This window comes from Devosia sp. Root436, assembly GCF_001426345.1.
Classification (GTDB): Bacteria; Pseudomonadota; Alphaproteobacteria; order Rhizobiales; family Devosiaceae; genus Devosia.
This window is the reverse complement of record NZ_LMEM01000013.1, coordinates 57672-171730: the sequence shown is the minus strand read 5'-3', so window position 1 is coordinate 171730 and position 114059 is coordinate 57672. Positions and strand designations below refer to the sequence as shown.

The following is a 114059-nucleotide window of genomic DNA, read 5'->3' as shown; positions in this document are numbered from 1 at the left end:
CATCACGGTTGAGCGTTGCCAGTGCCTCGGCCAAAGCAGAGTCCACGCCCTGCAGCAGGACCAGGGCCGCGGTGGCTTCCTGTTCGAGCTGGCCGACGCGGCCGGCAGCATCGCCGTTCGCGGCAGCGCCGAACGACTGCGCGAGACCGGCCGCCTGGTGCAGGCCGGCCATCGACGCTTCGGCGGCGGTGACGGTCTCGCCGGTCAGCTCACGTAGTTGGCGGGCGATGACATTGAGGGCGGCGCCGCGTGGGCCCAGTTGGGCACATTTGACTGCTGCATTGAGGCTGACGAGGCGCATATTGGCCTCGATTTCCTGTACGGCCTCGACATGACTGAGCAGCACACCGACCGTGCCGAGCACCGCATTGGCGACCAGCTCAAGCTTGCTGCGCTCGGTTTCGCAATCGCGGAGAACCAGCGCGGCGTGGCGCACGGCCTTGCTCAGGGCGGCCAGCGAGGAGGCGCCGGCCTCGTCGCCCTGACCATAGATGGCGCGGCTCTGGTCCATGATGGAGCGGGCGTCGGCGGCAAGATCGCGCAGGGCGTCGCCCGCTTCGGCCACGTCGCCCTCGAAGGCATCGGTGGCGCCGGAAAGCTGGGCAATCTGCAGGCTGCCGAGCAGATTGCCGGCGGCTTGCCTGTCGTTTTCCTGCAAATTGCCGCTATCCAGCATGTCGGCAAGTGCCGCCAGGCCGCTTTCGACATGCTCGATGCGCTGTCGCGTGGCGTCGCCCACCTGCAGCGCCATGACGGCACTGGCGATGCGGGTGACGATCTGGCGTGAGACCCGGCCGGTCTCGGCGGTGCCATCGACCGATACGGCGCGCTGGCGGGCCAGCTCGGCCAGGGCCCGGTCCATGTCGGCGGCGAGGGCGCTCAGCGTATCGGCATGGGCGTTCTCGAACTGGCCACGCTGGCGCGCCGCATGCCCCACTTCATCGGTCAGTTGGCGATAGGCGGCAGTAAACTGCTGGATGGTGGAACTGGCGCTTTCCGAGAGCTTGGCAATATCGGTGGTGAATACATCGAAATCGTCGCTGTCGCCGACGACGCCAGCCGCGACGACGCGCGCATTGATGGCGACAATGCCCATCATCTTGACGGTGCGGCGCAGCTCGGAAATGGGGTGTTCGGCGGCATCCACCACCTCGGCCAGGCGCGTCAGGTCCGCCTGTTCGGTGGCGAACAGAGCGGAGATGGTCTCGGCCTGCCGGCCGATATCGGCCAGCCGCGTCGATGCCTCGGCAAGTTCAGGGCTCTGCAGCTGTGCCGGCAGCGCCTCGAAGACCTTGGTGATGCGGTTGAGCATGGCCGCGCCTTCGGTCAAGCGGGCGCCGACCGTGACGAAGGTGCTTTCGATCTCCTGGCGCGGCTTGGCCAGCCCTTCCCCGATGGCACGGAGCGGGGCGGTATCGGTGGAGGTCGATGGAAGCCGGTGGGCCAGTGCGGTCATGGTGTTGCACCTGTGCGTGGCGCTCGGCCATAGGTTTCGATTTCAGTGGCGACGCGATGCAGCGGCACGACCTTGGCGGCAGCACCGCGCTGGATGGCCTCCTTGGGCATGCCGAAGACCACGCAGCTCTCCTCGTCCTGGGCGACGGTGTAGCTGCCGGCCTGGCGCATTTCGAGCAGGCCGCGGGCGCCATCATCGCCCATGCCGGTCAGGATGACCCCCATGGCGTTGCGACCGGCAACCTGGGAGGCCGAGCGGAACATCACGTCGACCGACGGACGATGGCGCGACACATGGGGGCCATCCACGATATTGACGGTGTAGCGGCTGCCGGCGCGGTGCAGCACCATATGCTGGTTGCCGGGAGCGATGAGTGCGCGGCCGGCCTGCACCACGTCCCCATCAGCCGCTTCCTTGACCTCGATGGCGCAGAGACCGTTGAGACGGCGGGCAAAGGCGCCGGTGAACTTTTCGGGCATGTGCTGGACGATGATGATGGCGGGGCTGGCGGCGGGCAGTTTTTCGAGCACTTCGCGCAGGGCTTCGGTGCCGCCGGTGGAGGCGCCGATGCAGACGACCGGGTCGGTCTGCGGCTGCTTGGCGCGCACCGAGGCGGCACGGGCTTCCGAATGCGGGGGGATGATCGCGTCGGCGGTCAGCTTGGCCTCGACGGTCAAGATGGGGGCGGGCTTGTGGACGCCGCGGAACTTGGCATGAGCGGCCGCCTTGGCGGCATCGCAGATGCGCATGCGCGATTCCTGCAGGAACTGGGTGGTATCGACGCGCGGCTTGGCCACCACATCGATCGCGCCGGCTTCAAGCGCCTGCATCAGTGTTTCCGAACCGGCCTCGGCCAGGCTCGAACAGATGACCACCGGAATGGGCCGCTGGCTCATGATCTTGCGCAGGAAGGTCAGCCCGTCCATGCGCGGCAGCTCGATATCGAGGAACATGACATCGGGCACTTCCTGGCGGATGCGTTCCACCGCGACATAGGGGTCGGCCGCCGTCGCCATGACTTCGAGATCAGGGTCGCTGTCGATGATCTCGCTGAGCGTCATGCGCACCGAAGCGCTGTCATCGACGATGAGCACTCGGATCTTGCGGCGGGTCGCAGCCATAGTCGTACCTTCAGGTCTTCTGGAATACCGCGGGTGCGACCTGACGCATGGTCACCGCCGTACCGATCATGGATTCGGAATGACCAAGAATCAGATAACCGCCCGGCCGCAAATGGTCGACCAGGCGCAAGATCACCTTCTCCTGGTCCGCCTTGTCGAAATAAATCAGCACATTGCGCAGAAAGATGACGTCCACGTCGTGGTCGAAGGGATAGCTGATATCCATCAGGTTCAGCCGCGCCAGGCGGACCAGCCGCCGCAGCTCCGGCACGATCCGCACTTCGGGGCGCTGGCCGGGCTTGCGCGCATGCATCAGATAGCGCTGCTGCTTGCCCGGTGGCACCGGCGCGATCAGCTCGGTCGGGTAGACAGCGCGCATGCCCTGCTCGAGCACGGAGGTCGAGATATCGGTGCCCAGAATGGCGAACTTGAAGTCCTGGCGCTCGGCCATCAGGTCGGCCAGCACCATGGCCAGGGTATAGGCTTCGGCGCCCGTCGAACTGGCAGCGCTCCATATCTTGAGCAAGGGCTTGCGCTCGCCGCGGCGCAGCGCGATCAGATCGGGCACCAGCCGCTCCTCGAGCAGGTCGAAATGCTCGGGCTCGCGAAAGAAGTCCGTCTTGTTGGTGGTAACCGCATTGATCAGGAAGGGGCGCTCGACGGCAAGTCCATCGCGATGGAACAGGTAGTCGCCGTAGTCGTCGAGACTGCCGAGGCCCAAAGCGCGGACGCGCTTGCGCAGGCGGCCCTCCACCATCAGGCGCTTGGTCGGCGGCAGCTTGATACCGACTTCGGCGCCGATCAGGTCGGAGATACGCTTGAAATCGCGCAGCGACAGATGGTCGTCGTCAGTAGTTTCCGGCCGGATGGCGGCCTGGCGGGCGGATGGGGGCAACGGTCAGTCTCCGGGCGACGAGGATATGCGGTCGGCGATGACCGCATGCTGCTTGAGGTCAGGCCGCGCGAGCGGCCTCCGCGACCGATCCGAGCAGGCGTTCGAGATCGAGCACGGTGACGAAATTCCCGTTGCGGCGGCCGATGCCGGCGATGCAGCGCCCGGACCAGGAACCGCTGACCGCCGGAGGCGGATCGAGCTCGTCGTCATCGAGGATGGTCACTTCGAACACGCGGTCGGCCCGCAGGCCGAGCCGCAATTCGCCATCGGGCCCGGCAATTGCCAGCACGATGATGCGGGTGTTCGCATTGTCCGGGGCTGGCGGCAGACCGAGCGTCAGCCGCAGGTCGACCACCGGAATGCCCTGCCCGCGCACATCGATCATGCCCAGCAGGGTTTCGGGTGCCTGGGGCAGGCGGGCAATAGGCCGCATGTCCAGAATTTCCTGCACCTTCTCGACGGGCGCGGCGAAGAGTTCGTCGGCGACGCCAAGCGTAACGTATTGAGCCCGTTCAGCCATTTCCGCCTCCTTACGCCGCGCCACGGCGGGTGAATTCGCCGTCGAGCTCGTCGCGGCCATCATCCAGGTCGAGGTCGAAACCGCCACCCTTGCCACCACGCAGGGCGGGCTTGCCGTCACCCATCTGCGGGGCATTGGCCATGATGGCGTCGCGCAGGCCGGCGCGGCTCGGCTTGGCCTTGGTCGGGGTCGGCGCCTGGCCGGCCTGATTGGCATGGATGCGGAAGTAGCTGATGGCAGTCTGAAGCTGTTCGGCCTGGCTGGCCAACTCTTCGGAGGTGGCCGACATTTCCTCGGCGGCCGAGGTGTTCTGCTGGGTCACCTTGTCGAGTTGCTGGATGGCGGTATTGATCTGGGCCGCACCGGCATTCTGCTCACGGCTGCCGGCAGAGATTTCTTCCACCAGTTCAGCGGTGCGCTGGATGTCGGGCACCAGCTTGCCGAGCATTTCGCCGGCCGACTGGGCGGCCTTGACCGTGGTGCCGGAGAGCGTCGAAATCTCGGCCGCGGCAGCCTGGCTGCGTTCGGCGAGCTTGCGCACTTCGGAGGCCACCACCGCAAAGCCCCGGCCATGTTCGCCCGCACGGGCGGCTTCCACCGCGGCGTTGAGGGCGAGCAGGTCGGTCTGGCGGGCGATTTCCTGCACCACCATGATCTTTTCGGCGATGGTCTGCATGGCGGCCACGGCATTGTCCACGGCCTCGCCGGAGGCGATGGCGTTTGCTGCCGACTGACGGGCGATCTTCTCGGTCTGGCTGGCATTATCGGCCGACTGCTTGATGGTCGAAGCCATTTCTTCCATCGAAGCGGAGGCCTCTTCGGTCGAGGACGCCTGTTCGGTGGCACCCTGGCTCAATTGCTCGGCGGTGGCCGACATTTCCTGGCTGCCGGCCGCGACATTGTTGGCCGAGGTGATGGCTTCGGAGATGACATCGCGCAGCTTGGCGACCATGCGTTCCAGCGCCAGTCCAAGGGCATCCTTGTCGGACAACGGCTTGACGTCGATGGTCAGGTCGCCATCGGCGATCTGGTCGGCGGCGGCAGCCGTGGCGCGCAGGTTGTCGGTCATGATGTTGACGGTGGTCACAAGATCCTTGATCTCGTCGTTGGACGTCACCTCGACCCGCTGGTCGAGATCACCGATGGCGACGGCATCGACCACCTGGCGGACACGATGCAGGCCGCGGCTGATGCCCAGAACGATCCACACGGCAGCGCCGATCGCCAGCAATGTCGAACCGATCAGCAGTCCGATCAATAGGGTGCTGCTCGACGCATAGAGCTGCTCGGCGTCCACGGTTGCCTGCGACAGCTCTTCATTGTCGAGGGCCGTCAGTTCATCAAGCGCGACAACCGCCTCGCTGCGTGCCTCGGCGGCCCGGCCATTGGCGAGTGCAAAGGCCTCCTCCTCACGACCGGCCTGGGCCAGCCGCCGGATTTCATTGTGCTGGGTAAGGTAGTCGTCGTAGCTGGAGACGAAGCGGTCGATCAGCGCCTTGCCGGCTTCGTCGGAGGTGTCCCGAAGCGAAGCGGCATCGGCATGGACCAGCGCGATCTCTTCGTCGAGACTTTCGATCAGGGCGATCCGTCCTGCCGGATCGCGCGTCAGAATGAGGTTTTTCTCGTCGCGCGCGACTTCGAGTGTTGCGACTTCGAGGTCGGCGGCGAGCTGGATGCGCTTGACGTTTTCGTTCATGGCAATGCCGAACGAATTGTTGAGCGAACCGAGATTCTGCAGGGCGACGACCATGCTGATCGCCGAGAGAACGATAACGACTGCGAATGTAGCAGCCAGTTTTACTTTAATTGTCAAACGCATAGCACGTGCCCTTCTTGGCTGGAGGGCACGCTTCTGCGGTCCTCTTTCGATATACCGACGCATGAAATCCGGCTTGTTTCGCATCGGGGCCGGACGCCAATCCGGTCCCGATACGCGGCATGATGACGACGGGATCAGGCGCTGCGACGAGTGAAGTCGGCGTCGAGATCGTCGTGACCGTCGTCCAGGTCGAGGTCGAAGCCACCTGAATTGGCGGGCTTGGCCTTGGCCTTGCCGCCCGTCTTGCGCGGCGCCATATGCGGTGCCTTGGCCAGAATGGCCTGCTTGAGGTCAGGCTTGGCCTCGCTCCGGTTGGCCTCCATCGGCACCGCGCTGGCGTCGATGCGGAAGTAGCTGATGGCGGCCTGGAGCTGTTCGGCCTGGCTGGCCAGCTCTTCGGAGGTGGCCGACATTTCCTCGGCGGCCGAGGTGTTCTGCTGGGTCACCTTGTCGAGTTGCTGGATGGCGGTGTTGATCTGGGCGGCGCCGGCATTCTGCTCACGGCTGCCGGCGGAGATTTCTTCCACCAGCTCGGCGGTGCGCTGGATATCGGGCACCAGCTTGCCGAGCATTTCGCCGGCCGACTGGGCCGCCTTGACCGTGGTGCCGGAGAGCGTCGAGATTTCCGCCGCGGCGGCCTGGCTGCGTTCGGCGAGCTTGCGCACTTCGGAGGCCACCACCGCAAAGCCCCGGCCATGTTCACCGGCACGAGCGGCTTCCACCGCCGCGTTGAGAGCGAGCAGGTCCGTCTGGCGCGCAATTTCCTGCACCACCATGATCTTCTCGGCGATGGTCTGCATCGCCGACACGGCGTTGTTCACCGCTTCGCCCGAGGCAATCGCATCGGCAGCGGGGCATTATCGGCCGACTGCTTGATGGTCGAAGCCATTTCTTCCATCGAAGCGGAGGCCTCTTCGGTCGAGGACGCCTGTTCGGTGGCACCCTGGCTCAGTTGCTCGGCGGTGGCCGACATTTCCTGGCTGCCGGCCGCGACATTGCGGGTGGCGGCCGTCACTTCGCTCACCACTTCGCGCAGCTTGCGGGTCATGGAGTTGAGCGCTTCGATCAGGTCGGTCACTTCGTCATTGCCGCGGGCCTGGACGGTGGCGCTGAGATTGCCGCCGGCCACGTCGTTGGCAAGGCGCACGGCGCCAGCCAGAGCACGGCTGATCGACATCACGATCCAGGTTGCGGCAATGGCGGCGATCAGGGCCGAACCGGCGAGCAGGCCGATCAGCATCATGCGGTTGGACTGGTAGAGCTCGTCGGCCTCGACCACTTCCTTCTGCAACTCGTCGATGTTGCGTTCGACCATGGCCTCAAGGCGGCCCGCAGCCGTTTCTCGCAACTGGGCGCCTTCATTCTCGACAAGCTGCTCGGCGATATAGTCGGACCGCTGGATGGCGATCGTCACGGCCTTGTCCATGGCCATGATCATGTTCTGATAGTCCGACTGGACGGTGGCGAACAATCCGCGTTCGGTGGGCGCCACCAGGCGGCCGAGTTCGGCGAAGCCAGGCTCGAGTTCGGTCAGCACGCTGCGATAGTCCTGCAGCCACTCATCCTGCTTGGCCGGTTGATCGGAGGCCAGCAGAACGTTGCGCTGCTGGCGGAAGATGTCGCTGGCAGCCAGGAACATCGATGTTGCCGAGTCGTAGGCGGGAAAGGCCCCGATATCGCCGGCGTTCAGCCGGGCGGCGATAGTGGTCTTGAGCTGGCCCATGGATGCTTCAAGTGCGGTGATGGCGGCGCTGCCCTCGGTGGAGGTGATGCGGAAGGCCTCGGCATCCGAATTCTTCACCGCCTCGTCCTGGATTTGCGTTGCCACGACCCAGTACTGATCCAGCGCGTCGATGAAGGACTGCATGTCCGCGTTGGACTCTTCGCTCGAGAACTGACCCACCAGGCCCACGGCGTCGCTGCGCAGTTCTTCATAAAGGCCAGTGAGTTCGTCACGCGTCTGGGCCATGTCTTCGGCGCTGGAGCTGACGATCATGCTCCGGATTTTACTGCCGATATTGGTGAGGTCTTCCTGCATTTCGCGCATGGACAGCGACTGCGCCGCCGCACCGTTGACGATGTCGTCCATGGACGTGTTCAGCTGGCCCAGGCTCTGCAGGGCGAGAAACATGCTTGCTGCCGACAGGGCGACGACGACGACAAAGGTCGCCGCCAGCTTGGTTTTGATTGTCAGTCTCACGATGCAGACCTTTCTTCTGATGCTGCTGTTGACGCTGTTCTGGCGCCCTGTGTTTCGAAAATGCGCCCCAGATCGGGGATGATGATGAAGCCGCCATTGCGCTTGCCGATGCCGCGAATGAATTCGGGGCGCCAGCGCATGCCGACCTTGGGGGCCTCCTCGATGGATGCCGCTTCGATATCGGTCACGTCGTGGACCTTGTCGGCGAGGATGCCGGCAACGGTGGGTTCGCCGTCGATATCGACTTCCATCACCACGATGCGGGTGTCCTCGTCCGGCTCGGGCCGGTCCATGCCGAACATCACGCGCAGATCGGCAAGCGGCACGACGCGGCCGCGCACATTGATGAGGCCGCTGACGAAGGGCGACGCATTGGGAACCTCGGTGATGGGCACGAGATCGAGGATTTCGCGCACGCTGCCCGCCTCGACGGCGAAGAGTTCATCCTGCAGGCGCAGGGTCAGCGCCTTCATGGAGCTGGTTTCGGTGGCGTTCATGCTGCCCTCCCCTGGTCGACATAGCCCTGGCCGAACTGGACCAGGTGGGCGGTATCGAGGATGAGCGCGACCGTACCGTCGCCCAATATGGTCGCTCCGGAGAACGACTTGATGGACGAATGCAGCTTGCTCAGTTGCTTGATGACCGTCTGGTTGTTGCCGATGATCTGATCGACCACGAGGCCGACACGGCCTTCGCCGGAGGAGACGATCACCACCTTCTGGTGCGGATCGGCCGGCGCCCTGGTGCCGAACACTTCGCGCAGGCGCAGGAAGGGTACGAGGCTGCCGCGGATATCGAGGAAGTTGCGGCCGCGCGCATTGGCTTCGATGCCCTCGGGCAGCTCGACGCATTCCTCGACTGCCGCGAGCGGAATGGTGTAACGGCCATTGCCGACCCGCACGAGCATGCCATCGATGATGGCCAGCGTCAGCGGCAGGCGAAGCGTCATGGTCGAGCCGCTGCCTGGCGTGGTGGCGACATCGATGCTGCCGCGCAGCCCGTCGATGGTGCGCTTGACCACGTCCATGCCGACGCCGCGACCCGACAGGGAGGTGACTTCCTTGGCGGTGGAGAAGCCGGGGGCGAAGATCATGTGCCAGAGGTCGGCATCGGCGATCTTGGCATCGGCGGTGAGCAGGCCGGCCTCCTCGGCCTTGGCGCGGATGCGTTCGGCATTGAGCCCGGCCCCGTCGTCGGTCACCGAGATCGCGACTTCGGCGCCGGCATAGACCGCGGAGAGACGAACCGTGCCCTTGGGCGGCTTGCCGGCGGCGAGGCGCTTCTCGGCGCTTTCGAGGCCATGGTCGACCGAGTTGCGGATCAGGTGGACCAGGGGGTCAGCCAGGCGCTCGATCATGGTTTTGTCGAGCTCGGTATCTTCGCCCGTGGTGATGAAGTCGATTTCCTTGTCGAGATCGCGGCTGAGGTCGTGCACCAGCCGGCGGAAGCGGCTGAACAGAGTGCCGATGGGCACCATGCGGATACCCATCGTGGTGTCGCGCAGGCCCGAGCTGAGGCGCTCGAGTTCCTCGGCGATGGTCTTGAGATTGCCGTCGCTGCTCATGGCCGCGATCTGGGTCAGGCGTGCCTGGGCGATGACCAGTTCTCCGACGCGATCCATCAGTTCATCGAGCCGTTCGGCATCGACGCGCATCGAGGACGAGGCAGCGGCACTAGCCGAGGGTTCCTTTTCCACGACAGGCTTGGCAGCCTTCGAAGCCTTGGACGTCTTTGCCGGTGCAGACGCCGTGACCGCCGCGGGCTCTGCCACCACAGCGCGCGGCTCGGGCGGCGCGATGATGGGCGCCGGTTGCGTCGCCTCGGCTCCGGTCAGCGGCTCTACCGACAATTCCATGCCATCCTTGAGGAACAGGAAGACATCGTCGATGGCGGCACGCGGATCGTCGGCGGTGAGATCGACCTGCCAGCCCATATAGGGCACTTCGGGATCGATGCTATCGAGCGGCGGAATGGTATCGGTCAGCGCCGTGATGGTGCAGGGACCGATAGCCTTGATCTCGTCCAGCAGCAGCAGCGGATTGGTGCCATAGACCAAAGCGTCGGGCGGCAGGCGGAAGCGGATGCGCCAGCGATTGCCCGGGCCTGCCGCGACCGGCGCTACAGCCGGAACAGGGGGTTCTGCTTCGGCAGCCGGGGATTCGCCTCCGTCTTCGGCAGCAGCGATGACGATGCGCAGGGCGTCGAGAATGGTTTCGCCACCCGCCTGGGGCGCGTCGGGCTGTTCGATCAGCTTGTGGATATGATCCTTGGCGTCGAGCGCCACGGCGATCAACTCGGACGTGGCCTGCGTCTGGCCCTTGCGAACCTTGTCGAAGGCCGTCTCGAATTCGTGCACGAAGGCGGCAACGGCCGTGAAGCCGAACATGGCGCCCGACCCCTTGATGGTGTGCAGCGCCCGGAAGGTAGAATTGATCAGGTCGTCATTGGCCGGGTTCTGTTCGAGGTCGAGCAGGCCCAGTTCGAGCTGTTCGAGCAGCTCGCGGGCTTCCTGGCGAAATGTCTCGGTGGGATCGGGGAAGCTCATGCGCCGGTGACCTTCTTGATGACCGCGAGCAACTGGTCCTGCTTGAACGGCTTGACGATCCAGCCGGTGGCGCCGGCTTCCTTGGCCTGGCGCTTGAGTTCCTCATCGGACTCGGTGGTCAGCAGGATGATCGGCACGCCCTTGCTGGAGGGATGCTGGCGATATTTTCTGATGAATTCGATGCCGTTCATGACCGGCATGTTGAGGTCGGTAATGACGGCATGGACCGTCTGACCAGTGGCCTTGGTGTAGCCATCGGCGCCATTGATGGCCTCGATGACATCGAGGCCTGCGGCGGACAGCGTCATCACGACCATCTGGCGGATGGATGCTGAATCGTCGATGGTCAGGATCGTCTTGCTCATGCTGCCTTGCCCTCGCGGATTGGTGGTGTCCAGAAATCACCATCCGGAAGCAACGGCTGACCTTGAGCATCGAGGCATCCGACCTGAATCAGCAGATCGCGCAGCACACCGCTGGGCGGGGTGGCGAGCGACAGCGATTTTCCGGCGGCCAGGGCCTGCTTGCGGGCGGCCAGCAACAACTGGATAGTGGTAATGTCGGCGCCTGATATCGCCTCGGTGGCGACGGCGACCTGGTCGTGGCCGGCCAGTGCCTTGCGCAGCGCTTGGGCAATATCCTGCGCCGCGCGCAGACCGGCATCGCCGGAAATTTTGACGACGTGAACGCTATCTCTGGTCATGACAATGACCGAGCTGTGAAGCACATGACGTAAAACATAACTTTGACTACCGTAGGATGGGCACAGTCTTTGCCGTCAGAACCAGCTTTTCTTAGCGGTTTCTTAAGACGCGACCTGGCGCTTCGTTGACTTCGACTACGCGCATCGTATTCCCATCCGATGCATTACAGAGAGTGAACCAAGTTGATTAAGGCAGTCTTACTAGAACTTACTTTCTCCGATCAATTTTTTCTTTGATATTCGGAGTAAATATTACTGATGTACGCGAGAGTCATTGCAGCCGATTCAAGGGCTGCTGTGAATCTTGACTCTGCCTCGCCGAATCTTCGATTCATCGGAGCGAGTCAGACGCGAGTCATGGTGCAAGTAATACTTCCAGTATCGCGGCACATTGCTCTGTGAGCTGTCCGGGAGCGCGGCTCGCTGTTCTTGTATGGGAGTTCCGCGTCGCCCGAAAAATTTCAAGCCGCAAGTTTGTCGGAATCTCAGTAGCAGGCTCATCCGTCGTCGCCGCCCGGCCCGTCCGGGTGGAGCCATGTCCAGTATGTGCGGAAGCCATGGATTGCCCGGACCAGCCGGGCAATGGCGAGAGGCCTGAGTGTGACGCGCTGGCTAGAAGCCGCTGGCCTCGGCCTGGGCGGCGCCCATGACGGCTTCGATCTCGGACCACTTGGCGCAGAATGCGGCAACGCAGGCCGGATCGAAATGAGTGCCACTACAGGCCACGATCTCGGCATAGGCCTTGTCGATGGGCCAGGCGGGTTTGTAGGGACGCTCCGAGCACAGGGCGTCGAACACGTCGGCAAGGGCGACGACACGCGCTTCGATCGGAATATCGGTCCCCGACAGCTTGTCGGGGTAGCCGGCGCCGTCCCAGCGTTCGTGATGGCTCTGGGCGATGAGCTCGGCGGTGCGGATCAGTTCGGACGAGCCGTTTTCGAGGATGCGGGCGCCGATGGTCACATGCTCGCGCATGATCTTGAACTCGTCGGGGTTCAGCTTGCCCGGCTTGCCCAGAATGGCGTCGGCAATACCGATCTTGCCGATATCGTGCAGGGGCGCCGCCAGGTAGATCATGCGGCAGCGCTGGGCACTGAGGCCGATGCCGCCGGCAATGAGTTGGCTGATGCGGGCGACGCGCGAGACATGCTCTCCGGTGTCGCCATCGCGATATTCGATGGCGCGGGCCAACCGCCAGATGATTTCTTCCTCGCGCGCCAAAAGGTGGGCGGTGGCCAGTTCCACTTCGCGCGACAGCCAGTTGGCGCGATCGGCCAGCTCGACCTGCGCCGCGCGCAAGGTCAGCAGATTGGCGACACGGGCCTGCAATTCGGTGGGGTCGAACGGCTTGTTGACGAAGTCGGTGGCGCCGGCACGGATGGCCTCGATGCGGGTATTCCGGTCCATGTCGGAGGTGACCATGATGATGGGCACCAGGCGATAGGCAGCACGTGCGCGCAAGGCGCTGGTGAATTGCACGCCGTCCATTTCGGGCATGATGTGATCGACGAGGACGAGATCGTATTGGGTGGCCTCGGTCCGCTCCAGTGCCTCGAAGGGATGCAGGCACGCATCGATGTCGGCATCGGTCGCCGCCTTGACGATCGTGGTGATCATCGCAAGGCTCGAGCGGCTGTCATCAACGATCAATACGCGCATATCCGCCCCCGGATTTGGCGCAAGCATAGGGCAACAGCTGTTATGCGACTGTTAATCGCCATCCCTTGACGCGGGACACCGATTCCCGCATCTATCGGGGCGCCGCGGGTGTAGCTCAATGGTAGAGCAGAAGCTTCCCAAGCTTACGACGAGGGTTCGATTCCCTTCACCCGCTCCAAATTCCCCTACAGCAATAACAGAACCCGGGCCTCATCGAGGTCGATGACGGCTGCCACGGCGGCCGTGGCTTCGGCCCCGTCCGCGTTGCCAATGGCGGTGACCAGCCGGGTCAGCGCCCCGTGTGTTGCCGCGAGGTAGTCGTCGGCTCCCCCCTGCTGACAGTGCTTGAGCGCCAGAGCCAGGGTCAGTTCGACAATGCCGGTCACCGAGCGCAGCAAGGCATTGCCTGAGGTTTCGGCAATGGTGCGGTGGATTTCCAGCGCAGCAATGCCGTGATTCTCGAGATCACCCGCAACCGATTCCATCTGGTGCAGCCAGTATTTCATGACGCGGATATTCTCAGCGGTGCGCCGCTGGGTGGCGAGGGTCGCGGCGCGGGTTTCCAGCGCCCGGCGCACGTCGAACAGGCTCTGATAGAATTGCCGGTCGGGCCTGGCGTAGAAGTGCCAGGACAGCACCTGCGGATCGAAGAAGCTCCAGCGGCTGGGCGGAGAGACGCGCGTGCCCACCTTGGGGCGCGCTTCGACCAGGCCCTTGGCTTCGAGGGTCTTGAGCGCCTCGCGCAGCACCGTGCGCGACACGCCATACGTTTCCATCATCACCGCGTCGCTGGCGAGGATGGAGCCGACTGGAAATTTGCCCGTGACGATGCCGTGGCCGATTTCGTTGATGACGAAGGTATGGAAATTTCGTGCAGCGGGTCGCCCGGACAGCGAGCGAATAAGGCTGCCTGCTTCGATCATGCTACACTTTCTCGGGCGACTCTTCTCCGGGAGCGGAGGCCGCAAATATGATGCGCTGCAACACAATGAACAAGAACAGCAGCACGCCGATCACGATCTTGGTCCACCAGCTCGACAGGGTGCCATCGAAAATGATGTAGGTCTGGACCAGGCCCAGCAGCATGACGCCGACGAATGTGCCCAGCACGAAGCCATAGCCGCCGGTCAGCAGCGTGCCACCAATGACCACCGCGCTGATCGCATCGAGCTCGACGCCAACGGCCGCCAGCGGATAGCCGGCCGAGGTGTAGAGCGAAAAGACGATTCCCGCCAGGGCCGCCAGGACGCTGGACAGCATGTAGATCTGGATGGTGGTGCGGGCCACCGGCACACCCATCAGCGAAGCCGAAACCGCGTTGCCGCCCAGGGCATAGACATAGGAACCGAACCGGGTGCGGTGGGCGAGGAGCGCGCCAAGCAGGAAGATCGCGACCATCAGGAGGCCGATGAAGCTCAGCCGGCCGCCTCCCGGCAGGCGGATGATGAGATCGGAAATGGTGCTGTAGAAGTCGTGATTGATCGGCACCGAATCCTGGGTGATGACCGAGGCACCGCCGCGGGCCAGGAACATGCCGGCCAGGGTAACGATAAAGCTGGGCACCTGCAGATAGTGGATGGTGACGCCCATGGCGGCGCCGAACAGGGCGGCGACCCCCAGCGCGATGGCGAAGGCCACGAGGGGATGAAAGCCCAGCCAGGAGATCAGCACGGCGATGAGGACGCCGGTGAAGCCGATGACGGCGCCCACCGAAAGGTCGATGCCCCCGGAGATGATGACGAAGGTCATGCCCACCGCGGTAATGCCGAGGAAAGCGTTGTCGGTGAGGAAATTGCCCAGCACCCTGGTCGACAGCATGCCGGGGAACTGCAGCACGCTCACAGCGTAAGCAATGAGGAAGATGACGGCGGTGGCGGCCAGTGGGCGGAGACTGCGTTTCATTTGGAGCCCGCCTGCCTGGTATCGCGTTTGAAGAAACCCAGCGCATTGCCGATCAGCGGCGATTGCAGCATCAGGATGAGGATGATCATCCCGGCCTTGACGATGAGATTGAATTCGGGCCGGAAGCCGGAGACCAGGATGCCGGTATTCATGGCCTGGATAATGAGCGCACCGACCACCGCCAGCGGAATGGAGAACTTGCCGCCCAGCAGCGAGGTGCCGCCGATGACGACGGCGAGGATGGCGTCGAGTTCGAGCCAGAGGCCGGAATTGTTGGCGTCGGCGCCACGGATATCGGCCGCCACGATGATGCCGGCAATGGCGGCACAGAAACCGGAAAGGGCATAGACCAAAACCAGCAGCATGCGGCTATGGATGCCGGCCAGCGAGGCGGCGGCGCGGTTGACGCCGATGGCCTGGATGAAGAGACCGATGGCCGTGCGCCGCACCAGCAGGGTCACCGCAATCATCAGCACCAGCGCGATCACCGCGGCCATGGGAAAGCCGAGGAAGGAGCCGGTGCCGATGAAGATCAGGCTGGGTTCGTTGAAAGTGACGATGGAGCCTTCGGTGATGAGCTGGGCGATGCCGCGGCCCGCCACCATCAATACCAGTGTCGCCACGATAGGCTGGATATCGAGCACGGCGACGAGGAAGCCGTTCCACAGCCCACAGACGAGGCCCACGGACAGCGCGGCAATCACGGCGACCGGCGTGGGATAGCCTGCCACGACCATGGTCGCCGCAACCGCGCCGCAAACCGCCATGATGGCGCCGACCGACAGGTCGACGCCCTTGGTGGCAATCACCGCCGTCATGCCGATGGCCAGGATCGCCACTGGCGCGCCGCGATTGAGCACGTCGATGACGCTGCCGAACAGGCGCCCATCCTGCCAGGTGATGCGGAAGAAATTGGGAAACAGCAGCCAGTTGATCAGCAGCACGGCGACCAGCGCCAGCAATTGCGGATTGGCCAGACGTTCGAGTTGGAACCGCTTCATGCAACGGCCTCGTCGGTATGATTGGCGATGGCCTGCACGATGACTCCCGGGTTGATATTCTTGCCGCGCAGTTCGGCAACCATTTCGCGGTCGCGCATCACCACGATACGCGAACTATAGGCCACGACCTCGTCGAGCTCGGAGGAAATGACCAGCATGGCCATGCCGTCCTCGCGCAGCCGGTTGATGGTGCGGACGATTTCGGCATGGGCGCCAACATCGATGCCGCGCGTTGGCTCATCGAGAATGAGGAAGGCCGGATCGGTGGCCAGCCAGCGCGACAGGATCACCTTCTGCTGGTTACCGCCGGACAGGAGCTTGACCGGCATGTCGAGCGAGGCGGCGCGGATATCCATGGCCTCGCCGAAGCGGCCGGCGATTTCGAGCTGCTCATCGCGGTTCAGCGCCCGGAACCAGCCGAGCTTGCCCTGCAGGGCGATAACGATGTTTTCGCGCACGCTGAGGTCGCCGAGGATGCCTTCGGCCTTGCGGTCTTCCGGGCAGAAGCCGAAGCCGTGCCTGATGGCATCGGTGGTGCGGCGCAAGCTGGTGGGCTTGCCGTTGACCATGACCTCGCCCTGGTCGGCGGGATCGGCGCCGAACATGATGCGCGCCACTTCGGTCCGGCCGGAGCCGAGCAGGCCGGCGACGCCGATCACCTCGCCCTTGTGGATGGTAAGATCGAAGGGCAGCACGCTGCGCCTGCGGCCATAGGACTTGAATTCGAGCAGCACCTCGTCGGGCGTCTCGCTGGGCTCTACATCGGTGGCACCGGAAAAGGCGATGTCCTTGCCGAGCATGAGGCGCACGACATCGGTGCGGCTGAGGGCATCGAGTTGTCGCGTATCGATCAGCTTGCCGTTGCGCAGCACGGTGACACGGTCAGCAATGGCGAAGACCTGATCGAGGAAATGGGTGATGAAGATGATGGCCAGGCCCTTGGCCTTGAGGCCGCGCACCACTTCGAACAGGCGCTCGACCTCGTTGCGGTCGAGACTGGCGGTGGGTTCGTCGAGGATCAGCACCTTGCCGGAAAGCTGCACGGCGCGGGCAATGGCGACGATCTGCTGCACGGCGACCGAATGCGTGCCCAATTCGCTCGACGGGTCGATATGCAGGTCATAGTTGGCCAGCAGCACGCGCGCGTCGGCTTCCATCCTGCGGAAATCGACGAAGCCGAAGCGGCGCGGCTGATGCCCGAGAAACAGGTTTTCGGCGACCGAGCGGTTGGGCAGGAGATTGACCTCCTGATAGACCGTGCCGATGCCGAAGGTCTGGGCGTGGAGGGGGTTGTCGAGCGACACTTCAGCGCCATCGACATAGATGCCGCCGCCATCGGGCTGATAGGCTCCGGTCAGTATCTTGATCAGCGTGGATTTGCCGGCGCCGTTTTCACCGAGCAGGGCGTGGACCTCGCCGGAGCGAAGCCCGAAATCGACAGTGTCGAGTGCGACATGGTTGCCGAAAATCTTGAGGACGCCACGCGCTTCGAGCACGTATTCGCCGTCTGCCATGCCATTTCCTCCCACCCGTCACCCACCATCGCCGCAAACGCGATGTCACCCCGGCCTTGAGCCGGGGTCCATCCCCAGATCGTCGGACTGCCGCAAGGTGGTTCAGTCTGACTTCTCAGGATGGATCCCGGCTTTCGCCGGGATGACACCGTGGTTGTGAACAGGCTCGTGACCGAGCCCGATTAGTAGCCCAAGCTCTTGCGCGTGTCATACTCGCCCTGCGGATTATCCGCCGGGGTGTAGAGCTTGGACTCGGTGATGATGGTCTTGGGCGGCTCGGTGCCGTCCTTGAGATAGGCGGCCAGGGCTTCGAAGGCCGGGCCAGCCATGTTCGGGGTCAGTTCCACCGTGGCATTGGCTTCGCCGGCAACCATGGCGGAGAAAATGTCCGGCACACCATCGATGGAAACCACCTTGATGTCGGTGCCGGGCTTGAGACCGGCATCCTTGATGGCCTGGATGGCGCCCACGGCCATGTCGTCATTATGCGCATAGACCGCACAGATATCGGCGCCGCCATTTTCGGCCTTGATGAACCCTTCCATCACTTCCTTGCCCTTGGCGCGGGTGAAATCGCCCGTCTGGCTGCGGATGATGGTGATGTTGTCATGGCCGGCAATAGCTTCTTCAAAGCCCTGCTTGCGGTTGATGGCCGGGGTCGAGCCGACGGTGCCCTGGAGCTCGACCACCTTGCAATCGGCATCGCCGACATCGGCCACAAGCCAGTCGCCGGCAACGCGGCCTTCCAGAACCTGGTCGGAGGCCACCATGGTCAGGTAGAGATCTTCGGGCGCATCAACGCCGCGATCGAGCAGGAGCACGGGAATTTCGGCTTCCTTGGCTTCGGCCAGCACGTCATCCCAGCCGGTGGCAACCACCGGGGCCACGAGAATGGCATCGACGCCCTGGGCGATGAAGCCGCGGATCGCCTTGATCTGGTTTTCCTGCTTCTGCTGCGCATCGGCAAACTTGAGGTCGATGCCGAGGGCTTCGGCCTGCTGCTTGGTCACCGAGGTTTCGGCGGCGCGCCAGCCGGATTCCGAACCGATCTGGCTAAAACCCACGGTCAGGCCCTGCAGGTTTTCCTGGGCAATGCTGACAGACGTCAAAGCGGTAGCGAGGCTCGCCGCGATGGCGAGCTTGGAAATGATGGTCACGATGTCCTCCCAATGTGGACGTCGCGGCGTGTTCACCTGCGACGATGAAAGGACGCTATATAAAGTACTATTATATGTAAATAGCAAAAAGTATGATTAAGCCACAACCTGCTTAGGAGACGAAAACGACATATTTTTCAATATATTGAAGCCTATCAGGCTGTGCGTTTGCCTGCCAGCGCCGGAAGCACGGCCGGGGCCGAACCGGCCCGCGCGACGATGAACACCGCCTTGCCCCTGCCTGGTTGCCACTGATGCTCGATGGAAAATCCGGCGCCGGTGAGGCTGCCGACCAGTTCCGGCGTGGTCATCACGTCGAGCTGCGGCAACAGGCCCAGCGCCTTGCCGAGCGGCGCGATGAGCTTGAACAGGCCCATCGTGTCACCAATGCAGGTCGTGCTGCTGATGAAGAGGCCGCCCGGCTTGAGCAGGCGGAACACCTTGGCGATGACTACATCCTTGTCGGCGAGCAGGTGCAGGATGCTCAGCCCCAGGATCACGTCGAAGCTGGCATCGGGCGCGGCCAAGCTGGTGATATCGGCGCGCACGAAGGTCAGGTTGTCGACCTCCGCCGACGCTGCCTTGCTTCGGGCGATCTCCAGCATGCCCTCGGAGAAGTCGATGGCTGTGATGTAACGCACATGGGGCGCATGGAGGATCGCGGTGCCTCCGGTGCCGCAGCCGAATTCCAGCACATCCATGTCCGGCCGCAGATAGGCGCGCGTTACCTGCAGCTTGGTCTGGTAGGCGGCTTCGTCGGCGATCGGCTGGCGCGCATAGCGATCAGCCATCTTGTCCCAGAACCTGTCTTCGCCCATCGCCCTGCCTCACTGTTCAGCGCAAGCTAGCAAGCCGGCACCTACAACAAAATTGCAGAATTTCGCACGAGCGATATACATATCTGTATGAAACAACCGGACTGGAACCACCTGCGCGCCTTTCTCGTCACCGTCGAAACCGGCTCGCTCTCGGCCGCGGCGCGCGGGCTGGGCCTGACGCAACCGACGCTGGGACGGCAGGTCGCCGCATTGGAACAAGAACTCGGCATATTGCTGTTCGAACGAGTGGGCCGCTCCCTGGCGCTGACCGTGGCAGGGCGGGAACTGTTCGAATCGGCCCGCACGATGGGCGAAGTTGCCGGACGCCTGCCGATCATCGCCTCCGGCCAGTCGCAATCCGTCGAGGGGCTGGTGCGCATCACCGCCAGCGATATCGTCGCCGCCCATACCCTGCCCGCGATCCTCAAGCAGATGCACGAGATCGCGCCGGGCATCGCGGTGGAAATCGTCGCCGCCAACGATGTGCGCGACCTGATCCGCCGCGAGGCCGATATCGCCATAAGGCATGTGCGGCCCGAGCAGCCCGATCTCATCGCCAGGCGCTGTCGCGGCACCACGGCGCATCTCTATGGCGCTACCAGTTATCTCGACACACATGGCCGTCCAAGGTCGGGTGCCGATCTCGCGGATGCGAGCTTCATCGGCTATTCCGAGGCGGACGGACTGGTTGCCGAACTCAATGCGCGCGGCGTGCCGGTCACGCGGGCCAGTTTCAAATGGAGCACCGGCAGCGTGGTGACGGCCTGGGAAATGATACGGCAGGGGCTGGGCCTGGGCGTGATGTTCCGCGATGTTGCCGAGGGCGCGCCGGGTGTCGAGGCCGTATTGCCGGAGCTGGCGCCATTCGAGGTGCCGATCTGGCTGGCGGTGCATCGCGAACTGCATACCAGCCGCCGCATCAGGCTGGTCTTCGACCTGTTGGCCGAGGCGTTGGGATAGCGTCAGCCGGGCCGGCGGCACCGGCATCAAGCCCGGCCATATCGTCACCCTGGGCATCCGCCCGCATGACCTGCTGAACCTGCCCGGCACACTTACCGGGTAAGTGGCGCTGGTTGAGCGGCTGGGCAATGAAACCAATATCGGCCTCAAGCTCCCCTCGGGGGCCGCATGGCTGGTTGTGCTCGATGGCGATCATGATTTCAGACCCGGCCAGCGGGTGGAACTGACCTTCGATCCAGCACGCGCCATCATCTTCGGCTCGGACGGTGTGGCCCGTCATCCTCGCGCCTGACATACCCCCTGTGACACGGGCGGCCTTGCGCCTGCGCGCCTGCAGTGCTTTACGGGCGCTTTCGCTGCGCCCGTCGGCGCAGCATGCAGGGGCTCCCTACCGCATGATACGTCTCGAAAGCATCGGCAAGCAGAACGGCAAGCAGATTGTCTTCATCGAGGCATCGGCAGTGTTGCAAAAGGGTGAGAAGATCGGTCTGGTCGGTCCCAATGGCGCCGGCAAGACCACCCTCTTCCGCATGATCACCGGCGAGGAGCAGCCCGACGAGGGCCAGGTCTCGATGGATCGCGGCATCACCATCGGCTATTTCAGCCAGGATGTCGGCGAGATGGCCGGCCGCAGCGTCGTGGCCGAAGTCATGGATGGTGCCGGCCCGGTCAGCGCGCTCATCACCGAGATGCGGGCGCTGGAAGCCGATATGGGCGACCCCGACAAGGCCGACGACATGGACGCCATCATCGAGCGCTATGGCGAGGTGCAGCACCAGTTCGAGGAATTGGACGGTTATTCGCTCGATGGCCGCGCCCGCGAAGTGCTCGACGGGCTGGGCTTCAGCCAGGAGATGATGGACGGCGATGTCGGGGCTCTCTCCGGCGGCTGGAAGATGCGCGTAGCGCTCGCCCGCATCCTGCTCATGCGCCCCGATGCGCTGCTGCTGGACGAGCCGAGCAACCATCTCGACCTCGAAAGCCTGATCTGGCTGGAAGCGTTCCTGCAGAACTATTCGGGTGCCCTGTTCATGACCTCGCATGACCGCGAATTCATGAATCGCATCTGCACTAAGATCGTCGAAATCGACGCCGGTTCGCTCACCACCTATTCGGGCAATTACGAATTCTACCAGCAGCAGCGCGCCATTGCCGAGAAGAACCAACAGGCGCAGTTCGAGCGGCAGCAGGCCATGCTGGCGAAAGAGCTCGATTTCATCGCCCGCTTCAAGGCCCGCGCCAGCCATGCCGCGCAGGTGCAGAGCCGGGTCAAGAAGCTCGACAAGATCGACCGCGTCGAGCCGCCCAAGCGCCGCCAAACGGTGGAGTTCGAATTCCGCCCCGCCCCGCGCTCGGGCGAGGATGTGGCATTGCTCAAAAATGTCTCCAAGAGCTATGGCAGCCGGTCCATCTACGACGGGCTCGACTTTCATGTCCGCCGCAAGGAGCGTTGGTGCGTCATGGGCGTCAACGGCGCCGGCAAATCGACTTTGCTCAAGCTGGTCACCGGCACGGCCGACCCCGATACGGGCACGGTTTCGCGCGGGCCGTCGGTCAAGATGGCCTATTTCGCCCAGCACGCCATGGATGTACTCGATGGCGACCTGACGGTGTTCCAGCAGCTCGAAAGTTCATTCCCGCAGGCGGGTCAGGCGCCATTGCGCGCGCTGGCCGGTGCCTTCGGCTTTTCGGGCGACGAGATCGAGAAGAAGTGCCGCGTGCTGTCTGGCGGCGAAAAAGCCCGACTGGTCATGGCGATGATGCTGTTCGACCCGCCGAATTTCCTTGTACTGGACGAGCCGACCAACCACCTCGACATAGCCACCAAGGAAATGCTGATCACGGCGCTCAGCCAATATGAAGGCACGATGCTGTTCGTCAGCCACGACCGGCATTTCCTCGCCGCACTCAGCAACCGCGTATTGGAGCTGACGCCGGAAGGCGTGCATGTCTATGGCGGCGGCTATACGGAATACGTGCAGAGCACCGGGCACGAGGCACCGGGGCTACGGAGCTAACGCCGGTAGCTCGGTTCTGCATAAAACTCGATCTTCACCCTCGGCCTTGACCCGAGGGCGCTGCACTTGCAGGACGCCAGCAAGTAAAGAGCCTTGGGTCTAGCCCGAGGGTGACGCGCGGTGAGTGCGGTCCATCTGTTGCCCCTCAAGGGGGGCGGCGGGCTGCCGGCCAGTTACCGCGCCGTGCTCTGCCTTGGCACCAGTTCGTAGCCCAGGTCGACCGTGCGCTCCGCTCGCTTGCCGTCCATGGCCGCGAGCAGCATTTCGATGGCACGGCGGCCCATGTCATAGCGGTGGGTCACGACGCTGGTAATCGAGGGGCTTGCCACCGCCATGAGTTCGAGATCGTTGAAGCCGACAATGCCGAAATCCTGCGGGATGCGGATGCGGCGGCGCAGGCATTCGAACATGGTACCCAGTGCAATGTCGTCATTATTGGCCTGCACCGCGTCGGCTCCGACGCCACGCGCCAGCAGGTCCGAACACAGTGCCGCACCCATGGCGACCGATGAAGGCTTGGTGGTGGTGACGATCAGGTCGTCGTCGAACAACCCGGCCTCGTGCAGGGCCCGGGAATAGCCCTCCATGCGGCGCTGGGTGCGCGGGTCCATCTGCGCCGCGAGGAAGGCGATGCGACGATAGCCCTTGTCGAGCAGATGCCTGGTGGCGCCATAGGCTGCCTCGACATGGGAGAAGCCGATCTGCATGTCGACCGGCTCGGGCGCCAGGTCCATGATCTGCACGATCGGGCAGTCATTGCCCTCGAGCAGCCGCGTCACCTCGCGCGTGTGCTCGACGCCGGTCACCAGCATGGCCGCCGGGCGCTGGCCGGAAAACAGGCGGATCAGCCCCTCCTCCTTGAGCTGGGAATAATTGGTGGTACCGAGCTGCACCTGGAAGCGCGTGCCTTCCACCGCGTCATAGATGCCGCGGACCACATCGGCGAATACGGCGTTGATCACCGACGGGATCACCACGGCGATGACATCGGTGCGCGCCGAAGCGAGCTGGCGCGCCGCCGTGTTCGGCACATAGCCGATCTTGGCGATGGCGGCCTGCACCCGCTCGCGCAACGGCTCAGACACGGCCTCGGGGTGGCGCAATACCCGTGACACCGTGATGGCACTGACATCCGCGGCCTTGGCCACATCCGACAATGTCGGCAGACCGGATGTCTTTCTCTCTCGTGCCATTGCGCGGATCACACCTCTTAGGCCGCCCCTATGTGACCGTTGAAGAACGATTCTGCATCGCTGTCGAGTTACCTGCCGGACTTCTCCCGGCCGTAGAGCAGCAGCATGACGATGATGACGCCGCCATAGATGATCTGGCGGCCGAATTCGGCGATCTGCATTACCGACAGGATCGATTGCAGCAGGGTGATGAGGATCACCCCGGCAATGGTGCCGAGATAATTGCCCCGCCCGCCCAGGATCGAGGTGCCGCCCAGCACGACGGCGGCAATGGCCGGCAGGAGATAGGCATCGCCCATCGATTGCGCTGCCTTACCGGCATAACCGACCAGCAGCACACCGCCGAAGGCGGCCAGCCCGCCGCACAGTGCAAAGGCGATCATCACCACGCGCTGCGTCGGCACACCGGAAAGATAGGCCGCCGCCTCCTTGTTGCCGATGCCGTAGATGGCGCGGCCGAACGTAGTGCGTCCCAGCAGGAACACCGCCAGAATGCCGGTAATGGCCCAGACGATGACGGCGTTGGGAATGCCCAGGATGGTGCCGGCGGCGAGGTAGCGCATCGCGGGCGAGGCGCTGTCCACCGGCGCGAAGCCGCCGGTATAAGCCACCATCAGGCCCTGCGCCACGGCATTGACCGCCAGGGTAACGATCATCGAGGGGATGCGCAGGTAGGCAACGCCGATGCCATTGACCAGCCCCATCAGCACGCCGCAGAGGACGCCGAAGGGAATGGCCAGGACCTCGCCCATCGGGCCATAGGCCGTTGCCGCCGAGGCCATCATGGCGCCCAGCGTCACCGCCCAGGGCACGGAGAGGTCGATCTGCCCGAGCAGGATCACCAGCATCATGCCGGTGGCGATGACGCCCAGGAAGGCCCCGACCTTGAGCTGCTGCAGCAGGTATTCCGGCGACAGGAAATTCGGCGAATAGAGGCTGCCGATCAGCAGCAGCAGGATGATACAGCCGAAGGCGGTGGCCACCGGCAGGTCGATACGGCTGGTCCAGTTGGGTCGGGGCGCAGGGTTGGTGTTGAGTTTGTCCGTGGTCATCAGCGCCTCAGGAGAACAGGTCGAGCCGGTTGCGCACCTGGAACAGGCGGGCGGCACCGAGCGATACGGCAAGCAGCAGCACCACGCCCTGGAACAGGGGCTGCCACAGCGGATCGAAGTCGAATACGAAGAGCAGGTCGCCGATGGCGCGGAAGGCCAGGGCGCCGAAGATGGCGCCGATGGCGCTGCCGCGGCCGCCGAACAGCGACACCCCGCCCAGCACCACTGCGGCGATCGAGCTCAGCGTATAGGTATTGCCGTTGGCCAGCGACGCTTCGCCCGAATAGGTAAAGAAGGTCATGAACAACCCGCCCATGGCGGCGAACAGGCCCGAGAGCATATAGGCGGTGAACTTGGCCCGCATCACCGGCACGCCGGACATGTAGGCGGCCGGTTCGGACGAGCCCACGGCATAGACGGCGCGGCCGATCACCGAGCGGCGGAACGGCACCCAGACCACCAGCACCAGCACGACGAGAAAGAGCAGGCTGGCGGGAATTATGCCGAACACCTTGCCGGTCAGCGCATCGGCGAGGTCGGATGAAAATCCGGCGGCGCTCCCCGGATAGGGCCTTATCCACAGGGCGATGCCGAAGAACACGGCGCCGGTGGCGATGGTGATGACGATGGGCTGCAGCCGCCCATAGATGACGAGCAGGCCGTTGAGCGCGCCGCAGGCCAGCCCGGTCAGCAGCACGCCGCCCACGCCCAGCGCCACGCCTATCGGCGTTCCCACCAGCAGGTAGGAGGCCAGGCAGTTGGCGAGGATGAAGATCATGCCGACCGACAGGTCGATGCCGGCGGTCAGCACCACGAAGGTCTGCGCCACGGCGACCAGCGCCAGCAGCACGCCCTTGTTGGCCGCCGTCTGCACCACATTGGGCGTGAAGCCGGCCGGGTGGTTGGCGACATAGAGCGCGAACATGAGGACGAAGATGGCGAGCGCCAGCAGCATGCCGCGCTGCTCGGCGAAACGATAGCGCAGGCCGTTCATGCCACGGACTCCCGGTGATCGATATTGAGCGCCGAGGCGATCAGGGCGTGTTCGGTGATCTCGGCGCCGGCCAGTTCGCGCTTGACCGCCCCGTCATAGAGCACCAGCACCCGGTCGCAACAGCCGATCAATTCGTCATAATCGGTGGAATAGAGGATGATCGCGGCGCCCTCGGCCGCCAGTTGCCGCAGCAGGGCGTAGATTTCCTGCTTGGTGCCCACGTCGATGCCGCGCGTCGGATCGTTGAGCAGGATGATACGCGGCTCGACCATCAGCCACTTGGCGATCACCACCTTCTGCTGGTTGCCGCCCGAGAGGGCGCCGACCGGAATGGCGGGGTTGGCCGCCTTGATGGCCAGCAGCTTCATCATGCGGTCGATGGCGGCACTTTCGGCCTTGCGGTCGACGATGCCGCCCCGCGAAATCTGACGCATGGCCGCAAAGGAGAGATTGTCCCGCACCGACATGGGCAGCATCAGCCCCTCGGTCTTGCGGTCCTCGGGGATCAGCGCCATGCCGATATCGGCGGCCTTGGCTGCGCGCGGCCCGCTGATATTGCGTGGCTTGCCGTCGATCAGCACTTCGCCGCTCACCCCGCGCAACACGCCGAACAGCGCCAGCAGCAATTCGCGCTGCCCCTGCCCGTCGAGCCCGCCCAGGCCCACCACTTCGCCGGCCCGCGCCGTCAGCGATATGCCGTTGAGGCGCTGCATCCAGCTGAGATTGCGCGCCTCCAGCACCGGGGCCGCGACCCGGTCGACATTGTCCTGCTTGGGCGGGAATACGGAACTGTATTCGCGGCCGATCATCAGTTCGACCACTTCGTCGTCGCTCTTGCTGCCGGCGGGATAGGTGGCGATCTTGCGGCCGTTGCGGAACACCGTGCAGTCATCGGCCAGTTCGGCGATCTCATGCATGCGGTGGGAAATGTAGAGCAGCGCAATGCCTTCGCTACGCAGACGCTTGAGCACGCCGAACACGGTCTCGACGTCCGCCGCCGTCAGTGCCGAGGTGGCCTCGTCGAGGATCAGCACCCGCGGCTTGCGCGCCAGGGCCTTGGCAATCTCGACGATCTGCCGGCGCGACAGCGGCAGGTCCTTGACCAGTTCCATGGGGTGAATATCGCCACCCCCGGCACGCTCCAATGCCGCCATGGCAATGGCCTGCTGCGCCTTGCGGTCAATCATGCCGAAACGGGTCGGCGGATTGGAAATGACGATATTGTCGGCCACCGACAGGTCGGGGATCAGCGACAATTCCTGGAAGATGCAGACGATACCGGCTGCATTGGCGGCGGCGGGGTTGGCGAAGCTCACCTCCTGCCCGTCGAGCAGCATGCGCCCCTCGTCCGGCGCCACCACTCCGGACATGATCTTGATCAGCGTCGATTTGCCGGCGCCGTTTTCGCCGAGAATGGCGTGGACCCGCCCGGCCCGGACCACCAGGTCCGCATGATCGAGGGCGTGGACACCCCCATAGCGCTTGGAAATGGCTTCCATGCGGAAGATCGGAACTGCGTCGTCGTCCATGCGAGAATACCCCTGCCCGATGGGCCGCGGGAGATGCCCCCGCGGCTGTGTTCCCTCCGAAGCTACTGGTCGGCTTCCGTCTGGCCCATGATTTCCTGGGCGGTGAAGTTGATGCCGCAGGTGGGGAAGGCATTGCCGACGAAGAAGTTATCGGACTGGGCGGAGTAGAAATTCTCGCCGTCCTTGAAGTCGGGGTCTTCGACGATGGCCAGCGGCAGCTTCACCGACTGAGGCACGATCTTGCCCTGCAGGGCATCGATCGCCGTCTTGATGGCGACCGCCACCTGGGCCGGGCCGGTGCCCGCCGACGAGCATTTGAGCCCTTCGGCGGCATGGGCGGCACAGAACTTGCGGAAGCCGTTCTCCGTTTCGCCGCCGAACGGCACGAAGGGATGGCCGGCATCGATCATGGCCTGCACCACGCCGGTATCGCCACCCTGGGCGGTGATGCCGTCGAAATGGCCCTGCACGGCGATGGCGTCGGCCGTGGCCTTCTGGGCGGTGCCGTCATCCCATTTGCCCACGACCTCGAACACATCGAAAGGCTTGCCACTGGCCGTCAGCGTTTCGTGGATGCCGTTGTGGCGATCGGTATCGACCGAGGTGCCGGCGACACCGCGCACTTCGAGGATCTTGCCGCCATCGGGCAGGTGGTCCACCAGCCAGTTGCCCCAGAGTTCGCCAAGGCCCTTCTGGTCCACGTTGACGTTGATGGCGTCGGTGGTGTCGAGAATGTTGTCGAACGCCACCAGCACCACGCCGGCTTCCTTGGCGCGCTTGATCACCGGGGCGAAGGCCTGCGGGTTCTGCGCATTGACGACGATGGCGTCATAGCCGCTGTCGATGAAGTTGTTGATGGCCGAAATTTGCGCGGCAACGTCTTCGCCGGTCGAGACCACCTTGAACTCGGAGAGCAGCGCGGCGACATCGGGCTGGGCCGCATAGGCCTTGGCCGTCTGGATCATCTGGATGCGCCAGGTATTGGCGATATAGCCGTTGGCCAGGGCGACGCGATACGGCCCCTCCTTGGCCGGGAACTGGAAGAATTGGGTATCCTCCGACCAGGCCACATGGCATTCGGGATCGGTGGCGGGGCCGGCGACGATGGCAGGCTCAGCCATGACGACGGTGCTGAACGCCGTCGACAGGACCAGCGCGCCGGCAGTGCCGCCGGCAAGTTTGATCAGGCTAGACAATTTCATCGGTTTTCCTCCCAAGAATTCAGGCGTCGGGCGTGAAGCACGCATGCCGGGGCGGCCACTCCTCTGACCACCTTCCCTCCACCGGCAGCTTTGCCACCGGCTCACATCCTCGGGGCCGCAAGAAAGCATCAAATGTTAGCGCTGTCAAATACCTTGAACAAGGACGGAAATAGTGTCGAAGCACGATCAGAAACACAGGAAAATCTGAAACGATTGCATCATTTCAAGTAACTGGTAGCGCTGCCAAATTTTTTGACCGAATAGCCGGCCGGCAGTTGCGGCAGGTCCGCGAAAATCGGCATTGCGACACCGTTTGCGCTATCCATGAGAAGGCAACCGATGCCATTCGTCACCATTCGCATGGTCCGTCAGGCCGGATCGCGTGGTTTCATGCAAGTCCACTGCGGAAAGATCAGGGCATGGGCAGCGAGCCACGTGGAATGACCAGCGGCGTATGGGCGATTGGATCGTCGATGATGATGCAGGGCAGGCCGAACACGGCCTCGACCAGTTCGGCGGTCACGATCTCCCGCGGCGGGCCTTCAGCGATCACCGCGCCGTCGCGCATGGCGATGATGTGGGTGGCGTAGCGGCAGGCATGGTTCAGGTCATGCAGCACGGCGACAATAGTCTGGCCATCGCGCCGGTTGAGTTGACCCAGGAGGTCGAGCAGTTCGATTTGGTGGGTGATGTCGAGGAAGGTGGTCGGCTCGTCGAGCAGCAGCAGCGGCGTTTGCTGCGCCAGCACCATGGCCACCCAGACCCGCTGGCGCTGGCCGCCCGAGAGTTCATCCACCAGCCGATGGCTAAGGTCGGTGACCCTGGTGGCCTCCATGGCGGCGATCACCGCCGCCTCGTCCTCGCGCGACCACTGGCGCAGCAGCTTCTGGTGTGGATAGCGACCGCGGGCGATGAGATCGGCCACCGAAATGCCCTCGGGGGCAATCGAGGTTTGCGGCAAGAGGCCGAGCCGCCGTGCCACTTCCTTGGCGGGGAAGCTCGATATGGACTGGCCATCCAGCACGACGCTGCCGGTGGCCGGCTTGATCAATCGCGACAGGGTCCGCAGCAGGGTGGACTTGCCGCAAGCATTGGCGCCCACAATGACCGTGAAGGAGCGGTCGGGGATGGCTACCGACAGGTCTTTGGAAATGACACGATTGTCGTAGCCGATGGTGACGCCCTCGGCGAAGAGGCGCGGCCTGGCGCTGGCGAGAGCAGGGTCGTGTCGGTTCATGGCCTTGTCCCTCATTGCCGCCGCGCTTCGCGCAGCAGCAGCCAGACGAAATAAACGCCACCCAGGCTGACCGTGACGATGCCGACCGGAACCTGGGTGGGGGCGAAGGCGCGCTGCGCCACGTAGTCGGCGGCCACCAGCAGCAACGCGCCCATGGCCGCCGATGGCAGCATGGAAACGCCGGCCGAGCCGGTGAGGCGCCGTGCCAGTTGCGGCGCGGCAAGCGCAACGAAGCCGATGGGACCGGCGGTCGCAGTGACCGTCGCGGTCAGCGCCACGCCAAGTACCAGCAGTGCCAGCCGCGTGCGCTCGGCGCTGACGCCCAGCGCCCGCGCCGCGTCGTCGCCCAGTTCGAGTTGCGCCATGGGCCGGCTCATCAGCAGCGCCAGCGGGATCAGGATGCCCAGGATCAACATGGCCGGCCCCAACCGATCGAGCCCCAGCCCGTTCAGCGTGCCGGCGCCCCAGATGGCGGCGGCCATGGCCACTTCGAGCTTGGCGCGCAGCAGCATCCAGGTGTTGAGCGAGGTCAGCATGGCCGAGACGCCAATGCCAACAATGATCAGCCGGAAACCCTGCACGCCCCGGCTATAGGCGAGCGCGTAGACCAGCAATGCCGTGCAGAGCCCGCCTGCCAGCGCGCCGCCGGCTATGGCGTAATAGCCGCCCTGCATGAGGATGATGACGACCAGTGCCCCGGTATAGGCGCCGGCATCAAAGCCGATAATGTCCGGGCTGCCCAGCGGATTGCGGGTCAGCGACTGGAAGATGGCGCCCCCCATGCCCAGGGCGGCGCCGAGGATCAGTGCCAGCGCCGTACGCGGCAGGCGCCATTCCACCACCACCATGTGGACGCGGCCTTCGGCCTGCCCCAGCAGCGCCCGCACCACGTCGGGCAGCGGCACCTGGTATTCCCCGCTCGCCAGCGTCACCAGCGCCACCGCCAGGGCTATGCCCAGCAGTACAAGGCAGACACTGACGGTCTTGAGATCGAGCCGGTGCGACACGGCACCGCCGAACCAGCGCAAGGCCCGGATCGGTCGGCCGAAGTCGATGCCCTTGGCCTGCTCGATCGCGCTCATAGCCCACTCACCTTGCGGCGACGCGCCAACGCGATCAGCACCGGGGCCCCGATAAAGGCCGTGACGATGCCGACCTGCAATTCGCCCGGCCGCATCGCCACGCGGCCGACAATGTCGGCGGTCAGCAGCAGGATGGGCGCCAGCACCACGGTAAAAAGGAAAATCCAGCGCTGGTCGGGTCCAACGATCCAGCGTGCCACATGCGGCACCATCAGGCCGACAAAGCCGATAGGACCGGCGGCAGCCGTGGCGGCGCCGGCCAGCAGCGTCGTCGCCACCACCACCAAGGCCCGTGTGCGCAGCATGTTGGCGCCGAGCGCCGCTGCCAGATCGTCGCCCAGGGCCACCGCATTGAGCGGCCGCGCCACCAGCATGGCGATGACCAGCCCGATGATGATGAAGGGCAGCACCGCCCACAGCGTTTCATAGCCCGTCGCCACCAGCGAGCCAGCACCCCACTGGCGCATGCGATCGAACGTCGTCGGGTTGAGCAGGGTAATGCCCGAGGAAATACCACCCATCACCGCGCCGATGGCCACGCCGGCCAGCGTCAGCCGCACCGGTGTCGCCCCGGTGCGCCCGGCCGAGCCTACGGCATAGACCAATACAGTGGCGACGACGGCGCCGAGAAAAGCGAACCAGATATAGGATTGGATCGAGGTGAGGCCGAACAGGCCCACCGCCAGCACGACAAAGAAGGCTGCTCCGGCATTGACGCCGAGAATGCCCGGATCGGCCAGCGGATTGCGCGTCAACGCCTGGATCAGCGCACCGGCCATGCCGAGCGCCACGCCCACCGCCAGCCCCATCAGGATGCGCGGCACGCGCAAGGCCTGGATGATGGCGTGGTCATCGCTATCGTCGTAAGCGAACAGTGCATCGAGAACGGTGGAGATGGGAATATCCTTGGAGCCGACAGCGATGCTGGCCACCAGCACCGCAACCAACACGGCAAGCGCCACGGCCAGCCAGCCCAGCCGCGTCGCATTGGTCTGCGCAAGACCGGGACGCCTTGCATCCCGGCGCGCCATATCCTGGCTGGTAGCGGCGGTGACGCTCATCTAGGCCAGCTTGCCATAGACTTCATCCCCCAGGCGCAAGGCCTCCATGACGGTATAGACCGAGCCGTTGCCATTGCCGCTCTTGTGCAGCCAGGTCACGGTCGCGCCTGGATGGGCGGGCAATGCCTGTTCGTCCTCGGCGCGCGCCACCTCGATGAAGATGCGCGACTGCACCTGTTTCGGCGTTTGTTCCAGCAGCCGCGACAGAGCCGACTGCTGCGCCCATTCATTGGGGAAGAACAGACGCAGATATTCGTCACCAATGCCCGTGGTCTGGAACGCGCCCAGACCGGGCCCGCCAAGGGTCAACCGGATCATCCCCTGCGTCAGGTTCTGGCGCGACAGCACCGTGGCTTTGTGAAACATCTGCGTCACCGACTGTTTGGTCCAGGCAGGTGCTATATATTATGATATTCTTAGTCAATTTATTAAATTGACGCGGTGCGGCTTATCCGTTGCGAGGCACCGGCGCGCATTGGTGCCGCCGCCTGCTTTTCCGGCCGATGGGGAGACTTGAACCAGTAGAAGGGCCGCACGATCAGCTCACGGGCCGCAAGGATGGTCGAAAAGCCAATCAGCAGCCAATAGGCGGGCAGCAGGACCTGGATTGGCAGCAGGTCGCGCCGATCCAGGCGCAACAGACCAAGCACGGTCATGGCCAGGGCGCTGCCATAGCCCAATACGAGCACCGCGAGGTAAAATACAGTCCAGATGGCACCATCGCCGCTCGCAAGGCCGGTCCCCCAGCGGAACAGGAGCACCAGACCGAAACCACAATGCAGGATTGGTGCGGTGATCATGCCCAGCACCAGCGCCTCGAAGGCCAGCATGGCGGGCAAGCCCATCTCTTGGTGCAACCGACGAGGATCGCGATTGTGGACAATGAGGGTCTGCATCCAGCCCTTCATCCAGCGCGTGCGCTGGCCGATCCAGGGCATCAATCGGCGGGGAGCGGCCTCGCGCGTGGCGGAGGCCAGCACATCGACCCGCAGCCGCCGCCGGGCCAGCCTTACGCCGAGATCGGCATCCTCGGTGACATTGTAGGCGTCCCAACCACCCAGTTCGCGCAGCACCTGCAAACGGAAATGATTGGAGGTTCCGCCCAATGGCATGGGCAGATGCCAGCGGGCCAGCGCGGGCAGCAGCACCAGGAACAGCCCGGCATATTCGCCTGCAAACAATGCCGTCAGCCCATTGCGCCGGCCGTTGTCGATCACCAGCCGCGCCTGGAGGCAGGCGATGTCCGGGGCATCGCGAAAACGCAATGCCGCCTTCCAGAGTTGATCGGGATCCGGCACATCCTCGGCATCGAACACCACGACATGCTCACCCCGGCAGAGCGGCAGGGCGAAATCGAGCGCCTTGGGCTTGGTGCGCGGCAAAGCTTCAGGCACCGGCACCAGCGAAAAGCGCGGATCGCCAAGCTGCGCCCGCACGGCGGCGAGGGTGCGGACAGAACGCGCTTCGACCACGAATTTGATGTCGAGACGCTCGGCCGGATAGTCGAGCGCCCGCATGGCGGCAAAGAGTTGGGGCACCATATCGCTTTCGTCGCGCAGCGGGATCAGCACGGAATATCCGGGCAGTTGCTCGTCTGGCGGTCGTCGTGGCGTCGCCGCCGGAGGGACGGGGCTGAACAGGGCACCGAGCCGGATCATCGCCGGCACGACGAGCATGCCGAAAGCCACCGGAAGCAGCCAGAGCTGGGCAAAAAACGGGGCCACCAGCAGCAAGGAAACCAGCAAGGCCAGTACGCCGACGAAGCCGTGGCGGGTAAACCTGGTGAGTTCGAGATGGGCCGACGCATAGGGCCAACGGCGGGCCAGATTCTGCCGCGCTGCGGCGGTGAGGGCCGGCGCGGCGGCCGTGGCGAGATAATCGCGCAGTGCCGTCTCGGGCACCAGGCACAACAGATAGCGCAGGCGCGGCGTCGATATCAGCCGATGCTTGAGGCGGATGATCCCCAGGAGATCGGGGGCCACGAAGGCGATTTCACGATCCAGCAGTTGCACCCGGAACATGCGCACATCGGCCAGGGCCTCCAGCCGGGTCGGTTCGAGCCGCCCGCGCAGTCCCCGCGGCACCCGATGGTAGGACGCGTATCCGGCCCAGGCTGCTGCTCGCTGCATGACCAGTGCCGCATCCAGGCCGAGTGTGGTCGCGCAATAGCGCAGGACATCGACCTCGCGCTCCAGTGCCGTTTCCAGAACCCGCAGAGCGGCGGCGTCGTCGCTGCCATTCGACAGGATGGCCTTGATCAGTTCCAGCGCGTCAGACATGCCGGGCGCCCGGCTCAGTGCCGGATGATTGCCGGGGGTTGCGGGGAGCGCCGCGTGAGGCCACGCAAGGCAAGCATCGGCGCCGGCTGCCGGGTAACGCGACGGACATTGTCGAGCGCCTGCTCGCTCACTTCTATCCATGCGGCGATCGTGGGCTTGCCGTCGATCATGGCCGGCGCCCCCAGCGGGGTGATGTGCCAACCCACGCTCACGCCATGCTCGAGCATGTAGATGGTCGAGACAAAGGTGATGAAGGAATAGCCCTCGAACAGGGCATATTCCATCATCGCGCAGAAAAGGGCTGCAGACTCCGGTGCACGGCGCCTACCCTCACGTCGATCGGATCGCACGTAGAAGCGCGTCCAATCGGCCCCAAGTGAGGGTGAAGCGGGGAATTCTCCTTGCACGAGGTCGGAAAAGACTGTCTGCAGCAAGTTCGGCTTGTCGAGCGGCGTGAAGCGGGATCCACCGACCAGCTCGCCATCGTCGAGCAGCAGCAGGTGGGTTGAGTCGGCCGTATCGAAAGCGTCGATATCACGCTCGTCCGGGCGGCGGATCGCCTCCCAGCCCTGCATGTCGACGAAAATCTTGTGTCTCAGGCGATAGTTGCGCTCCAGCAAGTCAATAGAATAGCGGTCCGCCGGTTCGCGGACTATATGCACCCTCATCGCTCTGCCCCCAAGCACGAGATGTTACGCACCAGTTGGCACGCGCTTCAGGCCTGGCGATATTGGTAGAAATCCCAATGAAACGGCCGTCAGGGCCGAGTCCGGTCGCTCTCAGAGCGCGATCAGCTTGTGGCGGATCGCTTCGACCACGGTATGCACCCGGTTATTAGTGCCCAGCCGCTTCTGCGCATTCTCGCAATGCTGGTTCACCGTGCGCTGGGAGAGGCCGGTGATGGCGGCTATTTCCGAAGCGGTCTTGCCGGCGGCGACCCATTTGAGCACCTCGCCTTCGCGGCTGGTAATGGCGCGGCGCGGCGCCAGGTCGGTGCGGCGGGTGTTGAGAAAACGCAACTGGCCGTGAGCGTAAAGCGCCAGCATATGCAGTTCGAGCCGGCTCTTGTCATCGAGTTCGCTGGTATCGCCGACCAGCGAAACCACGCCCTGCATGCCGCCTTCCATATGGATGGGAACACAGAAGCCTTCATCCATGCCGAAATCGCGCGCCTCATCCATGACCCGGCGGGCCGGCAGGTCGGCCTCGCGATCGAAGGGGGCGTCGGACCAGTCGAACGGCAGGGTGGTGGAAAAGCAATTGCGCGCCACGGGATCGAGGTGGACATAGCCGAGGCTGGTATAGCGCTCGTACCACTCATCGTTCCAGCCGGAGAGCAACACGAAGGGGCGCACATCGACGCCGCGATCCGGCAGGCCCGAAATGATGAACCGCTCGAACCCGTAATCCTCGATTGCGTCATACATGATTTCGAGGATGCCAGCACTGTCGGTCTGCTGCTGAAGCGCCTCGATAGTCGACATCAGGTCTGCGTTCACCGGTTGCCCCTCCGCCCGGATACTTATGTTCAGATACTGATCATATTCGGCAGGCTTGGCAAGCAGACCAGAAACGGTGGCCGAAGCCGTGGTTTCTGTGTCGGTTCTTGATCCCTGTCAGTTCTCGGCGTCGAAGTGATGCGGATTGAAGCGATAGGCGGTCGAGCAGAATTCGCACACCACTTCTATCTCCCCGTCCACCGCCATCTCCTCGCGGTCCTCGGCGGTGAAGCTGGTGGCCAGCATGTCCTCGATGCGGTCAGCCGAGCAGGTGCAGCGCTCGACCATCGGCAGCGGCGCAAACACCCGCACGCCCGTCTCGTGATACAGCCGGAACAGCAGGCGTTCCGAGCTCAGGTCCGGATCGGCCAGTTCCAGGTCGTCGAGCGTCGCCAGGTGAATTTTAGCCTCGTTCCAGCCGTCGGACTCGACAAAATCGGGGTCGGCGGTTTCCGGATTGTCGAAGTTGCCGTCGCCCGGCAGGTCCGCCATATGGGACATGCCGTGCTCGGGCAGATGCTGGATCAGCACGCCGCCGGCGCGCCAGTGCGGGCGGTGGTCACCTTTCCTCGTGAATTCGGCCACGGCCAGGCGCACCTGGGTCGGGATCTGCTCGGATTGCATGAAATAGGTATGGGCCACTTCTTCCAGCGAATTGCCGTCGAGCGCGACGATGCCCTGATAGCGTTCGGTATGCGGACCCTGGTCAAAGGTCATGGCCAGGTGCCCCTTGCCGAGCAATTCGCTCGGCCAGGTACGCCCCTCTTCGGCGGCTTTGACCAGCGCGTCCCGATCGAAGCGGGCATAACCGCGCAAGCCGTCCGGCGCGTCGAAATCAACCACGATCAGGTTCACCGGGCCATCGGTCTGGGTCTGCATGATGAAGCGGCCCTCGAATTTGAGCGAGGAGCCGATCAGCGCGGCCAGAACCACGGCCTCGCCCAGCAGGCGGGCGACGGGCGCGGGATAGTTGTGGCGGCTGAGAATGGTGTCGAGCGCAGGGCCCAGCCGCACGCTGCGGCCGCGCGTGTCCAACTGGTCGAGCGTAAACGGCACCACGGTATCGTCACCGCTTTCCGGCCGGTCGAGCCCGAGGGCACTCATCAGGTTCTCGCTCATGGCAGTCGTATCCGTGGTCATTCACTTGGCTTTCTTGAGGCTAGACCCTCAAGGCGAAACGTTCCACCGACACATGCCACAAATCACCGCGTCATTCCCGCGAAAGCGGGAATCTCCCTTGCCGAACAGGGGGATTCCCGCTCGCGGGAATGACGCGGTGGTGTGTCAACCGTCAGCAGCGCCTGCTGCGCTAGTTCGTCTCGACCCCAAAGGCCCAGCACAGGATGGCTTTCTGCGCGTGGAGGCGGTTTTCGGCCTCGTCCCACACAACCGATTGCGGACCGTCGATTACCTCGTCGGTCACTTCGTCGCCGCGATGGGCGGGCAGGTCATGCATGAACAGGGCGTTCTTGTCCGCCAAGGCCATCAAATTGGTGTTGACCTGATAGGGTTTCAAGACCCGCCGGCGCTCGGCAATGTCCACGTCGCCCATCGATACCCAGGTGTCGGTGATAACGAGGTCGGCGCCTTCGACGGCCTCGCGCGGGTCCTCGATCAGCTTGACGAAGTCGCCGGCCCGCTTGATGTCGTCCATCAGATCCTTTTCGGGGCTGTATTCTTCCGGCGTGGCGATGGTCAGGTGGCATTCGAACAGCTCGGCCGCATTCACCCAGGAATGCAGCACGTTGTTACTGTCGCCGACCCAGGCCACCTTGGCGCCCTTGATGTTGCCGCGATGCTCTTCGAAGGTCATCAGGTCGGCCATGATCTGGCAGGGATGGGCCCGCCGGGTCAGGCCATTGATCACGGGAACCGTCGCCGCCTCGGCCAGCTCGAGCAGGTCGGCGTGGCTGAGGATGCGGATCATGATCGCATCGACATAGCGGCTCAGCACGCGAGCGGTGTCACCCAGCGTTTCTTCGCGGCTGAGCTGCATCTCCTGGCCGGATAGCATGATGGTCTCGCCGCCGAGCTGGCGCATGCCGACATCGAAGCTGACACGGGTGCGGGTCGACTGGCGCTCGAAGATCATCGCCAGGACCTTGTCCTTGAGCGGCTGAGGCCGGTCGCCGTCCTTTAGGCGTGCCTTGAGCGAGCCGGCTGTATCGAGCATGCCGCGCAGTTCGGGATAGGTGAAATCGTCGATGGAAAGAAAATGCCGTGGGGTGCCGGTCGAGGTCATGGGCCGGGTTCCTTTTGTGACGCTATTGAAAAGTGAGCCGCTTGGTCAGCGCTTCCGGCTCTTGCCCTCCCCCCTGAGGGGAGGGGTCGGGGATGGGGGTCCCTCAGTGGTCCACTGAACCACCCCCTCCCTCATTCCCTCCCCTCAAGGGGGAGGGAGGCGATCATCGTCGGCGCCGTGCCTGAGGAAAAAGGAGCATGATCTCAACCAACCGCCGGAACCGAAGCCGTCTCGGCCTCGATCGCATCGAAGGCCGCCGCGAGCTTGCCCATGGCCTCCTCGATATCGGCCTCGGTGACGATCAGCGGCGGGATCAGCCGCAGCACGTTGTCGCCGGCACCGATGGCCAGCAGGCGCTGATCGTCGCGCAGCCGGGCCACGAAATCGCGCACCGGCGGCGTGATCTTGATGCCGGCCAGCAGGCCCTTGCCGCGCAGCTCCAGCACATAGTCCGGATATTTCTGCGCCAGCTGCTGCAGATGCCAGGCGAGCTTCTGGCCCATCTGGTTGACATGGTCGATGAAGCCGGGGGCGAGAATCCGGTCGAGCACGGCATTGCCGACCGCCGTGGCCAGCGGATTGCCGCCATAGGTCGAACCATGCGTGCCGGGCACCATCGAGGCCGCGACATCGCCCCTGGCAAGGCATGCACCCAACGGGAAGCCGCCACCGATGGCCTTGGCCACCGCGACGATATCGGGGGTGATACCGGCCCATTCAAAGGCAAAGAAGCGCCCAGTCCGGCCATAGCCGCATTGCACTTCGTCGAGCACCAGCAACATGCCGTGTTCGTCGCACAGCCTGCGCAGGCCCTGCATGAATTCAGCGGACATGGCGGTAACGCCGCCCTCGCCCTGTACCGTCTCGATCAGGATGGCGCAGGTCTGCGGCGTGATCAGCGCCTCGACGGCGTCGAGATCGCCGGGCGCGGTATGCTTGAACCCCTGCATCGGCGGACCGAAGCCTTCGAGATAGCTCGGGTTGCCGCCGGCCGCGATCGTGCCCATGGTGCGGCCGTGGAACGAGCCGGTAAAGGCGATGATCTCGTAGCGGTCCACCTCACCCTTGGCCCAGAAATAATGCCGCGCCGTCTTGATGGCGCATTCCAGCGCCTCGGCGCCAGAATTGGTGAAGAACACCGAATCCGCGAAGGTGGCATCCACCAGCCGCTGGCCGAGCCTTTCCTGCTCGGGAATGGTGAACACGTTGGACGTATGCCAGACCTTGTCGGCAGCCGATTTCAGCGCCGAAACGATGTGGGGGTCGCCATGGCCCAGCGCGTTGACCGCGATGCCGGAATGGAAATCGAGATAGTCTCGGCCATGCTGGTCATACAGGCGCATGCCCTCGCCCCGCTCGAAAGCGAGATCGGACCGGGCATAGGTGCCGTAGAGCGCAGACATGGACGTATTCCTTCTTTGGCGGGGTTGAAAACAGGTTGGCCGGGCAAGCGTGACAATAGCGCCACAAAAACCAAAAACGCGCTCGTTGCGCAGCGCGTTTCTAGCGTCAGAGTTAGGCCAATTTTGTCAGATAAGTCAATGATCGTACCCCAAGTGCCTGATTTGACTCGAGAGTTTGTTAGGACAATTTTAACCAGTGAATTTACGGGGAAAGTCTCCCCCGACTCTTGATCCCGATTCCGCCGATGTCGTAAACTGTGTGGCATTGGGAACACGATATCTCGTGTGGCGGACCCACCTGACATACGACGCCTAGCGTTTATGGCTGCCATAGGCCATTTGGCAGCGCAATGAAGGATTCTGTTTTGACGATGGTTTCAGGAGCACAACCGGCGGGCTGGACTGACGAGCGCGTCGAGACTTTGAAAAAGCTCTGGATGGAAGGTCTGTCGGCCAGCCAGATTGCCGGAGAACTCGGCGAAGGGGTTACGCGCAATGCCGTGATCGGCAAGGTGCACCGCCTCAAGCTTTCGGCTCGCGCCAAGCCGACCAACTCGGCCCCGCGCGCCCGTCCGGCCGCGCGCCCCGCGCCGCGCCGCGTCGCCAGCCCCTCTTCCGGTCTTTCCGGCATGGGCAGCGCCGGTAAGATGCGTGCGTCCATGCCGCGCCCGCAATCGGTGGGCGCCACGGCGCTGGCACACGATCCACAGCTGGAAACCGAACTCTATGTCGCGCCCGCCGTGGCCGAGCTGTTCATTCCCGAGGACAAGCGCCTCAACCTGCTGCAGCTCAACGAACACACCTGCAAGTGGCCGATCGGCGACCCGCTCAGCAAGGACTTCTATTTCTGCGGCCAGCACAGCCTCGAGACCGGTCCCTATTGCGAGTTCCACTCGCGCCGGGCCTATCACCAGGTCGACAAGAAGCGGCGCTGAGAAGCGAATACAGAAGTGACAAAGGGCGCCCGCGAGGCGCCCTTGCTTTGTGCCACGCCCTCGTGGTTCGAGGGTCGCTACGCTCCCGCCTCGCCATGAGGGCTACTATCAGCGCTGCGTTCAAAGTAGCCCTCATGGTGAGGTGCGCTTCTTCAGCGCCTCGAACCACCCTCATCCTGAGTTTGTCGAAGGAGGGCGTGGCACTAGGGCAGAAACACATCCACCCGCATGCCTTCGCCCGGCTTGCTCTTGATGCTCATCTGCCCGCGATGGCGGTTGACGATGTGCTTGACGATGGCCAGCCCCAGCCCGGTGCCCTTCTTGCGGCGGCTGGCATCGGCGTCGATACGGTAAAAGCGCTCGGTGAGGCGCGGAACGTGCTCGGGCTCCACGCCCGGCCCATGGTCGATCACCGTTACCTGGTGCTGGAAATCGGGCCGCCCGGCCGGCGCCAGGCTTACCTCGACGAACTTGCCGCCGGCACCATATTTGATGGCATTGTCGAGCAGGTTCTCGAACACTTCATAGAGCTGGCTCCGATCACCGGTCGTGCTGCTCGGCCCCTCGAACAGGCTGAGCCGGATTTCCACATCCGCCGCCTTGGCCTGCATCATCAGCCCCTCGCGCACCTCGCGCAGCAGGGCCGCCAGGTCGATGCTGCCGGTAGGCCGCACATGCTGGTGCATCTCGATGCGCGACAGGCTGAGCAGGTCATCGATCAGCTTGCTCATGCGCTCGGCCTGTCCGCGCATGATGCCGAGGAATTTTTCGCGCGCCGCAGGGTCCTTGGCCGCCGGCCCCAGCAGCGTATCGATGAAGCCCAGCAGCGAGGCCAGGGGCGTGCGCAACTCGTGGCTGGCATTGGCGATGAAATCGCTGCGCAGGGCCTCGACGCGCTTGAGCTCGGTGAGGCTCTGGAAGGTCACTACCAGTTGCCGCGCGTCGTCGGCCAGCCAGTCAAGGCCCGGCCGGCGCAAGGGCGACACCACCACCTTGTCCCAGGTTTCCGAGGGCACGGTTTCATGCAGTTCGACACTGCGCGTCGTGCCGGTGCGCATGGCCAGGTCGATGGCCTGTACGAGGTCGGGATTGCGCAGCGAGAAGGTGATCGGATTGCCGTTGCTCACCGCCGGAAACTGCCGCTGCGCCGCGGCATTGGCGTGGATTGCCACGCTACGCCGGTCCAGCACCAGGCAGGGATCGGCCAGCGCATCGGCGAAGGCGAAAACCGCGTCGCCATCCGCGGTCGCGGTCGCCCGCGGCAATTCCACCGTCTGCGTCAGGGTGATCGTGCTGCCCGGCAACACGGCGGCGCCGGCCATGATGACGAGGAAACTGACAAAGGCCGCAAGCACGCCAATCTCACCAAACAGCACCAGTACCGCGAAAACACCGAAGATACCGGCCAGCGGGCTGGCCTGCGCGGCAAGGCGCGCCAGCACTATGGCCAGGCGGGAAACGGGCTGGCGAGAATGCGGTTCGTCCATGTTTTGTTTCCGGGAATCAACCAGTTGCGACGCCCCTTGCGCGCGGGGGCGCCTTCATAGCACGGTAAGGATGACAACGGAGAGACACCAGTGACCGACCCTCTCGACGGCTTCGACCTTGAAAATCCCGAACTGCCCAAGGCAATCAAGAAGCATGCCATGCGTTCGGGCGGCTATCCTTACGAAGATAAGCTGGATGACGACAGCTATGAAGAGCAGATGTACGCGCTGCAGAAACAACTGGTGCTGCTGCAGGCCCATCTGGCGCGAAGCGGCGAGCGCGTCATGATCGTTTTCGAGGGCCGCGACGCCGCCGGCAAGGGCGGCACCATCAAGCGGTATCTCGAAAATCTCAATCCGCGCTACAACATCATCGCCGCCCTGCCCAAGCCCAATAGCAGGGAAAGCACGCAATGGTACTTCCAGCGTTATGTCGATTGGTTTCCCGCGGGCGGCGAGACCGTGCTGTTCGACCGCTCCTGGTATAACCGGGCCGGGGTCGAGCCGGTCATGGGTTTCTGTACGCCCGAGCAGACCGAGCATTTCCTGGAAGAGGCGCCCGAATTCGAGAAGCGCATCACCAATGACGGTATTCACCTGTTCAAGTTCTGGCTCTCCATCGGGCAGGAAATGCAGCTCAAGCGTTTTCATGACCGCCGGCACGATCCGCTGAAGGTCTGGAAACTCTCGCCGGTCGATCTCGAAGCCCTTGGCAAGTGGGACGCCTATACGGCGGCACGAGACGAAATGCTGCGCCGCACCGATTCTCCGCATGCGCGCTGGACCGTCATCCGCTCCAACGACAAGAACCGCGCACGCCTCAACGTCATTCGCCGGGTTCTGGACGGAATGGATTTCGAGGGCAAGGACACCAAGGCCATAGGCGATCTCGATCTGAAGATCGTTTACGGCGCGCAGCAGTTCCTGATGCTGGAAAAGGGCGAGCACTAGGACCAATCGACGATTGGCCTAGCCCTTTTCGATCGATCCCATGCGCTTGCTGGCCGTCGGCCAGCTCAGTTCCGTCGTGCGGGCGATCACCGCTTCGACCAGCGTGAACAGCGAGCCATTGGCATCCCAGGTTCTTCCTATCTCGGTGCGGCACGGCAGCACGAAGCGGGCGAAGCGGCTGACCGGGCTCATCCACTCATCGGTAATCAGGGCAATCTGCGCCCGCCGCGCCGCGAGGTCGGTGGCCACCTCGACAAGGCTTGGATCGTAGCGGCGCACGTCGAAGATAACGGCCAGATCCCCCGGCCTGACGTCGATCAACTGGTCCGCCCGCGTCGCCGGCCGGCCCTCAAGCCGCCGCACGCTTGGCCGGATCAGGCGCAGATGCGCCTCCATATAGCCGGCCAGAAAATCGGTGAAGCGCCCACCGGCCAGGTAACAGGTGCCCCGGTTCTCGGCGAGCCGCACGCAGACCGCTTCAAACTCGGACGCCGGGATCAGCGCCGCCGAGCCCCGCAGATTGTCGACAGCCTGGGTGACGAAGCGATCGAAGAAATGCTCGTCACCCCCCGCTTGGCCGCCGCTCACCGGGCTGCGCTGCAGCGGCGACTTGGAGCGCTCTTCCAGTTCCTCGCGCAAGGCGCGCTGGAAATCGGGGTAGGATCTGTAGCCGAGCTGGGAAACGAAGCGCAGCACGGTGGCGGAACTGGCCCCTGCCTGCTGCGCGAATTCGGCGACCGGCGCCAGCCCCAGCGTCGGATACGAGCCCAGCAGGCCCCGAGCGGCGCGTTTCTCGGCTGATGTCAGCCGGTGAATGGCGTCGTGAATACGCCCGGCGACCGACTTTCCCTCCATGCGTCCCTCTGAATTTATGATTTCAGCATTGACAGTTTTTATCAGTATGGAACTACTGATACAGAAGTTAACCGATCCTGCCAGGGCTTTCTGTGGACGTCAGCGGTCAAAAAGCGGTGCTGGTTTCCAATGCGCGGGGGCGCTCGCCCTTCGTCATCGTCTGCGATCACGCCAGCAACCGCATCCCCGGGAAATACGGCGACATGGGCCTCAGCCCCAGCGAGCGGCTGAGCCATATCGCCTGGGATCCCGGCGCGCTGGCGGTCAGCGGGCGGCTGTCCGAACTGCTGGACGCGCCGCTGGTGCAGTCAACCGTTTCGCGCATCATCATCGACTGCAATCGCGACCTCGACGCGCCGGACCTGATCTGGACGCTGTCCGAAACCACCCGCATCGCCGCCAATGAGAATCTCGATGCGGCCGAGCGGCAGTATCGGATCGACCATTTCCATCGGCCCTACCATGCGGCGATCGAAACACTGCTCGAAGCGCGGCGTCATGCGGGGCAGGACACAGTCCTGGTCTGCCTGCACTCCTTCACCCCCGTCTATCACAACATAGCCCGGCCCTGGCCGATCGGGCTGATCCACGGGATCGACACCCGCTATACGCAGGCGCTGCTCGATGCGCTCGCCGCCGACGATCCGGGGCTCGACATCGGCTGGAACGAGCCCTATGCCGCCCTCAACGGGGTGACGCTGACGCTGGAAAAGCACGGCGACGGGCGCGGGCTCGACGCCACGATGATCGAAATCCGCAACGACGAAATCCTCGAACCCGCCGGCGTGACCCTGTGGTCGACCCGGCTGGCCCGTTGCCTCGAAACGGCGCGGCAGGCGCGCAAAGAGGCAATGGCAGTTTGAAGCATTCCGCCATTCTTCGAATGTCGAAATGTCTAGTCGTCGTCTGGTCGTGTTTCCCGAACCGGAAAAGTGGACGCTTTTCCGGGAAACCCTCCGGACTTAACTGTGGGCTTATTCAGGGGGACGTGACGAATGACTGATACCAGGAAGGTCGGCAGTGTCGCCTATGCGACGCGCGACAAGGACTATTTCGCCAAGCGAGGCCTCGAACGATATGCCGGCATCTGGTCGCTGTGGGCGCTCGGCGTCGGCGCGGTGATCTCGGGCCATTTCTCGGGCTGGAATTTCGGCTTCATCACCGGCGGCTGGGGCGGCATGGTGGTCGCCGCCGCAATCATCGCCATCATGTATCTGGGCCTCGTCTCGTCCATCGCCGAAATGAGCCCGGCTTTGCCCCATACCGGCGCGGCCTACTCCTTCGCCCGCACCTCGATGGGGCCATGGGGCGGCTTCGTCACCGGCCTTTTCGAGAACGTCGAATATGTTCTCACTCCGGCGGTGATCGTCACCTTCATCTCGGGCTATTTCGGCTCGATTACCGGCATGGATACGGCGCTCTACCCGATCCTGTGGATCGTGTTCTTCGCCATCTTCCTGGCGCTCAACATCTACGGCGTAGCGCTCTCCTACAAGGTGACGCTGATCGTTACGCTGATCTCGCTGGCGGGGCTGGTGTTCTTCTGGGTCAGCGCCTTCCCCAATATCGATTTCGGCCGCTGGGCGCTCAATATCGGCGTCGGCCCGGACGGTGGCGCGGTCGAGCTGCCCGAAGGCAACGGCTCGTGGTTCCCCTTTGGCTGGCAAGGCGTGCTGGCTACCCTGCCCTTCGCGGTTTGGTTGTTCCTTGCCATCGAGCAGGTGCCACTGGCCGCAGAGGAATCGGTCGATCCCAAGCGCGACATGCCCAAGGGCATCCTGCTCGGCTTCTGTACGCTGCTGCTCAGCGCATTCATGATCGTGCTGCTCAACCCCTCGATCCCGGGCGTCGGCAGCTTTGCGCTCGGCTCCTCGCTCGAACCGGCGCTTGACGGTATCCGGGCCATCTATGGCGAAGGTGCCGCGCCGCTATTCGGCATCGTAGCCCTGATCGGCCTGGTCGCCTCGTTCCATACCATCCTCTATGCGCAGGGCCGGCAGATCTATTCGCTCAGCCGCGCCGGCTATTTCCCGTCGGCCCTTTCGGTCACGCATCCGAAGTACAAGACGCCACATCTGGCCATGATCTCGGGCGCCCTGCTCGGCCTGGCGGTCATGCTGGTGATCTGGTTCGTCAATGGCGGCGGCGGCGCGGGTGAAACCCAGCTCGGTGACGACATCATCGGCTCGGTACTGCTCAACATGGCCGTGTTCGGAGCCATGCTGAGCTACATCATGCAGGCGCTGAGCTTCATCATCCTACGGCGCAAGCTGCCCAATATCGAGCGCCCGTTCCGCTCGCCCGTGGGTATTCCGGGCGCCGTGCTCACCGTGATCATCGCGGCCGTGACCCTGTTCTACCAGTTGCAGGATCCGAACTTCTACAAGGGCGTGATCTGGGTGGTGCTGTGGTGCGCGGTGGGCATTGCCTACTTCGCCCTGATTGGCCGCCATAAGCTGATCATGTCGCCGGAAGAAGAGTTCGCGCTCGAGCACAAGGCCTAGTCAGCGAGTCATTCCCGCGAAAGCGGGAACCTCCTTGCACACCGCGTCATCCCCGGTTTCGCGGGGATGACGCGGTGGGTGGATCAAAAATACCGAGGAGAATCCAATGCCCTACACCCTCGCCGATCTCAAGAAGGACGTCGCCGCGGGCAGCATCGATACCGTGCTCGTCGCCTTTCCCGACATGCAGGGCCGCATGATCGGCAAGCGCTTCCAGGCCGAGTATTTCCTCGAAGTCGCCAATGATGAAACCCATGGCTGCGACTACCTCCTCGCCGACGACATCGACATGGAGCCGGTGCCCGGCTACGCGGCCGCCAATTGGGGCAAGGGCTATGGCGATTTCGTCATGAAGCCGGACCTCGCCACGCTGATGAAGGCCACCTGGCTCGACGGCACGGCCATCGTGCTTTGCGACCTCAGCGATCACCACCATCACGAGCCGATCCCGCATAGCCCGCGCGCCATCCTCAAGGGCCAGATCGAGCGCCTTGCCGCCATGGGCTACACCGCCAATGCCGCGACCGAGCTCGAATTCTACCTGTTCGATGAGGACTACCGCACGATCAGCGAAAAGGGTCATGCCCGCGCGCAGACATCAGGCGCCTATATCCAGGATTACCACATCTTCCAGACCACCAAGGAAGAAGGCGTGATGCGCGCCCTGCGCAAGCACCTGCAGGCCTCGGGGATTCCGGTCGAAAGCTCCAAGGGCGAATGGGGTCCGGGGCAGGAAGAGATCAACGTCAAATACGCCGATGCCCTCACCATGGCCGACCGCCATGTGGTGCTGAAAAACGCCACCAAGGAAATCGCCTGGGCCCAGGGCAAGGCCGTGACCTTCATGGCCAAGTGGGACTATTCGCTCGCCGGCTCATCGAGCCACATCCACATGTCGCTGGCCGACAAGTCCGGCAAGCCGATGTTCGTCGACAGCAAGGACGAGCGCGGCATGAGCGCCGTCATGAAGCATTTCATGGCCGGCCAGCTCGCCTATGCCCGCGACATCACCTGGTTCCTCGCGCCCTATATCAACAGCTACAAGCGCTTCCAGGCCGGTACGTTCGCGCCCACCAAGGCGATCTGGTCGCCCGATAACCGCACCGCCGGCTTCCGCCTTTGTGGCGAACATTCCAAATCCATCCGCGTCGAATGCCGCATGGGCGGCGCCGACCTCAATCCCTACCTCGCCATCGCCGCCCTGCTCGCAGCCGGCATCAAGGGCATCGAGGACAAGATGCCGCTTGAACCGGCATTCGTCGGCGACGCCTATGTGACAGAGCAACTGCGGGAAATTCCCAAGACCCTGCGCGACGCCACCGACAATCTCAAGCGCTCTGTCATGCTCGCAGACGCCTTCGGCGAGGACGTCGTCGCCCATTATGTGCATACTGCGGAGTGGGAGCAGTTCGAGTATGACCGGCGGGTGACCGACTGGGAGCTGAAACGCGGGTTTGAGCGGAGCTGATGGTCTTGGCAAAACCCCATTCCACCCCCAACGTCCCGGCAATCCATTGAGCCATCCCCCTCTGCGGATACGTGGATTACCCGGACAAGCCGGGTAATGACGTGGTGGATAGGCAAATCGCGCGGCAGGCATTAGGCCTCCGCCAGTCCGAGCGAAAGGCAAGCCATGACCGAGACGGTCAAGATCATCTCTCCCATCGACGGCAGCGTCTATGCCGAGCGCCCCCTGGCCACAGCGGCCGAGATCGACAGCGCCGTGATCCGCGCCAAGGCGGGCCGTCGCGCCTGGGGCGAGACCACCGTGCCCGAGCGCCAGAAGATCCTGACGCATTTCGTCGATGCGCTGCTGCTTGCCAATGACGACATCGTGCCCGAGCTCGCCTGGCAGATGGGCCGGCCGATCCGCTTCGGCGGCGAGAAGCGCGGCGTCGAGGAGCGCAGCCGCTATATGATCGACCTGGCCACCGAGGCACTGGCCCCATCGATGCGGCCCGAGAAGGCGGGCTTCACGCGCTATATCACCCGCGAGGCGCTGGGCACCGTAATGGTCATCGCGCCATGGAACTACCCCTTCCTGACAGCGGTCAATTCCATCGTGCCGGGCCTGATGGCCGGCAATGCCATCATCCTCAAGCATGCCAGCCAGACCCTGCTGGTGGGTGAGCGCTTCGCCGCCGCAGCCGAAAGCGCCGGCCTGCCCGCCGGCCTGTTCCAGAACCTGGTGCTCGGCCATGCCGATACCGAAAAGCTGATCGCCTCAGGCCAGATCGACCACATCAATTTCACCGGCTCAGTGGAAGGCGGCCGCCGCATCGAAAAGGCCGCCGCCGGCACCTTCGCCACGCTGGGCCTCGAACTGGGCGGCAAGGACCCGGCCTATGTGCGGGCCGATGCCGATCTCGACAATGCGGTCGAAAACCTCGTCGGTGGCAGTTTCTTCAATTCCGGCCAGAGCTGCTGCGGCGTCGAGCGCATCTATGTGCATGAAGCCGTCTATGGCAGTTTCGTCGAGCGCTTCATCGACAATGCCAAGGGCTGGACGCTCGGCAATCCGCTCGACCCCGACACCATTGTCGGCCCCATGGCGCGCGGCAATTTCGCCGACCATGTGCGCCAGCAGACCGATGAGGCCATCCGTGGCGGCGCCACGCGGCATCTGAACTCCCGGCATGAACTGGACAAGCCGGGCTCGCCCTACCTCGCGCCCGAAGTGCTGACCAACGTCAACCACCAGATGTCGGTCATGCGCGAGGAGAGCTTCGGCCCCCTGGTCGGCATCATGAAGGTGGCCGACGACGCCGAAGCCGTGACCCTGATGAATGACAGCCCCTATGGCCTCACCGCCTCGATCTGGACGCAGGATATCGACGCAGCGGCGCGGCTGGGCGCACAGGTCGAAACCGGCACGGTCTTCGCCAACAGGTGCGACTATCTCGATCCGGCGCTGGTCTGGACCGGGGTCAAGGATACCGGCAAGGGTGGGGCGCTGAGCGAGATCGGTTACGCAAACCTGACCCAGCCGAAGAGCTATCATTTGAAGCGGGTGTAGTGCACCCAGACCCGCCCCGTCCTCGATGTCACCCCGGCCTTGAGCCGGGGTCCATCCCGAGATTGAGCCGCAGCCGCAAGGTCGATCGAACGAACCACCTGGCGGCAGGTGAGAAATCCCAGGATGGATCCCGGCTCAAGGCCGGGATGACACCGAGTTTGCGGGGAGAAATTAAACGAGGCCACAATGACCAAAGCTAACTGGAACTACCCCACCGCAGTCAAATTCGGCCCAGGCCGCATCGCCGAACTGCCCGAGGCGCTGAAGACCGCGGGCATAACCAAGCCCCTGCTGGTCACCGATGCCGGGCTCGCCAGCCTGCCGGTTACCCAGAATACGCTGACGCTCCTTAGGGATGCCGGCATCCCGGTCGGTGTCTTTGCCGATGTGAAGCCCAATCCCATCTCGGCCAATGTCGAAGCCGGCATCAGGGTGCTGCGCGAGGGCGGCCACGATGGCGTCATCGCCTTTGGCGGCGGTTCTGGATTGGACGTCGGCAAGGTCATCGCCTTCATGGCCGGCCAGACCCGCCCGATGTGGGATTTCGAGGATATTGGCGACTGGTGGACCCGCGCCGATCCCAAGGGCATCTTCCCCATCATCGCCGTGCCGACCACTGCCGGCACCGGCTCGGAAGTCGGCCGCGCCGGCGTCATCACCGATGAAACGACCCACACCAAGAAAGTCATCTTCCACCCGCTGATGATGCCGAAAGTTGTCATTGCCGATCCCGAGCTGACCGTCGGCATGCCCAAATTCATCACCGTGGGCACCGGCATGGACGCCCTCGCCCACTGCCTCGAAGCCTATTGCGCCCCCGGCTATCACCCCATGGCTGACGGCATTGCGGTGGAAGGTATTCGCCTCGTCTTCGAGAACCTGCCCAAGGTCCATGCCGATCCGGGTAATGTCGAAGCGCGCGGCCACATGATGAGCGCCGCCGCCATGGGCGCCACCGCCTTCCAGAAGGGGCTCGGCGCCATCCACGCGCTCAGCCATCCGGTCGGCGCGCTCTACGACACCCATCACGGCATGACCAATGCGGTCTTCATGCCCTATGTGCTGGCGGTCAACAAACCCGCCATCGAGGCCCGCATCGCGCGCCTCGCCGCCTATCTCGGCCTCGCCTCCAGCTTCGAGGCCTTCCAGCACGCCGTCATCGGCCTGCGCATGCGGCTGGACGTGCCGCACACGCTGGCCCAGTTCAAGGTCGACGCCAGCCAGCGCGACCTGATCGGCGACATGGCCATTGTCGACCCCACGGCGGGCGGCAACCCTATCGAGCTGACGAAGGCTCGCGCACTGGAGATTTTCGACCGGGCCATGGAGGGACGGGTTTAAGCCCGACACCGAACCATTGGTCGTCACCCTTCTCCCCATGAGGGAGAAGGTGCCCGAAGGGCGGATGAGGGGTTGCTTCCACGAGCATTGAAGCATGGGCGAGCGCAGGACCCCTCACCCGGTTTCCGCTGGACGCGGAAACCCACCCTCTCCCTCTGAGGGAGAGGGGAAGAAGGCTCAGTGGCTCTCCACCACGCCCCGCACCGTCTCCTTCACCCCCAGCTCGAACAGGTCATCGAGGTGGGTCGCCACTGTCTCGCCAAACGCCTGGTTCTCCGCCAGGTCGCTGCCGAATACCTCAGTCAGTCCGACCAGCCCCTCATACAGCGCCTCGGCATCGTCTCCTGCATCCGCGGCAATCGCCATCATCCGCATGGCCAGCGGGTCGCGCACGTCGATGTTCTCGCCCTTCTCGTCTATGCCGGTGACATAGCGCATCCATGCCGCCACCCCGAGCCCGAGCCGCTCGAATGGTTGCCCGGCCTTGAGGCGCTCGCGGATGGTGCCAAGCAGGCGCTGGGGCAATTTCTGCGACCCATCCATGGCGATCTGCCAGGTGCGATGCTGCAGCGCCGGATTGCGGAAGCGATCCAGCAACTGGTCGCGATAGGCGCCGAGATCGACTCCCGGCATATCCAGCGTCGGCATGGCCTCCTGGGTCATCAGCCCATGGATGAGCTTGACGAAATCGGCGTCGCCCATGACGTCGGAAATATACTCGTAGCCCGAGAGATAGCCGAGATAGGCCATGGTTGAGTGGCTGCCATTGAGCATCCTGAGCTTCATGCGCTCGAACGGCTCGACGTCCTTGACCAGTTGCGCGCCGGCCCTTTCGAAGGGCGGGCGGCCATCGGGGAAATGATCCTCGATCACCCACTGAGTAAAAGGCTCGGTCATGATCGGCCAGGCATCCTCGGCGCCGATCAGCCCGGCCACCGTTGCGCGATCGGCATCGGTGGTCGAGGGCACGATGCGGTCCACCATGGTTCCGGGAAAGGCCACCTTCCCGACCCAGGCACCGAGCGCGGCATCGCGCAGGCTGGCAAACTTCGTCACGATGCGCTGCACCGTCTCGCCATTGCTCGGCAGGTTGTCGCAGCTCATCACCGCAAACGGCCCAATGCCCGCCGCCTGCCGTCGCGCCAGGGCCTCCACCAGCATGCCCGGTGCCGATTTCGGCGTGGCGGGATGGGCCAGGTCATGCACAATATCGGGGTGGCGCTGGTCCAGCTCGCCCGTCGCCGGGTCGTGGCAATAGCCCTTTTCGGTCACGGTCAGCGACACGATGCGGATTTGTGGGCTGGCCATCAGCGCCAGCAATTCCTCACGCTGCGTATTGGCATCGAGCACCTTGATGATCGAACCGATGATGCGCGGATGCGTTCCCGCCGCATCGCGCACGGCCACGGTATAGAGCCCGTCCTGCGGCTCCAGCGCTTCCTTGGTGTCCGGCCGGCGGAGGCTCGCGCCGACAATGGCCCAATCGGGATTGTCCCTCAGCAGGTCGTCGACATAGACAGCCATATGCGCCCGGTGGAACGCGCCGATGCCCAGATGCACGATGCCCGGCGTGATCTGGCTGCGATCGTAGTCGGGCAGGCGCACGCCGGCGGGGGCATTGGCAAAAGTGCTGGCGCTGAGGCGCGTCATGGCAGTCTCCGGGGGTGAAATCGGGGGCACCATAATGCCTTCCGATCTTGTATGGAAGATAGTAGCTTGCGGGCCTCCGGGCTTTACCGGCATAAGCCTTGCGCAACAAGGGAGAGCAGCATTTTGGCACAGCAGCGTTTCGTCAGCATTGGTGAATGCATGATCGAGATGAGTGGCGGCGAGGATCGCCAATATCGCCTTGGCTATGCCGGCGATACGCTCAATACCGCCTGGTATATGCGCGCGCTGCTCGGCAAGGACTGGTCGGTGGATTATTTCACCGGCCTCGGGGAAGACCGCTATTCCGGCGACATCCGTGCGTTCCTCGATGCCAACGATATCGGCACCAGCCATATCAGCACCGTGCCCGGCCGCCGTCCCGGTCTCTACCTGATCCACCAGGAAAAGGGCGACCGCCACTTCACCTATTGGCGCGACACCTCCGCCGCCAAGTTGCTGGCCGATGACAAGGAAGCGCTGGCCGCTGCCGTCAAGGGCGCCAGCATGGTCTATTTCTCGGGCATCACCCTGGCCATCCTCGCGCCCCGCGCCCGCGGCAGGCTGCTCGGCGCCATCGTCCGGGCACGCGACGCCGGCGCCAGGGTGGTGTTCGACACCAATATCCGCCCGGCTCTGTGGACCAGTCCGCGCGTCATGACGTCGGTGCTTACGGCCGCAGCCACGATGTGCGACGTGGTCCTGCCCACCCATGGCGACGAGGCCCCGCTCTTCGGCGACACGAGCGTCGATGATACGGCCGACCGTTATCTCGAACTGGGCGTCGAGGAAGTCGTGGTCAAGGACGGGGCCGGCGAAGCCTTGATTGCCACGGCGTGGGAACGGGTGAGAGTCGCCCCGCAACCCGGAGCCAAGGTGGTCGACGCCACCGGCGCGGGTGACAGCTTCAATGGCGCGTATCTGAGCGCGCGGCTGGCGGGAAAATCATTGCAGGAAGCCGCGGAAGAAGGCCACCGCGTGGCCGGCGTGGTCATCGGGCAGAAGGGCGCGCTGGTCGATCCGAAGCTGGTGCAATAGGCGTCCTTCGGGCGATCCACCCTCTCGCCGATGGGGAGAGGAATAAGAGGACTCGGTGTCTACTATTCTTCTCCCCATCGGGGAGAAGGCGGCGCACAGCGCCGGATGAGGGGGATGCCGCCACACCACCAACGCCAATCAAAACACACGATCCCCCTGCTCTTCCATATACGCCACTTCCTGCGGCGTGCTCACGCGCCCCAGCGCCTTGTTCCTGAATGGAAACCGCCCGAACCGCGCGATGCAGTCACGGTGCCCGGTCATGAATTTCATCAGTTCCTCGCCGAACTGGGCGAAATGCTTGCAGCCCTCCTCCTGGATCACCAGCGATTCCGCATGCATGAAGGGCATGAACAGGAACATGCGCCGCTCCATCGGAATCGCCTGGTCTGCACCCGCCGCGATGGCCTCCTGCGCCAGCGCCACAGCCATCCTGTCCTGCGCGAAGGCCTCGGCCGAGCCGCGATGCAGCTGCCGGGAAAACTGATCCAGCACGATGATCTCGGCCAGCCGTCCCTCGGACGTCCGGCGCCATTCCCAGGCCTCGCCCAGCGCCACTTTCGGATGCGTCCCGGCAAATTCGGCGGCCAGCGCCGCATCGAATTCCGCCTTGCCGCCGAACCAGTCATCCATGCCGTGTTCCACGAACCAGAAGCGAAGAATATCCTCGGCTGTGCGCATATTTCCTCCCAAGCACGAAACGGGCTTCCCTCCCCATCATAGGGAGGGAACCGCCTTGTGGCTGAACTACCCTACCAGCACCCGGATCCGGTTGCCGAACGGGTCCTGCGTCTCGATCCCGCCGTCTACCGGCGAAACCGGCGCCTTGGCGTCAGCCAGCCGCGCCTTCACGCCGTCCAGCGTCTGCGCATCGGGCACGACGATGGTGAACCAGCGCAGGCCCGCCGCACCGGCAGAGGGCAATCCCGCATTAGGCCCCGACCAGATGTTGAAGGCGACGGTATGGGGCATATAGTCGAGCCCGACATCGCCCATGCCGAAGGAATGGATCAACAGGAAGCCGGCAAAGCCGATGACGTCGCGATAGAAATCCATCGCCTGTTGCAGGTCGTTGACATGCACATGCACATGCCCGATCCGCGTACCGGCGGGCATGCGCGCCACCAGCACCGGCGCGGTGCCCAGCTCGGCCAGCAGGCCATCCATATCGATCGGGTCGCGCCCCGAATGAGGCCTGCCATCTGCGGTCACCGCGTAGGTCTCGCCCTTTTCGGGGTCGCCCAGCGTGCCGCGCCATGGCGTCTCGAAGGTGATCTCGATGCCATTGCCGTCGAGGTCCCACAGATAGATGGCCTCGCTGACCAGATGGTCGGTCGGCGAAATCCGCACATTGCGCTGCAGGGCCCGCACGGCCATCTGCGCCAGGTCGGCTCGACCAGGTACGTGGATGGCGACGTGATAAAGTCCGATCGTGCGCGGCACGACCGGCCGCACCGCGCCGGTTTCCAGCACGATCAACGGCTTGCCGCCGGCACCCAGCACGAGTTCATTGTCGGCCTCGGCGATGAGGTCGAGGCCCACCACATCCTGCCAGATGGCGAGCGCCTTGCTCCGGTCGGCCACGGCGATATGCACGGCGCCCAGCGTCGTGGCCAGCGGCAGGACGGGCTTGGATTTCACATTGGTCTGGACGGAGGTGTCGATCATGGCGGTCTTCCCGATTGTTCTGTCCAGCATATAGGCCAGACCGCCGGTTCCGCCATCGGCCAGGTGCCGAAGGCATTGTTCGCCAAAGGGCAGGCAATCGGCATATGTCTTTCGCGCTCCACACTTTCATGCTGGAGTAGGCCTTCACTTGTTTTCAGGAGACGTTTCATGCCCAAGATCATGTACACCGCGCGCGCCACTTCCACCGGGGGCCGTTCCGGCCACGGCGCCACCGATGACGGCGTGCTGGACGTCACCCTGACCACGCCCAGGGAAATCGGCGGCGACGGCGCCCGCGGCACCAATCCCGAGCAGCTTTTCGCCGTCGGCTATTCGGCCTGCTTCCTCGGCGCGATGAAGGCCGCCGCCCGCAAGAGCGGCGACAAGATCCCCGAAGACGCCACCGTCACCGCCGAAGTCAGCTTCAAGGACCGCGAGGACGGCGAAGGCTTCTGGATCGAAGCCGCCCTCAAGGCCCACATTCCCGGCATGGACAAGGCCAAGGCCGAAGACATCATCAAGAGGGCGCATGTGATCTGCCCCTATAGCGAAGTGTCGCGGAAGGGGTTCGACGTGACGCTGGACGTGGTGTGACAGCATCCAGCCACGCCCTCGTGGTTCGAGGGGCGCTACGCTCCCGCCTCACCATGAGGACTGTTGGAGCACCGCGTTCAAAGTAACCCTCATGGTGAGGTGCGCGTTCTTCACGCCTCGAACCATCCTGAGCTTGTCGAAGGAGGGCGGGGCACGATAGTTCAACAAAAACGCCGGGGCTCACACCCCGGCGCTTCCATTTACGCCACCAACCCCTTGGTCAGCTCCAGCGCCTGCCGTTCGAACAGCCGGCGATAGATGCCCCCCTTGAGGCGGATGAGCTGGTCGTGGTCGCCCTCCTCGACAATCCTGCCCTTGTCGAAGACCAGCAGCCGGTCCAGGGCCCGCACTGTCGACAGCCGGTGGGCGATAACCAGGGTCGTGCGTCCCACCATCAACCGTTCCATCGCCTGCTGGATCTGCACCTCGCTCTCGCTGTCGAGGCTCGATGTCGCCTCGTCCAGGATCAGCACCGGCGCATCGGCCAGGAAGGCCCGCGCAATGGCGACACGCTGGCGTTCCCCGCCCGACAGCTTCACGCCCCGCTCGCCGACCAGGGTCTCGTAGCCCTTGGGCAGGTCGAGGATGAAGTCATGCGCATTGGCCTGCATTGCCGCCAGCTCGATCTCGGCGCGCGTGGCGTCGGGACGGGCATAGGCGATGTTCTCGGCCAGCGTGCGGTGGAACAGGATGGGCTCCTGCTGCACGATGGCAATCTGGCCGCGCAGACTGGCCTGCTCCACTTCGGCGATGTTCTGCCCGTCGATGGTGATGGCGCCGGACTTCACGTCGTAAAGCCGCTGGATCAGCTTGACGAAGGTGGTCTTGCCCGAGCCCGAATGACCCACCAGGCCCACACGTTCGCCCGGCGCGATGGTGACCGAGAAATCGCGATAGAGCGGCGTCGGGTGGGCGCCATACTGGAAGGTCACGCGATCGAAAGCGATCTCGCCCTTGCCGATGGCAATGGCCTTGGCGTCGGCTCTGTCATCGATCCCCAGCGGCGTCCTGTCGAGCGCCACCAGTTCCTCCATGTCATTCACCGCCCGCTGCAGGTTGCGGATATGCTGGCCCACGTCCCGCAGGTAGCCCTGCAGCACGAAGAACATGGCCAGGACGAAGGTGATGTCGCCCGGACTTGCCAGCCCGCGCTGCCACATCAGCAACCCGGTGCCGAGAATACCGGCCTGCATCGTCACCATCATGAAGCCCTGGATAGTGCCGCTCAGCGTGCCGCGCTTCCAGGTGCGGCGGGTGCGGGTGTCCCACTTGCCCAGCACGTGGCGCAGGCGGGATTCCTCGCGCGTTTCGGCGCCAAAGGCCTTGACCACCGAGTTGCAGCTCACCGCATCGGCCAGCGCGCCGCCAAGGCGCGTGTCCCAGGCATTGGCCAGGCTCGCCGCCGGCGACACGAAACCCATGGAGAGCGCCACGGTGACGCCGATATAGACGACCGAGCCCAGCCCCACGACGAGACCCATGACCGGCCAGTAGGAGCCCAGGATCACCGTCGCGCCCACCAGCATGACCACCGATGGCAGCAGCGCCACCAGCAGCACGTCATTGAGCGAATCCAGCGCCCACATGCCACGGGTGATCTTGCGCACGGTCGAACCGGCAAAGCTGTTGGCATGCCAGTCGGTCGAGAAGCGCTGCACCCGGTGGAAGCCGTTATTGACGATATCGGCCATCATCCGCAGCGTCAGGCGGATGACGCCCTGGAAGATGAACCAGCGCAGCACCACGCTGGTCAGCCCCAGGCCGACCACGATGGCGAAGGCCCGCAGGGCAGCATCGGCGCCACCATTCGTCCCGCCGGCAATGGCATCGACGATCTGACCCGAAAACATGGGCACCATGACTTCGGCCAGCGTCGAGGCGATGACCAGCGCGCAGATGACGCCGACCAGCGGCAGCCTGCCGGACCAGTGGCGGAAGGTAAAGCCGAGCACGTTGCGATAGGCATCGGCGCGGAAATCGAGTTTCTTGCGACTCATATTGGCAGCCCGGTCCCGTTATCCGGCAACCGGCCCTCAAAAGCAGGGGATGAAAGGCACAGCCGGAACGGAGGACGAAATGATCCCCGTCAGATCAATTGGGCTGTGATGAAGAGAAGAACCGCGGGCGGCTGGCCTGTTTGGCGGGCCGCGGATGGCGACGACCTAACGTCGTGTGTCGCCCATGGGGAGTTCGGTGAATGTGCCTGCCATACAACGCCTCCCTTGTTCGATCTGAAGCGGTGGACGTTTTGTAGCGAAACCGTTCGGACTTGCCAACGGGGTATTTTGCAGCGTTGCAACAGATGATGCAGGAAAGACACAGAGATTGGGCGCCACCGGCCCCACCCTCCCCCTTAGGGGGAGGGCGGGAGTATGGTTCCGCAAACACAGCGCCGTGACTCAGCCCACCCTCGATCCCTCCCCACAAGGGGGAGGGAAGAACGACTGATAGATCGCCGCCAGCAAATTTCCCCGCCCTCCGGGTGGCGCAGCGCCCCCTTCCGGGATTACCCTCCGCCCCAACCGATTCAAAACCAAGAGGCATTCGCCCAAATGACCATCGATCCCGTCAAGCTCGACAAGCTCGCCCAGGTTGCCATCAAGGTGGGCCTGCAACTGGCCGAGGGCCAGGATCTGGTGATGACCGCGCCGATGACCGCCGCCCCGCTGGTCCGCCGCATCACCGAGCATGCCTACAGGGCCGGCGCGGGCGTCGTCACCACCATCTATTCCGACGAGGAAGCCACCCTGGCCCGCTACAAGCATGCCAATAGCGCCAGCTTCGACAAGGCGGCGGGCTGGCTCTATTCGGGGATGGCGGAAGCCTTCAAGGGCAACGCGGCGCGCCTCGCCATTGCCGGCGACAACCCGATGATGCTGGCCGGGCAGGATCCGGACAAGGTGAGCCGCGCCATGCGTGCCAATTCGGCCGCCTATAAGCCTGCCCTCCAGCTCATCACCGGCTTCGATATCAACTGGAATATCGTCTCCTATCCCAGCGCCGCATGGGCCAGGCTGGTCTTCCCCAATGACAGCGAGGAAGAAGCGGTGACCAAGCTGGCCGACGCCATCTTCAAGGCATCGCGCGTCGATCAGGACGATCCCATCGCCGCCTGGAAGGAGCACAATGCCAATCTCAAGGCGCGCTGGACCTGGCTCAACGGCAAGAGCTTCTCCGCCCTCAAATATACCGGCCCCGGCACCGACCTCACGGTCGGCCTGGCCGATGGTCACCGCTGGAAGGGCGGTGCTTCGGAAGCCAAGAACGGCATTACCTGCAACCCCAACATTCCCACCGAGGAAGTGTTCACCACGCCACACAAGCTGCGCGTGGAAGGCCATGTGTCCGGCACCAAGCCGCTCAGCCACAATGGCGCGCTGATCGAGGACATGCAGGCCCGCTTCGAGGGCGGCAGGCTGGTCGAGTTCAAGGCGAGCAAGAACGGCGACCTGTTCAACAAGGTGCTCGATACCGATGAAGGCGGCCGCCGCCTGGGCGAAGTGGCCCTGGTGCCGCATTCCTCGCCGATTTCGGCCTCAGGCATCCTGTTCTTCAACACGCTCTACGACGAAAACGCCTCCTGCCACATCGCGCAGGGCCAGTGCTATTCGGACTGCTTCGTGGGCGGCAAGAACCTCACCCAGGACCAGATTTCCGCCCAGGGCGGCAACACCTCCAACATCCACATCGACTGGATGATCGGCAGCGACAAGATCGACATCGACGGCGTCCATGCCGATGGCAGCACCGAGCCGGTGATGCGCGGCGGCGAGTGGGCCAACTGACAGCCAGGGCGCCAGGGAGGGCCGGCATGAAGAGACTATTGTCGATTTTGAGCCTGCTCACCCTGGCGCAGCCCGCTTTGGCCCAGACGGTGCTGGACAGTGACTTCACGATCTCGGTGCCCCGCGCACCGGGGCAGGATGACGTCGTCGAAAGCACGACGCTGGTGCCGCTGCTCGCGGGCACCTGCTACGACTGGCACCTGCGCCTCGGCAAGGTGAAGGGCGCGGTGGAGGTAACCGAAATCTACACCCTGCCCGCAGCGCCTGCGAGCTGGGGCCTCGGCGAAGGCAGCCTCACGGTCATTTCCGACGACCAGCGCACCGCCACGACCCCGCTGACCCTTACGCCCGAGGATGGCTGGATCTGGAGCGGCTGGTGCGTGGCGGATGGCGATCCCGAGGGCGATTATCGCATCGACTTCAAATCCGGCGATCGCCTGCTCAAGACCTTCGAATTCGAACTGCGGAACATGTAGAACCGCCATAAACAGGAGAGCCCGAACAATGGCCCGTGTCAGCCCCGACCGTATCGCCGTTTCCACCTGGTCGCTGCACCGCCTGCTGGGCGCGATCTATCCGCACGACCTCACCACCACCGAGATCGGGGCGGAACAGCAGGCCTATGGCGAGGGCGAGGAATCCCTGCTCGGCCTGCCTTCGGTATTGGCCAATCACGGTTATCACCGCCTCGAAATCGTCTCCTTCCACCTGCGCAGCCGCGACAAGGTCTATCTGGGCGAACTGCGTGACCAGCTCAAGATTTCCAATGTCCGGCTGCAGACGCTGCTGATCGATGCCGGCGATATCAGCCATCCCGAGCATGGCGCCCGCGATACCGCATGGGTTGCGAGCTGGATCGAGACTGCCAATGAGCTGGGCGCCGACAATGCCCGCATCATCGCTGGCAAGCAGAAGCCGACCCGCGATGCGCTCGACCGCTCGGTCAAGGCTCTGACCGCGCTGGCCGATGGCAATGCCGGCTCATCGGTACGTCTCGTCACCGAGAACTGGTTCGACCTGCTGGCCGAGCCTGCCCATGTCCACTATCTGCTCGACAAGCTCGATGGCCGCGTCGGCCTCCTGGGCGATTTCGGCAATTGGGGCGGGGCAACCAAATATGCCGATCTCAAGTCGATCTTCGGCCGGGCCGAACTCTGCCATGCCAAGGCCAGCTTCATCGATGGCGATCTCGACGAAGCCGACTATGGCGCCTGCGTCACCCTGGCCGAGGAGGCCGGCTACAAGGGCCCCTATACGCTGATCTTCGACAGCGACGTTCCCTCCGAATGGCATGGCCTGTCCACCGAGAGTGACTTCATCACATCGCGCGACGTGTAACCCCGCTTAAGCCAGTTATTAAGAGAGTGTCGCGCAGAGTGGGCCTATGTCCGCCCGCACGTCGAAAAATGCCGCCCCGACCATCCTCCGCTTCGAGCGGATCGGCTCGATGCTGGCCAAGATCGTCGACAATGCCGCGGTCGGCATGGTGGTGTCCGAAATGGACGGCCGCATGGTCTATGCCAACCGCGCCTTTGTCGATCTGCTGGGGCACCGCATCGATGAAGCCGCCGATGACAATATCCTCGAGCTGATCCATCCCGATGACAGCGCCGCCGCCCGGCAGCGGCTGAGCCTGCTGATGCGGGGCGAGGCCGGCGAATATCGCGGCGAGCACCGCTTCCGCCATGCCGATGGCGGCCCGCTCTGGGTGATGGTCGCTGCCTCGGTGCTGCGCTCGGACACGACCGGGCAGCCGCTCTATCTCATCACCCAGATCACCAGCATCGAATTGCAGAAGAAAGCCGAAGAGGCCCTCGCCCATTCCGAAAGCCGCTGGAATTTCGCGCTGGAAAGCGCGCGCCAGGGCGTTTGGGACCATGATATCCGCACCGACACCATGTTCTATTCGCGCATGTGGCGCGTCATGCGCGGCATTCCGCCCGACGAGGACGTGGATGGCGACCAGGCCAAGTGGCTGGCCCGCATCCACCCCGATGACCTCAAGCATGTCATGGACAATGTCGACCGGCAGGATCAGGGCGATGCCAGCTTTGACGCGCTCGAATATCGCGAGCGCACCCGCGACGGCAGCTACATCTGGATTCTCAGCCGCGGCAAGCCGGTGGAGTGGGACGAGCAGGGCAATGCCGTGCGCACCCTGGGCACCGATACCGACATTACCCGCCTCAAGACCATCGAGCTGGAACTGGCGGCCGAAAAGGAACGCCTGCGTGTTACCCTCGATTCCATCGCCGATGGCATGATCTCGACCGACGAAAACGGGCGCATCGTGTTCATGAATCCGGCCGCCGAACTGCTGACCGGCTATAGTTCGACCGCCGCGGTCGGCAAAGAAGTCCGGGACGTTTTCATCCTGCGCGATGGCGTAACCGGGGAGGCCCAGGACTGCCCCGTGGCCATTTGCCTTGCCACCGATCAGCCGGCACATCTGGACGACGACATGATCCTGGTCGGCAAGAGCGGCAGCGAGCGCGATATCCGCTGCACCGCCGCCCCGGTGCGCACGCCATCGGGCAAGTTGACCGGCGCCGTACTGGTGTTCCAGGACGTGACGCAGAGCCGCGCCATGCAGCGCGAACTGGCCCATTCGGCCACCCATGACGACCTGACCGGCCTGCCCAACCGGGCGGCCTTCGAGCGCGCGCTGAACGGCGCCATCGGCTCGGCGCGCGACAGCGGCCGCCGCCATTGCCTGCTCTATATCGACCTCGACCGCTTCAAGCCGGTCAATGACAATGCCGGCCACGCCGCCGGCGACGCCCTGCTCAAGCAGGTGGCACAGACCATTCGCGGCTCCTGCCGCAGCCACGACGTGGCGGCCCGCATCGGCGGCGACGAATTTGCCGTACTGCTCAATGACTGTCCGGCCGAAGTGGGCCAGCGCATCGCCGAAAAAGTGGTGCGCGCCATCGCCGCGCTCGCCTTCACCTGGGCCGGCCGCACCTATCACATCGGCGCCAGCGTGGGCCTGACCATGGTCACCGGCCGCCCTGCCTCACCCCTCGGCTTCATGGGCGAAGCCGATGCCGCCTGCTACGCCGCCAAGGCCCGCGGCCGCGGCATGGCGGTCGCCTACGGGGAGTTGTGAGCAATGCCTGTTCGACGCCTCACACCAGCGGCTTCAAATCCGCCAATAGCGTCGGGATCAGTTCGCTCACCGTCGGGTGGATATGCACCGTGTACATCATGGTCGGATAGGGCGTGCCCGCCGCCATCAGTTGCAGCAGCGAATGAACCACCTCGTCGCCGCCGATACCCAGGATGGCAGCACCGAGAACCTGCTTGCTCTCGGCATCGACCAGCACCTTCATCAGCCCCTGCGTTTCGCCCCGCTCCTTGGCGCGGCTGACCCTGGCCATCGGCATCACGCCCATCAGCGCCTTGCGGCCCGATTTGCGGACCTCGGCCTCACTCATGCCGATGCGGCCCAGCGGCGGATCGATGAACAGGCCATAAACCGGAATCCGGCCCGCAATCGAGCGCCTGCCGCCATCGATCACATTATCGGCGACGATTTCGAAGTCGTTGTAGGAGGTATGGGTGAAGGCGCCGCGCCCGTTGATGTCGCCCATGGCCCAGATGCCCTTGACGCCGGTGCGCAGGTTGTCGTCCACCGCAATATAGCCGCGCGCATCGGTCTTGATGCCGGCGGCAGCCAGGTTGAGGTTGGCGCTGTTGGGGGTGCGGCCCAGCGCCACCAGCAGATGCGTGCCCTCGATGGAAGCCAGCCGATCCGGGCATTTGAGCGACAGCAGCACGCCATGCCCGGCCTTGGCCACCGCCTCGACCGTGGTGCCGAACATGAACGTCACGCCCTCGGCTTCGAGGGCGCCGCGAATGGCGGCGGAAATGTCCGGGTCTTCGCGCATGGCAGGCCGGGATCCGCGTTCGATCACCGTGACCTTGGAGCCGAAGCGCGCATACATCTGCGCGAATTCGAGCCCGATATAGCTGGCGCCGACGATGATCAGGTGCCCCGGCAGCGTGTCGAGATTCATCATCGACGTATTAGTCAGGTAGGGCACGCTCTTGATGCCGGGCCAGGACGGCACGCTGGCCGTAGCGCCGGTATTGATGAAGATTTGCGGGGCCGTCAGGCTGCGCTTGCCGACCTTGACCTGCGTGGGCGAGGCGAAGCTGCCTTCGCCCTTGATATATTCGAGCGTCTTGATGCCACCCAGCCAGTCGGTGAGGCTCTTGACCGAAGCGCCGACCACCGCATCCTTGCGCGCCTTGACCGCCGCCATGTCCACCGTGACCGGTCCCTTGACCACGACGCCGAACTGGGCAGCGTGGCGGGCCGCCCAAGCGGCGCGGGCGCTGGCCACCAGCGTCTTGGTGGGGGTGCAACCGTCATTGACGCAGGTGCCACCCAGATGTTCGCGCTCGATCAGCGCCACCTTGCGTCCGGCCCCTGCCAGCCTTGCGGCCAGGAAGGGGCCGGACTGGCCTGCACCGATGATAATGGCGTCGAATTGTTCCGACATGACCGCCCCTCCAAATCTTTGGCAAGTCTATGACTATGCAAGGCAATATGCCAGCGGGACATTCGTCACTGCTCTGGAAAACGGCGCGCTGCGGAACCGGCACGATCGCACCCCACCCCCGATGTCATCCCGGCCTTGGGCCGGGACCCCAGGGTGGATCGAGGCTAAACATCCCCACCATTCCGGGTTCACTCGACGCCTCCGCAGTCACGGAGCAGGCTTGCCTCCCCTTGTGGGGAGGGCGTGAGGGTGGGGGTATTCACCAAGCACCGACTTATCCATCTTATCCCCCCGGCTTCGCTGCCGCGCAGGTTCGAGTAGCGGCCGCTCCCTTCGAGCGTTTGGGACGCGCGATCACCGTCTACTGCTCCAAAAACCGGCACCCCGAGGCGGTTTCCGTCTCACTACTAAATTACTCAGGGGCGTCAGCCGTCTCGGGGTCCGCCCATCCATGACAACCGCAATCCAGGCGGCGCTTTCGTATGCCCGATTGACACCACCGCCCCCCCGGCTATGGTCCGCTCCGCATCTCAGCCAGGAATTTTCTTCATGTCCCATACCGATCTCGCCAAGACCATCGATGACGCCTTCGAGGCGCGCGCCGAGATCACGGTCCACACGCAGGGGCCGGTACGCGAGGCCGTCGAGGAGGCCTTGCGTCTCCTCGATAGCGGCAAGCTGCGCGTGGCCGAAAAGGCCAACGGCGCCTGGCAGGTCAATCAATGGCTCAAGAAGGCGGTGCTGCTGAGTTTCCGCCTCAATGACAACAAGCTGGTCGAGGGCGCGCCGGGTGGCTCGCATTACTGGGACAAGGTGCCCACCAAGTTCGAGGGCTGGAGCGAGAACACGTTCCGCGAGGCGGGCTTCCGCGCCGTGCCGGGCGCCGTGGTGCGCAGCCCTGCCTTTATCGGCCGCAACGTGGTCCTGATGCCCAGCTTCGTCAATGTCGGCGCCTATGTCGACGAGGGCACCATGGTCGATACCTGGGTCACCGTGGGCTCCTGCGCGCAGATCGGCAGGAACGTGCATATTTCGGGCGGCGTCGGCATTGGCGGCGTGCTCGAGCCGCTGCAGGCCGGGCCGGTGATCATCGAGGACAATTGCTTCATCGGCGCCCGTTCCGAAGTGGTCGAGGGCGTGGTGGTGGGTGAAGGCTCGGTCATTTCCATGGGCGTCTTCATCGGCGCCTCGACCAAGATCGTCGACCGCAATACCGGGGAAATCCATATCGGCAAGGTGCCGCCCTATTCCGTCGTCGTCTCCGGCTCGCTGCCCGGCAAGCCGCTGCCCAATGGCAATCCTGGGCCGAATCTTTACTGCGCCGTCATCGTCAAGACGGTGGACGCCCAGACCCGCAGCAAGACCGGCATCAACGACCTGCTGCGCGATTGAGGCGGACTCTGGCGGGGAATCTGCGATTCACCTAGGATGTCTCACGCCGGATGGGTCCCGGCTGTCTGATTTCCGAGGGGGAAGATCATGGACACACTCGTATCACTCTACACGACGACCGACGGACGTATCTCGCGCAAGCAGTGGTGGCTCGGCGTTGTCGGGCTCGTCATCGCCAGCATCGTGCTGGCAATCATCCTGGGCCTGGCAGGCTTGGGCGGCACATCAGGCTGGGGGCAGCTCATCAGCTTTGTCGTGCTGTTCTATCCCGGCTGGTGCATCGGCATCAAACGCCGGCAGGACCGCGACAACAATGGCACGGACTTCAAGGTGCTGATGGGCGTTTCGGGCCTGCTGACGCTGCTGCAGGCTCTCGGCATCGGTGTCACCATGACGGATATGGGCAATGGCATGATCGTGCCAATGCCTGATATGTGGATGTCGACCCTGTTCCTGCTGCTGGGCCTGTTCGGCCTCTACATGCTGGTGCAGCTTGGCTTCCTCAAGGGTACGCCCGGCGCCAACAGCTACGGTGCCGATCCGCTCGGCTACGCCGCAGCCTGAACCAGAAGGACGGGACATCTCGTGACGCCGACTATCGCGGACGATCCCGTCCAACTGCTCAAGCAGCTCATCGCCTGCCCCTCGGTGACGCCCGAGCAAGCCGGCGCACTCGACGTTCTCGATCGCGCCCTGAGCGCGATCGGCTTCACCGTCACCCGCCTGCGCTTCGAGGGCGATGGCTCCTACCCCGTCGACAATCTCTTCGCCATCCGCGGCACCGGCGGCCGCAAGCTGCTGTTTGCCGGCCATACCGACGTGGTGCCGCCGGGAGACCTGGCCGGTTGGACCAGCGACCCCTTCACCCCGCGCGAGGCCGATGGCAAGCTCTATGGCCGGGGCGCGGCCGACATGAAATCGGGCATATCGGCCTTCGTCGCCGCCGCGGCCGCCATTCCCGCCGATGCCGGCACGATCATGCTCGCCATCACCAATGACGAGGAAGCCGACGCCATCAACGGCACCGAAAAGCTGATGGCCTGGGCCGGGGCGCAGCAGCACCATTTCGATTTCGCCATCGTGGGCGAACCCAGTTCGGCAGCCCTGCTGGGCGACAGCATCAAGATCGGCCGGCGCGGTTCGCTGTCGGGCACCATCACCGTCGGCGGGACGCAGGGCCATGTCGCCTATCCCGACAAGGCCAACAACCCGCTGCCGGCGCTGGCCCGGATCGTGACAGCTCTGGATACGGTCATCGACGGCGGCAGCGAACATTTCCCTGCGACCAATCTCGAAGTCACCTCGATCGATGTCGGCAACGCCATCTCCAACGTCATCCCGGCCTCCGGCACGATCAGGTTCAACATCCGCTACAATGACCTGTGGACACCGGAGACCCTGGCCGACTGGGTACGCGGGCGCATCGCCAGCGTCGATCATGCCGGTGCAACCGTGACCTTCGCCGTAGCCGGCGTGCCATCGCGCTCGTTCCTGTCGCCGCTCAGCGACGATGTCGACCTGCTGTCCGACGCCATTGCCGGCATTACCGGACGCCGCCCGGAATTGTCGACCGGCGGCGGCACCTCGGATGCCCGTTTCATCGCCCAATATGGCCCGGTGGTGGAATGTGGCCTTGTCGGCCCCTCAATGCACAAGGCGGACGAGCACATCGCTATCGCCGACCTCACCGGGTTGACCGATATCTACCGCGCCTTCATGGTCCGCTTCTTTGGAGCGAGGGCATGAAGATCTGGGCCACGCTGCGCAACGCCGCCATTGGCTGGGCGATGCTGCTGGGCGGCAAGGCCGGCTGGCGCGAGCATTTCAAGCGCACGGCGCCGGGCCTGGCGACGGCCCTGGCGATCTTCGCCTTCGTCACTTTCCTTGCCGTCATCATCGTGGCCATCGGCACCGATATTCCGGGCCTGTTCGCCATCGTGGCGGGCATGTTCGCGCTGGCCTTGCCGCTGGTCGCCATGGTGCTGGTCCTGCTGGGCACGCGCAACATCGTGCACAGCACCGAGCCGGTGCTTGACCTGCTGGTGCCCAGCACATACGCGCTTATGGCTTTCATCGTCATCGAGGGGCTGCTGGCGAGCCTGATCGGCGGGCCGGTGGTGATGCTGAGCTGGCTGGCGCTGGGCTACCTGCTCTATCGGCTGGCGCGCGCCGCAACCGGCTGGCCTGTGGCCATATCCCTCGGCTTTGCAGTTTTGAGCGTGCTGCTGCTTGTCGCCATGCGGCAGGCACTCTACATGCTGAGCAGCATTGCCGGTTCTCCCACCTGATCATCGAGACAAGCCCTTGGCCCAACCGACCACGACCTTCCTCGATGAACTGATGGCTGCGGCACGCGGCTGCATCGCGCTGCTTGTCGGCAACCGGCAGGCCCCATCCTATTTCGATTTCAGCCAGCGCGGCCTGATCGGCAGCCTCATCGCCGTCACAATCGCCATCGGCCTGGCGGGTTTCGGGCCACGCCTTACCGGCATAGACCTGCCGCCGGGCGCGGCAACGCAGTCCATCATCGTCAACGCCGCCCTGTTCGTCGCCCAGGCCCTCACGGCCTTTGTCGCCCTGCGGCAGATGGGCCGCCAGGACGGGTTCATCCCCTATCTCGTCGCTTCCAATTGGGTGACCTTGGCCTCGGCATTGCTGCTGCTGGCATCGACGCTGCTCGGCCCGGCCGGCGTCATTATCCTGGTGCTGGTGGTGATCCTGGCGCTGGCGACCTTCATCAATATCGGCCGCTTCATCGTTACGCTGACGGCCCTGCAGATCGGCATCCTGTTCATTTCGCAGGCCGTCGGCGTGTTCCTGGCGCTGGCCGTGGTCGCCGTTATCCTCGGTCCACCGCCGGTCTAGTAATCTATACGTGTCAGGTAGAGCCCCGACGATGGGGCCATGGCGCCGCAGCGGCGGCGGTCCCTGGCATCGAGAGCGGCGCGAAAATCGACGGGCGACCACTTGCCTTCGCCGACCATGCGCAGCGAGCCGACCATCGAGCGCACCTGGTGATGCAGGAAGCTGCGGGCGCGGGCCGAGATCACGATGTGATCCAGCTCCCGCCGCACCGAAAACTTATCCAAGGTCCGCAAAGGCGAGTTAGCCTGGCACTCCGATGAGCGGAACGTGGTGAAGTCATGCGTGCCCAGGATCAGGCCAGCCGCATGATCCATGGCATCGGCATCGAGGTCCATGGGCAGGTGCCAGACATGATCGCGCTCAATCACCGGCGGGGCACGCCGGTTGAGGATGCGGTATTCGTAGTGCCGCGCCTTGGCCGAAAACCGCGCCTCGAAATCATCCCCCACCGCCTCGGCGAGGATGATCGCCACCGGGTCGGGCCGCAGGTGATAGTTCAGCGCCTCGCGGATGCGAAACGGATCCCAATCCTTGCTCAGTTCGAAATGGGCCACCTGCCCCAGCGCGTGCACGCCTGCATCGGTCCGGCCAGCTGCCTGCGTGGCCACCGTTTCACCCGACATGGCGTGGATGGCTTCTTCCAGCGCCTGCTGCACGCTGGGCCGGTCGGCCTGGCGCTGCCAGCCCGAAAACGGGGTTCCGTCATATTCGATGGTGAGCCTGTAGCGTGGCATCTAGCGGACAGCCGGCGGCAATGCCCCGGCGCCGCGCAGGAAGGTTGCCGCATCCATGGCGCCCTTACCCTCGCGCTGCAGCTGGGTCACGCGCACCGCGCCGCTGCCGCAGGCGATGGTCAGATTGTCCAGCAGGGTGCCCGGAGCACCGGCGCCCTGCGCAATGGTCGAGCGCAAGGCCTTGATGCGCACCGGCTTGCCACCCAGCTCCAGCTCGAACCAGGCGCCGGGAAACGGCGACAGCCCGCGAATGTGGTTGTGCACGTCATGCGCCGGCCGCGACCAGTCGATGCGGGCCTCGGCCTTCTCGATCTTTTTGGCGTAGATGGCGCCCTCTTCGGTCTGCGGCTTGAAATCGAGGCTGCCGCGTTCGAGCGCTGCCAGTGCCCGGCCCATCAGGTCGGCCCCGACCCGCATCATCTGGTCATGCAATTCGCCCGCCGTCATGTCGGGGCCGATGGGGATCATGTCGGCCAGCGCCACCGGACCAGTGTCGAGCCCCTCGTCCATCCGCATCACCATGACGCCGGTCTGCGCATCGCCGGCCATCACCGCCCGCTGGATCGGCGCGGCGCCGCGCCAGCGCGGCAGCAGCGATCCATGAAGGTTCAGGCACCCCAGTTCGGGCGCATCGAGAACCGGCTTAGGCAGCAACAGGCCGTAGGCGACGACAATGCCGACATCGGCGCCGTGGCTGGCAAAGATGATCTGCTCGGCCTCACCCTTGAGCGATTTCGGCGTGAAGACCGGAATCCCGAAACCCTCGGCCGCCAGATGAACCGGCGACTTGCGCTCCTCCTGGCCACGTCCGGCCGGTTTGGGCGCGCGGGTATAGACCGCGACCACTTCATGGCCCGAGGATACGATTTCGGTAAGGGTGGGAACGGAAAAATCCGGCGTGCCCATGAAGACGACGCGCATTGTGCTCTCTCTTTCTTCCCTTCTCCCCTTGAGGGAGAAGGTGCCCGAAGGGCGGATGAGGGCTTTTGCGTCATCCGCAAGCGTCGAAGCATGGGATGGCGCAGCACCCTCACCCTGGCCCTTCCGCTGAACGCGTCAGGCCGCCCCTCTCCCTCAAGGGGGGAGTGGAAGTGGCTATCCCGCCGCCCGCTTGGCAGCCTTATCAAATTTCTTGATCACCCGGTCGCGCTTCAGGCGGCTGAGATAGTCGATATAGAGCACGCCATCGAGATGATCGAGCTCATGCTGGATGCAGACGGCCAGCTTGCCCTCGGCTTCCTTGACGACTTCCTTGCCATCGAGATCGGTATATTTCACCGTGACCTCGTTGGGGCGTTCGACTTCGTAATAGAGCTCCGGAATCGACAGGCAGCCTTCTTCGGTCACCTGCATCTGGTCACCGAAATGGGTGATTTCCGGGTTGATCAGCACCATCGGGTCGGGCGCTTCGCCTTCGGGCGCCAGGTCCATCACCACGATGCGCTTCATCACCCCCAGTTGGGTGGCGGCCAGGCCGATGCCGGGCGCGTCATACATCGTATCCAGCATGTCCTTGGCCAGCGCCTTGATCTCGTCGTCGACCTCGATGATCGGATCGGCAACAGCGCGCAGGCGCGCATCGGGAATGACGAGAATGGGGCGAACAGCCATGGCAAAGGTCCGGCAGAAAGGGAGTTGCCTCTCGATATGGTATTTCCGCGCTTCCGGTCAACTCTTGTGGGCGGCGCGCAGGAGAACATTATGCGAACGCGCGAATCGCGATAGGATGTGCGGATGGACAATGTGCTCTTTATGGTCGGCGATTTTCCGGTGACGCTGGCGACTGCCATGGCTGCCGGCGTAGCCGTGATGGCGGTTCTGCTGGTTATCGGCCTTGTGGCCTCGTTACGGACCAACCGCGCCCGCGCCGAAGAGGCGCAGGCCGCGTTGGCCCGCTCGGCGGAATTGGAGAAACATCTGGCCGGCCTGATGCAGGTGCAGTCGGAAATGACCGGCCGAATGCAGACCATGTCGGAAATCTTCGGCTCACGGACCTCGGACCTGGCGCGGCTGGTCAATGAGCGGCTCGATTCCACCAGTCAGCGCGTCGGCCAGGCCTTGCAGGAAAGCCGGGCCAAGACCGACGAAGGGCTCAACAAGCTGCATGAGCGGCTGGCGGTCATCGACCGCGCCCAGTCGACCATGACATCGCTGTCCGGCGACATCATCTCGCTGCAGTCGATCCTGGCCAACAAGCAGACCCGCGGCGCCTTCGGACAGGGCCGCATGGAAGCCATCATCGGTGATGGCTTGGCGCCCAATGCCTATTCGTTCCAGACGACGCTATCGAACGGCTACCGGCCCGATTGCCTGATCATCATGCCCAATGATGCGCCCAAGTTAGTCATCGACGCGAAGTTTCCGCTGGAAAGCTGGCAGCGGATCAGTTCGGCCACCACGCCCGATGAAGTGCGGCAGGCCAATGCCGGCTTTCGCTCGGATATCGCTGTCCACGTCAAAGCCATTTCGGAGAAATACCTGCTGCCCGGCGAGACGCAGGACACCGCCTTCATGTTCGTGCCCTCGGAATCGATCTTTGCCGACCTGCATGAGCATTTCGAAGACGTCGTGCAGAAGGCTTCGCGAGCCCGCGTCGTCATCGTTTCGCCGGCTTTGCTGATGCTGTCGATCCAGGTGATCCAGGCGCTGCTGCGTGATGTCAGCATGCGCGAGCAGGCGCATCTGATCCAGAAGGAAGTGCGCGAGTTACTGGGCGATATCGCGCGGCTGGACGATCGGGTGAACAAGCTGCAGGCTCACTTCACCCAAGCCAATGCCGATATCGGCAATATCCTCACCTCCACCGCCAAGATCGCCAAGCGCGGCGACCGGATCGACGCCATGGATTTCGAGGAACCACAGCGCCTGGCCGGGGAATAATCGCATCACAATCGGCGAACCGGTTCGCCTGCCGCGCGTTCTGCCTTGGTCATCGAACCAGGGGAGACTGATATGGCGCAGCATCACGACCATCACGGAACCATGGTTCCGCAGGACACCAATTTCGACAATGCCGACCAGCCGGGCATTTCCCAGCCCTATACGCAGACTGAAATCGAGGAGCTGCTGTATGGCGACGACCGACCTGCGGCCGAACGGCTGGCGCGGTTGCGCGAATTGCGCGACGAGAGTGCCATCCGCGAAAGCGGCGACTGGGGCGATCAGGACCCCGCCGCCATGCTGGACGAGCTCGACCGGGCCATCGACGAGCTGAGCGCGACCATCGCCAATGGCGAGGACGGCGAGACCTATGCCGGGCTTGCCACCAATTTCGACAACGATCCGGCGGACCGGCTGGATGCGCTGTCACCTGACGATGAGGACGCCCGCCAGGCCATTGAGGGCGACGAAGACGATGAAGACGTGGGCCTTGAGGAAGAAGCCTGGGATGGCGGTGAAGAATTCAGGACCGACAAGGATCTGCACTAAATCTCGGTACGGGCCCTGAGAGCCTGGCTGAGCGTGCCTTCGTCGAGATAGTCGAGCTCGCCGCCGACGGGGACGCCGTGGGCGAGGCGGGTGACTTTCGTGCCGGAGCCGGCGAGGCGGTCGGTGATGTAGTGTGCCGTGGTCTGGCCCTCGACGGTGGCGTTGACGGCAAGGACTATCTCCTTGAATTGGCTGGCTCTTTTGAGCAAGTCATCGATGGAGATATCGTCGGGGCCGACGCCGTCGAGGGGCGATAGGACGCCGCCCAGAACGTGGTAGCGGACGGCTCCTACCCCGGCGCGCTCCAGCGCCCAGAGGTCGGCGACGTCTTCGACGACGATCAGCATGCCGCTTTCGGCGCGGCGCGGGTCCGAGCAGATGGTGCAGGGGCTGACCGTATCGACATTGCCACAAATTTCGCAGGTTTTAACGGCACTTACCGCCCGGTCGAGGGCGGCCGACAGCGGGATCATCAGCTGATCCTTCTTCTTGATCAACTGCAGAACGGCGCGGCGGGCCGAGCGCGGGCCGAGGCCCGGCAGGCGGGCCAGGAGCTGGATGAGCTGTTCGATTTCGGGGCCGCCGGAAACCATTTCGCGTTCGCACCTTGCCCGTTCGCATTCGGGCCGAATTGGTTAGCAGACTGTTAGCATCGACGCGTTGGACACGTGACAATCAAAACGGGAATTTCATGCCTGGCGGGATGGGCAGGCCGGCAGTCACTTCGGCCATCTTGCGCTGCATTTCTGCCTCCGACTTTGCCTTGGCATCGGCATGGGCGGCGACGATCAGGTCTTCGAGAACCTCGACATCGTCTTCCTTGAAGAGAGACGGATCGACCTTCACTCCTTTCATGTCGCCCTTGCCCGACAAAGAGACCACGACCATGCCGCCGCCGGAGCGGCCTTCGACCACAAGATCGGCAAGCTCGGCCTGCATGGCCTCCATCTTGCCCTTCATCTCGCTGGCGGCCTTCATCATTCCCATGATGTCTTTCATTCGTCGTCCTCTTCGGATGGGGGCGGCGGCAAATCGGGCAATGCGGCGGTTGCGTCGTCGCGCACCGTTACGTTGACCACCTTGGCGCCAGGAAATGTATCAAGGATAGCCTTGACCAGTGGATCGTCATGCGCGGCGGCCTGCGCCGCCTGCTGACGCTGCGCGGCCTCCTGCCTGACGGTCAGGCCCTCGGGAGGCTTGCTGGAAACATTGACCAGCCAGCGCTGGCCGGTCCAGAGCTGGAGACGCGCCGAGAGCGTGGCGATGATGCCGGGATCGGCGCCATCGGCAAGGGCGACTTCGATGCGGCCCTGCTCGAAGGAAATGGGGCGCATCTGGCCTTCGAGCGCCAGCTTGACCAATACGTCGCGCTTGGCGCCGGCCAGGGCAATCAGTTCCTTGTAGGTGGCAACCGTGGCCAGAGCCGCCTGCGGCTGGACAGGATCGGCCCGCACGGCAACGGCGTCCATCGGTTGCGCGGTTTCAAGGCGCAGTGCGCTCGGCATGCCCCGCCCGACGCCACCACCCGATGGGGCACCACCGCCACTGGGCAGAGGACGATTGATCGGCGCGGACTGCACCGAACCCTGAGAGGGCGCCGGCATGTTGGCCAATCTGGCGATGAGGTCGTCGGGGCTGGGCAGGTCGGCGGCATAGGCTAGGCGGATCAGCGCCATTTCGGCGGCCTGCAGGCCATTGCGGGCGCGAGCGACTTCATCATAGCCCTTGAACAGGATCTGCCAGGCGCGGGTGAGCGCGCGCATGGGCAGCTTGCCCGCCAGCTCGGCGCCGCGGCGGCGTTCGTCGGGCGTGAGCGAGACATCGTCTGCCGCTGATGGAACGACCTTGATGCGGGTGACCAGATGGGTGAAATCGGCGAGGTCCGCGACCAGGGTCTGCGGATCGGCGCCCATGTCGTAGAGGGCGCGCATGGTCTCGATGGCGTCGCCGACCCGGCCGCCCATCAATTGCTCGAACAGGTCGATGATGCGGGCACGGTCGCCGAGACCGAGCATGGCCTTGACCGTGGCCGATGTGACCGTGCCATTGCCGTGGGCAATGGCCTGATCGAGCAGGCTGAGATTGTCGCGGGCCGAGCCTTCGCCGGCGCGGACGATCATGGCCAGGGCCTCGGGCTCGAAACGGACGCCTTCCTGATCGAGGATGGATTGGAGATAGGCGGTCATGATCTCGGGCGTGATGCGGCGCAGATCGAAGCGCATGCAGCGGCTGAGAATGGTCACCGGCACCTTGCGGATCTCGGTGGTTGCGAAGATGAACTTCACATAGGGGGGGGGCTCTTCGAGGGTCTTGAGCAGGCCATTGAAGGCCGCGGTCGAGAGCATGTGGACTTCGTCGATGACGTAGACCTTGTAGGGCGCCGAGGACGGCGCGTATTTCACTGAGTCGATGATCTCGCGGATATCGTTGATGCCGGTATTGGATGCGGCGTCCATCTCGATGACGTCGACATGGCGCCCCTCGATGATGGCGCGGCAGTGCTCGCCCTCGACAGCCAGGTCCAGCGTCGGATGGGGGCCGGAGGCATCTTCATAGTTGAAGGCGCGGGCCAGGATGCGCGCCGTGGTGGTCTTGCCCACGCCACGCACGCCGGTCAGGATGAAGGCATGGTGGATGCGGTTCTGCGCGAAGGCATTGCCCAGCGTCTGCACCATGGCATCCTGGCCGACAAGCGTGGTGAAGTCGCGCGGCCGGTATTTGCGCGCGAGGACGAGATAGGGCGAGGTCGGTGCGTCAGCCATCGAGCCCTCCATCGCCTCGCATTGCCGGGAATCTGGCTTGGGTCATGCTCCGACCATAGGGCAATGGCGCGCCGCCCGCAAAAGCCTCAAGCCGGTTTGCGAAACCAAACACCATCTGTGAACAGATTAAGTAGGAGGCTGGCATCGACCCGTGAAGGTCTCGTTGGGGCTGCTTCCTTCCGGACCTGACCCGGTTGGCGAGGAACACGTCCGCGCCAACCTCCCGATGGGCTATATGCGAAGAAAATGGGGCGGATGCAAGACCTCAGGGTGTGAGTACGATCATGCCTGGCCCCAATGGATGGCCCAGGGCCTCTCATCCCCTCTTTCGGTCGCCGAGAATAGGGCGGATCGTATGGGATACCTAAAGCCGCTTCAGCACGCGGGCCGGAACCGCCATGGCATCGGCAGGCACGCTGCGGCTGACGGTACCGGTGAGTCGCGGCGGATGATAGCGCGACTGGCGCCGGGCAAGGAAAGTCTCCAGACTGGATGTCGGGGAAGCGGGGCGGTCTTCGTCCTTTGGCCATAAGCAATCAACGGAGCCTTGCCATGACCGCCACCATTACCGCCTTTGCGACGTCACCCGACCGCGGCGCGGGACTGGCCCGCGATATGCGCCTGCGCTGGGCCTTCGAGGAGATCGGCCAGCCCTATGACGTGCGGCTGGTTTCGTTTGCCGAGATGAAGCAGCCAGCCCACCGTGCGCTCAATCCGTTCGGACAGATTCCGACCTATGAAGAGGGCGGCCTGGCCCTGTTCGAGACCGGCAGCATCATCATGCAGATCGCGCGAAGCCACCCCGGCCTGCTGCCCGACGAGCCCAATGCCCGGGCGCGCGCCATCACGTGGATGTTTGCTGCCGTCAGCACGGTGGAGCAACCCATCGTCGAGTATCAGAATGCCAAGCTGCTCGAGAGCAACAAGAGCTGGGCCGGGGAGCGCATGCCCATGGTCAAGGACCGCATCCGCGACCGGTTCAACGCCCTGTCCGCCTATCTGGGCGATGCCGAATGGATTGATGGCGATTTCAGCGCCGCCGATATCATGCTGGTGCATGTGATGCTGCGGGCGCGCAGCTCGGGCATATTGGAAGAATATCCCAATATCTCGGCCTATATTGCCCGCGCCCAGGCCCGGCCGGCCTATCAGCGGGCCTTTGCGGCGCAGCTGGCCGTTGCTACGGCAGCGGGCACGACTCAGCCGGCATAGGCCACCCAGCCGCGAAAGCTGAAAGCGGCGTAGAACTGGCTGATGCCGGAAAAGCCGGCCTGGGCGAGGAGCGCTTCTTCCTCGTCGGGCGACAGGATGGACAGCCGCGTACCGATGGCCTGGCGGGCGCTTTCCATCTGGGCGGCAGGCACGCCGTCAGGCGAGCCGTAGGCGACATGACGCGCAATCCACAGCGAGCGCTCGGGCTCGGCCTGCGGGAAGCTGATATGGGCCATGACGAAGGGCGCGCCCGGCTTGAGGCGGCGGCGAAGCTGCACCAGTGTTTCGAGGCGCTGGTCGCGCGGGACGAAATGGAAGGTCAGGATGCAGGTGGCGGCATCGAACGGACCTTCGGGGGCAATATCGACATAGCCCTGGTGCAACCGGATCCGCCCGGCATGGGCCGCCACGGTTCGCCCGGCCAGCTCCAGCATGGGTCCGGACGGATCGACGCCATCGAAGCTCCAATGCGGGTGAGCATCGGCGAGGGCCTTGAGCTCCAATCCGCCACCGGCTCCCAGGACGAGGACACGACCATCGGCAGGCATGTGCTCGGCGAGCAGGAGGGTGGTCATGCGCAGCAGGCCGGCATAGCCGGGAACCTGCCGTGGCGGGCCATCGAGGTAGGACGCGGCGGCCTGTTCGTTGAAGAATGACGACATGACTGGACCCTTTCGGTAAATGTAACTTCTATTGTTACATGATTGAGCCGAGGTCAAGCCCGGCGCCGTAAACCATGAATCCATATCGGCCCGGACGGCCAGCTCGCCACGCGTTAAGGTTTCGTCAACCATAAGCGGAGGCTGCCATGCGCGTTCCATCCATCGGCCTAACAAGCGATGAACGCCGTATCGTCGCAGAAGGCTATCGCCTGGCCGAACACATGCTGCGCAACTATCACGACAAGCCGAGCGTGATGGCGACGATCGGCAGGTGGCTGGCGCGGTTGCGCGGAATGGTGCTGGCGCGGGACTAAGGTCTCGTTCGGAGGAATGCGGGTGAGGGGCCCTGCCCCATCCCACGCTTCAATGCTCTCGGATAGCTCGACACCCCTCATCCGCCCTTCGGGCACCTTCTCCCTCAAGGGAGAAGGGGGAAAGCGCCAACGCCAGAAATGTGCCAGACAATTATTGCCGCTCCGGGGCATAGGGCCGGGGCGGATGGACGAGCGTGACCAGCACCACCGAGATCAGCATCAGCAGATACCAGGAGCCGAGCTTGGCCCAGCTCACCAGGGCCCAGCCATCAGCCTGGTCGGGGTAAATCCAGGCGCGCGACCAGGTGCCGATATTCTCGGCGATCCAGATGAACAGCGCGACCAGCAGAAAGGCCAGCAGCATGGGCATGCGATGGCGGAAGCGGAAGACGCGATAGTGCATGATGCTGCGCAGGTAGAGGGCGACGACCACCGCGAAGAGCAGCCAGCGGAAGTCGAAGATGAAATGGTGGCTGAAGAAATTGACATAGATGGCCACGGCCAGCAGCGCCGTCATCCAGACAGGCGGGTAGCGGGTGAAGGTTATATCGAAGATGCGCAGGATGCGGGCCATGTAGGAGCCGACGCAGGCATACATGAAGCCGGAAAACAGCGGCACGCCGCCAAGGCGGAAGAAGGCGTCCTCGGGGTAAATCCATGAGCCGGCCGAGGTCTTGAACAACTCCATGCCCGTGCCGACGATGTGGAAGATGAGGATGACCTTGGCTTCGCTCCATGTTTCGAGGCGGAAAGCGAGCATGGCAAGCTGGATCAGCAGGGCAGCGAGGAACCAGGCGTCGTAACGGGCGAGGCCGATATCGGGCCACCACAGCCGGGTGAGCAGGATCATGCCCAGCATCAGCCCGCCGAAAAGGCAGGCCCAGGCCTGCTTGAGGCCGAAAACCAGGAACTCGACCAGGCCATCGGCCAGCCGTCCGCGCGGCAGGCGCGCCAGGACCGCATGCGCCGCGGCATCGATCCGCGCTTCCAAACTCGTGAACCGGCTCAAGCCCCTCACCCTTGCTCACTGCGCCCCGGCTGGATATGCCCTGTCGAAGGTTTCGGAATTAAGGCAGTGCCATGACCAGACGTCGACCCACCTCGTTGCGCACCTCGGTCGAGGACGTCGCCGCCTCCAAGCGTGCGCCGCAGACGCCGCAGACGCAATCGGCCGCGTTCCGGCTCGCCTTTGCCGACGACGAGTTCATGACCTCGGAAGAAGTGCGCGGGGTGCGCTTCCAGCTGGAATATCTGAAACCTGAATTCCGGCTGCGCGAGCGGGGCATCAATTCGACAGTGGTGCTGTTTGGAGGGGCGCGCATTCCGGCGCCGGGGCAGCCGGCCTGGGCGGCCAAGAACGAGATACAGAAACGAAATCTGGAGGCCGCGTCGCGCTATTATGATGAGGCACGGCGATTTGCCCAACTCGCCTCATTCACCTCCAAGGCCATGGGCTTTTCGGACTATGTGGTGGTAACGGGCGGTGGACCGGGGGTGATGGAGGCAGGCAATCGGGGGGCGGCCGATGTGGGGGCGCCCTCGATCGGGCTCAACATCGTGCTGCCGCACGAGCAGGCGCCGAACCTTTATGTAACGCCGGAGTTGAGCTTCAACTTCCACTATTTCGCCACGCGCAAAATCCACTTCCTGATGCGGGCCAAGGCGGTGGCGGTGTTTCCGGGCGGGTTCGGCACGCTGGACGAATTCTTCGAGACGCTGACGCTGATCCAGACCGGGCGCATGGACAGGGTGCCGCTGCTGCTGTTCGGCTCGGAATTCTGGGGCAAGGTCATCAATTTCGAGGCGCTGGCGGAGGCGGGCACGATCGCGCCCGACGATCCCAAGCTGTTCAATATCGTCGATACGGCCGAAGAGGGCTGGGATATCGTGCGGCAGTTCTACAATCTGCCCGATATCGACGAGGTGTTGCGCGGGGATTGAGCTATTTGCTCTCTTCTGCCGGGTAAACGCCGAGCACCTTGAAATAATCGGTGAAGAAGCCGAGTTCCTCGAAGGCGTGCTGGACGCCGATGTCGGAGGGATGGCCCTCGATATCGGCGTAGAACTGGGTGGCGGTGAAGGCGCCCCCGACCATGTAGCTTTCGAGCTTGGTCATGTTGATGGAATTGGTGGCGAAACCGCCCATGGCCTTGTAGAGCGCCGCGGGCACGTTGCGCACGCGGAAGACGAAGGTGGTCTTGACCTTGCCCTGACCGGCCGGTGCTTCCTGCCGGTCGCGAGACAGGACGAGGAAGCGCGTGGTGTTGTGGTCGGCGTCCTCGATATTGGAGGCGAGGACGGTGAGGCCGTAAATCTCGGCGGCGAAGCGCGAGGCGATGGCAGCGACGGACTTGTCGGCCTTCTGCGCGACTTCGCGGGCCGAGCCAGCCGTATCGACGGCATTGATGGTACGGAAGCCGTTTTCGGAAATGAACTTGCGGCACTGGCCCAAGGCGACCGAGAGCGACTGCACGGCCTTGATATCGGCAAGGGCGGCGCCGGGCACGCCGAGCAGGTTCATCTCGACGCGCAGGAACGTCTCGCCGATGATGTTGAGGCCGCTTGCAGGCAGCAGGTGATGAATATCGGTGATGCGGCCATAGAGCGAATTTTCCACCGGGACGACGGCATAATCGGCGCGGCCGGATTGCACCGCCAGGATGGTTTCCTCGAAAGTCACGCAGCCGATCGCTTCTTCGCCGGGGAAAAAATTGGAGGCGGCGGCATGGCTGAAAGCGCCGGGCTCGCCCTGGAAAGCGATCTTCTTGGTCATCGAGGAGGTCCGTAGCTGGTAGGCGAATGGCTTTTGAACCCGGCGGGGGGCGGTGTCAATTGAAGCGGGTGGAGGGGCTCCACTCCGGGGGGGGCATTCCTCCACCCTCATGGCCTTCCCGCCTGAAATCGCTCCACTGGAGCGATTTTCCCTGCGGGACGGTTCGAAGTGTCGCAGTCGGCCTTTGGACGGTTGCGCCCGCTCCGCCTTGCGACTATCTTCCGCGCGCGTCGGGCCGCTCCGTTGAGGCGATTTTCCTTTGGGATATCGAAAGTTGAGCCGGGTTCGACTATCGTCCACAGGGGATGGACCGGCAGAGAGACCAAATGGATTCGTTCGAGCTTAACAAGATCATGGGCGCCGTGCTGGGCACGCTGTTGTTCGTCATGGGCGCCGGCTTTGTCGCAGAAGCCATCTACCATCCCATCGAAGGGCGCGGGCCGGGCTATGCCCTGCCAGAGCCGGAGGCCACCGAGCATGGCGCGGTAGCGGAAGCAGCGCCGGAAGTGCCGCTGGGCGTGCTGCTGGCCAGCGCCGACCCGACCAAGGGCGCCGCCGCCGTCAAGAAATGCCAGTCCTGCCACAATTTCGGCGAGGGCGAGCCCAACAAACAGGGCCCGCATCTCTATGGCGTGGTCGGCCGGCCGGAAGGCAGCGTCGAAGGCTTCTCGTATTCCGAGGGCATGCTGGCGCATAATGCTGCCGGCGATACCTGGACCTACGAGAACCTGAACCACTTCCTGACCAAGCCGAGCGACTATGTGCCGGGCACCAAGATGACGTTCTCGGGTATTCGTACCCCTGAGGAGCGTGCCGACATCCTGGCTTACCTGCAGACGCTGTCGGGCTCGCCAGTGCCGTTCCCGGCGGCAGAAGAAGCTGCTCCCGCAGCGGCCGAAGGCGACGCTGCGGCGCCGGCCGCCGAGGGCGAGGCAGCAGTGCCCGCCGAGACTGCCGCTCCGGCCGATGCAGAGGCTCCGGCCGATGCTCCTGCAGCAACGCCAGCCGAGGCCCCTGCGACCGAGCCGGCAGCCGCCACGGAAACGCCGGAAACGACCGCGACCGAAACGCCGGTCGAAGGCACCCCGACCACCACCGCGCAGTAAGCCTGCCGGATCAGAATCAATGAGAGCCGCGCCCGCAAGGCGCGGCTCTTTGCTTGAGGAGAAAGCCATGCTGCTGTTGCACCTGTCCGATGTCGACGAGGCGAACTGGGCCGAAAAGCTAAGGGCCGAATTAAGCCCCTATCCCGTGGTGCGGCGCGGCGACGACTTCGACCCGGCGGCGGTGCGCTATATCTTCGCCTGGAAGCCGAAGCCGGAGGCCTTTGACGGGCTGACCGGGCTCAAGGCCGTGCTGTCGCTGGGCGCCGGGGTGGATGGACTGCTCAAGCATCCGCGCCTGCCCGATGCGCCGATCGTGCGGTTTGTCGATGCGGATCTCAGCCAGCGCATGAGCGACTATGTGGTCGCCCATGTGACGATGCACCACCGGCTCTATTCCCGCTTCCGTGCCGACCAGAAGGCGCGGCGCTGGAGCCAGCTCTATCCGCCGGCCGCCTCGGAAACGAGCGTGGGCATCATGGGCATGGGCGTATTGGGGCAGGACGCGGCCGCGCGCCTCAAGCCGCTGGGCTTCACGCTGCGCAGCTGGAGCCGGACACCCAAGAGCATGACGGGCGTCGAGGGCTTTGCCGGAGCCGAGGCATTCGATGCCTTCCTCGCCGGCACCGATATCCTGGTGAACCTGTTGCCGCTGACGCCGGAGACCACGGGCATCCTCAACTACGAGACCTTCGGCAAGCTGCGGCGGGACCGGCTCGATGGCGGGCCTGTCATCATCAACGCGGCGCGCGGCGGGCATCAGCGCGAGGCCGATATCGTGCGGGCGCTGGGCGATGGCACGCTGGGGGCGGCGAGCCTCGATGTGTTCGAGACCGAACCGCTGCCGGAGAGCAGCCCGCTCTGGGATATCGAGACCTGCTATATCACGCCGCATATCGCGGCAATTTCCAACCCGGCAAGCGGCGTGCGCTATTTCTCGCAGATCATCCGCGACCACGAGGCGGGAAAGCCGCTGATCAATGTGGTGGATCGGCAGCGGGGATATTGAGGGCTCCCGTTCCTGAGAATCCAAATATCGGGGCTAAAAATTCCCACCCTTGATCCCTCCCCGCAAGGGGAGGGAGACGACTGAGACAATCGTGGGCGAACAAAGGCCCTTGAGCTTTTCCCCGGGGGAGAGATCAATAGAGGTCCAGTGCCCAGTATTGGCCATTGAGATCGGTGCCGAAGGAGCGGTGCTTTTCTTCGCGGACGAGCTGGAAGCCGGCGCCCTGATAGATGCGGCGGGCAGAGACCAGGCAGTCCTGGGTCCAGAGGATGATGCGCCGGTAGCCCGAGGCGCGGGAGAAGCGGACGGCTTCTTCGACGAGGCGCTTGCCGATGCCGCGACCGCGGAAGGCGGGCTCGGTATAGAGCATGCGCAGTTGGGCCGTGCCGGACTCTTCGGCGGGGATGATGAAGACCGAGCCGGCGATTTCGCCATCCTGCTCGGCGATCCACAGGGATTTGGGCGGATTGGCGGGCGCTGCTTCGTATTCGGCATAGATGCGGGTAATCAGCGTCTCGAATTCGCCATTCCAGCCCTGTTCGAGGTGATAGAGCAGGCCCTGGCGATGGATGAGCCAGCCGATATCGCCGACGCGATGCGGGCGGAGAACCAGCGGGGTATCGTCTGGTTCGCCCAGCAGCGCCTCGATGCGGCGCATGGCGCCGACGAGGTCGCGGCGGCCGAATGTGTCCAGCGGTTCCAGCAGGCCATTGGCAACGGCAGCATCGCTCATTTCGTTGAAGCGCCGATAGACCGCATCACCCTCGGGGGTCAGCGCCAGCGGGACCATGCGCCGGTCCCCGGCGCGCGGCAGCACGGCGACCACGCCCTGATCCACCAGCCGCAAAACCAGCCGGCTCATCTGGCCACGATCCATATCCAGGCCTTCGGCGATGATGGCCGAACTGGCATGGCCACGTTTGCCCAGTTCGTAAATCACCCGAGCTTCCGCCAGGGTATAGGGGCTCTGGTGCATGCCTTCTTCGAGCAGGCCAATGACTTTGGTGTAGAAGCGATTGAAGGCGCGGACCTGCGCGATCTCCGCGGGATTGACGGACATGGTCCGGCTCCGGAGGTTGACTGTTGATATAGTCAACCAATTAGTTGCTAGAGTCAACTATGCCGGATAGCGTTGCTTGAGCACGCCATAGACGGCGCGAATACCCTGGTCGGTGCCGCCCTGGCTACGGCCGGGACGCGCTTCGGGGGCCCAGCCATAGATATCGAGATGGACCCAGGCGGCCGCTTTGGCAACGAAGCGCCGCAGGAACAGCGCGGCCGTGACCGAACCGGCAAAGCCGCCGCTGGCGGCATTGTTCACGTCGGCGATTTTCGAGCTCATCATCGAATCGTAGGGCGACCATAGCGGCATCTGCCACAGCGGGTCGTCGGCGGCGGCGCCGGCGGCCATGAGGCTGCGGGCGAGGGTGTCGTCGGTGCTGTAGAGCGGGGGAAGATCGGGCCCCAGCGCAACGCGGGCGGCACCGGTGAGCGTGGCCATATCGAGCAGCAGTTCGGGCTTTTCCTCATCGGCCAGTGCCAGGGCATCGGCCAGGATCAGCCAGCCTTCGGCATCGGTATTGCCGATTTCGACGGTGAGGCCGAGGCGCGAGCGGAGCACGTCGCCGGGCCGGAATGCAGCCCCGGCAATGGAATTTTCGACGACGGGGATGAGCACGCGCAGGCGAACGCGCAGCTTTGCCGAGACGATGGCATGGGCAAGGCCCAGCACATTGGCGGCGCCGCCCATATCCTTCTTCATGATCAGCATGCCGGAAGCCGGCTTGATGTCGAGACCGCCGGTATCGAAGGTGACGCCCTTGCCGACCAGCGTCACCCTGGGATCATCCGCCCTGCCCCAGGCGAGATCGACGAGGCGCGGCGCCTGGGCGCTGGCGCGGCCGACGGCGTGGATCATGGGGAAATTGGCCTTGAGCAGGTCATCGCCCGCCGTGACCTTGACCGTCATCGCGTGGGCCTTGGCGAAGGCCCGGATTTCGGCCTCGAAGGCATCGGGACCGAGATCGTTGGCGGGCGTGTTGATCAGGTCGCGCGCCAGGGTGGCGGCCTCGACCAGGTGAGTGACTTCGGCAGGGCCGGGATCGGCGAGGGTCGGGGCGGGCTTGCCCTGGCGATAGCGATCGAAGCGATAGGCGCCGAGGCGAAAGCCGAGCGCGGCGAGCGCCGGATCGGCCACCGCACCTTCGAGGCGATAGGCGCCGGGAGCGAGGACGGCGCCGGCAAGGCCGGTGACCAGCGCCGGGCGGGAAGCGGCTTCGCCCATGCCGAAGAGCCAGGCATCGAGCGCCCCACCCTGCCCCGGCAGCGCCAGCAGGCGCCCGCGCTGGCCGGAAAAGCCGTTGGCCTCGGCCCAGGCGGCGTGTGCCACAGACAGATTGGCGGCGGCGAGGTTGCCCTCTTCGACGCAGATCAGCGGGAGGACGGGGGCTTTGGGCATGGGAGTACTCCGGACGATGTCGGCCCACTTGTATCGAGGCGAGCGTGGGGCGGCAACGCAGGCGTGGGGCAATCGCCTATGGCGATGGCACGATCCAGCCATGCCCGCCGGGGCGGCACCTTCCCCTTTGGCGGGGACTGTTCAATCGGCCTCTCAGTCATCTCTCTCGCCCCTTGAGGGAGAGGGTGGTTCGTCCGCGTTCAGCGGAGGAACCGGGTGAGGGGTGCTGAGCCCTCCCATGCTTCAATGTCTGTGGAAGCAACCCCTCATCCGCCCTTCGGGCACCCCGGATCAAGTCCGGGGCAGGCTCTTCTCCCTCAAGGGGAGAAGGGGAAAGCGCCTAAGCACCCGAGGTGAATCTCCGGGCACCGCGCCGCCCTTTAACTGCCCGTTAGGGTTAATGATTTATTGCAGTTCCATCGTGCCGCCTGGCCCGAGGAGTCGCCCTTGTCGCCGCTGAACCGCCTGTACAGATCCCTGCGCGTGCTGCTGCTGGCCGGTGTGGCCGCGGTGGCGATCAGCGCCTGTGCGTCGAACCGGACCAGCATGCCCTCGCCCGACTATTCCGGCATGCCGGCTGGCCAGAGCCAGCAGGGACTGGCCGAGTTGACCGGGCGCTACAAATCCAACCCCAAGGACAAGGGCATTGCCATTCACTATGCCGCTGCCCTGCGCGCGGTGGGGCAGAGCCAGCAGGCCGTTTCGGTGCTGGAAATCAGCATCGGCTATTACCCTGGGGATATCGATATCGCGGTGGCCTATGCCAAGGCGCTGACATCAGATGGCCGGTTCGACCAGTCGCTGCAAGTGCTCGACAATGTCATCCGCCCCGAGGCGCCGGACTGGAATGCGCTGTTGGTCAAGGGCGCGACGCTCGACCAGGTCGGCCGCAACCAGGAAGCGCGGGCGATCTATGCGCAGGCCCTGGTGTTTGCCCCCGGCGAGGCTTCGATCGAAGCCAACATGGGCCTCTCCTATGCCATGACCAACGAATTGCCGACCGCCGAGCAGCATCTGCGCCGGGCGGTGCAGATGCGCGGCGCCACCAGCCAAATCCGGCAGAACCTGGCGCTGATCGTGGGGCTGCAGGGGCGGTTCGAGGAATGCCGGGCGATCTACGCTGCCGAATTGCCGCCGGCGCAGGTGGAGAGCAACATGGCCTATGTGCGGGCGCTGCTGACCCAGCAGAACCGCTGGGACATGATCGACCAGGGCTGACGCGGCTTCCCGCGGCGATATTGCCAATCGCCGTCTTTTAACACCCGGTTAAGGTTTGGGAGGCAAGGTCGATAGATGGCCGACAAGATCACCCGCTTCAACCTGCATGAATATTCCATCTCGGCGCAGATGGAGTATCGCAAGGCACGTCGGGCCGAAGCCCTGGCGGCCATTGAAAAAAGCTCCCAGCTTGCCAACAGCTTTGCCGCGATAAGCAACAACAGGGCCGCCGAAGAGGGGAACCTGTTCTCGCGGATCGCCATGCAGCGGATGCAGGGCCAATTGGTGTCCAAGCGCGCCTGAACCCGGCGCGGTTCACTCAGCCGCCGCCCATCACACCGGCTACCGGGCCGCCGAAGACCTTGATCATGGCCGGAGCCATGATGACGATGAACAGCACCGGCAGGAAGAACAGGATCAGCGGCACCGTGAGCTTGGGCGGCAGCGAGGCGGCCTTCTTCTCGGCATCCATCATGCGGCCTTCGCGGCCTTCCTCGGCCATGACGCGCAGGGCCTGGCCGACGGACGTACCGTAGCGGTCGGCCTGGATCAGCGCCGTCATCACCGACTTTACGCCATCGAGTCCGGTACGACGGCCCAGATTGTCATAGGCGCGGCCGCGGTCTTCAAGAAAGGCCAGTTCGGCCGTGGTGAGGGTCAGTTCCTCGGCCAGCTCGACGCTCTGGGCGCCGATTTCCTTGGCGACACGTTTGAAGGCGTGTTCCATCGACATACCGGCCTCGACGCAGAGCAGCATCAGATCGAGGCAATCGGGCCAGGCTTTCTTGATCGAAGCCTGACGCTTGGTGGTGGTGTTTTTGAGCAGCAGGTTGGGCAGGTAGGCGCCGAGCAGGCCGGCGCCGATAGCGTAGACCAGATTGAGATAAAGCGGGCGCTCGCCCGGCGACAGCACCAGCACATAGAGCGCCACCAGCGCAAAGACGACCAGGGGCGTGACGAACCGCATGAAGAGAAACGTGGTCAGGTGGCCCTGCCCGCGGAAACCGGCCATGGCCAGCTTGTCGACCGTGGCATCATCCTGGAACGCCTTCTTGAGATCGAAGCGTTCCACCACATTCTTCATGTAGGTCCGGGTTTCGGCGCTGCGCCGGATGCCGCGACCTTCGGTGGCCGCCACGCCGCCGCGCAAGCGCGCCATTTCCTCGGCCCGCATCTTCTCGCGCTCCAGCGCCACGCGCTTGATGCGGTCGCGCATCTCGGACCTGACGATGAAGCTGGAGCCGAAGGTGAAGACCACGGCAGCGGCCGAAACGGCCGCCAGCACCGAAATAAGGAATTCCCGCTGGGTCAGAAGCTCGATGAAATTCATGGCAGCGCCCCCTCAGTAGTCGAACTGGATCATGCGGTTCATGATGAAGACGCCCATGGCCAGCATGATCACGCCCACACCCAGCCAGATATGGCCCAGCGACGTGGTGAACAGCGGCGCCAGATAGGTGGGGGACACCACGCTGACCAGGATGCCGACGACGAAAGGCAGCGAGCCGATGATGCCAGCGGAGGCCTTGGCTTCCGAGGACATGGCCTTGATCTTCTGCTTCATCTTCTTGCGGTTGCGCAGCACCTTGGCCAGATTGCCCAGCGCTTCGCTGAGATTGCCGCCGGCCTGCTGCTGCACGGTGATGACGACGACGAAGAAATTGACCTCGGGCAAGGGCACGCGATCGAGCAGCACGGTCACCGCCTCGGTCATCGACATGCCGAAGGCCTGCTGATCGAGTACGCGGCCGAACTCGGACTTGACCGGCTCCTTGGCGTCCTTGGCGACGACGCGGATGGAGTCGTTGAGCGGCAGGCCGGTCTTGACGCCACGCACCACGGCTTCAACCGCGTTGGGCAGCTCGTCGAGGAATTTGTCCTGGTATTTCTTGCGCTTGCGGCTGACCCACCAGCGCGGCAGCAGGTAGCCGGCAGCCACAGCAAAAACCGGCGCCAGGACGATCGGCACCTGCGCCAGGATCAGCACCACCAGCACCCCGGCGCCGAAAATGACCGAGTTGCGGACGAAGGCGGCCGGCTTGATGGTCATGCCGGCCTGGAACAACAGTTGCGGCAGCTTCACGCGCTTCCTGGCATGGAGCGCATCGGTCTGCGATTTCAGCGCCTGTTGCACGCTCTTGCGCCGCTCATCGCTACTGCGGGCGGCACTGGCTTCGAGCCGGTTGACGCGCATGTCGCCCTGCAGAGCCTTGCGCCGCTTTTCGGCGCGGCCGCCACCCAGCGCCGAAGGCACGAGAGCAAAGCCCGCCGCGCCGACGGTGATCATGGCCAGGATGACGAGCAGGATAGTGGTCATTTACGAATCCAGCAGCTGGCGCTGTTCGGTATTGGACTTTTCGAGCGCCTCGACGAGGTTGGCTTCCTCGTTGAAATAGCGGGCGCGCTCGGCGAATTGCGGCTTGGTGATGCCGGTGGAGCGGTGCCTGCCGACCAGCATGCCGTTCGCGTCTTCACCGATGATGTCGTAGAGGAAGATGTCCTGCGTCACGATCACATCGCCTTCCATGCCCAGGATCTCGGTGATGTGGGTGATGCGGCGCGAGCCGTCGCGCAGGCGGGCGGCCTGCACCACCACGTCGATGGACGAGGTGATCATTTCGCGGATGGTGCGGCTGGGCAGCGCGTAGCCGCCCATGGTGATCATGGATTCGAGGCGGGAGAGGGCTTCGCGCGGGCTGTTGGCGTGCAGCGTGCCCATGGAGCCGTCGTGACCGGTATTCATGGCCTGGAGCAGGTCGAAGCTTTCGGGGCCGCGGACTTCGCCGACGATGATGCGTTCGGGACGCATGCGCAGGCAGTTCTTGATGAGATCGCGCATGGTGATTTCGCCCTCGCCTTCCAGATTGGGCGGGCGGGTTTCGAGACGCACGACGTGCGGCTGCTGGAGCTGAAGTTCAGCCGAATCCTCGCAGGTGATGACGCGCTCGTCCTTCTCGATGAAGGCGGTGAGGCAGTTGAGCAGCGTCGTCTTGCCCGAGCCGGTGCCGCCCGAGATCAGCACATTGGCGCGGACGCGGCCGAGAATACGCAAAACCTCGGCGCCTTCAGGCGAGATGGAATTGTATTTGACCAGCTGCTGCAGCGTCAGCTTGTCCTTCTTGAACTTACGGATGGTGAGGGCGGCGCCATCGATGGCCAAAGGCGGGGCGATGACGTTGACGCGGGAGCCGTCCGGAAGGCGGGCATCGCAGATGGGCGAGCTTTCATCGACGCGGCGGCCGACCTGGCTGACGATACGCTGGCAGACATTCATCAGGTGTGCGTCGTCGCGGAAGCGCACATTGGTCAGGCGCACCTTGCCCGCCACTTCGATGTAGCAGCGCTGGGAGCCGTTCACCATGATATCGGCGATGTCGTCGCGGGCCAGCAGGGGTTCGAGCGGGCCATAGCCGAGCACGTCGTTGCAGATGTCCTCAAGCAGGTCTTCCTGCTCGGAAATGGACATGATGATGGACTTGAGGGCGATGATCTCGGCGACGATGTCACGGATTTCCTCGCGCGCCGCATCCTGGTCCATGGTGGCGAGCTGGCTGAGATCGATGGAATCGATCAGCGCGTTGAAGATGGCCGACTTGGTGTGGAAATATTCCTTGTCGCGGGCCGCATCGGCGGGCGCGCGGACATCGACCACCTCGTCGCCGCTGCGTATACGGGCGGCCATGGCGTCACTATCGGCGGCGCGGCGTGCCGGCGCTGGCGCAGCCGGCGCCTCGGCCCGCGGCGGCGCACTGGAAACCGGGCGCTGGACTTCGCCGACGCCCGGAGTATTGCCGCCAAAAGATGTGCGCTTGCCAAACATGGTCGTCCTACCGTTCTAGAGAGCTTATCGTGACCGCTCTCAGGCCCGCTTCTTGAGGAAGGAGGGCAATTTCATCAGGCTCGATGACCTGCCCCCGGCATGGATCGCCTGACGCCCCGTCACATGCAGGCTGACGGCGCGATAGACGTCGTTGATCTTGTTGTTGGCCGCCACCTCGGCGATCATCTGGCCGTTGTTGGCCGCCGTGCCGAAGAGCGCCGCATCGAACGGCACCTGGCCGATGAGCTGGCATTCCACCGAGGAGGCGAATTCGTCCGGGTTGATCTCGGGCCGGCGCGGCATGCCTACCTTGTTGAGCACCAGGCACGGTGCGCGTTCTGTCGGCCGCAGGGCGCGGACAGTATCGGCGATATTCTTGGCATTGCGCAGGTTGGCGAGATCGGGCTCGGCCACGATCACCACCTCGTCGATGGTGGCCAGCGTCTGGCGGATCCAGGCATTCCAGGCGTGGGGAATGTCGAGCACCACGATGGGCATCGTATTCTGGCACAGTTCGAGGATCTGCTCGAATTCGCGTTCCTCGAAATCGAAGGTGCGATCCAGCGTCACCGGCGCGGTGAGCAGGTTGATATGATTGGCCGCCTTGCTCATCAGGCGGTCCAGCATGGTCTGGTCGACCTTCTGGTTGGCCGAAAGCGCATCGGCCAGGCCGTGCGGAGGATCCTGGTTGAAATTGAGCCCGACAGTGCCGAAGGCCAGATCCATATCGAGGATCAGGCTATCCTGGCGCAGGGCGGTAGCGATGGCCCAGGCGACATTGTGCGCGACGGTGGAGCCACCGGCGCCGCCCTTGGCCGAGACAAAGCCGACGGTGCGGCCGATAGGGGCGGCATTCTCGGACGCGAAGAGATCGGTGATGGCGCCGACGATCTGCTGGGCGGTGGCCGGCAGCACGATATATTCGGAAATGCCGGAGCGGATCAGTTCGCGATAGAGCAGCACGTCGTTGACATGACCGAGCACCACGACGCGGGTCGAGGCGTCGCAGACCTCGGCGAGGCGTTCGAGCGCGCCGGGAATTTCATCGGGCGAGAGGTTGGTTTCGACGATGATCAGGTTGGGCGTCGGATTGGACTTGTAGGTCTCGACGGCACCATCGATGCCGCCATTATGCGTGGTCAGGGCGACCTTGGACATGCGCCGGTCGTGGATGGCACTTTCCACCAGTTGGGCCGTCTGGGAATGCTCGCAGAAGGCCTGGATGGTAATGCGCGGAATGAGGCGCGCACCCGAGGCGATGTCGGCAGCGGGTTCTTCGACCTTCTTGGGCTCGGAAGACAGGAAACTCATGAAACCAAAACTCCTTGACGCCAAGCCTCAGTCGAGAACGAAGCCAACCGAACCGCTGAAACCGCCGCGCATTTCGCCGCTATTGCCGACCCCGTACATGGTTTCCAGCTTGCCGAGGAAAATGGCCTCGGCATCGCTGGCAACCACCGAGCGATCGGTGGGCACAGGGATGGAATTGGCCGGGCTGGGGCCGACCAGGTAGGGGGTGACCAGAATAACCAACTCGGTCTGCTGGGTCCGGAAATCGCGCGAGCGGAACAGCGCTCCCAGGATCGGGATATTGCCCAGGCCAGGCAACTGGCTGATGTCCTGGGTGGTCCGCTCGTCGATGAGGCCGCCAATGGCCAGGGTCGAACCGGTGGGCAGCTCGACCGTTGTCTTTACGTCGCGGCGCGACAGGGCGAAGGTACCGGTCTGGACTTCGGAAACACCGGTATCCACGACCAGCCCGATCGTGCCGTTGGCCTTGACGGTCGGCGTGAACTTCAGCTCGACGCCGTAGGGCTTGTAGGTAACGGTGGTGCCGCCGCTGCCATCGGAGGTTTCGATGGGGAATTCACCGCCGACGAGGAACTCGGCGGGTTCACCCGACATGGCGGTCAGTGTCGGCTGGGCCAGCAGGCGCAGCGCCCCGCGCGTCTCGAGCGCCCGGATGGCGGCGTCGATCTGCACATTGCCCGCGCCGTAGCTGCCGCTGAGACCATTGGGAAGCGCAGTCTGCGTGCTGTTGAAGCCCAGATTGAGGGCGCCCAGCGTCACGGTGCCCGAAAGGTTGATGCCAAGCTGCTTGGCCACGTCGCGCCTGATCTCGGAGACCGTGACCTGCAGCATGACCTGCTGGGCGCCGGAGACATCGAGGATGTTGGCGACATTTTCAGCCCCGCCTGCGAATTGCACGGCAACGGCGGTGGCGCGCTCGCGGTCTTCGCCGGACAGCACGTTGCCGGTCAGCACGACGCGGTTGGTGCCGCCGCCCAAAGTCACCGATTCAACGTGGATATTGGAGCCGGGAATGATGCGCGCCAGCGCGCTCTGGAGGGCGTTGCCCACCTGCGAGGGTTCCTCGATCACCTGCACGTCGAGAACGGCAATGGTGCGACCGGCATCGTCTAGGAAGAAGATATTGGTATCGCCGCCGGTTATGCCCTGGATAAGAGCGCGGGTGCGCGTGCGCATGATGGCAGCGGCCACGCCGGGCTGGGAGACGATCACCTCGGCGGCGCCGGCGGGCAGATCGACCAAAGCGGTCTTGTTGATCTCGACCTCGAACTTGCGCGTGGCGCCATAGGCGGCCGGGGAGATGGTGACGTGGGTTTCATCGGCCATGGCGGCGGGAACGGCCGGCAGGGCCAGGCCTATTGCCAGTGCCGAGACGGCAAAAAGACCGGCGGTCCGGCGGCTGAGAGCGGTGAACTGGTTGATCATGATCATCTCCGCCCTATTCGGGCACCACCTGGGGTTCGATGGACACCGGGGCCGCATCGCCGGACGTGTTTGGTTGAGGATAGAGGTCGGGCGTCATCTCGACGGACTGCTGGCCAACCAGGGTCGGATTGGTGCCCGCCAGGATCGACTGTTCCTTGCCGAAGCGGATCAGGCGCACGGTCTGGTTGGAATTGGGCGTGTCGGCGATCGTGGTCTTGCCGAAATCGACGATCGAGCGAAGGGTCAGCGTCAGCTGGCCCAGGGTCGCCGCATTGATGAGCGTTTCGGCCTGGGCCGGATCCAGCTCGAGCGTGGCGATGGTGGAATTGGCGAAGGTGGTGGGCGTAGTGGTCGGATTTGCCGGATCCTCCTGGCCGCCGCTCGCACCCATCTCGCCCAAGCGGGCGCCGATGGCCAGCACGCGCACATTGGCGAGAATGACTTCGGACTGCTGCCCGGCGGCGGTCTGGCGCGTCAGCACCACATCGACATGATCGTTGGGCACCACGAAGCCACCGGCGCTGGACACGGCCGCGACACCGACAGACACGCCGCGCATGCCTTCCTCAAGCACCGCCGACAGATAGCCCTGATCGGCACGCACCAGCTTGGCCTCGCGGATCGGTTCGCCGGGGAAGAATTCGAAACGCGCCACGGCGCCGTTCAGATCGACGGGCGCATCGGGCATGGCGGAAATGGTCACGTATTCGGGGCGAACCGCGCCTTCGGGCCAGTCCTGCCATTCGAGGCTGGCCGCGCTCAGCCGCTCGCCGACGCCGATCGGCGCCTTGGCGACAAGAATCTGCGTCCTGGCTTCCGGCACCAGCTCGGTCTGGACGATCTGCTGGGGCGCCGGGCTGCCGCCACGGGTGACGAGAAATGCCGCCAGGCCACCGGCGACAAGCGCCACGACCAACAAGATGATACGCGCCGGCTTCATGACTCACTCCGGTTGTACGCGGGCACAATCGGCCCAATTCCACCGGGGAACTCTGAACGCAAAGGGTCAAAGTTTGGTTAACCGGAGCTTTGCGGGTGCGGTTAACAATATGTAAATTTTAGCTTTTTTGTCTTCAAACAGCAAAGGCGGCGCTGTTACTGGGGCAGCACGAGCATTTTACTTGGCCGGCTGCACAATGCGATCTCGCTTGCCGGCGCATCTGGGGATGACATCGTGGGTGGGGAGACGCTGGTGGCCGGAAAGCACTAGGCGGTCAGGCGCTCGAATATCGCCGAATTGGTATAGGTGAGCAGCCCGGCCAGGGCCAGGGCAATGCCATAGGGCACGCCGGACTTGTTGTCGTGCAGCCGCTCGAGCCAGCGATAACGCGCCAGGAACGGGGTCAGCGGCAGGCGGCGCAGAGCCAGGATCAGCAGGGTCAGCACGCCGCCCAGCAATGCGGCATAGACGAGATAGGGCAGGGTCAGCCCGAAGCCGAGCCACAGCGTGGTCGCGGCAGCCAGCTTGGCGTCGCCGCCGCCGATCCAGCGCAGGGCGAAGAGGGTAAAGCCGGCGGCCAGCACGGCGAGCGCACAGGTTACGTGCATGGCAAACTGCTGCAGGGGCAGGTTGATGGCGATGGCCAGGATGCAGAAGCTGGCAACCAGGAACAGCACCAGCTTGTTGGAAATGCGCATGGTGAGCAGGTCGGACGATGCGGCCAGGGCCATGCCGAGCGGAAAGAGCAGCATCGCTACGGTTGACATGGTTCAAATCCCTGGCTGGTGCGAAACCCGCGTCCTCCAGAGTGCCAAACCGCCGTTAAGAAAGCCCAAATGAAAAGGGAGGGGTGCAAGCACCCCTCCCTTTGATCTGAAAGACTAGTCGGTCTTAGGTCGTGCCACCGCCAGCCGGGGGAGTCGTGCCGCCGGGCACGGTTACATTGAGCTGGCCGGCAATGCCGTTAAACAGCGTGCCCAGGTTGGTACCGAGGGCGGAAGCGGCAAGGATGATGCCGACAGAGATCAGAGCGGCGATGAGGCCGTATTCAATTGCGGTCGCGCCGGACTCGTCCTTGGCGAAACGTGCGAAGATGTTCATTCCCAGGCTCCATTTTTACGTCATCGAGGACGTCATCGTTCGACACGTCACACATCGAACACGGCCCGAGGCTAGTCGGGAGTCCTTGAAATTGCGTTAATTGACGGATGCAGGCGCTCGCCGTTTGTTCGCGGATTTATTATATTAATCAGAAGGTTAACGCAGTTTGTCGCATTTTATGAAGCCCGCGCGCGCCACGGTATATTGAGCAGATTTCCCTAGGTATTGCGCCCATGGCGACAAATGACCAATTGTACCTGGCTCTACTACGATATCGAGCCGACTGACTTGGATTGACTGGAGCGGGCACTGTTGGCGGCGTTTGCCAAATATAAACCATTCGCACCGAAAATGGCGGCATCGAGTATCAGTACGCCGGAACCGCCCCATGCGCCCCATGCTTGCCGCCGCCTTCGCACTCAGCCTGTCGCTGGCATCGGCCCTCGCCCCGGCAGCGGCCATGGCAAGCGACGGCGCGCCGATCAACGTCAATGTCAACATGGCGCGCATCCTGCGCATCAATGCCGCCGCCGCCACTGTGATCATCGGCAATCCCGGCATTGCCGACGTGACCATCCAGGACCCGCAGACGCTGATCCTCACCGGCAAGAGCTTCGGGCAGACCAACCTGATCGTGCTCGACAGTGCCGGCAATCCGATTGCCGACACGCTGATCGAGGTGGTGCAGATGCAGGCCGGCGTGGTGACCGTATACCAGGGGCAGGCCCGGACGAGCCTGGCCTGTGCGCCGATCTGCCAGTCGGTGGTGATGATGGGCGACGACACGAACTTTTCGTCCCAGGCCATCGCCTCCTCGCAACTGGTCCAGCAGCTCGCCAACTGAGATTCACGGCCTATTAACCGTGGTGGTAGTTGCCGGGACGCTACGCGCTCCTCCTAACCATCTTTTATCCATGCACGGCTAGGTTTGCCGGATCGCGCAAACCGGGCTGGACCATGAGCCGACGTCTTGCATCGCGGATCGGACGAGCCCTGCTGCCCCGGCGGCAGCGCGGTTTCCTGCGCGACGAGCGGGGCGTGACCGTGGTGGAATTCGGCCTGCTCGCGGTGCCGTTCTTTTCGATCGTCGGCGCTATCCTGGAGACTTCGGTCGTGTTCCTGTCGGGGCAAATCCTCGACAGCGCCGTGCAGGATGTCAGCCGGCTGATCCGCACCGGACAGGCCCAGCAGGCGGGCATGACGCCGGCCCAGTTCAAGCAGGATGTATGCGACCGGCTCTTCGGCCTGTTCACCAATTGCGATGGCCTGCATGTCGAAGTGCAGGTGATCGACAATTTCAATGCGGCGAGCATGACCCCGCCGGTCAACTGGAGCTGCGACGAGGACGACGATGGCTGCAGCGACTGGACACGGCCCGAGACCTTCACGCCCGGGCAGGGGTCAAGCATCGTGGCCGTGCAGGTTTATTACCAGTGGCCGGTGATTCTGCCGCTGGGGAGCCTGGGCATGGGGAACCTGCCGGACGGCAAGCGCCTGATGGGCGCGGCCACCGTGTTCCGCAACGAGCCATTCACATGAGAACGGCATTGCAGCGATTGCTGGCCCGGCTGCGGCAGTTGCGCCTGCGCGAAGACGGCGTGGCGGCAGTGGAATTCGCGCTGATCCTGCCGATCATGTTGCTGGTCTATATCGGCTCGGTCGAGGCCAGCGCCGCAATTGCCATGGATCGCCGGGTGCAGTCGGTGGCCGGCACCCTGGGCGACCTGGTCGCCCGCTCGGACACCACGATCACCACGGCGGCGCTGACCGACTATTTCCAGGCGGCCGGCGGGATCATGACGCCCTACCCGTCCGACCCGTTGCGCCAGGTGGTGTCACAGGTGCGGGTGCAGCCCGACGGCACGACGACCGTCGAATGGTCCTGGCAATATGCGAACGACGCGCTGAGCGCGGGGCCCCATGAGGCTGGATCCACCTTCGCCCTGCCGGTGGCCATGAGAAACGTCGCGCGCGACGATGCCAAGGATACATTCGTCATCGTTGCCGAGGGCACCTACAGCCATACCCCGCTCTATGGCTTCGTCCTCAACCAGCCGATCAATCTCTACCGCGAGAACTTCCTGATGCCGCGGTTCGGCGGCAGCATCACCGTCAATTAGCCGGCGGCTTGCGCGGCCCTACCGGCCATGCCACAAGCCGGCATCCTCTCCTGTGCGGCGGTATGCTCATGAACGATACGCTTGTTCCCGTGTTCGACCTTGGCGGCGTGTTCGTCGACTGGAACCCGATGTACCTGTTCCGCAAGCTCTTCGAGAGCGAAGAGGATGCGCTGTGGTTCCACCAGAATATCTGCACGCTGGACTGGAACCTCGAATTCGACGCCGGCGAAATCTATTCGGAGGGCGTGGCCAAGTTGATCACGCGCTTCCCGAAATACTGGCGCGAAATCCAGGCCTATGACCTGCGCTGGAAGGAAACGCTGGGCGACTTCATCCAGGGTACGATCGACATCCATGACGAGCTGATCGCACAGGATATTCCCACCTTTGCCATCACCAACTTCTCCTGGGAGAAGTGGGTGAGCTGCCTGGGCGACTGGCCGTTCCTCGAAAAATTCGACGGGGTGATCGTGTCGGGTCTCGAAGGGCTGGTAAAGCCCGATCCGCGCCTCTATCGCGTGTTCTGCGAACGCTACAGCCTGGCTCCGGACAATTGCGTGTTCGTCGACGACAGCGAGCCCAATATCGTGGCGGCGCGGAAATACGGCATGCACGGGGTGCACTTCAAGGACCCGGCGATGCTGCGGAAAGAGCTGATCGCGCTGGGGCTGCCGCTGAAGGGGAAGTGAGGCGCTTTCCCCCTCTCCCCTTGGGGGAGAAGGTGCCCGAAGGGCGGATGAGGGGTTGCTTCCACGAGCCCTGAAGCATGGGAGAACGCAGCACCCCTCACCCAAGAAAATCCTCTGAACGAGGATTTTCTATCCCTCTCCCTCAAGGGGAGAGGGGGAAGAAAGATTACTTCGTCCCGTACATCCTGTCCCCCGCATCGCCCAGGCCGGGGACGATATAGCCTTTTTCGTTGAGGTGGCTGTCGATGGCGGCGGTGAAGACCGGGACGTCGGGCTGGCTTTCGGTGAAGTTCTTGATGCCTTCGGGGGCGGCCAGCAAGCAGAGGAAGCGGATATCGTTGGCGCCGCGTTCCTTGAGTTTTTCAATGGCCGCCGTGGCTGAATTGCCGGTGGCCAGCATGGGATCGACGACGATGATCAGCCGATTGGCCAGGTCGGCTGGGGCCTTGAAGTAATATTCGACCGGCTCCAGCGTTTCGTGATCGCGATAGAGGCCGATATGGGCGACGCGGGCGGCGGGCACCAAATCGAGCATACCATCGAGCAGGCCGTTGCCGGCACGCAGGATCGAGGCGAAGACCAGCTTCTTGCCCTTGATGGCGGGGGAATCCATGGCCGCCATCGGGGTCTCGATCGGGATCATCTCCAGTTCGAGATCGCGCGTCACCTCGTAGCACATCAGATGGGCGATCTCGCGCAACAGGCGGCGGAAGCCGGCTATGGAGGTTTCCTTGTTCCGCATGATGGTCAGCTTGTGCTGGATCAGGGGATGATCGAGGACGGTGACATTGCCGGTTCTTGTGCTCATGGAAACCACCGCTGGCGCTAGAGGAAGGATTTGCCGTGGCGGCCCGGCGCGAGGCCGAGCCAGCGGGCAATGCTTTCGCCAATATCGGCGAAGGTGGTGCGAATGCCAATCTCCCCCTGCGCCAGGCTTGGGGAAAAGAGCAGGATCGGCACCTGTTCGCGGGTATGGTCGGTGCCCTGCCAGGTCGGATCGTTGCCGTGATCGGCGCTGAGGACCAGCAGGTCATCGTGGCGTAGCTTGCTGATCAATTCGGGCAGGCGGGAATCGAAATATTCGAGCGCCGCGGCATAGCCGGGCACGTCGCGGCGATGGCCGTATTCACTGTCGAAATCGACGAAATTGGTCATGATGAAAGCGTTGTCGGCAGCCATTTCCATAGCGTCGAGCGTCTTGTCGAAGAGTTGGGCCAGGCCGGTCCCCTTGATCTTGTGGGTGACGCCATGGCCAGCATAGATGTCGGAAATCTTGCCGATGGCATAGACCTGATTGCCGGCCTGCTGGTTGCGGTCGAGCAAAGTCGGCTCGGGCGGCGCAATGGCAAAGTCCCGCCGATTGCCGGTGCGCTTGAAACTCGCAGCATCCTCGCCAATGAAGGGGCGAGCGATGACGCGGCCGATCATCAGCGGGGCGGTCAGTTCGAAGGCGATCTGGCAAATCTCGTAGAGGCGTTCGAGGCCGAAATGGGTCTCGTGGCCGGCGATCTGGAACACCGAGTCGATGGAGGTGTAGCAGATGGGCTTGCCGGTGCGGATGCTCTCCTCGCCCAGTTCGGCGATGATGGTGGTGCCCGAGGCGTGCTTGTCGCCAAGGATGCCGGGGAGCTTGGCACGCTTGATGAATTCGGCGATCAGGTCGGGTGGGAAGGTCGGCTCGGTCTGGGGGAAATAGCCCCAATCGAAAGGCACGGGCACGCCGGCCATTTCCCAATGGCCCGAGGGTGTATCCTTGCCATTGCTGACTTCGCGACCGACGCCGAAGCGGCCGCCCTTGGCCGTGGCGGAAAGATTGGGCGGCAGCTTGCCAGTAGAGAGTGCGATGGCGGCGCCGATGCCGAGGGCATCCATATTGGGGACATTGAGCGGGCCGGAGCGCAGGCCCGCCTTGTCGGCCTTGCCCGATGCGGCCCATTCGGCGATGTGGCCGAAGGTGTTGGAGCCGGTATCGCCATATCTATCGGCGTCGGGCGCGCCGCCAATGCCGACGCTGTCGAGAATGCAAAGAATGGCGCGAGGCATGGCTTACTCCGTTGGCGGGATATGCGCGGCAATCAGGGGATGGCGCGGCGGGGTGTCGCCGAGGCGATAGGCGGATTTGAGGCGGGATTCAGCATCGGCGGCGGAGGCTTCATCGCGCGCATGGATGCGGGCGATGGGCGCGCCGTTGCCGACATTGGTGCCCAGCGCGGCCAGGCGGTCGAAGCCGACGCGATGATCAATGCTGTCCGATGGCATGGTGCGGCCACCGCCGAGGGCGACAACGGCCATGCCGACGCCGCGCGTGTCGATATCGACAATGGGCCCCTGCCCTGCGGCGAAGACATCGCGGACGATGGGCGCGGGGGCGAGGTGGCGATCCATATTGGCGATGAAATCGGCGGGGCCGCCCAGGCCGGTCACCATGCGGGCGAAATGCTCGGCGGCGCGGCCGCTATCGAGGGCATCGGACACGAGGGCAAGCGCCGCATCGGCGGTTGCCGCCTTGCCGGTCATGCGCGCGGCTTCGGCACAGAGGGCGAGCGTGACTTCGCGCAGGCGAGCATCCTGATGGGTGCCGGTGAGGAAATCGACGGCGTTGCGGACTTCCAGACCATTGCCGGCGGCGCTGGCCAGGGGTTCATTCATATCGGTGATGATGGCACTGGTCCTGAGGCCGGCGCCATTGGCAACATCGACCAGGCTTTCGGCCAGGGCGCGGGACTTTTCCAGCGTGGGCATGAAGGCGCCCGAACCGGTCTTGACGTCGAGCACCAGCGCGCCGAGGCCGGCGGCGAGTTTCTTGGACAGAATCGAGGCGGTGATGAGGGCGATGGATTCGACCGTGCCGGTGACATCGCGGATGGCGTAGAGCGTCTTGTCGGCGGGGGCGAGGTCGGCGGTCTGGCCGATAATGGCGCAGCCGGCTTCGCGCACCACCTTGCGGAACAAGGCGTTGTCCGGGCTGGTGGTGTAGCCGGGGATGGAATCGAACTTGTCGAGGGTGCCGCCGGTATGGCCGAGGCCGCGGCCGGATATCATCGGCACATAGATGCCGATGGCGGCCAGGATCGGCGCAAGCATAAGGCTGACATTGTCGCCAACGCCGCCGGTGGAGTGCTTGTCGGCCACCGGGCCATCGAGCTCGGACCAGTCGAGCACGGTGCCGGAGTCGCGCATGGCCAGGGTGAGCGCCACACGCTCGGGCATGGTCATGTCCTGGAAATAGACCGCCATGGCGAAGGCGGCGGCCTGGGCGTGCGAGACGGTGCCCTGGGCAAAGCCGGCGATGAAGTCGGCGATTTCGGCGGAAGTGAGGACTTCACCGTTGCGCTTGTTGAGGATGACTTCTTGGGGAAGGAAGACCATGGGTGGCTTTCGATTTGTTATCCGGGAACCGCCACACCCACCATGTCACCCCGGCGAAGGCCGGGGTCCATCCTGAGATTGGTGATCATGGCAGTATCTCAGGATGGATCCCGGCCTTCGCCGGGATGACACCGCGTGGGTTGAGGCTTTAGGCCCCGTATGGAATCCAGACGTTCTTGACCTGCGTGGCTTTGCCGAGGAAGTAGTCGCCTTCAAAGCGGCGGTCGGCGAGGTCGTAAGCGAGACCGCGCGTCGTCCATGTCTGCTTGAGATTGGTGATCGAGGCCTTTTCGACCATGGCGGAGGCTTCGGCGCTGCCGGCGAACCAGAGGGCGTCGATGCCGTCATGTTCGGCCAGGGTCTTGGCCAGGGTGACGCTGTCGCCGGTGACGATGTTGACGACGCCGGAGGGGACATCGGAGGTTTCGAGGACCTGATAGAGGTCGGTGACGCTGAGGGGCGAACGCTCGGAGGGGACCAGCACGGTGGTATTGCCCATGGCCAGAGCCGGGGCGAGCAGGGCGATGGCGCCGAGCAGCGGGCGCGACTGGGGGGCGACGATGCCGAGGACGCCGAGCGGCTCGACCATGGCGGCGGCCACGGCGCGCAAGGGCGGATTGTGGACCGCGCCATCGTATTTGTCGGCCCAGCCGGCGAAGGCGAAGAGGCGTTCGACCGATAGCGCGACTTCCTCGGCGCCGTCCTCGCCGGTCTGCGCCTTGAGGCGGGCGGCGAATTCGTCGCGGCGGTAGTCGAGGTTTTCGGCGAGGAAATAGAGGATTTGTGCGCGGGTATGGGCCGCTGACGTGGACCAGGAGAGCGCAATACGGGCGGCTTCGACGGCGTTGCGGATATCCTTGCGGTTACCGTCGCCCACTTCGCCAACCAGCTTGCCTGACGGGTCGAGCACGGGGCGGGAATAGCCGCTGTCGGGGCGGGCCTGCTTGCCGCCGATATACATCTTGGCAGTCTGGTCGAGATGGGGGGTGTCGAGGGGGTTCGTGCCACGCCCTCGTGGTTCGAGGGTCGCTGACGCTCCCGCCTCACCATGAGGGCTACTCTTAACAACCGGAGCTGTTTTAAGTCCTTTTTCCCAAGCCGGCTTGAGATAGGCGCCCATGCCTTCGCGGCCACCCTCGCGGCCGAAGCCGCTCTCCTTGTAACCGCCGAAGCCGACGGCGGCGTCGAAATTGTTGGTGCCGTTGATCCAGACCACGCCGGCCTTGATCTTCGGCGCGATGTCGAGGGCAAGATTGATGTTCTCGCTCCAGATGGTGGCGGCGAGGCCATATTTGGTGTTGTTGGCGAGGGCCACCGCCTCCTCGGGGGTGCGGAAGCTCATGGCGACCAGCACGGGCCCGAAGATTTCCTCGGCTACCAGCGTATTGGCGGGCGAGACATTAGTGACGAGGACGGGCTTGAGGAAGCAGGTGCCGTTGGGCAGATCGCCATCGGGTTCGTAGATGATGGCGCCTTCCTTGGTGCCGCGCTGCATCAGGTCCTTGATGCGCTCGACCTGGATGGGGGCGACGAGGGCGCCGATATCGACGGACTTGTCGAGGGGGTCGCCGACGCGGAGGGTGGACATGCGCTTCTTCAGCTTGGCGATGAAGCGCTCCTCAATGCTTTCCTGCACGAGCAGGCGGGAGCCGGCACAGCAGACCTGGCCCTGGTTGAACCAGATGGCATCGACCAGGCCTTCGATGGCGCTGTCGATATCGGCATCCTCAAAGACGATATAGGGGCTCTTGCCGCCCAATTCGAGCGAAAGGCCCTTGCCGGAGCCGGCCGTGGCCTGGCGGATGATCTTGCCCACTTCGGTCGAGCCGGTGAAGGCGATCTTGTCGATATCGGGATGATTGACGATGGCGGCGCCGGTATCGCCTTCCCCGGTGACGATATTCACGACCCCCTTGGGCAGGCCGGTGCGTTCGCAAATCTCGGCGAAAAGCAGCGCCGTCAGCGAGGTGAATTCGGCGGGCTTGAGCACGACCGTATTGCCGGCGGCGAGGGCCGGGGCGATCTTCCAGGCCAGCATCAGCAGCGGGAAATTCCACGGAATGATCTGGCCGCAGACGCCATAGGGGACGGCATCGGGGAATTCACGGCTCAGATGGGTAGCCCAGCCGGCGTGGTGGTAGAAATGGCGGGCGACCAGCGGGATATCGACGTCGCGGCTTTCGCGGATCGGCTTGCCATTGTCCATGGTTTCGAGCACGGCGAAGAGGCGGGACTGCTTCTGGATGGCGCGGGCGATGGCATAGAGATATTTGCCGCGCTCGTAGCCCGACAAAGCCGACCACGACTTGAAGGCGGTACTGGCGGCCTTGACGGCCTTGTCGACATCCTCGGCGGTACCATCGGTGATGTCGGCCAGTTTCTGGCTGGTGGCGGGGTTGTCGCTGGCAAAGGTCTTGCCGGGCTTGGTCCATTTGCCGTCGATGAAATGGCCGAACTTGCGGCCATGGCTGTCGAGCCAGGCATTGGCCTGATCGGGGCCTTCGGGGGCCGGGCCGTAGTCGAGTGACTGGAAGATTTGCGCGATCTTGTTCATGTGTGGCCTCCTTCAGAGTGCCGGAAATTTCGTATCGGTGGAGGCACCCCCCTCACCCGCCCTTCGGGCGACCTCTCCCCGACGGGTAGAGGAATGGCTCGGCGCTCATTGCGCGCGTGAGCCCGCGTCGGAAACTCACACCATCGGCTGGCGGTAGTCCGCCGCGTAGTGGCCGGTAAGGCCGTGTTCCAGTTGGCGCTCAATATCGGTGAGCAGGCTCGATGCGCCGAAGCGGAAGAGGTGGGGCTGGAGCCAGTGGGTGCCCAGTTCTTCCTTCATCAGCGCCATGTATTTGATGGCGTCGCCTGCCGTGGCGATGCCGCCGGCGGGCTTGTAGCCGATCTCGATGCCGGTTTCCTCGGCGAACCATCGGATCATGCGGATCATGGTCAGGGACGTCACGAGGTTGGCGTTGACCTTTTCCTTGCCGGTGGAGGTCTTGATGAAATCGGCGCCGGCCAGCATGCAGACCAGGCTCGCCTTGGCGATATTGGTCTGGGTGGCCAATTCGCCCGTGCCCAGGATGGTCTTGATATGGGCGTCGCCGCAGGCCTTGCGGAACGCCTTGACCTGATCGTAGAGCGCCTGCCAGTCGCCGCGCAGGACCATGCCGCGCTCGATGACGATGTCGATTTCCCTGGCGCCATCGGCCACCGACAGTTCTATCTCGCGGAGCTTGGTTTCGACCGGGGCGAGGCCATGCGGAAAGGCGGTGGAGACGGCTGCGACCGGAATGCCGGTGCCTTCAAGCGCATTGACCGCGGTCTTGACGAAGTTGTGGTAGACGCAGACGGCGCCGGGCAGGATGCGCAGGCTGCCGACATCGAGGCGGTCGAGAATGTCCTGCCGCAGGGGATGGCGTGCCTTGGCGCAGAGGCGTTCGACGCGGCCGTCGGTATCGTCGGAATTGAGCGTGGTCAGGTCGATCAGCGTGATGGCCTTGAGCAGCCAGGCGAGCTGATAGTCCTTCTTGACGGTGCGGCGGGTGCCGATCGTGCCGGCACGACGCTCCAGCGCGGAGCGGTTCATGCGGATGCGCTCGACCCAATCGAGATCGAGCGGGAAGCCGGGATTGCGCTTGTGGGTCGCCTCGGAATGGCTGTTGTCTACGACACGCAGGCTCATAGTTCCTCCACCAGCGCGGGGAGCAGCTTTTTCAGCTTGTCCGCGCCCTCTACTGCCATGGTCTTGGTATGCTCATGGCTGATATTTTCGGTCGACAGGCCGGCGCCCATATTGGTGATGGACGAGCAGGCACAGACCTTCATGCCAAGGAAACGCCCGAGAATGACTTCTGGTGCCGTGGACATGCCGACGGCATTGGCGCCCAGGCGAATGGCCATCTGGATTTCGGCGACAGTCTCGAAGCTGGGGCCGGAATACCAGAGATAGACCCCCTCCCCGAGCTTGATATCGAGCCGCTCGGCGAGGCCTTGCGCCTTGGCGCGCAGGTCGGGGGCGTAGCAGCCGACCATGTTCACAAAGCGGCGGTCGGTGGGTTCACCGATCAGCGGGTTCATGCCGGCATAGTTGATGTGGTCGGCGATCAGCATCAGGTCGCCGGGGCGGAAACGGTCGTCGACCGAGCCGGCCGAATTGGTCAGCAGCAGGGTGTGGGCGCCGAGGGCGGCCATGGCTTCGAGGGCCGGCCGCATGGCGGCGGCATTGCCGCGTTCGTAATAGTGCTCGCGGCCGGTGAGGACGGCGACGCGCTTGCCGCCCAGAGTGCCGATCAAGAGGTCGCGGCCATGGCCGGAGACGCCGCCGCCGGGAAAGCCCTTGAGCTCGGAATAGGGGATTGTCACCTTGTCGGCCAGCAGGTCGCCAATGGCCGAAAGGCCCGAGCCGAGCACGATGGCGGCCGATATGGGCTCCTTGCCCGCAATCTTCTGAATAGTCCGGGCGGCCTTGCTCATTTCGGCAGGTACTCCGGGCCGAAGCTGTGCGGCAGCAATTGCTCGAGGGTGCAGACCAGCGGGGTACCGTCGACTCCGTGGCTGATCACCTGCACCGTAAGGTCGGCGAATTCGCGAATGCGCTGGCGGCAGGCGCCGCAGGGGGTGACGGGGGCCTTGCCCGGGCCGGTGACATAAATGCGGGTGATGCGCTTGCCGCCACCCGCAATCATGGCCGCAATGGCCGAGGCCTCGGCGCAGTTTCCAACCGGATAGGCGGCATTCTCGATATTGCAGCCGGAATAGATCTTGCCGTCATCGGCAAGGATGGCCGCGCCCACGGAAAAGCGGGAATAGGGCGCATAGGCCTTGGCGCGAATGGCTTCCGCGGCCTTGAACAAGGCCTGGTCGGTCGGAGTCTTCGACATCGTAATGCTCCGTTCTTCCTTCTCCCCTGAGGGGAGAGGTGGCCCGCAGGGCCGGATGAGGGGTTCAGCATCGAGGTGGAGCCGTGTGGCTTCACCCCTAACCCCAGCTTTGCCAAGTCGCTTCGCTCCTGGCGGCGCTACCCTCTCCCCTGAGGGGCGAGGGGGACGGAGCGCTAGCGCTCCTTGGTGTAGGGTACGCCACCAGCCTTGGGGCCGACGGCCTTGCCGATGAATCCCGCCAGCAGAACCACGGTCAGCACATAGGGCAAAGCCTGAATGGCCTGGACCGGCACTTCGATGCCGAACAATTGCGCACTCTGCAGCCTGATCTGCAAGGCATCGAGGAAGCCGAACAGCAGACAGGTGAACATGGCCGGCACGGGTTTCCACTTGGCGAAGATCAGCGCAGCGAGAGCGATATAGCCCTTGCCCGCCGTCATGTTGTTGCCGAAGCCCGAGCCCTGGGCGATGGAGAAATAGGCGCCGGCCAGGCCGCAGAGCAGGCCGGTGATGATGACCGCCTGATAGCGGAGCTTGACCACCGAAATGCCGGCCGTATCCACCGCCTTGGGATTTTCGCCCACGGCGCGCAGGCGCAGGCCGAAGCGGGTGCGGAACAGCACGAACCAGGTGACCGCCACCATGATGAAAGCGATATAGACCAGGATGTAGTGACCCGAAATCAGATCGGCATAGATGGGCCCGAGGATCGGCACGCCCGCCAGTTCATCGGCGAAGGGCAGCGTGATCGTCTCGAACCGGCCGCCCTCGCCCAAAGGCGGGGTGCGCCCGCCCTGGTGGAACCAGGTCTGGCCGAGAAAGGTGGTCATGCCGGCGGCGAGCATGTTGATGGCGACGCCGGCAATGAGTTGGTTGCCCTTGAGCGAAATGGCGGCAACGCCCTGCAGCAGCGAGGTGCCCAGCGATACCACCATGCCGGCCAGAAGGCCCAGCCAGGCCGAGCCGGAAATGGCCGCTACGGCGCCGGCGGCAAAGGCGGCCGCAAGCATCTTGCCTTCAAGGCCGATATCGAACAGGCCCGCCCGCTCGGAATACATGCCGGCCAGGCACGCCAGCAGCAAAGGCGTCGAGAGGCGGATCGTGGCGTCGAGAATGGAGAGGATGGCAGCGAGATCCATGTCAGCTCTCCGACTTGGCGGTGGAGACCGCGACGGCATCGGCCTTCTGCTCGGGCGAAAGCAGCATGAAGGCGCGTTCGAGCGAGGGCCGGAACAGACCTTCCATGGCGCCGGTGAAGAGGATCACGAGCGCCTGGATGACCACGATCATTTCGCGGGTAATGCCGGGAATGACGAATTGTAGCTCCTGCCCGCCCTGGTAGAGCGCGCCGAACAGCAGGGCGGCCAGCGCGATGCCGATGGGGTGGTTTCGGCCCATCAGCGCCACGGCGATACCGACGAAGCCGGCGCCGGCGACATAGTCAAGCACGAGACGGTTCTGCACGCCCATGACTTCGTTGATCGCCACCATGCCGGCCAGCGCGCCAGAAATGGTCATGGTGATCATGATCATCCTGGAGTTGGAAATGCCGGCATAGCGCGAGGCCGTCGGGTTGGCGCCGAGCACGCGCATGGCATAGCCGAACTTGGTGTGCCAGACGAGGATATAGACCCCGACCAGAGCAAGGATGGCGATGACGATGGACAGGTTGACCGGCGAATAGCCGAAGAAGGAGAAGAACTGGCGCAGTTGCGGGACGCGTCCGGCCACGTCGATGGTCGCGGATTCCGGCGCCATGGTCGAGGCGGGCTTGAGCACACGATTGACCATGTAGACCATCAAGGCCGCGGCGATGAAGTTGAACATGATGGTGGTGATGACGACATGGCTGCCGCGCTTGGCCTGCAGCCAGCCGGGGATGAAGGCCCAGAAGCCGCCGACTGCGGCAGCGGCGATCACCGCGGCCGGCATGGCGAGGAGCCAATGGGTCTGGTCGAGCGCCAGGGCCACGACGACGGCGCCGAGGCCGGCGACATAGGCCTGGCCATCGCCACCGATATTGAAGAGACCGGCATGGGCCGCGACAGCCACGGCAAGGCCGGTGAAGACGAAATTGGTGGCGTAGTAGAGGGTGTAGCCGAAGCCGTCGCCATAGCCGAAGGCGCCATAGATGATGACCTGGATGGCGTGGAACGGGTTTTCACCGACCAGCAGCACGACCAGGCCGGAGACGAGGAAGGCCAGCGCCAGGTTGATCGCCGGCAGCAGGGCTACGTCGGCCCAGCGTGGAAGGGGTCTGCGGGCGCTCATGGGAGGGGTCCCTGTTCGGCGATGCCGAGGCCGCGTGGCGCGGTCTTGTTGTTGATGCCGGCCATCATCAGGCCGAGTTCGCCTTCGGTGGCGGTGGCCGGATCGGCCTCGCCGACGATGACGCCGTCGAACATCACGAGAATGCGGTCGGCCAGCGAGCGGATTTCATCCAGCTCGACCGAGACGAGCAGGATGGCCTTGCCCTCGTCCCGCATCTTGATGATTTCCTTGTGGATGAACTCGATGGCACCGATATCGACACCGCGGGTCGGCTGGCCGATGACCAGCACGTCGGGATCGCGCTCCATCTCTCGGGCCAGCACGATCTTCTGCTGATTGCCGCCGGAGAACAGCGAGGTCTTGAGATTGATATTGGCCGGGCGCACGTCGAAAAGCTCGATATGGCTAGCGGCGGCCTTTTTGGCGGCGCCGATATCGAGCAAGGCGCCCGAGCCGTATTCAGGGCTATCCTGATAGCCCAGAATGGCGTTTTCCCATTCGGAAAAGGTCGTCACCAGACCCATGCGCTGCCGGTCTTCGGGCACATGGGCGAGGCCCGCGACACGGGCCCGCGCCGCGCCGTCATCGCCTTCGAGCGACAGCGGCTGGCCGTTGAGCAGGACAGTGCCCGCCTGCTGGTCCCGCATGCCCGAAATCGACTCCAGCAGCTCGGACTGCCCATTGCCGGAAACGCCGGCAATGCCGATGATCTCACCAGCGCGGACCGAAAAGCTCACATCCTTGACGCGAGTGACGCCCATATCGTCCGACACGATCAGGTTCTGCACTTCGAGCAGCGTCTTGCCGGGATTGGCCGGGCCTTTTTCCACCTGCAGCAGCACGCGGCGGCCGACCATCAGTTCGGCGATTTCCTCGGGGCTGGTCTTGGCGGTTTCGAGCGTCGCGACCATTTCGCCCTGGCGCATGACCGAGACGGAATCGGTGATGGCCATGATCTCGCGCAGCTTGTGGGTGATCAGGATAATGGTCTTGCCCTGTTCGCGCAGGGTGCGCAGCACGCGGAACAGATCATCGGCCTCCTTGGGCGTCAGCACGCCCGTCGGCTCGTCGAGAATGAGGGTTTCGGCGCCGCGATAGAGCGCCTTCAAAATTTCCACGCGCTGCTGCTGGCCGACCGAGATATCCTCGATGACGGCATCGGGATCGACTTCGAGGTCGTATTCCTGCTCCAGGCGGTCGAGCTCCTTGCGGGCGCGATCGAGGCTGGGCTTGATGAAGCCGCTATCCTCGGCGCCGAGCACGATGTTTTCGAGCACGGTGAAATTGTCGACCAGCATGAAATGCTGGTGCACCATGCCGATGCCGAGCGCCAGCGCATGGCGGCTGTCGGTAATGGCATGTTGGGCGCCGTTGACGCGGATGGTGCCGCTATCGGCGGTGTAGAAACCATAGAGAATGGACATGAGCGTCGACTTGCCCGCACCATTCTCCCCCACGATGCCGTGGATGGTACCGCTGGCGACCTTGAGGTCGATGTCCTTGTTGGCGTGAACCGCGCCAAACCGCTTGTTGATCTTTTCAAGCTCGATCGCCCAGCCACTGGCCGGGGCAGAAGCAGCGGCCGTTTCCGGCCGCTGCGGGTTCATGGGGCCATCCTGGCTCATCCAGCGTCGCTTAGAGCGGGCAGGTCGAGTCGGTGGTGTAGTCGTGGACGGTGATGGCGCCAGACTGGATCTGGGCCGACAGCTCGTCCACCTTGGCCTTCATGTCATCGGTGATGAGCGAAGCGTTGTTGTCGTCGAGGGCATAGCCGACGCCTTCCTCGGCAAGGCCGAGAACGGTCAGGCCCGGCTTGAAGGTGGCGTCGTCGCCAGCTTCGGTCAGAGCGTTCTGCACGGCAACATCGACACGCTTGAGCATCGAGGTCAGCACCGAGCCGGGCTGCAGGTAGTTCTGGTTGGAGTCAACGCCGATGGAGAACTTGCCGGCATCCTTGGCGGCCTGCAGCACGCCGAGGCCCGAACCGCCAGCGGCGGCGAAGATCACGTCGGCGCCGGCATCGATGGCGGCCTTGGTGAGCTCACCGGCGGTGACCGGATCGTTCCAGGCAGCCGGAGTGGTGCCGGTGTAGTTTTCGATCAGCTTGATGTCGGGGTTCACGGCCTTGGCGCCCTGGGCGTAGCCGCAATAGAACTTGTGGATCAGCGGAACGTCCATGCCGCCCACGAAGCCGACAGTGCCGGTTTCGGACTTGAGCGCTGCCAGGGCGCCGACGAGGAACGAGCCGGTATGCTCATCGAAAATGATCGACTGCACGTTGGGCGCATCGACGACGGTGTCGATCACCACGAAGTTGATATCGGGGAATTCCGGAGCGACGGTGGTCAGCGCAGCGGTCCAGGAGAAGCCGGCCATCACGATCGGGTTGGCACCCTGGCCAGCAAAGCGGCGCAGGGCCTGTTCGCGCTGGGCATCGTTCTGCAGCTCAAGATCGAGATAGGTGCCGCCCGTGGCGGCCTTCCAGGCTTCGGCGCCGTTATAGGCCGCTTCGTTGAACGACTTGTCGAACTTGCCGCCCAAATCGTAGATCACGGCGGGATCGGCAAAGGCGGCACCGGTAAGGATCGCGCTCAGCGCGACGCCGCCAGCAATGGCCTTGGTGAGGAAAGAAAGTTTCATTGAGTTCGTCTCCCTGTCTCGCACATGAGCGCCGGCATGAGGCTCCGACGGACAATCTCCGTGCGCTAACAGCCGATAAAATCGTGCAAATGGGACGCCTGCAAGAGGGAATCGCCGATATTTTTCCGAATGGTCAAATTTTGGCCGCAGCGCTCAGGGTGGCGGCAGCACATTGCCCATCGCCTGGGCGTCCGCTCACCAGCGCGCCAGGATGGCGTGGAACAACTGGCCGAGGTCGGCATCGGCATAAAGCACGGCCAGAATGGCCAGCGAGGCGATGGAAAAAAGGGCAATGGTGTCGCGTGTGCGGCCGGTCATGACAATTTGCTTCAAACTGGAGGTAAGTCCGGCATTGCTTAGCCCATCAAGCCACATCCGATTGTGATGTTTTAAGGGCAAATCGGGGCATGGTTAGGGAAAGGTTGTGGTCGGCCTAGCCGGACGGCAGCGGGGTCACCCCGGCCCCCATCGCGTCGCCGAAGCGCTCGAAGAAGCCGTCGATCACCTTCTGGGCGGAATTGCCGATGATGGCCTTGCCTAGCCGCATGATCTGGCCGGAGGCGCCGCCATGGGCGGTGAAGACCAGAAGCGTCTCGTCGCCGTCGTCCGCCAGCACGATATCGGCGGCGCCCTCGGCCAGTCCGAGGAGGCCCCCCTTGCCTTTTCCCGAGAGCGTATAGCGCTCCGCCGGCACGAGGCCGGACAGGGTCAGGTCGCCCTTGAACACAGGATGGACGACGCCGAGATTGACCTTGATTTCGAGATCGAGCGCGGTTTCGCCCGCCCATTCGATGCGGTGGCAGCCTGGAATTGCGGCCTTGAGCATGGCGGTGTCGTTGAGCGCAGCCCAGACGGCAGGGCGTGGCGCGGCGATGCGATAGCGACCACCGAAATCCATCAGCGGCCACCGGGCCGGCGGGACAGAGCCCCTGCCGCAATACCGCCGCGATGCGCCGTAAAACAAGTGCCAGCCATTGCGTGCCTTCCCGCTCTTTACGTGCGGCTTTTTCGCACCAATATGGTCTAAATAGTTGCAGCCGCGTCGCCTTGCAATTGTCAGGGGGCCGGGCAGCAGCAATCTATAGACGTGTACTGCGCATTCAGCCGCACGGCGCGAGATTACGGGGAGCGAACAATGGCCAATGAAGCGACCACTGCAACCGAGACCAAGGCAAGTCCTGTTGCCGTCCTGGCAGAAAAGCCGCTGCAGTACCTGGACAAGGCGGTCAACGCCATCCGCGACCTGGGTGTGTGGCCCGAGCAGCAAGGCGAGCAGCCGATCACGGGCCTGCTCAGCCAGATCACCGAACTCGACGAAACCCGCGTGCTGCTGATCGGCCGGACGCTGAGCCAGGCCAGCGCCTTCAACGAGGTGGTGCGCGAGCAGATTGCCGCCATGAAGATCGGCGAGCGCTACGAGGACATCACCAAGGGGTTTGATTCCATCCGCGACGACGCCAAGGGCATGGTCGACCAACTGGCCGACAACAAGCTCGACATGCTGGAGCGCGCTTCCAATGTCTGGATGAAGGTGAGCCGTGGCGACATCGCCACCCGATTCAACAAGATCCGCGACACCTATCTTGAGGTCACCAGGGACACCAAGGACCAGATCGACCGCGAGCAGACGATCCTGGAAGCCTATCGCGATTTCCGCGGCGCGCTGAAACAGTCCGAAGTGATGGCGCTCGAAGTGTTGCAGACGGCCGAGAAGCGGCTGGGCGAGAAGAAAACCATCCTGGAAGAGGCTTCGGCCGCCGTCGCCGGCTACGCCGGAACAGTGCCGGCCGACCGGGCGCGGCTCGAAATGGATCGCGACGAAAAGCTGCGCGAAATGCAGAACGAGGAAAAGCGCTACCAGATCGCCAAGGACCTCTCGGACAATCTCACTATCTCCTACAATACGTCGGAAGTGGTGATGGCGCGGCTGATGCAGACGACCAATGCCAAGGAGCGCGTCTATCAGCAGTCGATCTCGTTCTTCTCGACCAACGAGACCGTGCTCACCGCGCTCAGCGCCTCGTTCACCGGCATGTTCGGGTTGCATGAATCGACCGAAACGCTCAACGCCATGAAGGAAGGGATGAGCAAGAGCCTCGAAACCCTCTCCGAAATCGGCGACAAGGTGCAGGAAGAAGCCGTCAAGGCCGGCTATGGGCCGACAGTGCGCGCCGATGCGGTCAAGAAGCTGGTCGACTCGGTGGTCAATTTCCAGGAGAAGAGCCGCACCATCATCAACGAGATGCGCGTGGCCTCGACCAAGAACTCCGCCGAAATCCGCGACGCGGTGGAAGACGGCAAGCGGCGGCTGGCCGCCCTTGCGGCAGACGGCAACGCGCTGCTGCTCGAAACCAGAAACTGAGAGGCGAACGGACCACGGGTGAACGCCAACAATGAGTGACGTGACAGCGAAACCCGCTGCGCCCCTGGATGAAGTCATGCTGGCGATGGATGTGGTCGACACGCTCCGTCACCGGCAGGATTTGGCCGTGCGCGAACTTGGCACCGATGCCAAGGAGCGCCAGCTCATCGACAAGCTGCGCGACATCTATCATCAGCAGGGCATCGAGGTGCCCGACCACATCCTCAAGGAAGGCGTGGCGGCCCTGCAGGAAAGCCGCTTCGTCTACGATCCGCCCAAGCCGGGCTTCGGGACGACGATGGCCCGGCTCTATGTGGGCCGCAAACGCTGGGGCAAGCCGGTCGGCGCGGCGCTGATCGCGCTGCTGGTGCTGGGTGTGGGTTATTTCGGGGTCTGGCAGCCTTACCAGAACGGGGTCGCCGAGGCGGCTCGGATCGAGCTGGCCGAGGGCTTGCCGGCGCAGATGGATGCGCTCTACCAGACCATTTTCGAGGAAACCAAGGTGCAGCAGGCGGTGCTCGATGCCGAAGCCCTGCGCACCCGCGGCAAGACCTTTGCCGCCGAGGGCAACCGCGCGGCGGCCGAGGAAGCGGTGGCGCAGCTGACTGCCCTGCGCGACCAGTTGCGCCAGGAATATACCCTGCGTGTGGTCAACCGGTCGGATGTGCGTTCCGGCTTCTGGACCATCCCCGAGGTCAACACTGCCGCCACCAACTACTATATCGTGGTCGAGGCGCTGGACGCGGACGGCAAGGCGCTGAGCCTGCCCATCCTCAACGAAGAAAACGGGGAAACCGAAATCGTGGACATCTGGGGCCTGCGCGTGCCCGAGGCGGTCTATGACGGGGTCGCCGCCGACAAGAGCGACGATGGCATCATCGAAATCAACGAGGTCGGGCGCAAGGCGGACGGGTTCCTCGATGTCGAATACAACATGCCGGTTCTCGGCGGCGCAGTGACGCGGTGGTAGGGCAATGAGCATTCGTGGACCCGAAGCACTGGCGAGTCTCGACGACGCCATGCGCGATATAAGGCGCGAAGAGGAGGAAATCTCCCGCCGCCTGGCGCGCTCCGCCGAAAAGCTGGGCAAGATTCGCGAGAACGAGGCCGAACTGTTCCGCCAGCTGGCGCAGTTGCGGCTCGACCCGGCCTTGCAGGGGGAACTGGACGGCGCCATCTCGACAGCAGAGAGCAAGGCCCGGGACCTGCTCAAGACCCATGCCAAGGACCTGAGCAAGGCCGAAAAGGAGATTGCCGATATCGACGCGGCTTTGGCCGGGCTCACGACCGATCGGGCCGAGGCGCTCAAGAACTTCGAAGGGCACCAGGCCGAGCTCAAGGCACTGGGCGCCAAGCTCGGCGCCAGCATTGCCCGCGATCCCGAATTTGCCGCCAAGCGCAGCCGGGCGACCGAGCTGGCCGATATAGCGGCGCAATCGATGCGCAAGACCGAACAGGCCGAGACGGACCGCGAGCAGAAGGGCAAGCCCTATCGCGACGATCCGCTGTTCATGTATCTGTGGGAAGCCGGTTACGGCACGGCCAGCTACCGCGCCAACAATCTGTTCCGCTATCTCGACAGCCTGGTGGCCAACCTGGTGGGCTTCCAGAAGGCGCGGCCGAACTTCGCCATGCTGAACGAAATTCCGCTGCGGCTGCGCGAGCATGCCGAGCGGCAGATCGAGAATGCCAAGGCGGCCGAAGCCGAAGTCGATGCGCTGGAAACGGCGGCTATCGACAATGCCGGCGGCAAGCCGATGCGCGACGCCATGGAAGCGGCGCAGCACAGGATCGACACGCTGGATGCCCAGAT

107 protein-coding genes, 1 tRNA gene, 1 other RNA gene and 2 pseudogenes (2 of these 111 cut by a window edge) are annotated in these 114059 nt (G+C 64.0%); 38 read left to right on the top strand and 73 right to left on the bottom strand.

Going from position 1 to position 114059, the window contains the following annotated elements; translation table 11 throughout:
* The 12 genes and pseudogenes from ASD04_RS15510 to ASD04_RS15455 form a co-directional block, all read right to left on the bottom strand.
* On the bottom strand, positions 1 to 1456 hold the 5' portion of the coding sequence (locus ASD04_RS15510; RefSeq protein ID WP_056258899.1) for a hypothetical protein. Its footprint begins 299 nt before the window's first position; only the first 1456 of its 1755 coding nucleotides appear in the window; its start codon is at positions 1454 to 1456; its stop codon lies off the left edge, out of view.
* Positions 1453 to 2577 carry a chemotaxis response regulator protein-glutamate methylesterase gene (locus ASD04_RS15505; protein WP_056258897.1) on the bottom strand — a complete coding sequence of 375 codons (1125 nt, stop codon included), beginning with the start codon at positions 2575 to 2577 and terminating at the stop codon, positions 1453 to 1455. Before ASD04_RS15505 ends, ASD04_RS15510 begins: the two co-directional genes overlap by 4 nt.
* A gap of 10 nt (positions 2578 to 2587) precedes the next feature.
* A complete protein-coding gene (locus tag ASD04_RS15500) occupies positions 2588 to 3472 on the bottom strand; it encodes a CheR family methyltransferase (protein WP_244488337.1) in 885 nt (294 codons plus the stop codon).
* Between the two features lie 58 nt (positions 3473 to 3530).
* Complete coding sequence (locus ASD04_RS15495; protein ID WP_056258894.1) at positions 3531 to 3992, bottom strand: chemotaxis protein CheW; 462 nt, start codon at positions 3990 to 3992, stop codon at positions 3531 to 3533.
* A 10-nt stretch (positions 3993 to 4002) separates the two neighbouring features.
* On the bottom strand, positions 4003 to 5811 hold the full coding sequence (locus tag ASD04_RS15490; protein WP_056258891.1) for a methyl-accepting chemotaxis protein: 1809 nt from the start codon (positions 5809 to 5811) through the stop codon (positions 4003 to 4005).
* A gap of 134 nt (positions 5812 to 5945) precedes the next feature.
* A pseudogene (locus ASD04_RS19735) lies at positions 5946 to 7051 on the bottom strand (methyl-accepting chemotaxis protein); the annotation flags it as partial.
* A gap of 483 nt (positions 7052 to 7534) precedes the next feature.
* Positions 7535 to 8011, bottom strand: a pseudogene (locus tag ASD04_RS19905) (MCP four helix bundle domain-containing protein); the annotation flags it as partial.
* On the bottom strand, positions 8008 to 8508 hold the full coding sequence (locus ASD04_RS15475) for a chemotaxis protein CheW (RefSeq protein WP_056258883.1): 501 nt from the start codon (positions 8506 to 8508) through the stop codon (positions 8008 to 8010). The pseudogene ASD04_RS19905 and the gene ASD04_RS15475, both read right to left, overlap by 4 nt.
* Positions 8505 to 10556 (bottom strand): chemotaxis protein CheA, encoded by a 2052-nt coding sequence (locus ASD04_RS15470; RefSeq protein ID WP_056258878.1) that lies wholly within the window; start codon positions 10554 to 10556, stop codon positions 8505 to 8507. Before ASD04_RS15470 ends, ASD04_RS15475 begins: the two co-directional genes overlap by 4 nt.
* The gene (locus tag ASD04_RS15465) at positions 10553 to 10921 is read right to left on the bottom strand and encodes a response regulator (RefSeq protein WP_056235049.1); all 369 of its coding nucleotides are present in this window, start codon (positions 10919 to 10921) and stop codon (positions 10553 to 10555) included. Before ASD04_RS15465 ends, ASD04_RS15470 begins: the two co-directional genes overlap by 4 nt.
* Positions 10918 to 11259 carry an STAS domain-containing protein gene (locus ASD04_RS15460; protein ID WP_156461274.1) on the bottom strand — a complete coding sequence of 114 codons (342 nt, stop codon included), beginning with the start codon at positions 11257 to 11259 and terminating at the stop codon, positions 10918 to 10920. The genes ASD04_RS15465 and ASD04_RS15460 overlap by 4 nt, the downstream gene beginning before the upstream one ends.
* 612 nt (positions 11260 to 11871) lie before the next feature.
* Positions 11872 to 12918, bottom strand: coding sequence for an HD domain-containing phosphohydrolase (locus ASD04_RS15455; RefSeq protein WP_056259294.1), 1047 nt, complete (start codon positions 12916 to 12918; stop codon positions 11872 to 11874).
* Between the two features lie 104 nt (positions 12919 to 13022).
* On the opposite strand from ASD04_RS15455, the gene ASD04_RS15450 reads away from it, so the two are divergent.
* Positions 13023 to 13096, top strand: a tRNA-Gly gene (locus ASD04_RS15450).
* A 7-nt stretch (positions 13097 to 13103) separates the two neighbouring features.
* Here ASD04_RS15450 and ASD04_RS15445 read toward each other — a convergent pair.
* The 6 genes from ASD04_RS15445 to ASD04_RS15420 form a co-directional block, all read right to left on the bottom strand.
* Positions 13104 to 13841, bottom strand: coding sequence for an FCD domain-containing protein (locus ASD04_RS15445; RefSeq protein WP_056258874.1), 738 nt, complete (start codon positions 13839 to 13841; stop codon positions 13104 to 13106).
* A gap of 1 nt (position 13842) precedes the next feature.
* Positions 13843 to 14820, bottom strand: coding sequence for a galactofuranose ABC transporter, permease protein YjfF (gene yjfF, locus ASD04_RS15440; protein ID WP_056258869.1), 978 nt, complete (start codon positions 14818 to 14820; stop codon positions 13843 to 13845).
* Positions 14817 to 15821, bottom strand: coding sequence for an ABC transporter permease (locus ASD04_RS15435; RefSeq protein WP_056258866.1), 1005 nt, complete (start codon positions 15819 to 15821; stop codon positions 14817 to 14819). The genes yjfF and ASD04_RS15435 overlap by 4 nt, the downstream gene beginning before the upstream one ends.
* Positions 15818 to 17335, bottom strand: a complete 1518-nt coding sequence (locus tag ASD04_RS15430; protein ID WP_056258863.1) for a sugar ABC transporter ATP-binding protein — start codon at positions 17333 to 17335, stop codon at positions 15818 to 15820. The genes ASD04_RS15435 and ASD04_RS15430 overlap by 4 nt, the downstream gene beginning before the upstream one ends.
* Positions 17336 to 17517: 182 nt before the next feature.
* Positions 17518 to 18492, bottom strand: coding sequence for a galactofuranose ABC transporter, galactofuranose-binding protein YtfQ (gene ytfQ / locus ASD04_RS15425; protein WP_082531268.1), 975 nt, complete (start codon positions 18490 to 18492; stop codon positions 17518 to 17520).
* A gap of 155 nt (positions 18493 to 18647) precedes the next feature.
* Positions 18648 to 19310, bottom strand: a complete 663-nt coding sequence (locus ASD04_RS15420) for a class I SAM-dependent methyltransferase (RefSeq protein WP_056258860.1) — start codon at positions 19308 to 19310, stop codon at positions 18648 to 18650.
* A gap of 87 nt (positions 19311 to 19397) precedes the next feature.
* Between ASD04_RS15420 and ASD04_RS15415 the strand changes: the two genes are divergently transcribed.
* From ASD04_RS15415 to ASD04_RS15405, 3 genes are all read left to right on the top strand, one after another.
* On the top strand, positions 19398 to 20270 hold the full coding sequence (locus ASD04_RS15415) for a LysR family transcriptional regulator (RefSeq protein WP_056258857.1): 873 nt from the start codon (positions 19398 to 19400) through the stop codon (positions 20268 to 20270).
* A gap of 103 nt (positions 20271 to 20373) precedes the next feature.
* Positions 20374 to 20562 (top strand): TOBE domain-containing protein, encoded by a 189-nt coding sequence (locus ASD04_RS15410; protein WP_056258854.1) that lies wholly within the window; start codon positions 20374 to 20376, stop codon positions 20560 to 20562.
* Positions 20563 to 20665: 103 nt separating this feature from the next.
* On the top strand, positions 20666 to 22288 hold the full coding sequence (locus ASD04_RS15405) for an ABC-F family ATP-binding cassette domain-containing protein (protein WP_056258845.1): 1623 nt from the start codon (positions 20666 to 20668) through the stop codon (positions 22286 to 22288).
* Positions 22289 to 22461: 173 nt separating this feature from the next.
* Here ASD04_RS15405 and ASD04_RS15400 read toward each other — a convergent pair whose 3' ends face one another.
* The 15 genes from ASD04_RS15400 to ASD04_RS15330 all read right to left on the bottom strand — a co-directional run bounded on the left by ASD04_RS15400 (position 22462) and on the right by ASD04_RS15330 (position 39061).
* Entirely contained in the window at positions 22462 to 23481 is a 1020-nt protein-coding gene (locus tag ASD04_RS15400) for a LacI family DNA-binding transcriptional regulator (protein ID WP_056258842.1), read from the bottom strand.
* 68 nt (positions 23482 to 23549) lie between these two features.
* Positions 23550 to 24533 carry an ABC transporter permease gene (locus tag ASD04_RS15395; RefSeq protein ID WP_056258838.1) on the bottom strand — a complete coding sequence of 328 codons (984 nt, stop codon included), beginning with the start codon at positions 24531 to 24533 and terminating at the stop codon, positions 23550 to 23552.
* A gap of 7 nt (positions 24534 to 24540) precedes the next feature.
* Positions 24541 to 25527, bottom strand: a complete 987-nt coding sequence (locus ASD04_RS15390; protein ID WP_056258837.1) for an ABC transporter permease — start codon at positions 25525 to 25527, stop codon at positions 24541 to 24543.
* Complete coding sequence (locus ASD04_RS15385) at positions 25524 to 27056, bottom strand: sugar ABC transporter ATP-binding protein (protein ID WP_056258834.1); 1533 nt, start codon at positions 27054 to 27056, stop codon at positions 25524 to 25526. The genes ASD04_RS15390 and ASD04_RS15385 overlap by 4 nt, the downstream gene beginning before the upstream one ends.
* 62 nt (positions 27057 to 27118) lie before the next feature.
* Positions 27119 to 28177, bottom strand: coding sequence for a sugar ABC transporter substrate-binding protein (locus ASD04_RS15380; protein ID WP_244488342.1), 1059 nt, complete (start codon positions 28175 to 28177; stop codon positions 27119 to 27121).
* Between the two features lie 493 nt (positions 28178 to 28670).
* A complete protein-coding gene (locus tag ASD04_RS15375) occupies positions 28671 to 29495 on the bottom strand; it encodes an ABC transporter ATP-binding protein (RefSeq protein WP_056258828.1) in 825 nt (274 codons plus the stop codon).
* Positions 29496 to 29506: 11 nt separating this feature from the next.
* Positions 29507 to 30577: an iron chelate uptake ABC transporter family permease subunit gene (locus ASD04_RS15370; protein ID WP_056258825.1), complete on the bottom strand. Its 1071-nt coding sequence runs from the start codon at positions 30575 to 30577 to the stop codon at positions 29507 to 29509.
* Positions 30574 to 31638, bottom strand: a complete 1065-nt coding sequence (locus ASD04_RS15365; protein ID WP_056258822.1) for an iron chelate uptake ABC transporter family permease subunit — start codon at positions 31636 to 31638, stop codon at positions 30574 to 30576. Before ASD04_RS15365 ends, ASD04_RS15370 begins: the two co-directional genes overlap by 4 nt.
* Complete coding sequence (locus tag ASD04_RS15360) at positions 31639 to 32004, bottom strand: SIP domain-containing protein (RefSeq protein WP_056258819.1); 366 nt, start codon at positions 32002 to 32004, stop codon at positions 31639 to 31641.
* A 62-nt stretch (positions 32005 to 32066) separates the two neighbouring features.
* Positions 32067 to 33917 (bottom strand): glycosyltransferase family 2 protein, encoded by a 1851-nt coding sequence (locus tag ASD04_RS15355; RefSeq protein ID WP_056258816.1) that lies wholly within the window; start codon positions 33915 to 33917, stop codon positions 32067 to 32069.
* A 14-nt stretch (positions 33918 to 33931) separates the two neighbouring features.
* A complete protein-coding gene (locus tag ASD04_RS15350; protein ID WP_056258813.1) occupies positions 33932 to 34585 on the bottom strand; it encodes an acyl-homoserine-lactone synthase in 654 nt (217 codons plus the stop codon).
* Positions 34586 to 34696: 111 nt separating this feature from the next.
* Entirely contained in the window at positions 34697 to 35416 is a 720-nt protein-coding gene (locus ASD04_RS15345; protein WP_156461273.1) for an autoinducer binding domain-containing protein, read from the bottom strand.
* Between the two features lie 117 nt (positions 35417 to 35533).
* Positions 35534 to 36535, bottom strand: a complete 1002-nt coding sequence (locus ASD04_RS15340; protein WP_156461292.1) for an Hsp33 family molecular chaperone — start codon at positions 36533 to 36535, stop codon at positions 35534 to 35536.
* A 190-nt stretch (positions 36536 to 36725) separates the two neighbouring features.
* Positions 36726 to 37658 (bottom strand): ornithine carbamoyltransferase, encoded by a 933-nt coding sequence (gene argF / locus ASD04_RS15335; protein ID WP_056258807.1) that lies wholly within the window; start codon positions 37656 to 37658, stop codon positions 36726 to 36728.
* Positions 37659 to 37861: 203 nt separating this feature from the next.
* A complete protein-coding gene (locus ASD04_RS15330) occupies positions 37862 to 39061 on the bottom strand; it encodes an aspartate aminotransferase family protein (protein ID WP_056258803.1) in 1200 nt (399 codons plus the stop codon).
* A gap of 371 nt (positions 39062 to 39432) precedes the next feature.
* Between ASD04_RS15330 and ASD04_RS15325 the strand changes: the two genes are divergently transcribed.
* A complete protein-coding gene (locus ASD04_RS15325; protein WP_056259285.1) occupies positions 39433 to 39996 on the top strand; it encodes a GcrA family cell cycle regulator in 564 nt (187 codons plus the stop codon).
* Between the two features lie 203 nt (positions 39997 to 40199).
* Here ASD04_RS15325 and ASD04_RS15320 read toward each other — a convergent pair whose 3' ends face one another.
* Complete coding sequence (locus ASD04_RS15320) at positions 40200 to 41483, bottom strand: ATP-binding protein (RefSeq protein ID WP_056258799.1); 1284 nt, start codon at positions 41481 to 41483, stop codon at positions 40200 to 40202.
* A 90-nt stretch (positions 41484 to 41573) separates the two neighbouring features.
* On the opposite strand from ASD04_RS15320, the gene ppk2 reads away from it, so the two are divergent.
* Positions 41574 to 42434: a polyphosphate kinase 2 gene (gene ppk2, locus ASD04_RS15315; protein ID WP_056258797.1), complete on the top strand. Its 861-nt coding sequence runs from the start codon at positions 41574 to 41576 to the stop codon at positions 42432 to 42434.
* 18 nt (positions 42435 to 42452) lie between these two features.
* On the opposite strand, the gene ASD04_RS15310 is transcribed toward ppk2, so the two are convergent.
* Positions 42453 to 43289, bottom strand: a complete 837-nt coding sequence (locus ASD04_RS15310; protein WP_056258794.1) for a MurR/RpiR family transcriptional regulator — start codon at positions 43287 to 43289, stop codon at positions 42453 to 42455.
* Between the two features lie 92 nt (positions 43290 to 43381).
* On the opposite strand from ASD04_RS15310, the gene ASD04_RS15305 reads away from it, so the two are divergent.
* From ASD04_RS15305 to ASD04_RS15285, 5 genes are all read left to right on the top strand, one after another.
* Positions 43382 to 44152 carry an N-formylglutamate amidohydrolase gene (locus ASD04_RS15305; protein ID WP_244488335.1) on the top strand — a complete coding sequence of 257 codons (771 nt, stop codon included), beginning with the start codon at positions 43382 to 43384 and terminating at the stop codon, positions 44150 to 44152.
* Between the two features lie 132 nt (positions 44153 to 44284).
* Entirely contained in the window at positions 44285 to 45793 is a 1509-nt protein-coding gene (locus tag ASD04_RS15300) for an amino acid permease (protein ID WP_056258788.1), read from the top strand.
* 106 nt (positions 45794 to 45899) lie between these two features.
* Complete coding sequence (locus tag ASD04_RS15295; protein ID WP_056258785.1) at positions 45900 to 47261, top strand: glutamine synthetase family protein; 1362 nt, start codon at positions 45900 to 45902, stop codon at positions 47259 to 47261.
* Between the two features lie 165 nt (positions 47262 to 47426).
* Complete coding sequence (locus ASD04_RS15290; protein WP_056258782.1) at positions 47427 to 48809, top strand: aldehyde dehydrogenase family protein; 1383 nt, start codon at positions 47427 to 47429, stop codon at positions 48807 to 48809.
* 186 nt (positions 48810 to 48995) lie between these two features.
* Positions 48996 to 50150, top strand: a complete 1155-nt coding sequence (locus ASD04_RS15285) for an iron-containing alcohol dehydrogenase (RefSeq protein WP_056258780.1) — start codon at positions 48996 to 48998, stop codon at positions 50148 to 50150.
* Positions 50151 to 50327: 177 nt separating this feature from the next.
* Here ASD04_RS15285 and ASD04_RS15280 read toward each other — a convergent pair whose 3' ends face one another.
* Complete coding sequence (locus ASD04_RS15280) at positions 50328 to 51800, bottom strand: mannitol dehydrogenase family protein (RefSeq protein WP_056258778.1); 1473 nt, start codon at positions 51798 to 51800, stop codon at positions 50328 to 50330.
* A 123-nt stretch (positions 51801 to 51923) separates the two neighbouring features.
* Between ASD04_RS15280 and ASD04_RS15275 the strand changes: the two genes are divergently transcribed.
* Positions 51924 to 52835, top strand: coding sequence for a sugar kinase (locus tag ASD04_RS15275; RefSeq protein WP_244488334.1), 912 nt, complete (start codon positions 51924 to 51926; stop codon positions 52833 to 52835).
* A 138-nt stretch (positions 52836 to 52973) separates the two neighbouring features.
* On the opposite strand, the gene ASD04_RS15270 is transcribed toward ASD04_RS15275, so the two are convergent.
* Together ASD04_RS15270 and ASD04_RS15265 are read right to left on the bottom strand one after the other, a co-directional pair.
* Complete coding sequence (locus ASD04_RS15270; RefSeq protein ID WP_056258774.1) at positions 52974 to 53516, bottom strand: DUF924 family protein; 543 nt, start codon at positions 53514 to 53516, stop codon at positions 52974 to 52976.
* Between the two features lie 66 nt (positions 53517 to 53582).
* The gene (locus ASD04_RS15265; protein ID WP_056258771.1) at positions 53583 to 54503 is read right to left on the bottom strand and encodes a VOC family protein; all 921 of its coding nucleotides are present in this window, start codon (positions 54501 to 54503) and stop codon (positions 53583 to 53585) included.
* A gap of 168 nt (positions 54504 to 54671) precedes the next feature.
* On the opposite strand from ASD04_RS15265, the gene ASD04_RS15260 reads away from it, so the two are divergent.
* Positions 54672 to 55097 (top strand): organic hydroperoxide resistance protein, encoded by a 426-nt coding sequence (locus ASD04_RS15260; RefSeq protein ID WP_056258767.1) that lies wholly within the window; start codon positions 54672 to 54674, stop codon positions 55095 to 55097.
* A gap of 200 nt (positions 55098 to 55297) precedes the next feature.
* On the opposite strand, the gene ASD04_RS15255 is transcribed toward ASD04_RS15260, so the two are convergent.
* Entirely contained in the window at positions 55298 to 57094 is a 1797-nt protein-coding gene (locus ASD04_RS15255; protein WP_056258764.1) for an ABC transporter ATP-binding protein, read from the bottom strand.
* 555 nt (positions 57095 to 57649) lie between these two features.
* On the opposite strand from ASD04_RS15255, the gene ASD04_RS15250 reads away from it, so the two are divergent.
* From ASD04_RS15250 to ASD04_RS15235, 4 genes are read left to right on the top strand one after another with little or no spacing between them, the layout of a single operon-like run.
* Entirely contained in the window at positions 57650 to 58882 is a 1233-nt protein-coding gene (locus ASD04_RS15250; protein WP_056258761.1) for an aminopeptidase, read from the top strand.
* Between the two features lie 26 nt (positions 58883 to 58908).
* Entirely contained in the window at positions 58909 to 59358 is a 450-nt protein-coding gene (locus ASD04_RS15245; protein ID WP_156461272.1) for a hypothetical protein, read from the top strand.
* Positions 59359 to 59386: 28 nt separating this feature from the next.
* Complete coding sequence (locus ASD04_RS15240) at positions 59387 to 60220, top strand: TIM barrel protein (RefSeq protein ID WP_056258756.1); 834 nt, start codon at positions 59387 to 59389, stop codon at positions 60218 to 60220.
* Between the two features lie 46 nt (positions 60221 to 60266).
* Positions 60267 to 61991 carry a PAS domain S-box protein gene (locus ASD04_RS15235; protein WP_056258753.1) on the top strand — a complete coding sequence of 575 codons (1725 nt, stop codon included), beginning with the start codon at positions 60267 to 60269 and terminating at the stop codon, positions 61989 to 61991.
* 19 nt (positions 61992 to 62010) lie between these two features.
* Here ASD04_RS15235 and ASD04_RS15230 read toward each other — a convergent pair whose 3' ends face one another.
* Positions 62011 to 63390 (bottom strand): FAD-containing oxidoreductase, encoded by a 1380-nt coding sequence (locus ASD04_RS15230; RefSeq protein ID WP_056258751.1) that lies wholly within the window; start codon positions 63388 to 63390, stop codon positions 62011 to 62013.
* A 549-nt stretch (positions 63391 to 63939) separates the two neighbouring features.
* Here ASD04_RS15230 and dapD point away from each other — a divergent pair.
* The 5 genes from dapD (at position 63940) to ASD04_RS15205 (ending at position 67647) form a co-directional block, all read left to right on the top strand.
* Positions 63940 to 64782, top strand: coding sequence for a 2,3,4,5-tetrahydropyridine-2,6-dicarboxylate N-succinyltransferase (gene dapD, locus ASD04_RS15225; RefSeq protein ID WP_056258746.1), 843 nt, complete (start codon positions 63940 to 63942; stop codon positions 64780 to 64782).
* 87 nt (positions 64783 to 64869) lie between these two features.
* Complete coding sequence (locus ASD04_RS15220) at positions 64870 to 65346, top strand: DUF805 domain-containing protein (RefSeq protein WP_056258745.1); 477 nt, start codon at positions 64870 to 64872, stop codon at positions 65344 to 65346.
* 21 nt (positions 65347 to 65367) lie between these two features.
* A complete protein-coding gene (gene dapE / locus ASD04_RS15215) occupies positions 65368 to 66528 on the top strand; it encodes a succinyl-diaminopimelate desuccinylase (protein WP_056258742.1) in 1161 nt (386 codons plus the stop codon).
* Positions 66525 to 67070, top strand: a complete 546-nt coding sequence (locus tag ASD04_RS15210; protein ID WP_056258738.1) for a hypothetical protein — start codon at positions 66525 to 66527, stop codon at positions 67068 to 67070. Before dapE ends, ASD04_RS15210 begins: the two co-directional genes overlap by 4 nt.
* 16 nt (positions 67071 to 67086) lie before the next feature.
* Complete coding sequence (locus ASD04_RS15205; protein WP_056258737.1) at positions 67087 to 67647, top strand: hypothetical protein; 561 nt, start codon at positions 67087 to 67089, stop codon at positions 67645 to 67647.
* Here the strand turns inward: ASD04_RS15205 and truA are convergent.
* The 3 genes from truA to def all read right to left on the bottom strand — a co-directional run bounded on the left by truA (position 67644) and on the right by def (position 69992).
* Positions 67644 to 68381, bottom strand: coding sequence for a tRNA pseudouridine(38-40) synthase TruA (gene truA / locus ASD04_RS15200; protein WP_056258733.1), 738 nt, complete (start codon positions 68379 to 68381; stop codon positions 67644 to 67646). The two genes, ASD04_RS15205 and truA, sit on opposite strands and share 4 nt — an antisense overlap.
* A complete protein-coding gene (fmt, locus tag ASD04_RS15195; protein WP_056258730.1) occupies positions 68382 to 69302 on the bottom strand; it encodes a methionyl-tRNA formyltransferase in 921 nt (306 codons plus the stop codon).
* A 174-nt stretch (positions 69303 to 69476) separates the two neighbouring features.
* Entirely contained in the window at positions 69477 to 69992 is a 516-nt protein-coding gene (gene def / locus ASD04_RS15190; RefSeq protein WP_056258727.1) for a peptide deformylase, read from the bottom strand.
* 123 nt (positions 69993 to 70115) lie between these two features.
* Here def and rmuC point away from each other — a divergent pair, with 123 nt between their 5' ends.
* Positions 70116 to 71261 carry a DNA recombination protein RmuC gene (gene rmuC, locus ASD04_RS15185; protein ID WP_056258725.1) on the top strand — a complete coding sequence of 382 codons (1146 nt, stop codon included), beginning with the start codon at positions 70116 to 70118 and terminating at the stop codon, positions 71259 to 71261.
* Between the two features lie 72 nt (positions 71262 to 71333).
* Positions 71334 to 71810 carry a hypothetical protein gene (locus ASD04_RS15180; RefSeq protein WP_056258722.1) on the top strand — a complete coding sequence of 159 codons (477 nt, stop codon included), beginning with the start codon at positions 71334 to 71336 and terminating at the stop codon, positions 71808 to 71810.
* On the opposite strand, the gene recR is transcribed toward ASD04_RS15180, so the two are convergent.
* From recR to ffs, 4 genes are all read right to left on the bottom strand, one after another.
* The gene (recR, locus tag ASD04_RS15175; protein ID WP_056258719.1) at positions 71807 to 72403 is read right to left on the bottom strand and encodes a recombination mediator RecR; all 597 of its coding nucleotides are present in this window, start codon (positions 72401 to 72403) and stop codon (positions 71807 to 71809) included. The genes ASD04_RS15180 and recR overlap by 4 nt on opposite strands.
* An 82-nt stretch (positions 72404 to 72485) precedes the next feature.
* On the bottom strand, positions 72486 to 72809 hold the full coding sequence (locus ASD04_RS15170; protein ID WP_056258716.1) for a YbaB/EbfC family nucleoid-associated protein: 324 nt from the start codon (positions 72807 to 72809) through the stop codon (positions 72486 to 72488).
* Positions 72806 to 74572, bottom strand: a complete 1767-nt coding sequence (locus ASD04_RS15165) for a DNA polymerase III subunit gamma/tau (RefSeq protein WP_056259280.1) — start codon at positions 74570 to 74572, stop codon at positions 72806 to 72808. Before ASD04_RS15165 ends, ASD04_RS15170 begins: the two co-directional genes overlap by 4 nt.
* 129 nt (positions 74573 to 74701) lie before the next feature.
* Positions 74702 to 74797, bottom strand: an RNA gene (gene ffs / locus ASD04_RS19220) — signal recognition particle sRNA small type.
* Positions 74798 to 75124: 327 nt separating this feature from the next.
* Between ffs and ASD04_RS15160 the strand changes: the two genes are divergently transcribed.
* The gene (locus ASD04_RS15160; protein ID WP_056258714.1) at positions 75125 to 75784 is read left to right on the top strand and encodes a glutathione S-transferase family protein; all 660 of its coding nucleotides are present in this window, start codon (positions 75125 to 75127) and stop codon (positions 75782 to 75784) included.
* On the opposite strand, the gene ASD04_RS15155 is transcribed toward ASD04_RS15160, so the two are convergent.
* Entirely contained in the window at positions 75772 to 76446 is a 675-nt protein-coding gene (locus ASD04_RS15155; RefSeq protein WP_056258711.1) for a class I SAM-dependent methyltransferase, read from the bottom strand. The two genes, ASD04_RS15160 and ASD04_RS15155, sit on opposite strands and share 13 nt — an antisense overlap.
* A 146-nt stretch (positions 76447 to 76592) precedes the next feature.
* Between ASD04_RS15155 and ASD04_RS19490 the strand changes: the two genes are divergently transcribed.
* Positions 76593 to 76760 carry a hypothetical protein gene (locus ASD04_RS19490; protein ID WP_156461271.1) on the top strand — a complete coding sequence of 56 codons (168 nt, stop codon included), beginning with the start codon at positions 76593 to 76595 and terminating at the stop codon, positions 76758 to 76760.
* A 151-nt stretch (positions 76761 to 76911) separates the two neighbouring features.
* On the opposite strand, the gene ASD04_RS15150 is transcribed toward ASD04_RS19490, so the two are convergent.
* Positions 76912 to 77769, bottom strand: a complete 858-nt coding sequence (locus ASD04_RS15150; protein ID WP_056258707.1) for a DUF817 domain-containing protein — start codon at positions 77767 to 77769, stop codon at positions 76912 to 76914.
* A gap of 71 nt (positions 77770 to 77840) precedes the next feature.
* Between ASD04_RS15150 and ASD04_RS15145 the strand changes: the two genes are divergently transcribed.
* Entirely contained in the window at positions 77841 to 78701 is an 861-nt protein-coding gene (locus ASD04_RS15145) for an LOG family protein (protein WP_056258704.1), read from the top strand.
* A gap of 1 nt (position 78702) precedes the next feature.
* Here ASD04_RS15145 and ASD04_RS15140 read toward each other — a convergent pair whose 3' ends face one another.
* Positions 78703 to 79533 (bottom strand): prephenate dehydratase, encoded by an 831-nt coding sequence (locus ASD04_RS15140; protein ID WP_056258702.1) that lies wholly within the window; start codon positions 79531 to 79533, stop codon positions 78703 to 78705.
* A 326-nt stretch (positions 79534 to 79859) separates the two neighbouring features.
* Between ASD04_RS15140 and ASD04_RS15135 the strand changes: the two genes are divergently transcribed.
* On the top strand, positions 79860 to 80639 hold the full coding sequence (locus tag ASD04_RS15135; RefSeq protein ID WP_244488333.1) for a cytochrome c family protein: 780 nt from the start codon (positions 79860 to 79862) through the stop codon (positions 80637 to 80639).
* 67 nt (positions 80640 to 80706) lie between these two features.
* Positions 80707 to 81645, top strand: coding sequence for a glyoxylate/hydroxypyruvate reductase A (locus ASD04_RS15130; protein WP_056258699.1), 939 nt, complete (start codon positions 80707 to 80709; stop codon positions 81643 to 81645).
* Positions 81646 to 81778: 133 nt separating this feature from the next.
* On the opposite strand, the gene ASD04_RS15125 is transcribed toward ASD04_RS15130, so the two are convergent.
* Both ASD04_RS15125 and ASD04_RS15120 read right to left on the bottom strand, forming a co-directional pair.
* Positions 81779 to 82705: a helix-turn-helix domain-containing GNAT family N-acetyltransferase gene (locus tag ASD04_RS15125; RefSeq protein ID WP_056258696.1), complete on the bottom strand. Its 927-nt coding sequence runs from the start codon at positions 82703 to 82705 to the stop codon at positions 81779 to 81781.
* 57 nt (positions 82706 to 82762) lie between these two features.
* Positions 82763 to 84103 (bottom strand): leucyl aminopeptidase family protein, encoded by a 1341-nt coding sequence (locus ASD04_RS15120; protein WP_056258694.1) that lies wholly within the window; start codon positions 84101 to 84103, stop codon positions 82763 to 82765.
* 447 nt (positions 84104 to 84550) lie between these two features.
* Here ASD04_RS15120 and ASD04_RS15115 point away from each other — a divergent pair, with 447 nt between their 5' ends.
* The gene (locus tag ASD04_RS15115) at positions 84551 to 85321 is read left to right on the top strand and encodes a hypothetical protein (RefSeq protein WP_056258691.1); all 771 of its coding nucleotides are present in this window, start codon (positions 84551 to 84553) and stop codon (positions 85319 to 85321) included.
* 75 nt (positions 85322 to 85396) lie between these two features.
* Positions 85397 to 85624, top strand: a complete 228-nt coding sequence (locus ASD04_RS15110) for a hypothetical protein (RefSeq protein WP_056258687.1) — start codon at positions 85397 to 85399, stop codon at positions 85622 to 85624.
* A 16-nt stretch (positions 85625 to 85640) separates the two neighbouring features.
* Here ASD04_RS15110 and ASD04_RS15105 read toward each other — a convergent pair whose 3' ends face one another.
* The 8 genes from ASD04_RS15105 to ASD04_RS15070 form a co-directional block, all read right to left on the bottom strand.
* Positions 85641 to 86651: a type II secretion system F family protein gene (locus tag ASD04_RS15105; RefSeq protein ID WP_056258684.1), complete on the bottom strand. Its 1011-nt coding sequence runs from the start codon at positions 86649 to 86651 to the stop codon at positions 85641 to 85643.
* Positions 86652 to 86663: 12 nt separating this feature from the next.
* A complete protein-coding gene (locus tag ASD04_RS15100; RefSeq protein ID WP_056258681.1) occupies positions 86664 to 87638 on the bottom strand; it encodes a type II secretion system F family protein in 975 nt (324 codons plus the stop codon).
* Positions 87639 to 89141: a CpaF family protein gene (locus ASD04_RS15095; RefSeq protein ID WP_056258678.1), complete on the bottom strand. Its 1503-nt coding sequence runs from the start codon at positions 89139 to 89141 to the stop codon at positions 87639 to 87641.
* 39 nt (positions 89142 to 89180) lie between these two features.
* Positions 89181 to 90452 carry an AAA family ATPase gene (locus ASD04_RS15090; RefSeq protein ID WP_056258677.1) on the bottom strand — a complete coding sequence of 424 codons (1272 nt, stop codon included), beginning with the start codon at positions 90450 to 90452 and terminating at the stop codon, positions 89181 to 89183.
* Positions 90453 to 90479: 27 nt separating this feature from the next.
* A complete protein-coding gene (locus tag ASD04_RS15085) occupies positions 90480 to 91877 on the bottom strand; it encodes a type II and III secretion system protein family protein (RefSeq protein WP_056258674.1) in 1398 nt (465 codons plus the stop codon).
* Positions 91878 to 91890: 13 nt separating this feature from the next.
* Complete coding sequence (gene cpaB / locus ASD04_RS15080; RefSeq protein WP_056258670.1) at positions 91891 to 92817, bottom strand: Flp pilus assembly protein CpaB; 927 nt, start codon at positions 92815 to 92817, stop codon at positions 91891 to 91893.
* Positions 92818 to 93083: 266 nt separating this feature from the next.
* Positions 93084 to 93584, bottom strand: a complete 501-nt coding sequence (locus ASD04_RS15075) for a prepilin peptidase (RefSeq protein ID WP_056258668.1) — start codon at positions 93582 to 93584, stop codon at positions 93084 to 93086.
* 124 nt (positions 93585 to 93708) lie between these two features.
* Positions 93709 to 93918: a Flp family type IVb pilin gene (locus ASD04_RS15070; RefSeq protein WP_056258665.1), complete on the bottom strand. Its 210-nt coding sequence runs from the start codon at positions 93916 to 93918 to the stop codon at positions 93709 to 93711.
* 388 nt (positions 93919 to 94306) lie between these two features.
* On the opposite strand from ASD04_RS15070, the gene ASD04_RS15065 reads away from it, so the two are divergent.
* The 4 genes from ASD04_RS15065 to ASD04_RS15050 all read left to right on the top strand — a co-directional run bounded on the left by ASD04_RS15065 (position 94307) and on the right by ASD04_RS15050 (position 96727).
* On the top strand, positions 94307 to 94762 hold the full coding sequence (locus ASD04_RS15065; RefSeq protein WP_056258662.1) for a pilus assembly protein N-terminal domain-containing protein: 456 nt from the start codon (positions 94307 to 94309) through the stop codon (positions 94760 to 94762).
* 113 nt (positions 94763 to 94875) lie between these two features.
* Positions 94876 to 95457 (top strand): TadE/TadG family type IV pilus assembly protein, encoded by a 582-nt coding sequence (locus tag ASD04_RS19485; RefSeq protein WP_056258659.1) that lies wholly within the window; start codon positions 94876 to 94878, stop codon positions 95455 to 95457.
* Positions 95454 to 96038, top strand: a complete 585-nt coding sequence (locus tag ASD04_RS19215) for a TadE/TadG family type IV pilus assembly protein (protein ID WP_162245143.1) — start codon at positions 95454 to 95456, stop codon at positions 96036 to 96038. The genes ASD04_RS19485 and ASD04_RS19215 overlap by 4 nt, the downstream gene beginning before the upstream one ends.
* Positions 96039 to 96106: 68 nt before the next feature.
* Positions 96107 to 96727, top strand: coding sequence for an HAD family phosphatase (locus ASD04_RS15050; protein WP_056258653.1), 621 nt, complete (start codon positions 96107 to 96109; stop codon positions 96725 to 96727).
* 166 nt (positions 96728 to 96893) lie between these two features.
* Here the strand turns inward: ASD04_RS15050 and upp are convergent, their stop codons facing one another.
* The 13 genes from upp to ASD04_RS14990 all read right to left on the bottom strand — a co-directional run bounded on the left by upp (position 96894) and on the right by ASD04_RS14990 (position 110782).
* Positions 96894 to 97535 carry a uracil phosphoribosyltransferase gene (gene upp / locus ASD04_RS15045; RefSeq protein ID WP_056258650.1) on the bottom strand — a complete coding sequence of 214 codons (642 nt, stop codon included), beginning with the start codon at positions 97533 to 97535 and terminating at the stop codon, positions 96894 to 96896.
* Between the two features lie 17 nt (positions 97536 to 97552).
* Entirely contained in the window at positions 97553 to 98770 is a 1218-nt protein-coding gene (locus ASD04_RS15040; protein WP_056258647.1) for a phosphopentomutase, read from the bottom strand.
* 3 nt (positions 98771 to 98773) lie between these two features.
* The gene (gene deoA, locus ASD04_RS15035; protein ID WP_056258645.1) at positions 98774 to 100096 is read right to left on the bottom strand and encodes a thymidine phosphorylase; all 1323 of its coding nucleotides are present in this window, start codon (positions 100094 to 100096) and stop codon (positions 98774 to 98776) included.
* A 148-nt stretch (positions 100097 to 100244) separates the two neighbouring features.
* Complete coding sequence (locus ASD04_RS15030; protein ID WP_056258642.1) at positions 100245 to 102650, bottom strand: aldehyde dehydrogenase family protein; 2406 nt, start codon at positions 102648 to 102650, stop codon at positions 100245 to 100247.
* A 135-nt stretch (positions 102651 to 102785) separates the two neighbouring features.
* Entirely contained in the window at positions 102786 to 103775 is a 990-nt protein-coding gene (deoC, locus tag ASD04_RS15025; RefSeq protein ID WP_056258639.1) for a deoxyribose-phosphate aldolase, read from the bottom strand.
* The gene (locus ASD04_RS15020) at positions 103772 to 104566 is read right to left on the bottom strand and encodes a purine-nucleoside phosphorylase (RefSeq protein ID WP_056258636.1); all 795 of its coding nucleotides are present in this window, start codon (positions 104564 to 104566) and stop codon (positions 103772 to 103774) included. The genes deoC and ASD04_RS15020 overlap by 4 nt, the downstream gene beginning before the upstream one ends.
* The gene (locus ASD04_RS15015; protein WP_056258634.1) at positions 104563 to 104973 is read right to left on the bottom strand and encodes a cytidine deaminase; all 411 of its coding nucleotides are present in this window, start codon (positions 104971 to 104973) and stop codon (positions 104563 to 104565) included. The genes ASD04_RS15020 and ASD04_RS15015 overlap by 4 nt, the downstream gene beginning before the upstream one ends.
* Positions 104974 to 105146: 173 nt before the next feature.
* Positions 105147 to 106112 carry an ABC transporter permease gene (locus ASD04_RS15010; protein WP_056258631.1) on the bottom strand — a complete coding sequence of 322 codons (966 nt, stop codon included), beginning with the start codon at positions 106110 to 106112 and terminating at the stop codon, positions 105147 to 105149.
* A 1-nt stretch (position 106113) separates the two neighbouring features.
* Entirely contained in the window at positions 106114 to 107244 is a 1131-nt protein-coding gene (locus tag ASD04_RS15005) for an ABC transporter permease (RefSeq protein ID WP_056258628.1), read from the bottom strand.
* Positions 107241 to 108851, bottom strand: a complete 1611-nt coding sequence (locus ASD04_RS15000; RefSeq protein ID WP_056258626.1) for an ABC transporter ATP-binding protein — start codon at positions 108849 to 108851, stop codon at positions 107241 to 107243. Before ASD04_RS15000 ends, ASD04_RS15005 begins: the two co-directional genes overlap by 4 nt.
* A gap of 28 nt (positions 108852 to 108879) precedes the next feature.
* Entirely contained in the window at positions 108880 to 109884 is a 1005-nt protein-coding gene (locus tag ASD04_RS14995; protein ID WP_056258624.1) for a BMP family ABC transporter substrate-binding protein, read from the bottom strand.
* Positions 109885 to 110079: 195 nt separating this feature from the next.
* Positions 110080 to 110202 (bottom strand): hypothetical protein, encoded by a 123-nt coding sequence (locus ASD04_RS20015; protein WP_280137680.1) that lies wholly within the window; start codon positions 110200 to 110202, stop codon positions 110080 to 110082.
* A gap of 115 nt (positions 110203 to 110317) precedes the next feature.
* Entirely contained in the window at positions 110318 to 110782 is a 465-nt protein-coding gene (locus ASD04_RS14990) for an SRPBCC domain-containing protein (RefSeq protein ID WP_056258616.1), read from the bottom strand.
* Between the two features lie 237 nt (positions 110783 to 111019).
* On the opposite strand from ASD04_RS14990, the gene ASD04_RS14985 reads away from it, so the two are divergent.
* The 3 genes in view from ASD04_RS14985 to ASD04_RS14975 are tightly spaced (at most 31 nt apart) and all read left to right on the top strand, a layout consistent with a single transcriptional unit that may run on beyond the window.
* Entirely contained in the window at positions 111020 to 112246 is a 1227-nt protein-coding gene (locus tag ASD04_RS14985; protein ID WP_056258612.1) for a hypothetical protein, read from the top strand.
* Positions 112247 to 112277: 31 nt separating this feature from the next.
* Positions 112278 to 113216 (top strand): DUF6384 family protein, encoded by a 939-nt coding sequence (locus ASD04_RS14980; protein WP_156461270.1) that lies wholly within the window; start codon positions 112278 to 112280, stop codon positions 113214 to 113216.
* Positions 113217 to 113220: 4 nt separating this feature from the next.
* Positions 113221 to 114059 carry the 5' portion of a hypothetical protein gene (locus tag ASD04_RS14975; RefSeq protein ID WP_056258606.1) on the top strand. 709 nt of this gene lie beyond the right edge of the window, so the window shows 839 of its 1548 coding nt (coding positions 1-839); it begins with the start codon at positions 113221 to 113223; the stop codon falls past the right edge of the window.

Bases quoted from the DNA above. Each gene is read 5' to 3' on its own strand.
- ASD04_RS15505 (WP_056258897.1), bottom strand. From the start codon at position 2,577: ATGGCTGCGACCCGCCGCAAGATCCGAGTGCTCATCGTCGATGACAGC.
- ASD04_RS15495 (WP_056258894.1), bottom strand. From the start codon at position 3,992: ATGGCTGAACGGGCTCAATACGTTACGCTTGGCGTCGCCGACGAACTC.
- ASD04_RS15490 (WP_056258891.1), bottom strand. From the start codon at position 5,811: ATGCGTTTGACAATTAAAGTAAAACTGGCTGCTACATTCGCAGTCGTT.
- ASD04_RS15475 (WP_056258883.1), bottom strand. From the start codon at position 8,508: ATGAACGCCACCGAAACCAGCTCCATGAAGGCGCTGACCCTGCGCCTG.
- ASD04_RS15470 (WP_056258878.1), bottom strand. From the start codon at position 10,556: ATGAGCTTCCCCGATCCCACCGAGACATTTCGCCAGGAAGCCCGCGAG.
- ASD04_RS15465 (WP_056235049.1), bottom strand. From the start codon at position 10,921: ATGAGCAAGACGATCCTGACCATCGACGATTCAGCATCCATCCGCCAG.
- ASD04_RS15460 (WP_156461274.1), bottom strand. From the start codon at position 11,259: ATGACCAGAGATAGCGTTCACGTCGTCAAAATTTCCGGCGATGCCGGT.
- ASD04_RS15455 (WP_056259294.1), bottom strand. From the start codon at position 12,918: ATGCGCGTATTGATCGTTGATGACAGCCGCTCGAGCCTTGCGATGATC.
- ASD04_RS15445 (WP_056258874.1), bottom strand. From the start codon at position 13,841: ATGATCGAAGCAGGCAGCCTTATTCGCTCGCTGTCCGGGCGACCCGCT.
- yjfF (WP_056258869.1), bottom strand. From the start codon at position 14,820: ATGAAACGCAGTCTCCGCCCACTGGCCGCCACCGCCGTCATCTTCCTC.
- ASD04_RS15435 (WP_056258866.1), bottom strand. From the start codon at position 15,821: ATGAAGCGGTTCCAACTCGAACGTCTGGCCAATCCGCAATTGCTGGCG.
- ASD04_RS15430 (WP_056258863.1), bottom strand. From the start codon at position 17,335: ATGGCAGACGGCGAATACGTGCTCGAAGCGCGTGGCGTCCTCAAGATT.
- ASD04_RS15420 (WP_056258860.1), bottom strand. From the start codon at position 19,310: ATGGGCGAAGACAGGTTCTGGGACAAGATGGCTGATCGCTATGCGCGC.
- ASD04_RS15415 (WP_056258857.1), top strand. From the start codon at position 19,398: ATGAAACAACCGGACTGGAACCACCTGCGCGCCTTTCTCGTCACCGTC.
- ASD04_RS15405 (WP_056258845.1), top strand. From the start codon at position 20,666: ATGATACGTCTCGAAAGCATCGGCAAGCAGAACGGCAAGCAGATTGTC.
- ASD04_RS15400 (WP_056258842.1), bottom strand. From the start codon at position 23,481: ATGGCACGAGAGAGAAAGACATCCGGTCTGCCGACATTGTCGGATGTG.
- ASD04_RS15395 (WP_056258838.1), bottom strand. From the start codon at position 24,533: ATGACCACGGACAAACTCAACACCAACCCTGCGCCCCGACCCAACTGG.
- ASD04_RS15390 (WP_056258837.1), bottom strand. From the start codon at position 25,527: ATGAACGGCCTGCGCTATCGTTTCGCCGAGCAGCGCGGCATGCTGCTG.
- ASD04_RS15385 (WP_056258834.1), bottom strand. From the start codon at position 27,056: ATGGACGACGACGCAGTTCCGATCTTCCGCATGGAAGCCATTTCCAAG.
- ASD04_RS15380 (WP_244488342.1), bottom strand. From the start codon at position 28,177: ATGGCTGAGCCTGCCATCGTCGCCGGCCCCGCCACCGATCCCGAATGC.
- ASD04_RS15375 (WP_056258828.1), bottom strand. From the start codon at position 29,495: ATGAACCGACACGACCCTGCTCTCGCCAGCGCCAGGCCGCGCCTCTTC.
- ASD04_RS15370 (WP_056258825.1), bottom strand. From the start codon at position 30,577: ATGAGCGCGATCGAGCAGGCCAAGGGCATCGACTTCGGCCGACCGATC.
- ASD04_RS15365 (WP_056258822.1), bottom strand. From the start codon at position 31,638: ATGAGCGTCACCGCCGCTACCAGCCAGGATATGGCGCGCCGGGATGCA.
- ASD04_RS15360 (WP_056258819.1), bottom strand. From the start codon at position 32,004: ATGTTTCACAAAGCCACGGTGCTGTCGCGCCAGAACCTGACGCAGGGG.
- ASD04_RS15355 (WP_056258816.1), bottom strand. From the start codon at position 33,917: ATGTCTGACGCGCTGGAACTGATCAAGGCCATCCTGTCGAATGGCAGC.
- ASD04_RS15350 (WP_056258813.1), bottom strand. From the start codon at position 34,585: ATGAGGGTGCATATAGTCCGCGAACCGGCGGACCGCTATTCTATTGAC.
- ASD04_RS15340 (WP_156461292.1), bottom strand. From the start codon at position 36,535: ATGAGCGAGAACCTGATGAGTGCCCTCGGGCTCGACCGGCCGGAAAGC.
- argF (WP_056258807.1), bottom strand. From the start codon at position 37,658: ATGACCTCGACCGGCACCCCACGGCATTTTCTTTCCATCGACGATTTC.
- ASD04_RS15330 (WP_056258803.1), bottom strand. From the start codon at position 39,061: ATGTCTGCGCTCTACGGCACCTATGCCCGGTCCGATCTCGCTTTCGAG.
- ASD04_RS15325 (WP_056259285.1), top strand. From the start codon at position 39,433: ATGGTTTCAGGAGCACAACCGGCGGGCTGGACTGACGAGCGCGTCGAG.
- ASD04_RS15320 (WP_056258799.1), bottom strand. From the start codon at position 41,483: ATGGACGAACCGCATTCTCGCCAGCCCGTTTCCCGCCTGGCCATAGTG.
- ASD04_RS15310 (WP_056258794.1), bottom strand. From the start codon at position 43,289: ATGGAGGGAAAGTCGGTCGCCGGGCGTATTCACGACGCCATTCACCGG.
- ASD04_RS15300 (WP_056258788.1), top strand. From the start codon at position 44,285: ATGACTGATACCAGGAAGGTCGGCAGTGTCGCCTATGCGACGCGCGAC.
- ASD04_RS15295 (WP_056258785.1), top strand. From the start codon at position 45,900: ATGCCCTACACCCTCGCCGATCTCAAGAAGGACGTCGCCGCGGGCAGC.
- ASD04_RS15290 (WP_056258782.1), top strand. From the start codon at position 47,427: ATGACCGAGACGGTCAAGATCATCTCTCCCATCGACGGCAGCGTCTAT.
- ASD04_RS15285 (WP_056258780.1), top strand. From the start codon at position 48,996: ATGACCAAAGCTAACTGGAACTACCCCACCGCAGTCAAATTCGGCCCA.
- ASD04_RS15280 (WP_056258778.1), bottom strand. From the start codon at position 51,800: ATGACGCGCCTCAGCGCCAGCACTTTTGCCAATGCCCCCGCCGGCGTG.
- ASD04_RS15270 (WP_056258774.1), bottom strand. From the start codon at position 53,516: ATGCGCACAGCCGAGGATATTCTTCGCTTCTGGTTCGTGGAACACGGC.
- ASD04_RS15265 (WP_056258771.1), bottom strand. From the start codon at position 54,503: ATGATCGACACCTCCGTCCAGACCAATGTGAAATCCAAGCCCGTCCTG.
- ASD04_RS15260 (WP_056258767.1), top strand. From the start codon at position 54,672: ATGCCCAAGATCATGTACACCGCGCGCGCCACTTCCACCGGGGGCCGT.
- ASD04_RS15255 (WP_056258764.1), bottom strand. From the start codon at position 57,094: ATGAGTCGCAAGAAACTCGATTTCCGCGCCGATGCCTATCGCAACGTG.
- ASD04_RS15250 (WP_056258761.1), top strand. From the start codon at position 57,650: ATGACCATCGATCCCGTCAAGCTCGACAAGCTCGCCCAGGTTGCCATC.
- ASD04_RS15245 (WP_156461272.1), top strand. From the start codon at position 58,909: ATGAAGAGACTATTGTCGATTTTGAGCCTGCTCACCCTGGCGCAGCCC.
- ASD04_RS15240 (WP_056258756.1), top strand. From the start codon at position 59,387: ATGGCCCGTGTCAGCCCCGACCGTATCGCCGTTTCCACCTGGTCGCTG.
- ASD04_RS15235 (WP_056258753.1), top strand. From the start codon at position 60,267: ATGTCCGCCCGCACGTCGAAAAATGCCGCCCCGACCATCCTCCGCTTC.
- ASD04_RS15230 (WP_056258751.1), bottom strand. From the start codon at position 63,390: ATGTCGGAACAATTCGACGCCATTATCATCGGTGCAGGCCAGTCCGGC.
- dapD (WP_056258746.1), top strand. From the start codon at position 63,940: ATGTCCCATACCGATCTCGCCAAGACCATCGATGACGCCTTCGAGGCG.
- ASD04_RS15220 (WP_056258745.1), top strand. From the start codon at position 64,870: ATGGACACACTCGTATCACTCTACACGACGACCGACGGACGTATCTCG.
- ASD04_RS15210 (WP_056258738.1), top strand. From the start codon at position 66,525: ATGAAGATCTGGGCCACGCTGCGCAACGCCGCCATTGGCTGGGCGATG.
- truA (WP_056258733.1), bottom strand. From the start codon at position 68,381: ATGCCACGCTACAGGCTCACCATCGAATATGACGGAACCCCGTTTTCG.
- fmt (WP_056258730.1), bottom strand. From the start codon at position 69,302: ATGCGCGTCGTCTTCATGGGCACGCCGGATTTTTCCGTTCCCACCCTT.
- def (WP_056258727.1), bottom strand. From the start codon at position 69,992: ATGGCTGTTCGCCCCATTCTCGTCATTCCCGATGCGCGCCTGCGCGCT.
- rmuC (WP_056258725.1), top strand. From the start codon at position 70,116: ATGGACAATGTGCTCTTTATGGTCGGCGATTTTCCGGTGACGCTGGCG.
- ASD04_RS15180 (WP_056258722.1), top strand. From the start codon at position 71,334: ATGGCGCAGCATCACGACCATCACGGAACCATGGTTCCGCAGGACACC.
- recR (WP_056258719.1), bottom strand. From the start codon at position 72,403: ATGGTTTCCGGCGGCCCCGAAATCGAACAGCTCATCCAGCTCCTGGCC.
- ASD04_RS15170 (WP_056258716.1), bottom strand. From the start codon at position 72,809: ATGAAAGACATCATGGGAATGATGAAGGCCGCCAGCGAGATGAAGGGC.
- ASD04_RS15165 (WP_056259280.1), bottom strand. From the start codon at position 74,572: ATGGCTGACGCACCGACCTCGCCCTATCTCGTCCTCGCGCGCAAATAC.
- ASD04_RS15160 (WP_056258714.1), top strand. From the start codon at position 75,125: ATGACCGCCACCATTACCGCCTTTGCGACGTCACCCGACCGCGGCGCG.
- ASD04_RS15155 (WP_056258711.1), bottom strand. From the start codon at position 76,446: ATGTCGTCATTCTTCAACGAACAGGCCGCCGCGTCCTACCTCGATGGC.
- ASD04_RS19490 (WP_156461271.1), top strand. From the start codon at position 76,593: ATGCGCGTTCCATCCATCGGCCTAACAAGCGATGAACGCCGTATCGTC.
- ASD04_RS15145 (WP_056258704.1), top strand. From the start codon at position 77,841: ATGACCAGACGTCGACCCACCTCGTTGCGCACCTCGGTCGAGGACGTC.
- ASD04_RS15140 (WP_056258702.1), bottom strand. From the start codon at position 79,533: ATGACCAAGAAGATCGCTTTCCAGGGCGAGCCCGGCGCTTTCAGCCAT.
- ASD04_RS15135 (WP_244488333.1), top strand. From the start codon at position 79,860: ATGGATTCGTTCGAGCTTAACAAGATCATGGGCGCCGTGCTGGGCACG.
- ASD04_RS15130 (WP_056258699.1), top strand. From the start codon at position 80,707: ATGCTGCTGTTGCACCTGTCCGATGTCGACGAGGCGAACTGGGCCGAA.
- ASD04_RS15125 (WP_056258696.1), bottom strand. From the start codon at position 82,705: ATGTCCGTCAATCCCGCGGAGATCGCGCAGGTCCGCGCCTTCAATCGC.
- ASD04_RS15120 (WP_056258694.1), bottom strand. From the start codon at position 84,103: ATGCCCAAAGCCCCCGTCCTCCCGCTGATCTGCGTCGAAGAGGGCAAC.
- ASD04_RS15110 (WP_056258687.1), top strand. From the start codon at position 85,397: ATGGCCGACAAGATCACCCGCTTCAACCTGCATGAATATTCCATCTCG.
- ASD04_RS15105 (WP_056258684.1), bottom strand. From the start codon at position 86,651: ATGAATTTCATCGAGCTTCTGACCCAGCGGGAATTCCTTATTTCGGTG.
- ASD04_RS15100 (WP_056258681.1), bottom strand. From the start codon at position 87,638: ATGACCACTATCCTGCTCGTCATCCTGGCCATGATCACCGTCGGCGCG.
- ASD04_RS15095 (WP_056258678.1), bottom strand. From the start codon at position 89,141: ATGTTTGGCAAGCGCACATCTTTTGGCGGCAATACTCCGGGCGTCGGC.
- ASD04_RS15090 (WP_056258677.1), bottom strand. From the start codon at position 90,452: ATGAGTTTCCTGTCTTCCGAGCCCAAGAAGGTCGAAGAACCCGCTGCC.
- ASD04_RS15085 (WP_056258674.1), bottom strand. From the start codon at position 91,877: ATGATCAACCAGTTCACCGCTCTCAGCCGCCGGACCGCCGGTCTTTTT.
- cpaB (WP_056258670.1), bottom strand. From the start codon at position 92,817: ATGAAGCCGGCGCGTATCATCTTGTTGGTCGTGGCGCTTGTCGCCGGT.
- ASD04_RS15075 (WP_056258668.1), bottom strand. From the start codon at position 93,584: ATGTCAACCGTAGCGATGCTGCTCTTTCCGCTCGGCATGGCCCTGGCC.
- ASD04_RS15070 (WP_056258665.1), bottom strand. From the start codon at position 93,918: ATGAACATCTTCGCACGTTTCGCCAAGGACGAGTCCGGCGCGACCGCA.
- ASD04_RS15065 (WP_056258662.1), top strand. From the start codon at position 94,307: ATGCGCCCCATGCTTGCCGCCGCCTTCGCACTCAGCCTGTCGCTGGCA.
- ASD04_RS19485 (WP_056258659.1), top strand. From the start codon at position 94,876: ATGAGCCGACGTCTTGCATCGCGGATCGGACGAGCCCTGCTGCCCCGG.
- ASD04_RS19215 (WP_162245143.1), top strand. From the start codon at position 95,454: ATGAGAACGGCATTGCAGCGATTGCTGGCCCGGCTGCGGCAGTTGCGC.
- ASD04_RS15050 (WP_056258653.1), top strand. From the start codon at position 96,107: ATGAACGATACGCTTGTTCCCGTGTTCGACCTTGGCGGCGTGTTCGTC.
- upp (WP_056258650.1), bottom strand. From the start codon at position 97,535: ATGAGCACAAGAACCGGCAATGTCACCGTCCTCGATCATCCCCTGATC.
- ASD04_RS15040 (WP_056258647.1), bottom strand. From the start codon at position 98,770: ATGCCTCGCGCCATTCTTTGCATTCTCGACAGCGTCGGCATTGGCGGC.
- deoA (WP_056258645.1), bottom strand. From the start codon at position 100,096: ATGGTCTTCCTTCCCCAAGAAGTCATCCTCAACAAGCGCAACGGTGAA.
- ASD04_RS15030 (WP_056258642.1), bottom strand. From the start codon at position 102,650: ATGAACAAGATCGCGCAAATCTTCCAGTCACTCGACTACGGCCCGGCC.
- deoC (WP_056258639.1), bottom strand. From the start codon at position 103,775: ATGAGCCTGCGTGTCGTAGACAACAGCCATTCCGAGGCGACCCACAAG.
- ASD04_RS15020 (WP_056258636.1), bottom strand. From the start codon at position 104,566: ATGAGCAAGGCCGCCCGGACTATTCAGAAGATTGCGGGCAAGGAGCCC.
- ASD04_RS15015 (WP_056258634.1), bottom strand. From the start codon at position 104,973: ATGTCGAAGACTCCGACCGACCAGGCCTTGTTCAAGGCCGCGGAAGCC.
- ASD04_RS15010 (WP_056258631.1), bottom strand. From the start codon at position 106,112: ATGGATCTCGCTGCCATCCTCTCCATTCTCGACGCCACGATCCGCCTC.
- ASD04_RS15005 (WP_056258628.1), bottom strand. From the start codon at position 107,244: ATGAGCGCCCGCAGACCCCTTCCACGCTGGGCCGACGTAGCCCTGCTG.
- ASD04_RS15000 (WP_056258626.1), bottom strand. From the start codon at position 108,851: ATGAACCCGCAGCGGCCGGAAACGGCCGCTGCTTCTGCCCCGGCCAGT.
- ASD04_RS14995 (WP_056258624.1), bottom strand. From the start codon at position 109,884: ATGAAACTTTCTTTCCTCACCAAGGCCATTGCTGGCGGCGTCGCGCTG.
- ASD04_RS20015 (WP_280137680.1), bottom strand. From the start codon at position 110,202: ATGACCGGCCGCACACGCGACACCATTGCCCTTTTTTCCATCGCCTCG.
- ASD04_RS14990 (WP_056258616.1), bottom strand. From the start codon at position 110,782: ATGGATTTCGGTGGTCGCTATCGCATCGCCGCGCCACGCCCTGCCGTC.
- ASD04_RS14985 (WP_056258612.1), top strand. From the start codon at position 111,020: ATGGCCAATGAAGCGACCACTGCAACCGAGACCAAGGCAAGTCCTGTT.
- ASD04_RS14980 (WP_156461270.1), top strand. From the start codon at position 112,278: ATGAGTGACGTGACAGCGAAACCCGCTGCGCCCCTGGATGAAGTCATG.